This window comes from Streptomyces sp. NPDC052114 (assembly GCF_040680155.1).
Lineage (GTDB): Bacteria > Actinomycetota > Actinomycetes > Streptomycetales > Streptomycetaceae > Streptomyces.
Window position 1 is genome coordinate 1 of record NZ_JBFAWC010000024.1, and the last position, 111932, is coordinate 111932.

A 111932-nucleotide genomic window follows, 5' to 3' on the forward strand; every position below is an offset into this window, starting at 1 on the left:
CACGCCCTCTCCCTGCCCACCTTCACCAACTGGCCCGACGACGAACCACTCATCGAGGCCTACGCCGAGGCCTTCCACAAGATCGGACGACACCGCGAGGCCCTGGTCGCCCACGCGGCCGGAGCGTCCCGGTAGGGCCCCGTCCCGATTGCTTCCACGATTCCGTCACACCGCACCATCCCGTCACCACCGCAGGAAAGGACAACCATGACCGTCAAGGAATCCCCCGAGGCCGCCGCCCAGGTCCTTCAGCACGTCATGATCGGCGACGACCTGCCGGACGACTTCTCCCTGCTCGGCCGCGAGTGGACCCTGCACCGCGACGTCTTCCCCGGCACCCTGACCGCCGCCACCGAGGTCATGGCCTCGATCGTGCCCTACCCCAAGGGCGGCTCCTTCCTGGAGGTCGGCTGCGGCACCGGCGTCATCTCCGTGACCGCGGCGCTGAGCGGCTGCGCGAACGTGACGGCGCTCGACATCAACGAGAAGGCGGTGGCGAACACCCTCGCCAACGCCGAGCGGCACGGCGTCGGGGACCGGGTGCGGGTGCTGCACAGCGACCTGTACGCGGCCCTTGAGCCCACCGACCGGTTCGACGCGATCTTCTGGAACGTGCCCTGGACGTACGTGGAGGACGGCTTCCCGCTCTCCACGGACCTGCACTCCGCCGTCTTCGACCCCGGCTACCAGGGCCAGTCCCGGTTCATCGCCGGGGCCCGCGACCACCTGGCCGAGGGCGGCCGGCTGCTGATCGGCACGGCCGACCTCGGCGACCGCGAGCGGATCGACGCCTTCGCCGAGGAGGCCGGGATGAGCGTCGAGATGCTGCGCCGCGTACGCCGTATCGAGGTCGTCCGCGTCATGGAGTACCACCTGCTCGAACTGCGCGCCAAGTGAGCCCGCCGCCCCGGCGGGCGATTCCCCGGCCCGCCGGGGCGGCTCCCTCCCCTCCCACGACATGCGAGGCACCCTCATGCCCCAGCAGGCCGACCTCGAACTGGCCCTGGAACTCGGCGACATCGCCGACCGCATCACCACCCGCCGCTTCCGGGCACACGACCTGCGGGTGAGCGAGAAGCCCGACCGCACCCCCGTCACCGACGCGGACACCACCGTCGAGGCGGCCGTGCGCGGAGCCGTGCGCGCCGCCCGCCCCGAGGACGACTTCGCGGGGGAGGAGACCGGCGGCGAGGCCACCGCGGGACGCACCTGGATCGTCGACCCCATCGACGGCACCAAGAACTTCCTGCGCGGAGTGCCGGTCTGGGCCACCCTGATCGCCCTCCTCGAAGACGGCCGGCCCACCGTCGGCGTCGTCAGCGCCCCCGCCCTGGCCAGTCGCTGGTGGGCGGCGGCCGGGAGCGGCGCCTGGCTGCGCCGCGGCTCGCCCGACGCCGAGCCGCGGCGGCTGCGCGTCTCCGGCGTCACCGGCCTGGAGAGCGCCTATCTGTCCACCACCAACACCCGTACCTGGGACGCCTTCCACCCGCGCGCGGCGTATCTGCGGCTCGCCGACGCCTGCTGGGAGGACCGCGCCTTCGGTGACTTCCTCCAGCACTGCATGGTCGCCGAGGGCACGATCGACGTCGCGGCCGAACCGGTCGTGAGCCCCTGGGACATCGCCGCCCTGCAGATCCTCGTGGCGGAGGCGGGCGGCCTCTGCACCGATCTGCGCGGCGCCTCGCCCCAGCACGGCACGGGTGCCCTTTCCGCCAATCCGCACCTGCACCCGCTCGCGGTGAAGGTCCTCGCGGATACGACTGATACGACCGACCCCCGACCCCGACCAGGAGACGAGCAACCATGACCGACCACAAGCCCTCCGTGCGCCCCGCCACCCGTGACGACGTCCCCCGGGCCGTGGCCACCCTCGCCGGCGCGTTCGCCGACTACCCCGCCACGCGGCACACCGTCGACCCGGACCGCCACATCGAGCGCGTCACCGAGCTCCAGGAGCTGTTCCTCACCCGCGTCGGCCTGGACATCGGCAAGGTCTGGGTCGCCGACGACGGCGCCGCGGTGGCCGTCTGGACCACGCCGGAGAGCGTCGACGCGGGCGCGGTATTCGCCGAGATCGGCCCGCGCCTCGCCGAGTTGAGCGGTTCGCGGCTGGCCGCGCAGCAGCAGATGGAAGGCCTCCTCGCGCCGCACCGCCCCACCGGGCCCGCGTGGTTCCTCGCCACCGTCGGCGTCTCGCCCGACCACCAGGGCAAGGGCCTCGGCAGCGCCGTCGTCCGCCCCGGCGTGGAGGCGGCCGAACGCGCCGGGGTGCCCGCCTTCCTGGAGACCTCCGACCCGCGCAACCTCCCCTTCTACGAGCGGCTCGGCTTCACCGTCACCGCCGACGTCGAGGTGCCGGACGGCGGTCCGCGCACCTGGGCCATGACCCGCAAGCCCGGTACCTGACCGGCCCCTCTCCGTACGACCCACAGCGCCCGACCGAAAGGAGCGCACCACCCCATGGCTCCGTCCGAAGCAACCCGGGGCGGCCCCGCCGACCCCGTGCCCGTCCCGGAGACCGAACACGCGGAACAGTTCGGCGCGCAGGAGCGGATCCTGACCCTCGTCTGGGGCTACATCTCCTCCGAGATCCTGGACCTGGCGACGCGCCTGGACCTGCCCGACCTGATGGGGTCGCAGGAGCGCGCCGCTCCCGAGCTGGCCGCCGCCCTGGACACCGACCCCGTCGCCACGCTGCGCCTGCTGCGGGCCTTCGCCTCGCTGGGCCTGGCCGAGGAGACCACGGCGGGGACCTTCCGGCTGACGCCGGCCGGGCATCGGCTGCGCACCGACGTGCCCGATTCGCTGCACGCCTTCGTCCGCCAGGGCATGGGCGTCTTCCGGCAGGCCTGGTCCCACTTCGACCACAGCATCAGGACCGGCGAACCCGCCTTCGACCAGGTCTTCGGCACCGACTTCTTCTCCTACCTCGGCGAGCGGCCGGAGCTGTCGGGCACCTTCACGTCCTCCATGCGCGAGGCCACCCGCACGATGAGCACCGCGCTCGCCAAGGAGCAGGAGTACGACTTCTCCGCGTACGGCACCGTGGTGGACGTCGGCGGCGCCGACGGATCCCTGCTGGCGGCCGTGCTGGGCGCGCACCCCGGCGTCCGGGGCGTCGTGTTCGACTCGCCGGAGGGAGCCCGCGACGCGGCCGGGGCGCTGGGCGCGGCCGGGCTGGGGGAGCGCTGCCGGGTCGAGACCGGGGACTTCTTCGCCCGGGTGCCCGGCGGCGGCGACCTCTACGTCCTCAAGAGCATCCTGCACGACTGGAGCGACGCGCGGTCGGCGGACATCCTGCGGACCGTCCGCGCCGCCATGCCCGACCACGCCAGACTGCTGATCGTCGAAGTGCTGCTGCCCGACAAGGTGGACAGCTCCGCGCACCCGCTCGGCTACCTCAGCGATCTGTACATGCTGGTGAACATGGGCGGACGGGAGCGCAGCGAGCAGGACCTGCGCGCCCTGCTGACGGACACCGGGTTCCGTACGACCCGGGTCCTCACGCCGCCCGGCCTCACACCGTTCTCCCTCATCGAGGCGGAGCCGGTCTAAGGGGCCTTGTCGGAACGGGAGTTGATGAGCGTCCAGGCGAGCAGCGCCGTCAGGAGGAGCACGCCGACGGCGAAGGCGATGGCCACGGTGTAGCCGTGCACCGTGCCGTCGACCGTGGCGGCGGCGGAGGTGCCGTGCTCGGACAGGTAGGCGGCGGTGGCGCCGGTGGACACGGTGTTGAGGAGCGCCACGCCCAGCGCGCCGCCCACCTGTTGGGCGCTGTTGACCACGGCCGCCGCCGCGCCCGCCTCGTGCGGGGCGACCCGCGCGGTGGCCGTGTGCATCGCGGGCATCATCATGCAGCCGATGCCGAGCCCGATGAGGATCTGCGCGGGCAGCAGGTGCGTCAGGTACACCTGCGGTGTGTCCGCCTGGAGCCGGGTGAGCAGCGCCATGCCGGTCGCGGCGGCCAGCAGCGCGCCCACGATCAGCGTGCGGGGCCGGGTGCGGGGCAGCAGGCGGGCCGCGATCAGCGAGGAGCCCACCGCGATCCCGAGGCCCAGCGGCAGGAAGGCGACACCCGTCAGCACGGGCGAGTAGCCGAGGATCCCCTGGAGGTAGTACGTCAGGAACAGGAAGAGCCCGAACAGGCCGATCTGCGGCAGCCCCACGACCAGGAACGAGCCGCCCCGCACCCGGTGGGCGACCACCCGAGGGGGCAGCAGCGGATCCTGGACCCGCCGCTCGACCAGCGCGAACGCCACCAGCATCAGGACGCCGAGCCCGAGCAGCCCGACGACCAGCGGGTCGCCCCAGCCGTTCTCGGCCTCCGCGAACGCGTAGACGATCGCCACGAGGCCGCCGCAGCCGAGGAACGTGCCGGGCAGGTCGAGCCGCACGGCCCGGCCGGTCCGCCCCTCGCGCGGCAGCAGCCGGCAGCCGAGCAGGGCGAGGAGCGCGACCGGCGCGTTGACGTACAGGCACCAGCGCCAGTCGAGGTACTCGGTCAGCAGCCCGCCGGCCAGCAGCCCCACGGCCGCGCCGCCGCCGCTGACCGCTCCGTAGACGCCGAACGCCCGGCCGCGCTCGCCGGGTTCGGTGAACAGCTGGTTGATCAGTGCCAGGGCCGCGGGAGCGAGGGCCGCGGCGAAGGCGCCCTGCAGCGCGCGGGCCGCGAAGAGGGTGCCCGGATCGGGGGCCGCGCCGCCCAGCAGGGAGGCGAGCCCGAAGCCGAGGATCCCGACGGCGAAGACCCGGCGGCGCCCGAACGCGTCGGCGACCCGGCCGCCGAGCAGCAACAGCCCGCCGAAGGGCAGGGTGTAGGCGGTGATGACCCACTGCCGGCTCGCGTCGGACATGCCGAGGTCGTCCTGGACCGAGGGCAGGGCGATGTTGACGATGGTTCCGTCGAGCACCACCAGCAGCTGCGCCGCCAGGATGACCACGAGCCCCCACCAGCGGCGCGGATCAGGTCCCGGAGCGGTGGTCGACGGCCCCTCCCGCGAGGCGGCCGTCACGCCGTCCCGAGCAGCGGTCGACGCCCCTTCCCGACGGTCGGCCGATTCCACCGGATCAGCAGAATTCGCTGGCTTTCGCGCCATGAACAGCAGCCTCCTGAAGGGCAGGGATTTCAGAGGCCCCAGCCCAGCAAAGAGCGCGAAGCGCTGTCCAACAACCAGGTGTTCTCCGCCGACAAGAGGCCCTTGTCACCGCGTTGACAGAGCGGCGGCACACGCCCGTAAAGTCTCCTCGCATTCGCCGCGCCGAAGATTGGATTCCGTCAGATGCCCCGGCACGTCCGCCACGACGGCAGCACCGTTCGCATCAAGGCGCCCAGCGCCCCCCGGCCGTTTCCTGTGCCGCGGCCCGCCGTCCTGCCGGGGGACGACTGGGAGGACGACGCCACGGTGAAGGGCGTCGCCTACGACGGGACGGTCCTCGCCGGACGGAGCGCCGAGGCGGTGGAGGCGGAGCGGTGCCGCTTCGAGAACACCCGGTTCACCGGCACCGAGCTGCGGCGTTCGGTGCTCTCCGACTCGCACTTCGACACCTGTGACTTCGCCCAGGTGCGCTGCCGGGACGTGTCGTTGATCCGCTGCGCCGTCACGTCGAGCCGCCTCACCGGATCCTCCTGGTCGCCCGGCACGTTCCGCGACGTACGCTTCGACGGCTGCCGCAGCGATCTCGCGCTGTTCCGTCACTCCACGTTCAATGCCGTCGTGTTCGCCGACTGCAATATGCAGGGCGCCGATTTCCAGAACGCGGAACTGCGCTCCGTGCGTTTTGTGAACTGCGATCTGACCGGGGCGCAGTTCTCTCACGCGGACATGAGAAACGTACGTTTCGAGAACTGCGGCCTCGCCGATGTCAACGGCGTCACCGGTTTCAAGGGCGCCACGGTGCAGGGGCCCGGCGCGATGGATCTCGCGCTGCTCCTCGCCAAGGAGGCGGGCGTCACGATCGAGGCGTAGCGCCCGCCGCGGGACGGCCCACGGCGGACCGGGAGGTCACCAGCCGGTCAGCAGCAGATGGTTGACGGCCAGGGCGAGCACGGCCTGGGCGGTCAGCCAGCGCCGGCGGGCGCTCGCCGGGAGGAGCGCGGCGGCGGCGAGGAGGAACAGGGCGAAGGGCAGCCAGATGCGCTCGGTCTCCGCCTTGCTCATGCCGGACAGGTCGGCGGCCGCGAGCGCCAGCAGGGCGGCCAGGACGAGCGCGACCAGGCGGTGGGCGGCCGTGGCCCCGCCGGTGGCCAGATGCCGGAGCGCGGCCGGCGCGGACGCCAGGGCCCTGCGCAGACCCGCGACGCCGGCGAGCCCGATGACGAGCACCGTGCAGGCGAGGTTGGCCCAGACGAAATAGCCGTACGGCCTGATGCCGCCCGCCCCTTGGTAGTAGCGCTCGACGAGCAGGCGATAGGCCTCCCACCAGTTGAAGCCCGCGAGGGTGAAGGCGAGCGGCGCGACGGCGAGTCCGGCGAGGAAGAGGGGGAGGGGGCGAAGGGTGCGGGCGACGAGCAGGACGGCGGCGCAGAGCAGGGCGAAGAGCGGCAGGCCGTAGGAGAGGTAGCAGGTGAGTCCGAACAGGAGCCCGGAGCCGAGCGCCGCCGCGCCGGGGGAGCGGGCCGCGCGGGTCGAGGCCAGCGCGAGCAGCGCGACCGTCCAGGCGGTGACGGCGGCGAAGTAGCCGTCGGCCGAGGCGCCGACCCAGATCGCGGCGGGCGCGAGGACGAGGAAGGGGGCGGCCCGGCGTGCGGTCGCCTCGTCGGCCAGCGCGCGCAGGGTGATCAGGACGGCGACCGCCGCGGTACTGCCCGCGGTGACGCAGAAGGCCCCGGCCCAGCCGCCGCCGCCCAGACCGATCCGGTCGAGCAGGACGAAGGTGAGCGTGGCGCCCGGCGGGTGCCCCGCGGTGTGGGCGGGCCAGTGGTCGGGCGCGTCGATCAGGATGTGCCGGTTGAAGTCCCGCAGCGTCGCGGGAATGTCGTCGAAGCGGTCGACGACCTGGAGGTACTCGTACTTGGTGGTGAGCCGCCGCGCGACGCCGCGGTGCCAGCCGTCGACGAGCGCGAGCGACCAGATCCAGGCCAGACAAGCGCCCCAGGCGGTCAGGAGGAGCGACCGCCAGGGGAGCCGGGCGGCGAGCGGCGGGGCGTACACGATCACCAGGGCGGCGACGGTGAGCGCGGCGGGCGTGCCCGGTCCGATGTGCGGGTCCCATGAGGCATACAACGGTGGCCAGTTGAGGTGCAGGGTGCCGTAGGAGTCCTCGATGTGGATGCCGACGCCGATGGCCGCGGCGACGAGAAGGGCCCCGAATCCGGCCGCGGCCAGGTCGAGTCGGCTGCCGGTGCGTTCTGTGGTGCTCACGTCCGCACGCTAGGCGCCGACGGGGCCGAAGCGGCACGTCCACGGCAGGACGTCAGCGTTTCGTCATGAGTCGGCACCCCGTCGCGGGCCGGTGCGCGGCATACCGTCGAGCCATGCCTCCCGCACCACGGATCACCTCCCCGGCCCGTCCCGGATTCTGGCGCAGCCCGCTGCGGGGCCCCTGGCTCACGTCGCTCCTCGGCGTCGTCCTGCTGGCCGGAATCCCCGTCCTGTTCGTGACCGGCCTGCTGTCGTACGCCGCCTACAACCCGGACCTGTCGCCTCTCAACGACAAGACGCCGGACAAGGGCCTGCTCGGCTTCTACCTCTTCGACTGGCCCACCGACCCGCACTGGCTCTACCGCCTCAACCAGGGCCTGCACGTCACCGTCGGCATCACGCTGATCCCCGTGCTGCTCGCCAAGCTGTGGTCGGTGATCCCCAAGCTCTTCGCGCTGCCCCCGGCACGGTCGGTGGGGCACGCCCTGGAGCGGCTCTCGCTGCTCCTGCTGGTCGGCGGGGCCCTGTTCGAGTTCGCCACCGGCGTGCTCAACGTCCAGCTGGAGTACCTCTTCCCGGGTTCCTTCTATCCGCTGCACTTCTACGGCGCCTGGGTGTTCTTCGCGGCCCTCGTGGCGCATGTCGCGCTGCGGCTGCCCGGGGCCGTGCGCGTCCTGCGCGCGCAGGGGTTCCGCGCCGGGCTGCGGGACCCGCGTCCGGAGCCTTACGAGGAGGGCGGCCTCGTGTCCCCGAGCCCGGCCGAGCCGACGGTGTCGCGGCGCGGGGCGCTCGGCATGGTCGGTGCGGGCTCCGCCCTGCTGTTCGTGACGACGGCGGGCCAGAGCTTCGACGGCCCCTTGCGCCGCACCGCGCTGCTGGCCCCGCACGGCGGCGCCGAACCGGGCAGCGGGCCGAACGGCTTCCAGATCAACAAGACGGCGGCGAAGGCGGGGATCGTGCCCGTCGACACGGGCACGGCGTGGCGGCTGGTCGTCGTCGGCCCCGGCGGTACCGTCCGGCTCTCGCGGGAGCAGCTCCTGCGACTCCCGCTGCACGAGGCGGCGTTGCCCATCGCGTGCGTGGAGGGCTGGTCGACCTCGGACCAGCGGTGGCGCGGGGTGCGCCTGCGCGACCTCGCGGTCCTGGCCGGAGCCGACGAGGGCGCGGCGCCGGACGTCCTCGTCGAATCCCTGCAACTGCACGGCGCGTTCCGCAGGGCCGCGCTGCGCGCCAACCAGGTCCGTGATCCCCGTTCGCTGCTCGCCCTGCGGGTCAACGGCGCGGACCTGTCACCGGACCACGGCTATCCGGCGCGGATCATCGTCCCGGCCGCGCCCGGCGTGCTCAACACCAAATGGGTGTCCCGCCTGACCTTCGGAGGAGTGCGATGACCGCGCGTCGCGGCGGTGTTCTGAGCGACCGGTTCCGGCGCTGGTACGGCGAGGGGCCGCTGCAACCCGTCGTCCTGCTCTGTTCGTTCGCCGTCGCGGGGTACGCGGGGGTGCGCCTCCTCGACGGCGACTGGCTGCTCGTCACCGTCTGGTTCGTCGGCGCGGCGCTGGTGCACGACGTGCTGTTCGTGCCGCTGTACACCGTGGCGGACGGCGTCCTGCGGGCCGTCGCGCGGCGGCGCGGGGGAGCGCGGGAGTGGGTCGCCCTCCTCCGCGTACCGGCTTTCCTGTCCGGCCTGTTGTTGCTGGTCTGGTTCCCGCTGATCTCCGGGCGGGTCGGGCGTTACGAGTCCACGACGGGGCTGCCCGCCGACGTGTTCCTCACCCGTTGGCTGCTCATCACGGCCGCGTTGTTCGCCGCCGCGGTGTCGTGGCGCGCGCTGCGTGCGGTGGCCGGGCGGCGCAGCGCCAGGAAGCGGCGGTCGCCGCAGGTCCACTGATCGGCCGGGCGCCAGCCGTGCGGGCGGGCGTGGCGCAGCAGGGCGCGGGTCCCGAGCCGGGACCAGGGGAACGGCTCGCCCGGTGAGCCGCGCCCGTCGTCCACGGACACCTCGACGCGCTCGTCGATCTCCGTCGGGGCGGTCTCGGCGATCAACAAGCCGCCAGGGCGCAGGAGTTGGGCGATGCGCGCGAGGAGCGCCGAGGGGTCGCCCCCGATGCCCACATTGCCGTCGACGAGCAGCGCCGTGCCCCAGCGCCCCTCGCCCGGCAGCGGATCGAAGACGGAGCGGCGCAGCGCCGCCCCGCCCCTGCGGAGCGTGTGCTCGACGGCCGCTTCGCTGACGTCGATGCCGAGGGCCCGGTCGCCACGGGCGGCGAGAGCGGCGACCAGGCGGCCGGGCCCGCAGCCGACGTCGAGGACGCTGCCCTCGCAGCGGCGCAGCGCGGAGAGGTCGGCGGGGTCGGGCGCCGCGCACCAGCGCTCGACCTCCAGCGGAAGGAGCCAGCCGTCGCCGCGGCGCAGGAACAGGGGGCCGCGGCCGTCGCGCAGTGCGTTCGCGTACGGATCCGCGCGCCAGGAGGCGGGCCCGCCCGCGTGGGTGGTGGCGGGCGGCACCGTCGTGGTCATCGGCCACCCCCGACGGACGCGGCGGTGAGGCGGGCGAGCGTGGCGGCGAAACGGCTGCCGGGTACCTCGGCGGCGACGAGGCCGGCGTCGGCGGCGGTGTCGACGTCACGCAGCCGGGGCAGCTCGCGCACCCGCAGTCCGGCGGCGACGAGCCGGGCCCGCTGGAGGGCGCCGGTGTCGGCCCGTGACATGGGGACGCCGCGCAGCAGCCCGGGGTCGGGCTCGGCCAGGCCCAGGGCCCAGAACCCGCCGTCGACGGCCGGGCCGAACCAGGCGTCGTCGTCCCGCCACGCGCCGGAATCGAGCGCGGGGGCGAGGAGCGAGCGGGTGATCTGAGGGGTGTCCATGCCGACCAGCAGGGCCGGCCCGGTACAGGCTCCGAAGGCCGCGGCGAGCCGTTCGTCCAGGCCGCCCGCGCACTGCGGGACCACGTCGATGCCGGGCGGAAGCCAGGGGCCCGGACGCCCGTCGAGCACCAGGACGCGGCGGCGTGCGGGTGCCGCGCGCACCACGTCGAGGGTGTCGGCGAGGGCCGCGGCGGCGAGCTCGGCGGCCTCCCCGGCGGTGTAGGGCGGCGTGAGGCGGGTCTTGACCCGTCCCGGTACGGGCTCCTTGGCGATGACGAGCAGCGTCGTGTCCGAGGTCATCACGCGGCCTCCGTCCGGTTCGGGGCGGCGGCCCGCGGCGGCTCGGCGAGCACCGCCCGCATGTCCCGCACCGCGTGCCACGTCCCCCGCCACGTCCCGGTGACCTTCGACTTCCCGGCGCGGGGCAGATAGGGCACGTCCCGCTCCTCGACGCGCCAGCCCGCGTCGGCCGCGCGCACCACCATCTGGAGGGGGTAGCCGCTGCGGCGGTCCGTGAGGCCGAGCCCGAGCAGGGCCTCGCGCCGGGCCGCCCGCAGCGGGCCGAGGTCGTGCAGGCGCAGTCCCGTGCGGCGCCGCAGCATCCCGGCCAGCACCACGTTGCCCGCCCGCGCGTGGGCGGGCCAGGCCCCGGACGCCGTGGGGCGGCGCCGCCCGAGGACCAGGTCGGCCGTGCCGTCCGCCACGTCGCGCACGAAGGGGCGCAGCAGTCCGGGATCGAGCGAGGCGTCGCAGTCGCAGAAGCACACGACGTCCGCGTCGGACGCGGTCAGGCCGGCGTGGCACGCGGCCCCGAAGCCGCGCCGCGGCTCGTGCACCACGGTGGCGCCCAGGGAGCGTGCGAGGTCCGGCGAGCCGTCGGTGGAGCCGTTGTCGACGACGACGGCCCGCCAGTTCCGGGGCACGCGTGCCAGGACCCAGGGCAGTGCGGCGGCCTCGTCGAGGCAGGGCAGGACGACATCGACGCGAACGGCGCGCGCGTCGGGCGCGGCGGAGTCCGCTGAGGGGGAGAGGGGCATGCCGCTCACCCTACGAAGCAGAAACGGTCATATCGGACGTGCGCTCCTTACGAAACGGGGACGTCGGGGTCCCGGGGCCGCCATCACGTCCGCCCGTCGCGCGGGAGGTGCGACGCTGGCCGTATGCAGTCACCACCGCGGGAGCGCCACCACGACACCCTCCGGGTGCTCGTCGTGGACGACGACCCGACCGTCGCCGAAGTCGTCGCGGGCTACCTCGAACGCGCGGGCCACGCCGTCGACCGTGCCGAGGACGGCCCCGCCGCGCTGGCGTGCGCGGCGGCCCGTCGCCCCGACCTGGTCGTCCTCGACCTGATGCTGCCCGGCATGGACGGTCTTGAGGTGTGCCGCAGGCTCCGGGCCGAGCGCCCGGTGCCGGTCATCATGCTCACCGCCCGTGGTGACGAGGACGACCGGATCCTCGGCCTGGAGATAGGGGCCGACGACTACGTCACCAAGCCGTTCAGCCCCCGCGAGCTGGTGCTGCGGGTGGAATCCGTGGTGCGGCGCAGCCGGGCGGCGGCGCCCCGCGGTCCGGCTGCGCCGCTGCGGGCCGCGGGCATCGCCGTGGACGAGGCGGCCCGGCGCGCCACCAAGAACGGCGCGGAACTCGCCCTGACCGTGCGCGAGTTCGACCTCCTCGCCTTCCTGCTGCGTCACCCCGGCCGGGCGTTCGCCCGCGAGGAACTGATGCGCGACGTGTGGGGCTGGGAGTTCGGCGACCTGTCGACCGTCACGGTCCACATCCGTCGGCTGCGGGGCAAGGTCGAGGACGACCCGGCGAGGCCCTCGCTGATCCAGACCGTCTGGGGCGTCGGCTACCGCCTGGACACCGCGGACGACCCGCTCCCGAGCCACCCCCGACCGTCGCGAGCCGAAGGCTGACCCCCGTGCAGGACATCCTCCTCATCGCCCTGTTCGCCTTCCTGGGAGCCGCGGCGGCCGGGCTCCTCGGCGCGCTGGCCCTGCGCCTGCTGCGGCACCGCTCGCTGGTGGTGACGCTGACCGTCGTCGCGGGCGTGGCGATCCTCGCCATGCTCGCGGGGACCCTCTCCGTGGCCTGGGAGATGTTCCTGTCCCCGCACGACCTGACCGTCGTCACCATCGTGGTCGCCATGGCCGCCGTGGTGTCGCTCGCCACCGCGCTGCTGCTCGGGCGCTGGGTCGTCGCCCGCAGCAAGGCCCTGACCCTGGCGGCCCGCACCTTCGGCGACGGCGGCACCTTCGCCGCCCCGCCCGAACCCGTCAGCGCGGAACTGGCCGAACTCACCAGGGAGCTGGAGGCCACCAGCGCCAAGCTCGCCGAGTCCCGCGAACGGGAGCGGGCCCTGGAGAGCTCCCGCCGTGAACTGGTCGCATGGATCTCGCACGACCTGCGCACCCCGCTCGCCGGCCTGCGCGCCATGTCCGAGGCGCTTGAGGACGGCATGGCCGCCGAGCCGGACCGCTATCTGCGGCAGATCCGCACCGAGGTCGAACGCCTCAACTCCATGGTCGGGGACCTCTTCGAACTCTCCCGCATCCACGCCGGCGCGCTGGCCCTCTCCCCCTCCCGCATCTCCGTCTACGACCTGGTCGGCGACGCCCTCGCGGGCGCGGACCCGCTCGCCCGCGAACACGGCGTACACCTCGTCGGCGACAGCGTGGAAGCGGTGCCCGTCGAGGTCGACGGCAAGGAGATGAGCCGGGTCCTGGGCAACCTCCTGATCAACGCGATCCGCCGCACCCCCGCCGACGGCACCGTCGCCGTGGCCGCGCAGCGCTCACCGGACGGCGTCGTCCTGTCCGTCACCGACGGGTGCGGCGGGATCCCCGAGGACGACCTGGGCCGCGTCTTCGACACCGGCTGGCGCGGCAGCCACGCCCGCACCCCGCCCGCGGGCGCGGGCCTCGGCCTGGCGATCGTGCGCGGCATCGTGGAGGCGCACCAGGGCTGGGCCGCCGTCCGCAACGTGGACGGCGGCTGCTGCTTCGAGGTCACCCTGCCCTCGGCCCGGCACTGAGGCGGCGCCCGGACCCCGCGTCACCCCCGGAGCGGCGCCTTGGCGAACTCGGCCATCCCCTCGGCGAACCCCACCTCCGGCCGCCACCCCAGCTCCGCCCGGAGCCGCCCCGAGTCCGCGGTGACATGCCGTACGTCACCCAGCCGGTACTCCCCGGTCACCACCGGCTCCGGTCCGCCGAACGCCCCCGCCAGTTCCCGCGCCATCTCCCCGACGGTGTGCGGCTCGCCGCTGCCGGTGTTGTACGCCGAGAACGCTCCCGCGCTCCGTTCGCGGACCGCCTCCAGGGCGACCGCGTTGGCCGCGGCCACATCCCGTACGTGCACGAAGTCCCTCCGCTGACGGCCGTCCTCGAAGACGCGCGGCGCCTCGTCCCGTTCGAGCGCGGAACGGAAGAACGAGGCCACCCCCGCGTAGGGGGTGTCGCGCGGCATGCCGGGCCCGTACACGTTGTGGTAGCGCAGCGAGAGGGCGCTGCCGCCGGTGGCCCGCGCCCACGACGCGGCCAGGTGCTCCTGGGCGAGCTTGGTCGTGGCGTAGACGTTGCGCGGATCGACCGGCGCGTCCTCGCCCACCAGGCCGGGCCGCAACTCCGATCCGCACGCGGGGCACAGCGGCTCGAACCGGCCGGCGTCGAGATCGGCCACGGCCCGCGGGCCCGGCCGCACGACCCCATGACGGGGACATGCGTACCGCCCCTCCCCATACACCACCATCGACCCGGCGAGCGCGAGATGCCGTACCCCGGCCTCGGCCATCGCGGCCAGCAACACCGCCGTGCCGAGATCGTTGCAGCCGACGTACGCGGGCGCGTCGGCGAAGTCCTTGCCGAGCCCGACCATCGCCGCCTGGTGGCAGACCGCGTCCACGCCGCGCAGCGCCCCCGCGACCGCGTCCCGGTCCCGGACGTCCGCGACGACCCACTGCCGTCCCTCGGGCGGCTTCGGCGGCCGGGCGTGGGCGGAGGGCAGCAGGGCGTCCAGGACCACCACCTCGTGGCCGCGCCCGACGAGGGCCTCGGAGACGTGCGATCCGATGAATCCGGCTCCGCCGGTGACGAGTACGCGCATGCCGGTCAGGCTAGGTCCGACCTGCGCAAGTGCCGGTGCCGTGACGGGGGTTCGTCATGGGTCCGTAAGAAGTGCCCGCCCGCGCGCGGTCGCCGGGCGGACCCGGGTCAGGCGAGGTCGCGCAGCGCGTCGAGGCAGGCCGCGAGCGCGGATTCGTGCGCCGTGCCGTGGCGGACGGCGGCCTCGATCGTGCGGGTGAGAGCGCGGTCCGCCACCGGTCGGGTGATCAGCGTCGGCGGGAGGTGGGCCGTGGCCATGCGCGGGACGAGGGCGGCGTGGCCGCCGCCGGCGGCGAGGGAGGCCATGGCGGAGAAGTCGGTGCAGGTGTGCCGCACCCGTGGGGTGAATCCGACCGACCGGCAGGCCTGCAGGACGGCGTCCCCGCAGGCGGTCCGCGGCGGGGCGGTGACCCACGAGGTGTCCGCGAGCTCACGCAGGTCGAGCGGGGACTCCGCGGGACCGGCCGCCGGATGGTCGTTCCGCAGGACCGCGACCAGCGGATCGTCGCGCAGGACGTGGGTCTCGACGCCGGGGTGCGGGGGCGTGGCGAGGTTCGCGTACCGGTAGAGCAGCGCGACGTCGACGCGGCGCTGGAGCAGCAGTCGTACGGCGGGCTCGGGTTCGGCCTCGGTGATGTGCAGCCGCAGGTTCGCGTGGGCGCTCTCCAGGGCCTCGCCGAGGGGAGCCGCGACGGGTCCGAGGGCGCTGGGGAAGCAGGCGAGGTGGAGGGGGCCCGTCGGCTCTCCGGTACCGGCGCGCAGGCGGTTCCCGGCCCGTTCGAGGGCCGCGAGCACCTGCTCGGTGTCCTCGGCCAGCCGACGCCCCGCCTCGGTGAGGTGGAGGGAGCGGCCGGTCCGTTCGAACAGCCGGCTCCGGGTCTCGTCCTCCAGGAGGCGCAGCTGCTGGGAGACGGCGGAGGGCGTGACGCCGTGGAGCTCCGCCACGGCGGTCACCGTGCCGTGGGCGGCCAGATCGCGCAGGAGGACGAGCCGTCGGACGTCGAGCATGAGCTCAGCTTAAAAGGAGGCTGTAGAAGATGTAGCTGGACACGCGAACACGCGTACGGCGATGCTGGCTCCCGAGTCCCTTTTTCCCCGCAGTGCCCAGGAGTGTTCCGTGCGCGCCACCGTGATCCACGGCCCCGACGACATCCGGATCGAGGAGGTGCCCGATCCGACGGTCCAGCGGCCGACCGACGCCGTGGTGCGGGTCGTGAACGCCTGCATCTGCGGCAGCGACCTGTGGGCGTACCGGGGCGTGGCCCCGCGGGTCGCGGGACAGCGCATCGGGCACGAGTTCCTGGGCGTCGTCGAGGAGGTCGGCGCCGAGGTCACCGGATTCGCCCCCGGCGACTTCGTGGTCGCCCCCTTCGTCTGGTCGGACGGCATCTGCGCGTTCTGCCGCGAGGGCCTGCACACCTCGTGCCCCGAGGGCGGCTTCTGGGGCGAGGTCGGCTCGGACGGCGGCCAGGGCGAGGCCGTGCGGGTGCCGTGGGCCGACGGCACCCTGGTCGCACTGCCGAAGGAGACGGCGGGCGAGGAGAAGCTGCTGCCCGGCCTGCTCGCCCTCTCGGACGTGATGAGCACCGGCCACCACGCCGCGGTGGCCGCCCGCGTCCGGCCGGGTGCCACGGTCGCCGTGGTCGGCGACGGCGCGGTCGGTCTCTGCGGCGTGCTCGCCGCGCGGCGCCTGGGGGCCGAGCGGATCATCGCGCTCGGCCGGCACGAGGAACGCACCGCGATCGCCCGCGACTTCGGCGCCACGGACGTGGTCGCCGAGCGCGGCGAGGCCGCCGTCGAGGCGGTGCGGGAGCTGACGGGCGGCCGGGGAGCGCACGCCGTCCTGGAGGCCGTCGGCACCGAGGAGTCGATGCGCACGGCGATCTCCGTCACCCGTGACGGCGGCGCGGTCGGCTACGTCGGCGTGCCGCACGGCGGATCCGCCGGGGTGGACATCTCCCGGATGTTCGACCGGAACGTCGCGCTGGCCGGCGGCGTCGCCCCCGCCCGCTCCTACATCCCCGAACTGCTGCCCGACGTCCTCTCCGGCGCCATCGACCCGGGCCGGGTCTTCGACCGCACCGTGGGCCTCGACGGCGTACCGGACGGCTACCGCGCCATGGCCGACCGGACGGCCCTCAAGGTCCGGATCGCCTTCTGAGGTCCGGTTCGAGGTCCGGTTCTGAGGTCCGGTGACGCCTGGTTACTATGCTCACTTCGTGCCGACGGCAGGAAGCAAGGGGCAGAAACCTGAGCGTGCCGTGATACCGAAGAGATGTGGGGAGCAGGGCCTTTGAAAGGCTTGAGGCAGGTTGTCGCGACCCGCTACATCGAACCGTTGAGGACCGGCGGCTCCGTGCCCGGCGTCGTCGAGGCCGGCGATCTCGGTACGTACGTCGTGAAGTTCACCGGCTCCGCCCAGGGCCGCAAGGCGCTGGTCGCCGAGATCGTCGTCGGTGAACTCGCGCGCCACCTCGGCCTGCGCTTCCCCGAGCTGGTCCTCGTGCACTTCGACCCGGCGGTCGCCGCCGACGAGCCGCACCAGGAGGTCCAGGACCTGCTGCGCGCCAGCGCGGGCCTCAACCTCGGCATGGACCTCCTGCCGGGCGCCGCGGACTTCACCCCGGAGGCGATCGACGTCGACCCGCTGGAGGCCGGCAAGGTCGTCTGGCTGGACGCGCTCACGGCCAACGTCGACCGCACGGTGCACAGCTCGAACCTGATGATCTGGCCGACCTTCGGCACCCGCCCGCCGAAGCTGTGGCTCATCGACCACGGCGCGGCCCTGGTCTTCCACCACCGCTGGGGCGCGTCGGCGCCCGACAAGGCGTACGACTTCCGCCACCACGCCCTGGGCGGGTACGGCCCGGACATGACGGCGGCCGACGCCGAACTGGCCCCCCTGGTCACGGAGTCCGCCCTCCGCGAGATCGTCGCCCTGGTCCCCGACGCCTGGCTGACCGACGAACCGGGCTTCACGTCCCCCGACGAGGTCCGCGAGGCCTACGTCACCCACCTCCTGACGCGCGCCCGCGCCTCGGCGGCGTGGCTGCCGAGGGAATTCCCCACGCGCGGCGAACTCGCGGCAGCCGACGCCAGGCGCGCCGCGGCCACGGAGGCGGCCCGCCCGCCCTGGCTCAAGAAGGTCCCCGACCTGCACGGCAAGCCCCCGGCGGAACAGGACTGGTCACCCCACGTGGGCTGAGAGACGTGGGCTGACACGCATGGGCTGACACATATGGGCCGAGCGCGGGGCCCCACCGGAACGCCTCCGGTGGGGCCCCGCGCCGGTCCGCCAGGGATCAGCTCTTGGGCATCAGGACCGTGTCGATGATGTAGACGTTCGCGTTGGCCGTCTTGACGTTGCCGCAGACCACCTTGGCCGAGTCGTTCACCTTGTACGACTCGCCCGAACCCGACGTCGTCAGCTTGGACTTCTCCAGCGTCTCGTAGGAGCCGCTCTCCAGGTCCTTGGGCGCGAGCTTCTTGCCCACGACGTGGTAGGTGAGGATCTTGGTGAGCTGGGCCTTGTCGTTGAGGACCTTGTCGAGGTCGGCCTTGGGGATCTTGGCGAAGGCGTCGTTGGTGGGGGCGAAGACGGTGATGTCCTTCGCGTTGTTGAGGGTGTCGACCAGGCCGGCCTTCTTGACGGCGGTGACCAGGGTCGAGAGCGCGGGGTTGTTCGAGGCGGCGGTGGCGACGGGGTCCTTCGCCATGCCGTCGAAGCTGCCCTTGCCCTCCTTCGGGACGCCCGCACAGGCCGGGCCGAACGGCTCGGACATCGCCGCCGCGTCGTCGGAGGGGCTCGACGCGGTGTCCTTGGCGGCCGACGGCGTGGACTTGCCGGACGACTCGCTGTCCTTGCTGTCGTCCGAGCAGGCCGTCAGCGCCAGCGGGAGCAGCACGGCCGCGGTGACGGCGAGGGCGGCGCGGTGGTAGCGGCGGGACGAGGACGAGGCGTTCATCTTTTCTCCTGGGTGCGTGTCTCGGGGGTGTTGGTGCGCTGTCGCATCGGTGCGCGGTCGTCCGCGTGCGGTCGTCAGTCCACGGTGACCACCACCGAATGCCGGCCGCTCGCCCCGTCGGGGATCGTGCGGGTCCGCTTCTCGGTCTGCACCTCGCCCGTGCGGTCCGTCGCCCGCACGGTGAGCGTGTGGCCGCCGGGGGTCGCCCGCCACGGGAAGGACCACTGGCGCCAGGTGTCCCGGGTGGCCTCGGCCGCCAGATCGGCCGCCTGCCAGGGGCCGTCGTCGACGCGCACCTCGACCTTCTCGATGCCGCGGTGCTGCGCCCACGCCACCCCCGCGACCATCACCGTGCCCGCCTTCGGCCGGGCGAACGGCTTGGGGGTGTCGATCCGCGACTGGGTCTTGATCGGCGCCTTGCGCGCCCAGTCCCGCCGTACCCAGTAGGGGTCGTAGGCGTCGAAGGTCGTGAGCTCGATGTCCTTGATCCACTTGCAGGCGGAGACATAGCCGTACAGACCCGGGACCAGCATGCGGACGGGAAAGCCGTGCTCGAAGGGCAGCGGCCGGCCGTTCATGCCGAGCGCGAGCATCGCGTCCCGGCCGTCCATCACGTCGTCCACGGGCGTGCCGAGCGTCATGCCGTCCACGGACCGCGCCACCAGCTGGTCCGCGGGGCCGCCCTTGGCCGGAGGCCTGACACCGCACTCTTCGAGCAGGTCGGCGAGGCGTACGCCGATCCAGCGGGCGTTGCCCACATAGGGGCCGCCGACCTCGTTCGACACGCAGGTCAGCGTGATGTCCCGCTCGATCAGTTCGCGGCGCAGCAGATCCGCGAAGGAGACGGTCGTCGGCCGCCGGACGCCCTTGCCGTGGATCCTCAGGCGCCAGGTGTCGGCGTTCACCCGGGGCACCACGAGCGCGGTGTCCACCCGGTAGAAGTCCTCGGCGGACGTCACGAACGAGCTGACCCCCGGCACCCGCACCTGGGAGCCGCGCGGCACGGCGCGGGCGGGCGAGTCCGGGGCGGGCAGCCTGATCCGGTCGCGCGAGGCGATGGCGTCCTTGCCGCCCGCGGCGTTCAGCGACCTGCCCAGGACGCCGATCCCGGCCGATGCGGCCGCGGCGGCGGTGGCGGCGATGACGAAGCCGCGCCGGTCCCAGGTGGGGCCCGCGTGCCCGGCCGCGCCGACGGGTTCGGTGCCGTCCGTCGGACTGCTGGCGTCCGTCGGCCCGGTGTTCTCCGGCCGGTCGGTGCCGTCCGTGGCCCCGGTGTCTTCCGGCTGGTCGGTGTCATCAGGCCGGTCGGTGTCGTCCGGCTGGTCGGTGTCGTCCGTCGCTTTCGGGGCGGCCACGACCCTGAGCCGCCCCGAAAGGACGTACAGAAGCACTGCCCCCGCGACCCCGCCCGCCAGCGACGGCAGCGCGTCGACGGCACTCGTGGAGTCGGGGCGTGTCACGGCGGCCAGCGCACCGATCACGCCGAAGAGCAGTACTCCCGCCGCACCCGGCACGCGGCGGCGCAGGGCGAACAGCCCCAGTGCCACGGCCAGGAGGGCGAGTACCACGACGATGCCCGCCTGGAGGACGAGCTTGTCGTTGGTGCCGAACTGCCGGATGGCCCAGTCCTTGACGGCCGCGGGCGTGCGGTCGATGGCCGCGCCGCCGACCGCCACCACGGGCCCGGCCTCGCGCCGCACCTCCGCGGACAGCAGTTCCGCGACGGCCAGGGCGGCGCACCCGGCCAGTGCGCCGCTCAGGGCTCCCGCCGCGACGCGCCACCGGTCGGTGCCGCCGCGCGGACCCCGGTGCCGGACTCCTCGCTCTGTCTTCACACCGGGGATCCGAGGCCGACGCCCCGACGGATTGGTGGATTCCGAGATCCGCCCCGATCGGGTGAACGCGGCCCGCGCGGTTCACCTCACGGCTCACATCTTCGGCATGAGGACGGAGTCGATGATGTAGACGGTGGCGTTGGCCGTCGTGACGTCGCCGCAGACGACGTTCGCCGAGTCGTTCACCTTGTACGACTCGCCGGAGCCCTGGGTGGTGAGCGTGCCGCCCTCCAGGGTCTTGAACGAGCCGTCGGCCAGGTCCTTGGGCGCGACCTTCTCGCCCACCACGTGGTAGGTGAGGATCTTGGTGAGCTGGGCCTTGTCGTTGAGGACCTTGTCGAGGTCGGCCTTGGGGATCTTGGCGAAGGCGTCGTTGGTGGGGGCGAAGACGGTGATGTCCTTCGCGTTGTTGAGGGTGTCGACCAGGCCCGCCTTCTTGACGGCGGTCACGAGGGTCGACAGCGCGGGGTTGTTCGAGGCGGCGGTGGCGACGGGGTCCTTCGCCATGCCGTCGAAGCTGCCCTTGCCGTCCTTGGGTACGGAGTCGCAGGCTGGTCCGAAGGGGCCGCTCATGTCGTCGGCGTGGGCGGCGGCCGGGGCGAGCAGCCCCAGGGAGACCGGCAGGGCGAGCGCGGCAAGGACCGAGACCGCCGCGCGGCGGGTGCGGTGGACACGCATGAGGGGTTCCTCCTCGATGGAGGTCGTCCCGGGCGGACCCGGGACCCCGGGCGGACCCGGGAAGGGGACCGCCGACCGGGCGGCCGGACGGTCGCCGCGGGCGCGGGGAGGAGGCCTCCGCAGGGATCCCCGCCCGCGCCCGCCGCACCCGTAATCCGGAGCGGCCGGGAACAGGGATTGCTTTTGTTCCCATTTGCCCCTACACCGGCAACCCCATCACCGCAACCGGTGCCGACGTCGGCCGGTCCGAGCCCCCCGCCGGCTCCACCGTGATGCCCATGCCCGTGGCCCCGCCGACCTTGCCCCGCATCAGGACCGCCTCCGTGGTCTGCGTGGGGTCCATGAGGCCCGCCGGGCGCATGGATCCGCCCTCGTCGAACCAGAGTTGGTAGACCTTGCCCCGCGGCGGCCTCGCCATGCCGCCCGTCACGAACACCGCCTTGTCGAGGCTCTCGGAGACGACGACCGTGCCGTCGGCGCCGCCCGGCAGCCGGGCCGTGCGGGACTTGGCGTCGGGGGCGGACAGGACCGCGGCCAGCTCCCGCGACTGTTCCCTGGCCTGCTCCTGCGCCTGCCGGGCCTCGTCGCGCGCGTCCTGCGCGCGCTGGTGCTGCCACACGGCGGTGCCGCCGAGCGCCGTGGCCGCGGCGAGGCAGGCCGCGAGCGCCCAGCGCGAGAACCGGCGGGCCCGGCGCGGCGCGGGTCCCGGCCCGGCCGGCGGCTCGGCGACCGGGGGCTCCTGGCGGACGGCGGCGATGCGGCCGAGCACCTCGTCCTTGAGCGCCCGCGGCGGCGCGACGGCGGACGCCTGCGCGAGGCGCGCGACGGTCGCGGTCAGCTCCCGCACCTCCTGCGCGCACGAGGGGCAGAGGGCCAGATGCTCCTCGAACCGGGCGCGTTCGGTGTCGTCGAGGGCGTGCGCGGCATAGGCGCCGGTCAGCGTGTGCAGGTCGGGGGCGCTGCTCATGCGCTCACCCCCAGGCAGTCGCGCAGCCGGATCAGTCCGTCGCGCAGGCGGGTCTTGACCGTGCCCAGGGGCAGGGCGAGGAGTTCGGCGACCTGACGGTAGGTCAGACCGCGGTAGTACGCGAGCGTCACGGACTGGCGCTGCACCTCGGTGAGGGAGCGCAGACAGCGGCGCACCTGCTCCCGCTCAAGTCGGGTCTCGACCTGCTCGCTGACCTCGTCGAACTCCGGGGTGCGGGCGAGCAGCGCGGCCTTCTGCTCACGGGCGGCGGACGCCTCCACCGAACGGACGCGGTCCACCGCGCGGCGGTGCGCGAGGGTGAGGATCCAGTTCATCGCCGTCCCGCGGTCCGGGCGGTAGCGGGGCGCGGTGCGCCACACCTCGACCAGGACCTCCTGGGTGACCTCTTCGGACTGGGCGTGGTCGCGCAGGACAGCGCGCACGACACCGAAGACGGGGCCCGCCACGGCGTCGTAGACGCCCGAGAACGCCTGTTGGTCGCCGCGGGCGACGCGGATGACCAGCTCTTGGAGATCGGGGCCGGGGGCTTTCCGTGACCCGATGCGCACGACTTCATTCACGCGGTGATCCTCCCGGACGCACGTCGAGGTTCACCGGTGATTCGAGGCCCACGGCGCGCCGGATTGCCCGGGGACCCACGCGATCCGCCCCCGGCGCTGTGCGGTGCCGGGGGCGGATCAAGGGCGTGCGCGGTGACGCGGGGCGTGGGGTCAGCGCAGCTGCTCGTACGCGGGGAGCGTCAGGAAGTCCGCGTAGTCCGCGTCCAGGGAGACCTGGAGGAGGAGGTCGTGGGCCTGCTGCCACTTGCCGCCCGTGAACGCCTCGTCGCCGACCTCGGCGCGGATCGCGTCGAGTTCCTCGGCGGCGACCTTGCGGGCCAGGTCCGCGGTGACGGTCTCGCCGTTCTCCAGGACGACGCCCGCGTTGATCCACTGCCAGATCTGCGAGCGGGAGATCTCGGCGGTGGCCGCGTCCTCCATCAGGTTGAAGATGGCGACGGCGCCGAGGCCGCGCAGCCACGCCTCGATGTAACGGATGCCGACCTGGACGGCGTTGACCAGGCCGTCGTACGTGGGCTTCGCGTCGAGCGAGTCGATGGCGATCAGGTCGGCCGCCGCGACGTTCACGTCCTCGCGCAGCCGGTCCTTCTGGTTGGGCTTCTCGCCGAGCACGGCGTCGAAGGACTTCATGGCGATCGGGACCAGGTCCGGGTGCGCCACCCACGAGCCGTCGAAGCCGTCGCCGGCCTCGCGGTCCTTGTCGTTCTTGACCTTCTCGAAGGCGACCTTGTTGACCTCCGCGTCCTTGCGGGACGGGATGAACGCGGCCATGCCGCCGATCGCGTGCGCGCCGCGCTTGTGGCAGGTGCGGACGAGGAGTTCGGTGTACGCCCGCATGAACGGGGCGGTCATCGTCACGAGGTTGCGGTCCGGCAGGACGAACTTCGCGCCGCCGTCACGGAAGTTCTTGACGATGGAGAACAGGTAGTCCCAGCGGCCCGCGTTCAGCCCGGAGGCGTGGTCGCGCAGCTCGTAGAGGATCTCCTCCATCTGGTACGCGGCGGTGATCGTCTCGATCAGGACGGTCGCGCGGACCGTGCCCTGCGGGATGCCGACGTAGTCCTGGGCGAAGACGAAGATGTCGTTCCAGAGGCGGGCCTCCAGGTACGACTCCGTCTTCGGCAGGTAGAAGTACGGGCCCTTGCCGAGCTCGATGAGGCGCTTGGCGTTGTGGAAGAAGTAGAGGCCGAAGTCGACGAGCGCGCCGGGGATCGCCCGGCCCTCGACCTGGAGGTGACGCTCGTCCAGGTGCCAGCCGCGCGGACGCATGACGACGGTCGCCAGCTCGTCGGCGCCCTTGAGGGCGTACGACTTGCCGGTGCGCCCGTCGGTGAAGTCGATGCGGCGCTCGTAGGCGTCGGTGAGGTTGAGCTGGCCGAGGACCACGTTCTCCCAGGTCGGGGCGGAGGCGTCCTCGAAGTCGGCGAGCCAGACCTTCGCGCCCGAGTTCAGGGCGTTGATGGTCATCTTGCGGTCGGTCGGGCCCGTGATCTCCACGCGGCGGTCGTTCAGCGCGGCCGGCGCCGGGGCGACCCGCCAGGAGTCGTCCGCGCGGACCGCGGCGGTCTCCGGGAGGAAGTCCAGCGTGGAGGTGCGGGCGATCTCCGCGCGGCGCTCGGCGCGCCGGGCGAGCAGCTCGTCACGCCGGGGCGTGAACAGCCGGTGCAGCTCGGCCACAAAGGCGAGGGCCGCATCGGTGAGCACCTCTTCCTGCCGGGGCAGGGGCTCTGCGTCGACGATGGCCAGCGGCGACGGCGCTAGTGCGGACATGAGCTGTCACTTCCTTCAGAGTGCTGCGTGGACGGTGCCGGGCGAGCCGCCGGGCAGACGCGGTGGCACTCGGTGCCACAGGAGCCGAGGTGCGGCTGTGGGGCCCCGTCCGAGGTAACGGGCCTTCTGGTCAGTGGATACTAGTTTCCTCATGGTGGAAGTTCAATGGTTTGTTGACGTCGAGATTCTCTTCGTCGACAGAACATGTCGCTGAGTGCCACCTCGGTCACTCCACGTGGACGGTCGCCCCGGGCTCCCCGGAGGGTGAGATTCCGGGCGGGCCGGGCTCCAGCCGAGCCAGGTCCTCGGCGGTGTCGATGTCGTACGCCTGGGCGACGTCCCCGCACTCGACGAGCCTGAGGTCGCCCGCGTGGTCCCGCAAGTAGGCGCGGGCCCCCTGATCGCCGACCGCGCCCGCCGCGATCCCCGCCCAGTGCGCCGAGCCGAACAGGACCGGGTGGCCCCGCCGCCCCTCGTACGCGGCCGCCGCGAGCGTCGAGGGCGAGCGGTACGCGGCCCGCACGCGGGCCGTCGCCGCCGTGCCGATCCCCGGCTGGTCGACGAGCGAGACCAGGGCGGCGGTCGCGCCCGTGCCCGCCAGCGAGGCGAGGCCGGCCCGCAGGGACGAGCCCATGCCCTCCTCCCACTCCGGGTTGTCCACCAGCACGCACCCGGGGAGCGAGGCCCGCGCCCGCACGGTGTCGGCGGACGCGCCGAGGACCACGTGCACCCGCGTGCACCCGGCCTCGCGCAGCACGCGCACGGCGTGCTCCACCAGCGGCCGGCCCCGGTGGGGGAGCAGCGCCTTCGGCCGCCCGCCGAGCCGGCGCCCGCCCCCCGCGGCGAGCACGAGCCCGGCGACCTCTTCGGCCCCTGCGTCCATCGGTTCTGTCGTCGTCATGACTCCTGGATACACCCCACGGGGGCGAGGTGCCGTGGCCCCGTGAGGCGCTTACGCGACCCAGTTGCGACGGCCCCCGTCGTCCCCGGGCGCGGGCAGGCCCCCGGCCAGCGCGCCGGCGAGCCGCACCACCGCCTCCTCCGTGAGCGCCGTAGGCAACGCGTACGGAATCCGCAGCCGATGCTCGTGCGTCCCCGGATCCGCCCCGAACCGCGACCCGCCCTCGATCCGCACCCCGTGCGCCAGCGCCGCCCGCGCCAGCGAGGAGGCGATCGGCCGCCCCAGGTCCACCCAGAGCGAGAGCCCGCCCGGCGGCAACTCCCAGCGCCACTCGGGCAGATGGCGGGCCAGCGACGCCGCGAGCGCGTCCCGCCGCGCCCGCAGCAGCGGCAGCCGCTCGCGCAGCACGTCGTCCATGCCGCGCAGCAGATGCAGCGCTACCAGCTGCTCGATGACGGGCGTCGCCATGTCGCCCGGCACCCGCTTCGTCGCCAGCTCGGTGATCAGCCGCGACCCGGCCCGCACCCAGCCGATCCGCAGTCCGCCCCAGTGCGTCTTGCTCAACGACCCCACGGTGACGACCTGTTCGCCCGCGCCGTGCGGCGCGAGCGAGGCGAACGGCGCGGGCGCGGGCCCGTCCAGCGCGATGTCGGCGATGGTCTCGTCGATCAGCAGCCAGGTGCCCGTGGCGCGGGCCGTCTCCAGGATCCGGACGCGCTGCTCGCGCGGCATCAGCCGGCCCGTCGGATTCTGGAAGTCCGGCACGAGGTAGGCGAGGCGCGGCGCCGCCTGCCGCAGCGACGACTCGACGAGCCCGCTGTCCCAGCCCTCGTCCGTGACCGGCACGGGCACCGCGCGCAGGCCCGCGCCGCGCATCGCGTCCAGGGCGTTCGGGTACGACGGGTTCTCGACCAGGACCCGGTCGCCCTGCCTGCCGAGCAGGGTCAGGGTCAGCGACAGCGCGTGCTGGGCGCCGGTGGTGATCAGGATCTGGTCGGGCAGCGTGGGCAGCCCGCGCCGCGTGAAACGCTCGGCGACGGCGGCCCTCAACTCCGGTATCCCGTACGGGTGGTAGCCCGCCGTCGGCGCGTGCTCGGCCAGCATCTCGCCCGCCGCGCCGAGCGCCGCGGAGAGCTCCGCCGCGGGCGCGCCGGGCGCCGCCACCGCCAGGTCGATGACGTCGTCACCCGCCGGGAACGCGGCCACATTGGACGGCCGCCGCCCCTCCGGCAGCTCGGTCCAGGTGCCCGCGCCGCGACGGCTGCGCGCGTAGCCGCCCTCGCGCAGCACGTCGTACGCCGCCGTGACGGTGGCCCGGCTGACGGCCAGGGCCGTGGCCAGCTCGCGCTCGGCGGGCAGGCGGGTGTGCAGGGGGACGCGGCCGTCGAGCAGGAGGGTGCGTACGCCGTGGGCGAGCGCGCGGTAGCCGGGGCGCTCGCCCACGGTCCCGGTCAGCAGACCGGCCAGCCGGCGGCTGCCCAGCCGCCTGTCCACTGCGTGGACCACTCGTCCCTCTGCCATGCCAACTCCCGCGTATTGGCCCTGCTCTCCAGGCCAATCAGCGTACAGACTCCTCTCCAGAGCGCTTCAGTCGGCCTTTTGGCCTGGAGAAGGGGGTTGTGATGGCAGGGGACGAACCGGCGGCCGGACGGGTCGTGGTGGGGGTCGGCGGGTCACTCGCGAGCCTCGCGGCGCTGCGGGCCGCCGCCGAGGAGGCGCGGCGCGGCGGACGCACGCTGCTCGCGGTGACGGCCTGGGAACCGCCCGAGGGGGAGGGGCTCTACCTGCGCCACCCCGACCCCGCGTGGGCGCGGCACTGGCGGAACGAGGCGCGGGAGCGCCTCGACCGGGCCTTCGACGCGGTCTTCGGCGGCGCGCCGCAGGGCGTCGTGACCGAGCGCCGGCTGATCAGGTCCCGTCCGGGCCCCGCCCTGTGCGACCTGGTCACCGGGCCGGACGACCTCGTGGTCCTCGGCGTCCGGCCCGGCAGGCGCCGCATGGGCCGCGTCCACCGCTACGTCCGGTCGCACGCGGCCTGCGCCGTCCTCACGGTCCCGGCCCCGGAGGTGCCCAAGGGCCTGCGCCGGGCCCTCCGGAAGGTGACGGCCGAGGACTTCGCGCTGGTGGGGCACTGAGGCGGGCGGAGCCCGGGGCCTAGGTGCGGATCAGGCCCCGGGCCGTCGCCGCGGCGACGGCCGCCGTGCGGGAGTCGACGCCCAGCTTGGCGTAGATGTGCACCAGATGGGACTTCACCGTGGCCTGGCTGAGGAAGAGTTCCTTGCTGATGCTCTGGTTGGACAGGCCCTGCTTCACCAGGAGCAGCACCTCCAGCTCGCGGCGGCTCAGCGCCTCCGCGGGCGCCCGCATCCGGTCCATCAGGCGGTGCGCTATCGCGGGCGCGAGCGCGGAGCGTCCGGACGCCGCCGTGCGGACCGCCGCCGCCAGCTCCTCGGGCGGCGCGTCCTTGAGGAGATAGCCGGCCGCGCCCGCCTCCACCGCCGCCAGGATGTCCGCGTCCGTGTCGTACGTGGTCAGGACCAGCACCCGCGGCGCCCCCGCGCGCCCGGTGATCTCCGCCGTCGCGGTGGCACCGTGCATGCCCGCGCCGAACTGGAGGTCCATGAGCACCACGTCGACGGCCTCCGCGCCCTCCGCGGCGGCCCGCTCCACCGCCGCCTCCGCCGTCGCCGCCTCCGCGACGATCTCGAAGTCCGGCTCCGCGTCGAGCACCGCGCGCAGACCGGCGCGTACGACCGGGTGGTCGTCGGCGAGCAGCAGCCGCACCGTCGGCCCGCCGGGCCCGCCCGCCGTCCCCGTCATGCCGCGGCCTCCTTCGTCCGTGCGGGCAGAGGCAGCGAGATCGCCACCGCCGTGCCCTGGCCGGGCGCCGACTCGACCGTGAACGTCCCGCCCAGCGACCGCGCCCGCGAGCGCATCGCCACGAGCCCGAAGCCGCCGCGCTCCCCGCCGTCGCCTTCGCCGTCGCCGTTCTCGCGCCGCGCCGTCGCCGTCGCCGTCGGGTCGAAGCCGACGCCGTCGTCCACCACGTCCAGCGTGACCGACGCGTCCATGAACGTCAGCGTGATCTCGGCGCGGCCTGCCTCCGCGTGCCGGACCGTGTTCGCGAGGGCGGACTGCGCGACCCGCAGCAGTGCCACCTCGTACGGCGTGGGCAGCTCCGTCGGCGTACCGCTCAGGGAGAAGCGGACGCGCGGCCCCGGGCTCGACGCGCTCAGCCGTTCCAGCGCCCCGGCCAGCGAGCCGTGCGCCAGGTCCGGCGGCGCGAGCGCGCGCACGAACCGGCGCGCCTCGGCGAGGTTGTCCTGCGCGGCCACGCGCGCCTGCTCGACGTGCGGCGCGGCGGGGGAGCCCGACGGCAGCGCGCGCTGCGCGGCCCGCAGCAGCAACTGGATCGAGGAGAGGCCCTGCGCCAGGGTGTCGTGGATCTCCCGGGCCAGCCGCTCGCGCTCGGCCAGCGTGCCCGCCGTGCGTTCGGCGGCGGCCAGCTCGGCGCGCGTGGCCATGAGCTCGTCGATGAGTTCGCGGCGGTGTTCGCTCTCGCGGTACAGCGCCTCGTACCCGCGCACCGTGGCCACGGCCACGGCCGCGCCGAGCAGCGGGCCGATGAAACTGCCCGGCGTGATCTGGGCGCTGTGCACCAGATAGCTCGCGATGGCGGCGGCCGCCGTGGCCAGGACCACGGGCAGGGCCCAGCGGGTCGGCAGCAGGTGGAGCTGGAGGAAGTACAGCGGGAAGGCCGCCCACAGGCCGTCCGGGGAGAGCGCGAGCAGCACCAGCCAGCAGGCGCCGAGCGCCGCGAGCCACCAGGCGGCCGCGCGCCGCGAGCGGGCGACGGCCGGGCTGACGGTGCCCGCCGCGTAGACGGCGCCCATCGCCGCCGCCGCGGCGGTGACCCCCGCCGGGTGTGCCGCCGTGCCGCCCGTCAGGGCCTTGACCACGGCGAGCGCGAGCAGGCCCGCGAGGAGGGCGTGCAGGCAGAGACGCAGGGCGAGGGCGACGGGAGTGCGGGTACGGGTGCGGGGGCGGGTGCGCGGGCCGGGGGCGGTGAGGCCGCGCAGGACGGGGCTGGCGATGGCGCTCGGGCTTGGGTTCATGAGGTGGGGTGAGGCGTGGTGGGTTCTGTGGGCTTGGTGCGTGCGGTGATTGCGGTGAGTGCGTGGTGAGTGCGGTGCGCGGTAGCCGGTAGCCGGTGGTCGGTGGGCGCGGGGGCTCGTCCGCGTGACACGTGCGTGTCCCTTCTACGGTACGGCCGTCGCGCCCCGCTCTCGTCAATCGAAAGGTTGACCGTCGGCCCCTCACTTCGATTCGGGTGAAGCGTGCTGTGGCGCGATGCCCGGCGGGCGGTCCCGGCCGCAGGGTGGGGGCATGTTCGTCGCATGGAGAGACCTACGGTTCGCCAAGGGGCGGTTCGCCCTGATGGGAACCGTCGTCGTGCTGATCACCCTGCTCGTCGGCCTGCTGTCCGGGCTGACCGCCGGGCTCGCCAGGGAGAACACCTCGGCGATCACCGGGCTGCCCGCCGACCACCTGGCGTTCGCCGCGCCGCCCGACGGCCAGTCCGTCTCCTTCACCAACTCGCAGGTCGAACAGCGCGCCTGGGAGAAGTGGGCCGGGCGCCCCGGGGTCACCTCCGCGCAGCCCATCGGCATCAGCACGCTCAACGCCACCGCGGGCGACCGCTCCGGCGCCGTGTCCGCCTTCGGCGTCGAGCCGGACTCCGGCATCGCCCCGGACGGCATCGCGCCGGGCCGTGCCGTGCTCTCGGAGCAGGCCGCGGCGGACCTCGGCGTCGGCGTCGGGGACCGGGTACGGCTCGGGGGCGGCGCGGTCGAGGAACGCGTCGCGCGGATCGCCTCCGACGCCTCGTACAGCCATACGCCCGTCGTGTGGATCACGCTCGACGACTGGCAGGGGCTCGGCCACCGCGGTACGTCGGCGGACGAGCAGGCCACCGTCGTGGCGCTGCGGACCGGGGGCGGGGACGGCGGCGGGGTCGACCTGGCCGCCGGGGACGCCGCGGCCGGCACCGAGACGAAGTCCCTGGACGACGCGCTGACCGCCATCGGCTCCTACCAGGCCGAGAACGGGTCCCTCCAGCTGATGCGCGGGTTCCTCTTCGCGATCTCCGCGCTGGTGATAGGGGCCTTCTTCACGGTGTGGACCATCCAGCGGGCCGGTGACGTGGCCGTGCTGAAGGCGCTGGGGGCCTCCACGCCGTATCTGCTGCGGGACGCGCTGGGGCAGGCCCTGGCGATGCTCGTCGCCGGTACGGCGGTGGGGACCGGGCTCGCCGCGGCGGTGGGCGGTGCCATCAGCGGGGGCGACGTCCCGTTCGTCCTCGAACCGTCGACGGTGCTGTGGCCCGCCGCGGTGATGGTGGTCCTCGGCGTCGTCGGCGCCGGTCTGTCCGTGCGGCGCATCACCGCCGTTGATCCGTTGGTCGCCCTGGGGAGCGCACGATGACCTTGTTTCTCGAAGACGTCACGCTGACGTACGCGGACGGCGCGGGGCGCCTCACCGCGCTCGACGACGTCGGGCTCGACGTGCCCGCCGGAACCATGACGGCGGTGATCGGACCCTCCGGGTCCGGGAAGTCCAGCCTGCTCGCCGTCGCGGCGACGCTGGTCACGCCGGACCGGGGGCGGGTCGTGGTCGACGGCGTGGACACGGGGTCGCTGAGCCGGGCCGAGAAGGCGGAGCTGCGGCGGCAGCGGCTGGGGATCGTGTTCCAGCAGCCGAACCTGCTGGCGTCACTGACGGCGCTCGAACAGCTGGAGCTGATGGCGCACGTGGACGGGCGGGGTGGCCGCCGGGGGCGCCGGGGCGCGCAGGCGCGGGAACGGGCGCGGGAGTTGCTGGACGCGGTGGGGCTGGCGGGGGAGGCGGGGCGGCGGCCGCATCAGCTGTCGGGTGGTCAGCGGCAGCGGGTGGGGATCGCGCGGGCGCTGATGAACGGGCCGGCGGTGTTGCTGGTCGACGAGCCGACGAGCGCGTTGGACCACGAGCGGGGGGCTCGGGTCATGGACCTCCTGGCCCGCCTCACGCGCGAGCGCGGCACGGCGACGGTCCTGGTCACCCACGACCGCCCCAGCCTCCCGCGAGCGGACGAGGTCCGCGAAATGACGGACGGCCACCTGACGTGACCTGGCGGGGGCGCCTCGGACGGCGCGCCTCGGGTCCGTGGGCGGGGTGGGCGGCGTTGGCGTCTGCGGCTTGTCGGGCCTGCGCCTGTTGTCCGTCTCGGGGGCGGGGCCGCGGGGGTATGTGCGTACTCGCCATCCCTGCGCCGCGCCTCAAGTCCAAAGGCGCTATGGCTGGCTCGGTGCTCCGTTCGCACATACCCCCACGTCCCCTCGGGAGCGTGTGCGGCAGCGGCCCGGTGGGGGCCGTTGTGCCCGCGCTGAGCCCGGTGGGCAACCAGATGCCGGTCCCGCCACTGTGGGCGGCGGCACTGGCCGGGTAGCCGCTCCTGCTGTGGGCAGGCGTTCCGCAGGGCGGAACGGGTGGGCACAGCCCCCGGTGCCGGGCAGCGGTAAAGGTGGCTCCAGCTCCGGTGCAGCCGGTCCGGCAGGGCGGTGCGGGGTCAACGGGTGGGTGGGTGGGGAAGGCCCGGCGCGGAGCGCCGGGAAGCGGACGGTGCCGGGCGGCGATGAAGGAGGCACCCGCCCCGGCGCAGCCGGGGTACGGACACGGTGCCGGGCACCGAGGCAGGGTCCGAGGCTCAGGAGCCAGGCCCCGCTGAGGCCAAAGCCGCCGACAACTCCACCGCCACCTCCTGCAGCACCGGCACGATCTTCTCCGTCGCCGCCTCCGTGACCCGCCCCGCAGGCCCGGAGATCGAGATCGCCGCCGCCGTGGGCGAGTCGGGGACGGGAACGGCCAGGCACCGCACCCCGATCTCCTGCTCGTTGTCGTCCACCGCGTACCCCGTGCGACGCACCTCTTCGAGCGCGTCGAGGAATCCGTCCGGCGTGGTGATCGTCTTCTCCGTGGCCGCAGGCATCCCGGTGCGCGCGAGGAGAGCGCGGACCTCCTCCGGCGGCGTGTGCGCGAGCAGGGCCTTGCCCACACCCGTGGAGTGGGGCAGCACCCGCCGCCCGACCTCGGTGAACATCCGCATGGAGTGCTTGGACGGCACCTGCGCCACGTACACGATCTCGTCGCCGTCGAGCAGCGCCATGTTCGCCGTCTCGCCGGTCTCCTCGACGAGGCGGGCGAGATACGGCCGGGCCCACGTGCCGAGCAGCCGCGAGGCCGACTCGCCGAGGCGGATCAGGCGCGGGCCCAGCGAGTAACGGCGGTTGGCCTGCTGGCGTACGTACCCGCAGGCGACCAGCGTGCGCATGAGGCGGTGGATCGTGGGCAGCGGCAGGCCGCTGCTGGCGGAGAGCTCGCTGAGGCCGACCTCGCCTCCCGCGTCGGCCATCCGCTCGAGCAGGTCGAAGGCGCGCTCGAGGGACTGGACGCCACCGCTCGCGGCGGAGGGCTTGGTGGCGGCGACTTCAGCAGGGGCGTCGCTGGCGCTTGACGTCGGCACGGCGCGTTCCTTTCGGTGCTGGCAGGCAAGGAAGCAGCCTACCGGGCGGTTCTTCACGAAGGCTCTCGCGCGTCGTGACGTCGTCGCCGGTCAGGGGTCCTTTGTCCGTGTCTTCGCGGGGTTGTCCCGTGTTCCCTTGACGCTCTCGTTGTGCATAGCTACGTTCTGGCAGGCGGAATTCTAATTCCACCTTGTGGAAACGTCCAGTGTGGCGCCGGTGAATACGGAGTGCGGAAGCACACCCTTGACGTCGCGAGATCGAGCGTGAAAACTCCTTCAACAGAACGTTGAATTCCGTTAAGCGGAAGCAAAAGGTCTGTGTAGCGGAACAGAAGAGAGGGGACACGGGTGTCCGAAAAGGGCGTGGGCGTGGACGCGAGTGGAGACGCGGGTGTGGAGCTGGTGCTCCGCTCCACCCGTGTCGTGACCCCGGAGGGCATCCGGGCCGCCTCGGTCGCCGTGTCCGGCGGCAGGATCGTGGCCGTCGGCGCGCACGACGCCGTGGTCCCCGAGGGTGCGCGGGTCGAGGACTTCGGCGACGACGCGCTGCTGCCCGGCCTCGTCGACACGCACGTCCACGTGAACGACCCCGGCCGCACGGAGTGGGAGGGCTTCTGGACCGCCACCCGCGCCGCGGCCGCCGGCGGCATCACGACCCTGGTCGACATGCCCCTCAACTCCCTGCCGCCCACGACGACGGTCGACAACCTGCGCACCAAGCAGGACGTCGCCCGCACCAAGGCGCACATCGACGTGGGGTTCTGGGGCGGAGCGCTGCCCGACAACGTCCAGGATCTGAAGCCGCTGCACGACGCGGGCGTCTACGGGTTCAAGTGCTTCCTCTCGCCCTCGGGCGTCGACGAGTTCCCCGAGCTGAACCAGGACCAGCTCACCGCTTCCATGGCGGAGATCGCCGGGTTCGGCGGGCTGCTCATCGTGCACGCCGAGGACCCGCACGAGCTCGACGCCGCTCCCAAGAACAAGGGCCCCAAGTACACGGACTACCTGGAGACCCGGCCCCGGATCTCCGAGGACACGGCGATCGAGGGACTCATCGCCGTCGCCAAGCGGATCGGCGCCCGCGTGCACGTCCTGCACCTGTCGTCCTCCGACGCGCTGCCGCTCATCGCCGCCGCCAAGCGCGAGGGCGTCAAGCTCACCGTCGAGACCTGCCCGCACTACCTGACCCTGACCGCCGAGGAAGTCCCCGACGGCGCCAGCGAGTTCAAGTGCTGCCCGCCCATCCGCGAGGCGGGCAACCAGGACCTGCTGTGGGAGGCGCTGGCCGACGGCACCATCGACTGTGTCGTGACGGACCACTCGCCCTCCACCGCCGACCTGAAGACCGACGACTTCGCGACCGCGTGGGGCGGCATCTCCGGGCTCCAGCTGAGCCTGCCCGCGGTCTGGACGGAGGCCCGTAAGCGGGGATACGGCCTCGAGGACGTGGTGCGGTGGATGTCCGCCCGTACCGCACAGCTGGTCGGACTCGACCAGAAGGGCGCCATCGAGGCCGGCCGCGACGCCGACTTCGCGGTCCTCGCGCCCGACGAGACCTTCACCGTGGATCCCGCGGAGCTGCAGCACCGGAACCGGGTCACGGCGTACGCGGGCAAGACCCTCAGCGGCGTCGTGAAGTCCACCTGGCTGCGCGGCGAACGCATCCTGCACGGCGGCGAGTTCAGCGAACCCGCAGGCCGACTTCTGGAAAGGAACAACTGAAACAGTGACGGCGATACCTTCCTTCACCGGCGACGCGAGCCCCTACGGCGGCGGCGAGCCCTTTGCCGACTACCGCACGGCCGACTTCCCCTTCACCCAGTACGCCAACCTCGCCGACCGGCAGCTCGGCGCCGGTGTGATCGCCGCCAACGACGAGTTCTTCGCGATGCGCGAGAACCTGCTGCTCCCGCACGACGCCGTCTTCGACCCCGAGCACTTCGGTCACAAGGGCAAGGTCATGGACGGCTGGGAGACCCGCCGTCGGCGCGGTGTCTCCGCCGAGCACCCCTGGCCCACCCAGGACGACCACGACTGGGCCCTCGTGCGGCTCGGCGCGCCCGGCGTCGTACGCGGCATCGTCATCGACACCGCCCACTTCCGCGGCAACTACCCGCAGGCCGTCTCCGTCGAGGCCACCAGCGTCGCGGGCTCGCCCACGCCCGAGGAGCTCCTCGGCGACGACGTGAAGTGGACGACGCTCGTGCCGCGCACGCCCGTCGGCGGCCACGCCGCCAACGGCTTCGCCGTCGACGTCGAGCAGCGCTTCACGCACCTGCGCGTCAACCAGCACCCCGACGGCGGCATCGCCCGCCTGCGGGTGTACGGCGAGGTCGCCCCCGACCCGCAGTGGCTCGCCGCGCTCGGCACGTTCGACGTCGTCGCCCTGGAGAACGGCGGCCAGGTCGAGGACGCCTCCGACCGCTTCTACTCGCCCGCCACCAACACCATCCAGCCGGGCCGCTCCCGCAAGATGGACGACGGCTGGGAGACCCGCCGGCGCCGCGACACCGGCAACGACTGGATCCGCTACCAGCTGGTGGAGCAGTCCGAGATCCGCGCGGTCGAGATCGACACCGCCTACCTCAAGGGCAACTCGGCGGGCTGGGCCTCCCTGTCCGTGCGCGACGGCGAGAGCGGCGAGTGGGCCGAGGCGCTGCCGCGCACCCGCCTGCAGCCCGACACCAACCACCGCTTCGTGCTCGACGCGCCGGTGGTCGGCACCCACGTGCGCATCGACATCTTCCCCGACGGCGGCATCTCCCGCCTGCGCCTGTTCGGTTCGCTGACCGAGGGCGGCGCGGCCAAGCTGGCCGCCCGCCACCAGGAGCTGGGCGGCTGATCCGCCCCCGCTGAACGTGGGGCGCACCGGGTGGACAGCCCCGGTGCGCCCCGCAACCAGTTCCGCCCGCGGTCAGGCGGCGTGACCGCCGTCGACCGACAGCTCGGTACCGGTGATGTACGCGGCGTCGTCCCCGGCCAGATAGCCGACCAGGGACGCCACCTCGTCGGCGGAACCGAAGCGGCCGAGTGCCGTCATGGCGCTCTGTCCGTCGGCGAAGGGGCCGCCCGCCGGGTTCATGTCGGTGTCGATGGGGCCAGGCTGGACCAGGTTCGCCGTGATCCGGCGCCCGCCCAACTCCCGTGCGAGCGCCTTGTTCAGGCCGATCAGGGCGGCCTTGCTCGTCGCGTAGAGCGTGCCGCCGGGGCCCGGCACCCGCTGTGCCATGCAGCTGCCGATGGTGATGATCCGGCCGCCGTCCCCGAGCCTGCCCGCCGCCGCCTGCGAGGCCAGGAAGACCCCGCGTACGTTGACGGCGAGCACCCGGTCGACGTCGGCGAGCGTCAGGTCGCCGATCGGTCCCAGGACACCGATGCCCGCGTTGTTCACCAGGATGTCCAGACCGCCCAGGTCGTCGGCCGCGCGCTCCACGGCACCCGCCGCGTCCCCGGCCTCGGCCGCGTCCGCCCTGATGGCGAAGGCGCGCCGTCCCATCGACTCGATCTTCGCGACGACCTCGTGGGCCGCGTCCTCGTTGTGCACGTAGGTGATCGCCACGTCCGCGCCCTGCTCGGCCAGGCGCAGCGCGGCGGCCGCGCCCATGCCGCGGCTGCCGCCGGTGACCAGGGCCTTCTTGCCGGTGAGAGTAGACATGTCCGTACCTCTTCTGCGTATGAATGCGGTGATATCCGCCGCTGTGGGCGAGAAGTGCTTGCGGGTTCAATGAAACTCGTCCGAGGGGGCGGCGGCTGGCGGTAAACGGACGCGGATTTCGGCAGCGATGACTTCTGGGAGCGATGGCATCCGACGACTTCTGGGAGCGATGGCATCCGCCGGCGATGACTTCCGGGCCGGCGGCGGGTCTCAGTAGGTGAAGGACACGCCACCCATCCGAGAGAAGGCACGCGTCATGAAGCTCACGTTCACCCAGTTCCTCACCCTCGACGGCGTCTTCCAGGCGCCCGGAGGCCCGGACGAGGACAGCAGCGGCGGCTTCGAGCACGGCGGCTGGTCGTTCCCCTACGCCGACGAGGACTTCGGCGGCTTCATCACCGAGGTCTTCGACCGGGCCGACGCCTTCCTGCTGGGGCGCGGCACGTACGAGATCTTCGCGGGGTACTGGCCCAAGAAGACGGACCCAGCCGATCCGGTCGCCTCGCGGCTCAACTCCCTGCCGAAGTACGTCGCGAGCACCACGCTCACCGAGGCCGGCTGGCCGGGCACGCGGATCATCGGCCGCGACGACCTGGTCAAGGACGTCACCGCGCTCAAGGAGCGGCCCGGCCGCGAACTCCAGATGCACGGCAGCGGCAACCTCGCGCGCTCCCTGCTGGCCCACGGCCTGATCGACAGCCTGAACCTGCTGACGTTCCCCGTCGTCCTCGGCACCGGCAAGCGGCTCTTCGAAGAGGGCGGCCTGCCCGCCGCCTACCGGCTCACGCAGTCGCGCACGACGTCCAAGGGCGTGCTCATCGCCACCTACGACCGCGCGGGCCGCCCCGAGTACGGCAGCTTCTGAGCACCGCGCACCCCCTCGCGCCCCGCACGGGGCGCGAGGTCTTCCCGGCACGATCTTCCTCGGATACGTTGTCCGCTCCGCGTGCGAGCCGCCGAAGTCTCCACACCCCCGACCCCGTTGGAGACCGCGCCCCGTGTCGACGCTCGCCGCCCCCGCCACGCTCGCGCCGCGCCGGGCCTGGCTCACCGATCTGCCCGTGCTGCTCGTCGCCGCGGTGTGGGGCGCCAGCTACCTCGCCGCCAAGGGCATCACCACCACGCACACGGTCGTCGCCGTGCTCGTCCTGCGCTTCGCCCTGGTCCTGCCCGCGCTCGTGGCGGCCGGATGGCGCTCCCTGCGCACGCTGACCGGGGCGCAGTGGCGCGGCGCCGCCGTCCTCGGGCTGATCCTCAGCGGGATCTTCCTCCTGGAGACGTACGGCGTCGTGCACACCTCCGCGACCAACGCGGGCCTCATCATCAGCCTCACCATGATCTTCACGCCGCTCGCGGAGGCCGCGATCCGGCGCAGCCGCCCGTCGCGCGCGTTCCTCGGGGCGGCCGCGCTCTCGGTGCTCGGCGTGGTCCTGCTGACCCAGGGCGGCGGGTTCACCCGGCCCTCGGCCGGTGATCTGCTGATCCTCCTCGCCGCCCTCGCCCGTACCGTCCACGTCCTCGCCATGTCCCGCATGAAGTCCGTGCGGGACGCCGACGCGCTCTCCCTCACCACGGTCCAACTGGGCGGCGCGGTGCTGGTGTTCGCGGTGCTCGCGGGGGCCGGGACCGGGCGGACGCCGTGGTCCGTCGCGGCGGGCTTCGGCGCGCGCGAGTGGGCGGGTCTCGCCTTCCTCGCCGTCTGCTGCACGCTCTTCGCCTTCTTCGTCCAGATGTGGGCCGTCCGCAGGACCTCGCCCTCGCGGGTCAGCCTGCTGCTCGGCACGGAACCCCTGTGGGCCGCGGCCGTGGGCATCGCGATCGGCGGTGAACGGCTGGGCGCGCTCGGCCTGCTGGGCGGGCTGCTGGTGCTGGTGGGGACCGGGCTGGGCCGCCGGGCGCGGTGAGGGTCTCCGCGGACCGCCGCGAGCACCGCCGAGAGGTCGGCGGACACGTACGAGGTGGGCCGGAGGGGCGCGTACGCCGCCGATGCGGAGAAGGCGTGACGAACGTCGGCGGTGCGGAGAACCCGTGACGGATGTCAGCGGTGCGGAGAAGAAGCGGCGGAGAAGAGTCGGCCGTGTTCGGTTAACAGCCGGTAACTCCCGGAAAATTCACCGCACTTGACGTTGACACGCCAACCTCTACGCGCGTCACACTGGACCCATGCGAATCCCCCCACGAATCGTCAGCGTCACTGCCCTCGCCGCCGCCCTGCTCGTCGGCGGCCCCGTCGCCGCCACCGCGCAGGCCGCGCCGGCCGCCCCCGTCGCGTACTCCGTCACCGCGGTCGGCGAGGTCTGCTACTCCGCGCTGCCCGCCCAGGCCCACGACACCCTCGACCTGATCGAGAAGGGCGGCCCCTACCCGTTCCCGCAGGACGGCACCGTCTTCCAGAACCGTGAGGGCGAACTGCCCCAGCAGAGCTCCGGTTACTACCACGAGTACACGGTCATCACCCCGGGCTCGGACGACCGCGGCGCCCGCCGCATCGTCACCGGGGAGAAGAGCCAGGAGGACTACTACACCGCCGACCACTACGCGTCCTTCGACCTGGTCGACCACGGCTGCTGAACCACGCGCCCCTCGGGACGCCCGGTCAGCGCGCCTTCCGGCTCTCCGCCGCGGCGAACAGCGCGAACGCCAGCACGACCAGCGCCACGCTCGCGTAGATCTCGTACCCGTCGAGAAAGCCGAGGCGCTGCACCAGGCCCCAGCCACGCAGCTCACCGGTGAACCTGTGCACCAGGCCCACCACGCCCTGGATCAACAGGACCACACCGAGGAATTCCAGTAGCTGCTTCATGAGGCGATCCTCGCCCCGTGCCTTCCCCGCGGACATCCGCCGCGGGGCGAGGATCCCTCCGTCCGCCGGGTCCGAAAGTCGATGACCGGCGCGGCTCCGGTACGACTTTGGTCGATGATCATGTGCGGGCGCGGTCCCGGCCGCGATACCCGCGTAGATTTGTCGACCATGAGCGGCACCGAACCCACGCGGCGGCCCCGGCCCGAGCCCGCGGGGGAGTCCACCACCAAGCCCCTGGTCACGAGTCCGTGGACGCTGCCCTCCGCCGTCGCCCGCGAGTTCGACCCGAGCCGCAGCGGCCGCAGGTCCCGCCGGACCGTCCGTGACTGGATCACCGACTTCACCTGCTTCTTCGTCGCCGTCTTCATCGGGCTCATCGGCGCCGACGCCGTCAGCAGCAACCCGCACGTCTCCGAGGGCTTCCGGGACCTCGACCAGGTCGTCGGCGCGCTCGCCTGCGCCGCGGTCTGGCTGCGCAGACGCTGGCCCGTCGGGCTCGCCCTCGCGATGGTGCCGGTCGCGGTGGCCTCCGACACGGCGGGCGGCGCGGCGGCGGTGGCCCTCTTCACCCTCGCCGTGCACCGGCCCTTCCGGTACGTCGCGTGGATCGGCGGGGCCTCGCTCGCGCTGGTCCCGCTCACCTACTGGCTGCGCCCCGACACGGACATGCCCTACGGCGTCGCCATCGCCTTCGGCATGCTGCTGACCGTGACGGTCATCGGCTGGGGCATGCTCGTGCGCTCCCGCCGCGAGCTCCTGCTCAGCCTGCGCGACCGCGCCGTCCGCGCCGAGAACGAGGCGGCCCTGCGCGCCGAACAGGCCCAGCGGCTCGCCCGCGAGGCCATCGCCCGCGAGATGCACGACGTCCTCGCGCACCGCCTCACCCTGCTCAGCGTGCACGCGGGCGCCCTGGAGTTCCGCCCGGACGCGCCCCGCGAGGAGATCGCCCGCGCGGCCGGCGTCATCCGCGAGAGCGCCCACGAGGCGCTTCAGGACCTGCGCCAGGTGATCGGCGTGCTGCGCGGCGGCGACGCGGACGCCGGGGACCGCCCCCAGCCCACGCTCGCGGCCCTGGAGACGCTGGTCGCCGAGTCCCGCGAGGCGGGCATGAAGGTCGTCCTCGACAACCGCGTCACCGACCCGGCGGCCGCGCCCGCCGCGCTCGGCCGCACCGCCTACCGCATCGCGCAGGAAGGCCTGACCAACGCGCGCAAGCACGCCCCCGGCGCCGAGGTGACCGTCGCCGTGACGGGCGCTCCCGGCGAGGGCCTGACCCTGTCCGTGCACAACCCCGCCCCACCCGGAGACGTGCCGAAGGTGCCGGGGTCCGGGCAGGGCCTGATCGGACTCGCCGAGCGGGCCTCGCTCGCGGGCGGCAGGCTCGGCCACCGGGCGGGCCCCGACGGCGGATTCCACCTGGAGGCCTGGCTACCGTGGGCGCCATGACAACGATCAAGCTGTTGCTCGTCGACGACGACCCGCTGGTGCGCGCCGGGCTCTCCTTCATGCTCGGCGGCGCGGACGACATCGAGATCGTGGGCGAGGCGGGCGACGGCTCCGAGGTCGCCCCGCTGGTCGGTGAACTCCGTCCCGACGTCATCCTGATGGACATCCGCATGCCCACGATGGACGGCCTCACCGCCACCGAGGCGCTGCGCGGACGGCCCGGCGCCCCCGAGGTGATCGTCCTGACCACGTTCCACGCCGACGAACAGGTCCTGCGCGCCCTGCGCGCGGGAGCGGCGGGCTTCGTCCTCAAGGACACCGCGCCGGCCGAGATCGTCGCCGCGGTGCGCTCGGTGGCCGCGGGGGAGCCCGTGCTCTCGCCGACGGTGACCCGGCAGCTGATCACCCGGGCGACCGGGGACGACCTCCAACTGGACCGCAGGCGGCGGGCGCTGGCCCGGCTCGACCTGCTGGGGGAGCGGGAGCGCGAGGTCGCCGTCGCGGTCGGGCAGGGCGGCTCGAACGCGGACATCGCCGCGCAGCTCTTCCTGAGCGTCGCCACGGTCAAGGCGCACGTCTCCCGGATCCTGACGAAGCTGGACCTCAACAACCGTGTGCAGATCGCGCTGTTGGCCCATGACGCGGGACTGCTGGACGAGGAGGACCCGTCCGGTGGTAGAAGTCGTCCATGACCGATCCCTCGACGACTCCGGCGACTTCGGCGCATCCGGTGGCCTCGGCGACTCCGGCGGCACCGGCGACTCCGGTGGCTCCCGTGCCTGATCCCCCGACTCCTGCGGCGGCCGATCCGTCGGCTCCTCCGGTGACCGGGCCCGCGCCCGCGGGGCCCCCGGCCGCCGAACCCCCGGCCGAGCCCATCGACTTCTCCGTGGCCCAACGGGTCCTGGACGCGCAGCCGTTCAGCCGGCTCGTCGGGGCGCGCGTCACCTGGTTCGGCGAGAGCGCGGCCACGCTGGAGATCGGCATCCGCGACGAACTCCGGCAGCAGAACGGCTTCGTGCACGGCGGCGTGCTCGCCTACGCCGCCGACAACAGCATCACGTTCGCGGCCGGCACCACGCTCGGGCCCGCCGTGCTGACCTCCGGTTTCTCCATCCAGTACGTCCGTCCGGCCACCGGCGTCAAGCTCGTCGCCCGCGCCGTCGTCGTCCACTCGGGCCGCCGCCAGGCGACGGTCCGCTGCGAGCTGTCCACCGTCGGCGCCGACGGCCTGGAGACGCTGTGCGCCATCGCGCAGGGCACGGTGCTCTCCACGGCCTGAACGCCGCGCCCCTGAGGATCGCTCAGCCCTCGGGGATCTCCGCGAGTCCCACCGGCCGCCGCTCCCGCCGCGACAGCTCGCACGCCTCGGCGATCCGCAGCGCGTGCAGCGCCTCGCGGCCGTCGCAGGGGTTCTCGCGCTCGCCGCGTACGACGTCGAGGAAGGCGGCGAGCTCCGCCTCGTACGCGGGGGCGAAGCGCTCCAGGAAGCCGGGCCAGGGCTTGACCGGCGCGGGCGGGCCCGCCGGCTCGGCCGAGGTCAGCGGCGTGCGCTCGTCCATGCCGACCGCCACCTGGTCGCGCTCCCCGGCCAGCTCCATGCGTACGTCGTACCCGGCGCCGTTGCACCGCGTCGCCGTCGCCGTGGCGAGCGTGCCGTCGTCCAGGGTGAGGACCGCCGCGGCCGTGTCGACGTCGCCCGCCTCGCGGAACATCGCGGGGCCCGCGTCGGAGCCGGTCGCGTACACCTCCGTGACCTCGCGCCCGGTCACCCACCGCAGGATGTCGAAGTCGTGGACCAGGCAGTCGCGGTAGAGGCCGCCGGAGAGCGGCAGGTACGCGGCCGGGGGCGGCGCCGGGTCCGAGGTCATGGCCCGCACGGTGTGCAGCCGGCCGAGCCTGCCCGTGCGCACCGCCTCGCGCGCCGCCGCGTACCCCGCGTCGAAGCGCCGCTGGAAGCCGAGCTGCAGCACCGTGCCCGCCGTCTCGACCTCGGCGAGCGCGGCCAGCGTGCCCGCCAGGTCCAGGGCGATCGGCTTCTCGCAGAAGACCGGGAGCCCGGCCCGCGCCGCCCTGCCGATCAGCTCGGCGTGCGCCGAGGTCGCCGTCGTGATCACCACGGCGTCCACGCCGCCGGCCAGGACGGCGTCCACCGACGCCGCGTGCTCCGCCCCGGTCCGTGCCGCGAGGTCCGCCGCCCGTGCCGCGTCCGCGTCGGCGACGACCAGGGACGTCACCTCGGGACGGCGGCTCAGGGCCGTCAAGTGAAAAGTGCCGATACGGCCCGTTCCGATCAGTCCGATGCGCATGGACCCACCCTCGCGACGCCCCGCCCGCCCTGTCAATGGTTTGTCCTGACAACAGAACAGTCCGGACAACAGAACTTCCCGTCATCATCTCTCGGGACTACGCTCGCCCCGTGTCCAAACCAGTCGCCAAAGCAGCCCAGGACAAGCCGGTCAAGGACCCCACCGTCGCGCTGCGGCTCGGCGTCGACCGCAGCAGCCCGGTCCCGCTCTACTTCCAGCTGGCCCAGCAGCTGGAGGCGGCGATCGAGCGCGGCGCCCTGACCCCCGGCAGCCTCCTCGGCAACGAGATCGAGCTCGCCATGCGGCTCGGGCTGTCCCGGCCCACCGTCCGCCAGGCCATCCAGTCCCTCGTCGACAAGGGCCTGCTCGTGCGGCGCCGCGGTGTCGGCACCCAGGTCGTGCACAGCCAGGTCAAGCGCCCCCTGGAGCTCAGCAGCCTCTACGACGACCTGGAGGCGGCGGGCCAGCGCCCCGAGACCCGCGTCCTGCGCAACACCGTCGAGCCCGCGTCCGCGGAGGTCGCCGCGGCGCTCGGGGTCGCCGAGGGCGACGAGGTGCACCTCGTCGAGCGGCTGCGGCTCGCCCACGGCGAGCCCATGGCCCACCTGCGCAACCACCTGCCGAGCGGCCTCCTCGACCTCGACACCGAGCGCCTGGAGGCCACCGGCCTCTACCGCCTCATGCGCGCCGCGGGCCTCACCCTGCACAGCGCGCGCCAGTCGGTCGGCGCCCGCGCGGCCACCGCCGAGGAGGGTGCGCTGCTCGCCGAGCCGGCCGGCGCCCCGCTGCTCACCATGCGGCGCACGACCTTCGACGACACGGGGCGGGCGGTCGAGTTCGGCTCGCACGTCTACCGGGCCTCGCGCTACTCCTTCGAGTTCCAGCTCCTCGTACGGCCGTAGGGCACGGGAACCCCGTACGGCCGTGGATACCAACTCGCCAACGGTCGTCAGAATGTTCTGACAAATCCATTGACGCTGCCGCGCGCCCCCCGCTAGAACTCCCCCAGCCGCACCGAGGCGGCCGGGGAGAAGAGGTGGTGCCACCATGCGTACGCGCACATCCCGCACGGCCGCAGTCCTGATCGCAGTGATCGCGCTGGCCGCCGGCTGCAGTGGCTCCGGCGGCAAGGACGACGAGGACAAGGCGGACGACGACGGCGGCAAGGGCGTCTCCACACCCCGCCTCAAGATCGCCATGGTGACGCACTCCGGCGAGGGCGACACCTTCTGGGACATCGTCCAGAGCGGGGCGAAGCAGGCGGCCCGCAAGGACAACGTCGAGTTCCTCTACGCCAACGACAAGGAGGCGAAGGGGCAGGCCGAGCTGGTCCAGTCGTTCGTCGACAAGAAGGTCGACGGGATCGTCGTGACCCTGGCCAAGCCCGAGGCGATGCAGGCGGTGCTCGCCAAGGCGACCCGAGCCGGGATCCCGGTCGTCACGATCAACTCCGGCGCCGAGTTCTCCGCGAGGTTCGGCGCGCTCACCCACATCGGCCAGGACGAGTCCGTGGCCGGTGAGGCCGTCGGCGACGAGCTGAACGCCCGGGGGAAGAAGAAGGCCCTGTGCGTCATCCACGAACAGGGCAACGTCTCCCTCGAACAGCGCTGTGCCGGCGTGAAGAAGACCTTCGACGGCACGGTGGAGAACCTGAACGTCGAGGGCACCAACGCGCCCGGCGCCCAGTCCTCCATCAGCGCGAAGCTCCAGGCCACCAAGGGCATCGACGCCGTCGTCACGCTCGGCGCGCCCATCGCCGCCGTCTCGGTGAAGGCGAAGGACGACGCGGGGAGCGAGGCCGAGGTCGACACGTTCGACCTGAACGCCGAGGTCGTCAAGCGGCTCAAGGCCAAGGAGGTCGGCTTCGCCGTCGACCAGCAGCCCTACCTCCAGGGCTACCTCTCCGTCGACGAACTCTGGCTCTACAAGACCAACGCCAACGTCCTGGGAGGCGGCAAGCCCGTCCTCACCGGACCCGCCATCGTCACCGAAAAGGACGTGCCCAAGCTGGAGAAGTACACCGCCCGGGGAACCCGATGAGCACACGCCGCGGCCCCCGATGAACACACACGCGAGGTGCGTGGTCGATACTTGGGCGGCTGGGGCCGGAGATCCGGACCGGCCGCACAGAGCAGCAGAGCTAGAAGGGCACGGCGTCGTGGCAAGGGTGAAGACAGGGGTACGAGCGGTGGGCGCCGCGCTGGTCGCGGTGCTCGGGGTCACCGCGGGCCTCACCGGATGCAGCAGCACCGGCGGCAAGCGCGCGGAGGACGCCCGCAAGGCCGCGGCCGCCCAGGGCAAGGCCGCGGTGAGCACACCGCGCTGGACCTTCGGCATGGTCACCCACTCGGGCGATGGCGACACCTTCTGGGACATCGTCCAGAACGGTGCCGAGGAAGCGTCCCGCAAGGACAACATCAAGTTCCTGTACGCCCACAACGCCGAGGCCCAGCAGCAGGCCCAGCTCGTGGACTCCTACATCGACAAGAAGGTCGACGGCATCATCGTGTCGCTGGCCAAGCCGGACGCGATGAAGGGCCCGCTGGCCCGCGCCAAGAAGGCCGGCATCCCGGTGATCACCGTGAACTCCGGCTCCGCCGAGTCCAAGGAGTTCGGCGCGCTCACCCACATCGGCCAGGACGAGACGATCGCGGGCGAGGCCGTCGGCGAGGAGCTCAACAAGCGCGGCAAGAAGAAGGCGCTCTGCATCCTGCACGAGCAGGGCAACGTCGGCCACGAGCAGCGCTGCGAGGGCACGAAGAAGACCTTCGACGGCAAGCTGGAGAACCTCTACGTGACGGGCACCAACATGCCCGACGTGCAGTCCTCCATCGAGGCCAGGCTCCAGTCCGACAAGGACGTGGACGCGGTCGTCACGCTCGGCGCGCCCTTCGCGGACGCCGCCGTGAAGGCCAAGGAAGGCGCGGGCAGCAAGGCGGAGGTCGACACCTTCGACCTGAACGAGAAGGTCGCCGCGGGCCTGAAGTCCGGCTCCCTCGGCTTCGCCGTCGACCAGCAGCCCTACCTCCAGGGGTACGAGGCCGTCGACCTGCTGTGGCTGTACAAGTACAACGCCGACGTCCTCGGCGGCGGCAAGCCCGTGCTGACCGGCCCGCAGATCATCACCAAGGACCAGGCCGCGGAGCTGGAGGAATACGCGAAGCGAGGGACACGATGACCGCCACAGCCCCCGCGCCCGCCCCGGGCACCAAGGCCGACGAGCGCCTCCTGAAGACCTCGCCGCTGAAGAAGCTGATGGGCCGCCCCGAGCTCGGCTCGGTCGTCGGCGCGGTCGCCGTCTTCGTCTTCTTCGCGATCGTCGCGGACAGCTTCCTGCGCACGACGAGCCTGGCCACGGTCCTCTACGCCGCGTCGACGATCGGCATCATGGCGGTGCCGGTGGCGCTGCTGATGATCGGCGGCGAGTTCGACCTGTCGGCGGGCGTCATGGTGACGACCTCCGCGCTGATCTCGTCGATGTTCAGCTACCAGATGACCGCGAACGTCTGGGTGGGCGTCGGGGTCTCCCTGCTCGCCACCCTCGCGGTCGGCGTCTTCAACGGCGTCATGCTGACCCGCACGGACCCACCGAGCTTCATCATCACGCTCGGCACGTTCCTGATGCTGACCGGCATGAACCTCGGCTTCACCAAGCTGATCAGCGGCACGGTCTCCACCAAGTCGATCTCCGACATGGAGGGCTTCTCCTCCGCCAAGGACGTCTTCGCCTCGACGATCACCATCGGCGGCGTCGACTTCAAGATCACCATCGTGTGGTGGCTCGCCCTGATCGTGGTGGCCACCTGGATCCTGCTGCGCACCCGCGTCGGCAACTGGATCTTCGCGGTCGGCGGCGGCGAGGACGCGGCCCGCGCGGTCGGCGTCCCGGTCGCCGCGACCAAGATCGGCCTCTACATGGGCGTCTCCTTCGGCGCCTGGATCTCCGGCCAGCACCTGCTCTTCTCGTACGACGTCGTCCAGTCCGGCGAGGGCGTGGGCAACGAACTGATCTACATCATCGCGGCCGTCATCGGCGGCTGTCTGATCACCGGTGGCTACGGCTCCGCGGTCGGCGCGGCCGTCGGCGCGCTGATCTTCGGCATGGTCAGCAAGGGCATCGTGTTCGCCGAGTGGAACCCGGACTGGTTCAAGTTCTTCCTCGGAGTGATGCTGCTCCTGGCGACCCTGCTCAACCACTGGGTCCGCAAGCGCGCGGAGGCGACGAAGTGACCACGGACACGGCCAAGGCCGACGCGACGCCGCAGGGCGAGGAGCGCACGCCCCTCGTGGAGCTCGACGACGTCAGCAAGTACTACGGCAACATCCGCGCGCTGGAGGGCGTCTCCCTGGAGGTGCACGCGGGCGAGATCTCCTGCGTCCTGGGCGACAACGGCGCGGGCAAGTCGACCCTGATCAAGATCATCGCGGGTCTGCACCAGCACGACGCGGGCGCCTTCCGCATCGAGGGCGAGGAGACCCGGCTCGGCTCGCCGCGCGAGTCCCTGGACCGCGGCATCGCCACGGTCTACCAGGACCTCGCCGTCGTCCCCCTGATGCCGGTCTGGCGGAACTTCTTCCTCGGCTCCGAGCCGACGAAGGGCGTGGGCCCCTTCCGCCGCATGGACGTCGACCTCATGCGCGAGACGACCCGCGCCGAGCTGCTGCGCATGGGCATCGACCTGCGGGACGTGGACCAGCCCATCGGCACGCTCTCGGGTGGCGAGCGCCAGTGCGTGGCCATCGCCCGCGCGGTGTACTTCGGCGCGAAGGTCCTGGTCCTGGACGAGCCGACTGCGGCGCTCGGCGTGAAGCAGTCGGGTGTCGTCCTGAAGTACGTGGCCGCGGCGCGGGACCAGGGTCTCGGCGTGGTCTTGATCACGCACAACCCCCACCACGCGTACCTGGTCGGCAACCGTTTCGTCCTCCTCAAGCGGGGCGCCATGTTCGGCAGCTACGCCCGCGACGAGATCACCCTCGACGAACTGACCCGCCAGATGGCGGGCGGCTCCGAGCTGGACGACTTGCGTCACGAGCTGGAAGGCCGCTGAGCAGCGCCCCGTAAGGGGCGCGGGGAACTGCGCGCTCAGCCCAGGACAAGCCGCAGCCGCGTCTGCCGGGCCACCGAGCGGACGCGACTGCGGCTTCCTCGTGGTTGCTCGCGCAGTTCCCCGCGCCCCTACGGGGCGCACCCCTCTACGGGGCACCCCGTGCCCGTTGTGCGCGCCCCCGCGAGCGTGAGGCAGAATCGCGGCAATGAGCACCTACCGCGACCTAGCCCACCGCGGCTCCGCCCGAGCCACGGTTCTGCGGACCGTGGGCACGCGTGAGCGCCGGTCCCATCTGACGGCTCCCCGCGTCCCGACCGTCGGCATCGACATCGGCGGTACGAAGGTGATGGCGGGCGTCGTCGACGCCGACGGCAACATCCTGGAGACCCTCCGCACGGAGACCCCGGACAAGTCCAAGAGCCCCCGCGTGGTCGAGGACACCATCGTCGAACTGGTTCTCGACCTCTCCGACCGGCACGACGTGCACGCGGTCGGCATCGGCGCCGCGGGCTGGGTGGACGCGGACCGCAACCGCGTCCTGTTCGCCCCGCACCTGTCCTGGCGCAACGAACCCCTCCGCGACCGCATCTCCGGCCGACTCGCGGTGCCCGTCATGGTGGACAACGACGCGAACACCGCCGCCTGGGCGGAGTGGCGCTTCGGCGCGGGCCGTGGCGAGGACCACCTCGTCATGATCACGCTCGGCACCGGCATCGGCGGCGCGATCCTGGAGGACGGCCAGGTCAAGCGCGGCAAATTCGGCGTCGCGGGCGAGTTCGGGCACATGCAGGTCGTCCCCGGCGGCCACCGCTGCCCGTGCGGCAACCGCGGCTGCTGGGAGCAGTACAGCTCCGGCAACGCGCTCGTCCGCGAGGCCCGTGAGCTGGCCGCCGCCGACTCCCCGGTGGCGTACGGGATCATCGAGCGCGTCAAGGGCAACGTCCCCGACATCACGGGCCCCCTCATCACCGAGCTGGCCCGCGAGGGCGACGCGATGTGCGTCGAACTGCTCCAGGACATCGGCCAGTGGCTCGGCGTCGGCATCGCCAACCTGGCGGCGGCCCTCGACCCCTCCTGCTTCGTGATCGGCGGCGGCGTCAGCGCGGCCGACGACCTCCTCATCGGCCCGGCCCGCGACGCGTTCCGCCGTCACCTCACCGGGCGCGGCTACCGTCCCGAGGCCCGCATCGCCCGCGCCCAGCTCGGACCCGAGGCCGGCATGGTGGGCGCCGCCGACCTGGCCCGCCTGGTCGCCCGCCGCTTCCGCCGCGCCAACCGCCGCCGCGTGGAGCGCTACGAACGCTACGAGCGCTATGCCGAGGCCCGCCGCTCCAACAACCGCACCTCCCAGGGAACCCAGTAAGCAGATGACCGTGCCCCGCCAGCCCCCGTCCCCGGACCTCCCCGGCGCCTCCGACGCGCCGGGCCGCGACGGGGGCAAGACCGAGGACCGCCGCCACATGATCCGCCGCCGTTGGCTGACGGCGACGATCATCGTGCTCCTGATCGGCATCCCCGCCGGCTATCTGGTGATCTCCGCGAACCAGAGCCGCGACAGCGGCCGCGACAAGGAGAGCAAGTATTCCGCGACGGGCCTCACCGCCGGCTGGCCCTCCAAGGTGCAGCGCCGCCTGTACGACGTACCGATCCCGCCGTACTCGGAGGAGGTCGCGTACTACGAGACGAACAACTGGCGCACCAGCCGCCTCTACGTCCAGTTCCTCACCAGCAACAAGGGCCTGGACAAGTTCCTCGACCAGATCGGCACGACCACGCCGCACCTCAAGCTGAACGACATCACCATCAGCAAGCGCGACCAGAAGGTCGTCGGCTGGGAGTTCACCGGACCGGGCCCGTGGTCCGGGCTGACCCACGAGCAGAAGGACCCGGCGCCCACGCTGGACGTCGTGGTGGACCGCTCGAACGCGCAGCACCCGATGGTCTACGTGGTGTCGACGACGACACCGTGACGCCCGCGGCCCCCTGAGGGCGAACGCCCCAAGTGGCCCTGGTGTGAAGCCCTGTTGCCGGGTGTTGCCCCGGATGTGCGGCACATTGCGGCGGCGTGAAACGGCGCGGGATCACCGGGCGGCGCGGGCCCGCCGCACCTACCGTGCGCCCATGACGAGAGACGACACCGCCGCCGACCGCACGACCGCCGCCCCAACATCCGAATCGGCCTACGACCGACGGCGGTTGGGCCAGTGGCTGGCGGGGGAGGCCCGCGCGGACGGGGTGGCGCGCCGCGACGTGCTGCGCCTGCTCGCGGCAGCGGGCGTGGCGACGGCGGCCCCCGCGGCCTTCGCGCCCGCCGAGGCGAGAGCGGCGACGCCGGGCATCGTCAAACCGCTCCCGCCGGAGCGCTTCATCATCCGCGGCACGAACGCGGAGACCCGCTTCGCCTCGCTGGCGGGCACCGGCCACACCACTCCCGTCTCCCACTTCTTCGTACGCAACCACACGGCGACGCCCGTGCTGGACGCGACGACATGGCGGCTGAAGGTCTGGGGCGACGGCCTGACGGGCCGCGCCCGCCACTTCACGCTCGCCGACCTCAAGAAGCTCCCCCCGGTCACCCGCACGGCGTTCGTCGAATGCGCGGGCAACGGCAGGGACTTCTTCGCCACGCAGCAGAACAAGAGCGCGTCGGGCACGCCATGGACCCTGGGAGCGATCGGCGCGGCCCGCTGGCGCGGCGTGCGCCTCGCCGACGTGCTGCGCGCCGCGGGCCTGTCCCGCCGCGCCGTCGACGTGATGCCGCGCGGCCTCGACGCGGACTACGTCACGGCGGACGGCACGAACCTCGGCCGCGTCCGCCGCCCCCTCCCGCTCGCCAAGGCCCTGGACGACGTCCTCCTCGCGTACGAGATGAACGGCGAGCACCTGCCGCCGGACCACGGCCACCCGGTCCGGGTCCTCGCCCCGTCCTGGGTGGGCATCGCCTCGATCAAGTGGGTCGGCGACATCGAGGTCTCCGCGACCCCGCTGTACTCCCCGTGGAACACGGACTTCTATCGCCTGTACGGCGACGGCTACCCCGAGGAGGGCAGCGCCCCGCTCACCCGCCAGACCCTGAAGTCGGCGTTCGAACTCCCCTGGAACGCGAGCCTCCCCGCGGGCACCCGCCACCGCCTCACGGGCCGCGCCTGGTCGGGCGCGGGCGCGATCGCCACGGTGGAGGTCAGCACGGACGCGGGCGCGACCTGGCGCCGCGCCCGCCTCCACGACACCCCCCGCCCCCACACCTGGACCCGCTGGTCCACCCCCTGGCGCCCCACCACCCCCGGCCCCACCACACTCCTCTCCCGCGCCACGGACACCACAGGCCGCACCCAACCGCCGACCACCCCCCACAACACCCAGGGCTATCTGTTCGACGCGGTGGTACGGCACGCGGTGACGGTGGTGGCCTGAGGCGACGTCACCGCGCCGCCGTCCACCCCTCGTACACCGCCGCCGCCACCCCCAAGTCCTCCCAGGCCATCCCCGCCGACTTGAACAGGCGGGGGCGGTCGGGTGCGGGCTCGGCCGTGCCCCTGACCAGGGCGTCCAGCGTGTGCAGCGCCGTCATGTCGAAGGCGCCCTCCTCGGCCGCGAGGAGCAGGTCGCCGCACTCGCGCGTCGCCACCTCGTGGGACTCGGCGATCACCGTGGCGCGGGCCACCAGGGCGGCGTCGACCTCGCGGGCGTCCGGCTCGTGGGAGCCGACCGCGGCCACCGTCGCGTGGTCGGGCACGAGCGTGCCGTCGAAGAGGGGCTCGCGGGCCGTGGTGCAGCAGCAGATCACGTCCGCGTGGGCCACGTCCCGCGGTGCCGCGGCCGACGCGGACAGGCCCTCCGCCCGGCAGCGGTCGGCGAAGGCCGCGACCCGCTCGGCGTTCCGCGCGACCACGTCGACGTGCCGGATCCCCGGACGCACCGCCCGTACCGCCTCGACGTGCCCCCACGCCTGCGGCCCCGTACCGAAGACCAGCAGACGCTCGGCCTCCGGGACCGCCAGATGCCGGACCGCGAGACCGGACACGGCGGGCGTGCGCAGCGACGTCAGCGCGATGCCGTCGAGCAGCGCCAGCGGCGCGTGGGTCACGCCGTCCAGCAGGAGATAGAGCCCCTGGATGCGGGGCAGCCCCCGCTCCGCGTTGCCCGGCGTGACGGTGGCGATCTTCACCCCGGTGTACGAGGCGGTCGCCGACGGCATCAGGAGCAGCTGCCCCCCGGGCACCTCCACGACCCCGCGCGGCGGCTCGGCCTCCGGATCCAGGCCCGCCAGCAGCACGGACTCCAGGGCGTCCACGGCGTCGGACATGGGGACGAGACGGGTCAGGGCGGCGGCGTCGATGTGGGGTGTCCCCGACTGGGCCGGCTGGGCGGGCTGTTCGGGGTGCGAGGAATGAGCCTTCATGGGGTTGTGTCCGTCCTCTCGGCCTTGCGCGTCAGCTCACGCTGGTGATCACCCCTCTATGGAACACGTCGATCGCCGAATCGACGCTCCGGATGAAGCCGGACTCCGCGTTTCCGCGGGTGCTGCCCAGCGTCCGCGACAGCGAGAGCCGGAACCCCGTGATCTTCGCGGCCGCACCGGCGCCCGAGCCCGCCGCCGCTCCGGAACCGGCCCCCGGCAAGAGGTCGGCGGGCTCGGGACGGAGCTTGTCCAGCGTGCCGCGCGGACCGGGTACCTCGCCCCGCATCAGCGTCTGCACGTGCAGATCGGCCGGGGCATCGGCCAGCTGTTTCATCAGCCGCTTCACCCAGGTCAAGGGGTACCCCTGCACGGGCGCGGGCACCTCGATCGACGTCCGCAGGCGGCTCAGCCGCAGATCCGCGGTCAGCTGCAGGGGACCGGGTGCGCCGTCGATCCTGATCTCGGCGTGCAGCCGCCCGTCCTCGCACAGCGCCTTCGCGAGCGTGGCGCGGCGCGACCGGGGATCGGTGCCGCGCCTGGCCCGCTGGACGGGGACGACCTTCTCGCCGAGTTCGCCCCCGAGGCGCAGGCACACCTGCCGGATCAGGCGCTCCCAGCTCTCCACCACCCGTACGGCGCGCGGATCGCCGGGTACGAGGGTCTCGTCGTCGATGCCGTTGCGGACGGATACCCAGTCGGCGCCCATGTTCTGGAAGCCGTGGCAGCCCGAGTTCTCGTGCTGGAGGTAGTGGAGCAGTTCCTGGAGCAGCCAGGCGTGCGGCTCCTGGCGCACGCCTTCGTGATGGATGAGCATCTGGGCCTGGTGCGTCACGTCGGCCCAGGACAGATGCCAGAGGGCGACCTTGTTCTTGCGCCGGGCGTCGGTCCTGGCCTCCACGAGCGGGCTGCCGTCCAGGGCGACGTCGTTGGAGAGGGTGATCACGGCTTCGTAGCCGCGGCGCGCGGCGATGTCGAGGTAGTCCTGCACCTGTTCGGCCTTGAGGGGGTTTCCGTTGGTCTTCGTCTCCACGAGGGCGGTCCACAGCTTCCCCGCGCGTTCGACGCGGATCACGCCGTCGGGACGTCGCGGACGGTCCGCGTTGGGCAGCGCGACCTCGGTGAACGTCTCCATGCGGCCCGCCGGGGCGCCGAAGGCCGCTGTGAGCCTGCGGCCGAACTCCGGCACCTGGGCCATCACGGACAGCAGGATGGAGGTCGCCCGCACTTCACGGTCCCTGTCGCTCTTCAGGGACGAGAGAGGGAAGAGCCGCGCAGGCCGCCATTCGTCGTTCTCGGCCAGGGACGGCTTGGCGGGCCCCTTGGGCAGTTTGGTCTTCTTCTTGGCCGTACGCAGCCGGCGAGGCGGTGTGGCCGGTGGCGGTGCGGACGGGGTGCCGCCGGGAGCCGCGGCCGCCGGCACGGAGGGTGCGGAGGGCGCGTCGGTGACCGCGGGGGAGGCCTCCGCGCGCTGCGCGGGTACGTCCTGGTCGTCGTCCTCGTCGATCTCGATTCCGTAGTCCGTGGCGAGGCCCGCCAGGCCGGTCCCGTACCCCTGGCCGACCGCGCGGAACTTCCACTCGCCCGCACGCCGGTAGATCTCGGCGAAGACGAAGGCGCTCTCCACGGTCGCCCCCGTGATGGTGAAGCCGATCAGGTCCTCGCCGGATCCGCCGGTCAGGGTGAGGCGGAGGTCCTGCAGCTCGCCGAAGCCCGCGCGCCGGTAGCGGCTGGCCGCGATGACCACGCACTCCACCGAGGCGGGCAGCGCCGACAGGTCGAGCCTGATTCTGTCCTCGCTGCCGTTGTCCGTCGGTGTCTGGCCGAGCAGCTGTACGGATCCGTCCGCGGCGACCGGGTGGTTGTAGAAGTAGAAGTCGTCGTTTCCCCCTACTTTTCCGTTCTCCCGGAGCAGCAGGACGGACACGTCGGAGTCGCCCTCCCCGCTCGCGCTGCTCCAGCCGAGCCGCACGATGAGCGAACCGCCTTCCTCGGCGGGATTCGGCAGAGAAGTGTTGGCACCCTTGGTCATTTCACGCACGCGCGCCCCCCGAGGGCAGGGAAGGGCGGCGCGGTCGGAGGCCGAACGACCCTCCTGGTGACGGAAGTTGAATACTCTTCTGTCATAGGAGCTTGAGCCGGAACCGGCCATCATGACAAGGCTTCGGCCCCCTCTGACTCCCGCGTAAGCTCCGCCCGTTAGCGTGGAGCGGTGAGTGAGACGAAGACCCCTGCCCTCCAGTACCGCTTCGACGGGCCCGAAGACGCTCCGGTGCTCATCCTCGGAGCATCGCTCGGGACCACGTGGCACATGTGGGACCGGCAGATAACCGAGCTGAGCCGGCACTGGCGGGTGTTCCGCTTCGACATGCCCGGACACGGCGGGGCGCCCGCGCACCCGTGCGGGTCCGTCGGGGAGCTCGCCGAGCGGCTGCTCGCGACGCTCGACGAGCTGGGCGTGCAGCGCTTCGGGTACGCGGGCTGCGCGCTCGGCGGTGCCATCGGCGTCGAGCTGGCGCTGCGGCACCCGCAGCGCGTCGCCTCGCTGGCGCTGATCGCCGCGTCGCCGCGGTTCGGCACCGCCGACGAGTTCCGCCAGCGCGGCGTCATCGTGCGCAGCAACGGCCTCGACCCCATCGCCCGCTCCGCGCCCGAGCGCTGGTTCACGCCCGGTTTCGCCGCCGCGCAGCCCGCGATCACCGACTGGGCCGTCCAGATGGTCCGCACCACCGACCCGGGGTGCTACATCGCCGCCTGCGAGGCCCTCGCCGCCTTCGACGTCCGTGCCGAGCTCGGCCGGGTCGGCGTGCCGACGCTGGTGCTCGTGGGGTCCGAGGACCAGGTCACCGGGCAGGGCGAGGCCCGCACGCTCGTCGCCGGGATCCCCGACGCGCGGCTCGCCGTCGTGCCCGGCGCCTCGCACCTCGCGCCCGTCGAGCAGCCCGCCGCCGTCACCGACCTGCTCGTACGGCACTTCTCCTCGGCCTGGCAGGCCGCCCCCGACACGGCCACCGGCCAGTCCGCCATCGCCGCCCCGCCGGTCAAGCCCGTCCTCGCCCCGCCGCCGCCCCCCGCGCCCATGGCCGAGATCGCCCCCATGGAGCAGCCCGAGGCATCCGGCGCCGTCCGGCCCGACCCCTACGACGCCGGGATGAAGGTCCGCCGCGAGGTCCTCGGCGACGCGCACGTCGACCGCGCGCTCGCCTCCGCCGACGACTTCTCCGGGGACTTCCAGGAGCTGATCACGCGCTACGCCTGGGGCGAGGTGTGGAACCGGCCCGGCCTGGACCGCCGCTCCCGCAGCTGCGTCACGCTCACCGCGCTCGTCGCCGGCGGCCACCTCGACGAGCTGGCCTTCCACACCCGGGCCGCGCTGCGCAACGGCCTCACCCCGGCCGAGATCAAGGAGGTCCTGATCCAGGCCGCCGTCTACTGCGGCGTTCCCGCCGCGAACTCCGCCTTCAAGGTCGCCCAGGCCGTGATCCGTGAGGAAACCACGCCCCAGGAGTAGCAGGATGGGGGGATGACGGATTCTTCTGGTTCCCCCGATTTCCCCGATTCCCCCGACACCGGCGGCCGCTCAGCGCGGACGAGGTTCACGAAGAAGTCCCACGCGTGCGTGCGTCTCGAAAAGGAGGGGCGCACGCTCGTCATCGACCCCGGAGCCTTCAGCGAGAGCGACGCGGCGCTCGGCGCCGACGCGATCCTCATCACGCACGAGCACCCGGACCACTTCGACGAGAACCGGCTGCGGGCCGCGCTCGCGGCCCGCCCCGGCGCCGAGATCTGGACCCTGAAGGCGGTCGCCGACCAGATCTCGGCGGCCTTCCCCGGGCGCGTGCACACCGTCGGGCACGGCGACGCGTTCACGGCCGCCGGGTTCGACGTCCAGGTCCACGGCGAGCTGCACGCCGTCATCCACCCGGACATCCCGCGCATCACCAACGTCGGCTACCTGGTGGACGGTTCGGTCTTCCACCCCGGCGACGCGCTCACCGTCCCCGACCACCCCGTCGAGACGCTGATGCTGCCCGTGATGGCACCGTGGAACAAGATCTCCGAGGTCATCGAGTACGTACGCGAGGTGAAGCCGCGGCGCGCCTACGACATCCACGACGCGCTCCTGACCGACCTCGCCCGGCCCATCTACGACAACCAGATCGGGGCCCTCGGCGGCGCCGAGCACCTGCGGCTGACGCCGGGGGAGTCGGCCGACCTGTGACTGTCAGTGGCGCCCGGTAGGTTGTGGGGCATGCGCATTGCGACCTGGAACGTGAACTCGATCACCGCCCGTCTGCCGAGGCTCCTGGCCTGGCTGGAGAGCACCGGCACGGACGTGCTGTGCATCCAGGAGACCAAGACGACGGCCGAGGGCTTCCCGGCCGACGAGCTGCGCGAGCTGGGCTACGAGTCGGCGGTGAACGCGACGGGCCGGTGGAACGGCGTCGCGCTGGTCTCCCGGGTCGGCCTCGACGACGTGGTCAAGGGCCTGCCGGGCGACCCCGGCTACGACGGCGCGGAGGAGCCCCGCGCGATCTCCGCGACCTGCGGCCCCCTGCGCCTGTGGTCGGTGTACGTGCCGAACGGCCGCGAGGTGGACCACGCGCACTACGCCTACAAGCTCCAGTGGTTCGAGGCCCTGAAGGCGGCCGTCGCCGGCGACGCCGCGGGCCCCCGCCCCTTCGCGGTCCTCGGCGACTTCAACGTCGCGCCGACCGACGTGGACGTCTGGGACCCGGCCCGCTTCGAGGGCGCCACACACGTCACCCCGGCCGAGCGGGCGGCGCTCGCGGCCCTGCGCGAGACGGGCCTCACCGACGTGATGCCCCGCCCGCTCAAGTACGACCACCCGTTCACGTTCTGGGACTACCGCGAGCTCGGCTTCCCCAAGAACAAGGGCATGCGCATCGACCTCGTGTACGGGAACGAGCCCTTCGCGAAGGCCGTGACCGACTCGTACGTGGACCGCGAGGAGCGCAAGGGCAAGGGCGCGTCCGACCACGCGCCGGTCGTGGTCGACCTGGAGCTGTAGGAGGCGGGTCCGTCCGGCGGCGCCGGACGGACCCGGCGGAGCGGGTGCCTCACGGCGCGAGGGCCCGCAGGTCCACCGACTCCGCCAGCGCCGCGAGCCCCGCGTCCCCGGGGTGCAGATGGTCCCCGCTGTCGTAGGCGGGGAGGATCCGCGCCGGGTGCGCGGGATCCCGCAGCACCGCGTCGAAGTCGAGGACGGCGTCGAAGTCGCCGCTCCCGCGTACATACGCGTTGACGGCCTTCCGCTCCTTGTCCGCCGCCGCCGTGCACAGCGACTCGCCCTCGCACGGCGCGATCGTCGCCGCCACCACCCGCAGCCCCCGCGCGCGGGAGCGATCCGCGATCTCCCGCAGACCGGCGATCACCTGGTCCGCCGAGGCGCCCCACCGCACGTCGTTGACGCCCTCGAAGACGACGACGGTACGGGCCGACGTCTGGGCGAGGACGTCGCGGTCCAGGCGGTGCAGGGCGCTCACGCCGCCCGTGTCGGTGGAGACGCCGTCGCCGGGGTAGCGGTCGGCGACCACGCGGTTCGCGGAGATGCCCTGGTTGAGCACGCCGTAGCGCGGTACGTCGGACTGGTTCAGGAGACGCGTCGCGAGGACGTTCGGCCAGCGGTGGTTGGCGTCCTGCGTCGACTTCACGCCGTCGGTGATCGAGTCGCCGAGCAGCACCACGGACCCGGGCCCGCCGCTCACGTCGACACCGGTGAGCAGCGGCCAGGTCGTGATCGTCGAGGTGTACGCCGCCGGGGAGCCGTCCGCCGCGTGGTCGCCGGGGCCGCTGACGTACGAGCGCTGGATGGCCTGGCTGTGCACGGGCGCGCTCGTCACGGGTCCCGGCAGATGAAAGCTGACCAGGAGGTTCGCGTCGGCGGGCACGTCGAAGTCGAGGGGGTCGCTGAACGCCTGGGCGCCTGCCGGGACGTCCGTGCCGCGCGCGCCCCGGAAGGTCAGCCGCCGCGGCTCGCCCCGGGCCGCCGCCCCGGACTCCTGCACCGCCACCGTCGCCCCGCCGATGCGCACCGGCGCCGACGCGAAGGTGTTGTCCAGCCGGATCCGCACCCGCGGCCCGCCCGTGCTCGTGTGCACGACGAGGCGTACGGTCCGGTCGGTCCAGGGGCCCACCGCCGTGTGACCGGCGGTCGACGCCGACCACGTGCCCGTCCAGCCCTTGGCCGCCGCCCGCACGGACAGCGCGAACACGTGCAGGTCCGCGGTGCCCGGGTCGCGCGGCAGCTCCACCGAGGCGACCTCGCGGCCCCGCGCCAGCGGCACGGCCACCACGTACAGCCGGGCCTTCTCGGCGAGTTGGCCGCCGGGCGTGTTGATGTGCGGCAGGGCGACGGACTTCGTGGCGAGCGGTCCCGAGCGCCAGTCGGGCGCGGTGAGCCGGTAGGTGCCGCGCGAGCCGTCGCGGTAGCGGACCGTACCCGTGCCGCTCGCCTCGCCGCCCGTGCCCGCGACGAGGAAGGCGAGGGCGTCGCCACGGCCGCGCACCCGCACGGACTGGCCGTCGGCGCGCACGTTGTCCGGGTCGCCCGGCGCGGTGCGCGGCCAGGTGAGCCGGGCGCCGTCAACGGCCAGGGAGCGTCCGGGAGTCCAGCCCGCCGCGGTCAGGTCCCGCGCGGAGAGCGAGCCGCCCGAGCCGTCGAAGTCGGCGTCGGCGGGGCGCGCGTCGTCGCTGACCGCGCTGTTGTCGAAGAGCCGCTCCAGGGGGAGCGGCCAGGTTCTGTGCCGATCGGGCTCGTGCGGGGCCGCGGCCCGCGCGGACGCCAGCGGCACGAGGCCCGTGAACAGGGCGAGCACGGCGGCCGTTCCCCAAAGACGTCGGCGCACGACGGACCCCTCCCACGCGTGGTGGCCCGGCCCCTCCCACGTGCGGCGGCCCGGGTCATGACAGATGCGCCATGAAGCTAAGGAGGCGCGGGAGGCGCGTCAATGAGTCGCGCGTGAACGGAGCGCGAACTCGGTGAAACGGGGGTCTGTGTGCCGCCGTGCGGCGGAAGCCCGTGCCTTGGGCCGCCCTCGGCCGACCTCACCGGTCCGTCGAGACCAGCCCCTTCTCGTACGCGATGATCACCAGCTGCACCCGGTCACGGGCGTCGAGCTTGGCGAGCAGCCGGGTCAGATACGTCTTCGCGGTGGCGACGCTGAGGCAGAGCTCCTCGGCGATCTCGGTGTTCGACAGGCCGCGGCCCACCAGCGTGAGGACCTCGCGCTCGCGGTCCGTGATGCCCTCGATCGCCGCCCCGCGCGGCGGCGCGGCCACCGGGCGCCCGGCGAACTCCCTGATCAGCCGGCGCGTGACGCCCGGCGCGAGCAGCCCGTCGCCGCTCGCGACCACCCGCACCGCGGCCAGGATGTCGTCCAGGGCCATGTCCTTGACGAGGAACCCCGAGGCACCGGCGCGCAGTGCCCCGTACACGTAATCGTCGTCGTCGAACGTGGTCAGGACGACGACGTGCGCGGGCGTCGGGCCGGACGTGATCAGGCGCGTGGCCTCGATGCCGTCCATGCCGGGCATCCGGATGTCCATCACCACGACGTCCGGGCGCAGCCGGGCGCACAGGCGTACCGCCTCGTCGCCCGACGAGGCCTCGCCCGCCACCTCGATGTCGGGGGCCTCGGCGATGACCATGCTCAGTGCGGTGCGGACGAGGGGCTGGTCGTCGACGAGCAGGACACGGACCGTCATCGCGCACCCGCCGCCGTCGGCAGGGGCAGCCGGGCGCTCACGCGGAACCCGCCCCCGGGGCGGGCCGCCGCGCTGAACTCGCCGTGCAGCAGGGCGACCCGCTCGCGCATGCCGATCAGGCCGTATCCCGTTCCGGCGCCGGACGGGTGCGGGACGGTCCTGCCGTCCCCCGGCCCGTCGTCCTCGATCTCGACGGCGATCTCCTCCTCGCGCTGATCGACCGTCACCGTGCAGGAGCCTGCGGCGGCGTGCCGCACCACGTTGGTGACCGACTCCTGGATGATCCGGAACGCCGACAGGTCCAAGTCGGTCGGCAGCGGCCGTCGTTCGCCCCGCCACCGCACCTCCACGCGCACCCCGGCGGCCGTCGTCGCGGCAGCCAGCCGGTCCACGTCGGCGAGGCCCGCGGCGGGCTCCAGCGGCGCGGCCCCCGTGTCCGCGGCCAGGACCCCGGCCCCGCTCGCCCGCTGCCCGGCCCCGCTCCCGCGCTGTCCGGCCTCGCCCTCGCGCAGCGCGGCCGTCATCCGGCGCAGCCCGGCGAGCGTCTCCCGGCCCGCCCGCTCCACCGCGACCATCGCCGCGCGCGCCCCGGCGGGCTGGGTCTCCACGACCCGGGCCGCCGCGCCCGCCTGGAGGGCGATGATGCCGATGCTGTGCGCGACGGTGTCGTGCATCTCCCGGGCGATGCGCAGCCGTTCGGCCGTGACGGCCTGCGCGGCGGCCTGCGCGCCGAGGCGCTCGGTGTACACGCGGGTCTGCCGCACCGAGTTGCCCACCAGCCAGGCGACCGCGGCGAGCAGGGTGTGGACCTGCCAGTCCGACCAGCTGCTCTCGACGGAGTGCGGGTAGCGGAAGGGGAGCTGGAGCAGCTGCCGCAGCACCGCGAAGCCCGGCAGCGCGCAGAGCGCCACGGCGACGGCGACGGCACGGGCCCGCCGCGCCCCGGTCGCCACGACGAAGCCCATGGCGATGTCGACCGCCGCGTACTGAAGGAAGGCGATGCCGGTCTCGTCGAGCGCGAGCGTCGCGCCGTACGAGGCGAGGACGAACAGCCCGAGGGCCGTGAGCGGGCGGCGGCCGAGCAGCCGGCCCGCGCACAGCGCGACGGCCACGGCGGCGGCGACGAGCAGCCACTCCCACGCCTTCGGCCCCTCCTGGGCGCTCGTCGGCATCAGCGGCACGCCGGAGTACTCGCGCGCGGCGAAGGCCAGGCCCACGCACCAGGACGCGGCGGCCCAGGCGCCCGGCGAGGCGTACGTGAACAGGGACGTCGACGGCGTGGCTGACATGCGTCGATCGTAGGCAAGGGGCGCGTACGGAGAATCCGTCCACGGGTGTACAACCACGGGTGACAGCCGCCCCGCCAAGTGTCCGCGCCGGTCCGACGACGGGCGGGGGCGGTCCGCGACACCGTGGTCCGCGTGATCGAAGTCCATGAACTGACCAAGCGGTACGGCGCCAAGACGGCGGTCGACGGCCTGACCTTTCAGGTCCGGCCGGGTCTGGTGACCGGTTTCCTCGGCCCCAACGGCGCCGGAAAGTCCACCACCTTGCGCATGATCCTCGGCCTGCACACGCCCACCGGCGGGTCCGTCACCGTCGACGGACGACCGTTCCGGGAACGGGCGCGCGGGCTGCGGCACGTCGGCGCCCTCCTCGACGCGGGGGACGCGCACGGCGGCCACACGGCGCGGGCCCATCTGTCCGTCCTCGCCCGCACCAACCGCGTCCCGCGCTCGCGCGTCGACGACGTCCTCGCGGAGGTCGGCCTCGCGGACGCGGCGCGCCGCCGCGTCGGAGGCTTCTCGCTGGGCATGCGGCAGCGGCTCGGCATCGCCGCCGCCCTGCTCGGCGACCCTCCGGTGCTGCTCTTCGACGAACCCCTCAACGGCCTCGACCCGGAGGGCGTGCGGTGGGTCCGCGGGCTGTTCCGGCGCCTGGCCGCGGAGGGGCGCACCGTCTTCGTCTCCAGCCACCTCATGGCCGAAATGGAGCACACCGCCGACCAGTTGGTGGTCATCGGCCGTGGTGAGCTGATCGCGGCGGAGAGCCTCGCCGCGTTCGCGGCGCGCTCGGGGGAGGGGTCCGTGACCGTGCGCACGCCGGACGCGGCGGCCCTCGCACCGCTGCTGACGGCCGAGGCCGCGACGGTGACCGACGACGGCGGACGGCTGGTGGTGACCGGTCTGGCCGCGGCCCGCATCGGCGACATCGCCCAGCGGCACGGGGTCCCGCTGCACGAACTGACCCCGCGCGCGGCCTCGTTGGAGGAGGCGTTCATGGCACTGACGGCGGACAGCGTGGAGTACCCGGCGATCCGGCGGACGGAGGGAGAGGCCCGATGACGACCTCGACGCACCACACGGCCCCGACGACGAACCCCGTGGGGCAGGGCCGGGCACAGGACCCGGGCGGCCTCCGCCCCCGCTTCCGCGACCTCGTCGCCGCCGAGTGGCTGAAGCTCTGGGCGCCGCGCTCGACCGGCTGGGCCCTGCTGATCGCCGGGCTCGCGGTCCTCGCCTTCAACACCGGTACGGCATACGACACCTACCGCTATTGGTCGGAGAACGACGCGCGGGACAGGGCGCGGTTCGTGCGCGACGGCATCCCGCTCCAGGAGGCCTTCACGACGAACGCCGCCCTCGTCCTGATGCTGTCGGCCGGTGCCGTCGGCGCCCTCGCGCTGGTCTCGGAGCACCGGACCGGCCTCATCCGTACGACGTTCGCGGCCGTCCCCGCCCGGCGCTCCCTGATGACCGCCAAGGTCCTGGTGACCGCCGCCGTCATGACCGTCTTCGGCGCGGCCGTCGCGGGCGGCTCCTTCTGGCTGACCCAGGCGATCCTGTCGGGCCGGGGCGTCGGCGTGCCCCTCGGTCACCCCGGCGCCTGGCGCCTGGTCGTCGCCTCCGCGCTGCTCGCGCCGGTGGCCGCGCTGGCGGGCCTGGCGCTCGGCGCCGTCCTGCGGCACGGCGGCACCACGATGGTCGCCTCGTTCGTCGTGCTGCTCCTGCTGCCCATCGTGCTGAGCGAGGACCGCCACTGGACGGCCGTCCTCGGCCACGCGACGCCCTACAAGGCCTGGCTGCGCCTCGTAGACCCCGCCGCCGTCCAGGGGGCCCACCCCTCGACCGCCGCGGGCGCGTGGCTGGTCCTGGCCGTCTGGCCGGTCGCCGCGGCGGTGGTCGCGGTGCTGACGGTGGACCGCCGCGACGTGTGAGGGCACGGGCGGCGCGGGAGCGGGCGCGTACGCGCGCACGTACGGTCAGGCGCCGGGGTCCCCGCCGGGCAGTGCCGCCGCGCGTACCACCACCGCGTACGCGCCGATCCCGAGCAGATCGGTGCCGGGGACGCGGCGGCCGAGCGAGGTGTGCAGCGCCTCGACGCGGCCCGACTCCGGGTCGAACGCCAGGTCGGCGACCGTCCCCACGGCGTCGCCGAGGTCGGTCAACAGGCGTTTGCCCAGGAGGTTCTGCTCCTCGGCCGAGTCCGCCGAGGAGAAGCGCGCCGCCGTGGCCGCCGCGACGACGACCGCGTCCGGGCCCAGCGCGTCCACGTCCGCCCAGGCGATCACGTCGCCCCTGCCCTTGACGCCCTCCAGCCGGAGGGCGGTGATCCGGGCCTCGTCCGGGTCGACGACCAGGCCGGCGACCGTGCCGATGCCCGTGGCGTCGGACGAGCTGACGACCGGGCGGCCCACGGTGTCGCTGAGGAGCGTCACGGCAGCCGCTCCTCACCGGGGAGGTCGGGCCGGAGCGGGTCACCGGGGTCACCCGGACTCCCCGGATCACCCGGCGCCCCGGCCCCCGTCCCCTCGGCGTCACCCGGCACCCCGGGCCGCCGCTTGTGCCGCACCGCCGCCTCCAGGTCACCGAGGTCGCCCACGGCCCGCTCCACGTCCGCCGCCGGAATCATCAGGGTGTCGCCGGTCATCGCGGGACGGGTGCCGAGGGGCAGGAACACCGCGGTCCTGCGACGGCCCCGCTCCTTCGCCGGGGCCATCTCGACACCGACCACCCGCCCGTCCCTGCCCGCCTCGACCACCACGTCGACCACCGTGCCCACCCGCACTCCCTCGTCCGTCAGGACGCGCGCCCCGCGGACCAGACCGCCGGACGCCTCCTCCCCGGACGCGACGGAGGCCCTGTCCTCCAGCGCCTCGGCGGAGGCGATCATCACGGCGTCCGCACCCAGCGCGTGGACCCCCGCCCACGGCAGGCTCTTGCGCAGCGGACCGGAGAACAGGCCGCGTCCGGCGAGCGTGAACCCGGCGATCCGCCCGCCCGCCGCGTCGAGCACCACGTCCTTGACCTGCGCGAGCGCCGTCCCGCCGAGCGTGACCACCGGGCGTTTGGTGAGGCCGGAGGCCCGTACGAGCGCACTCATCGCACCCTCCCGCGCCCCGGACGCCGGCCGCGCCGCACCACGACCACCCCGCCGCCGCGCCGCCGTGCCTGTACGCCCAGCACCGCGGCCGTCAGCAGCCCCAGCGCGACGACCACGACGACCAACCAGGCCCACCACTCCATCGTCCACCTCCCGGACCGGCCCCCCTGGGACCTCCACGAGCACCCGACGGCACCCATGAGTGCCCACGAGTACCCCGCCGGGCGGAACGGTCACCTGCCGGGCAGGTACGGCGTGATTCGCCCGATTCCGTGATCAACTGATGCAAGATACATTCTTGGACACGGAATCCGCGCCCGGCCGCGCATCCGGCGGCGCCACCCCGACGGAGAGGCCGATCATGCACATCCCGTTCCTCGACAACTGGCGCAGGCGGCACTCGGCGGCGGAGCGGGCCGAGGAGGGGCTCGCCGCCGCGTTCCAGGACGACCCCGAGGGTGTGGCCGAACTCTTCTCCGAGTGCGAGCTGCTGCGCTCCCAGGCGGGCGCCGCCGGCCTCGAACTCGACGACTCCCCGGCCTCGTTGGCCGCCCTCGACCAGCTTCTGCCGCGCTGGCGCGACGACCCGGAGACGCTGCCGTGGCTCGGCAACGACGCCGGGCTGTATCTGGGGACCGTCGTGGTGCGGACGGTGCCCGGCGCCGCCTGGCACGTGTGGCCCGGCGGCAGTCCGGTCGTGCGGCTCAGCTCCGGGCGGGACATCCCGGTCGTCGAGGCGGGGCTCGACTGGGCGGTGCAGGGGGCGCCCGAACTCTCCCAGGTCTACGCCGAGGCCTCCGAAACGTAGGCGCGATTGGCGCAAATACGGTTAATGCCCCTACGTGCGTGTCGTCCAGTAAGTCCCGTTTTGACGTGGATAGTTTGCGCGGACGTACACAGCTGAGAGTGGGCAGGTCTTTCCATGGCCGTCGATCCTTTGATCGAGCTGCGTGATGTGAACAAGTACTACGGAGAGCTGCATGTCCTCCAGGACATCGACCTCACCGTCGGCAAGGGGGAGGTGGTCGTCGTCATCGGCCCGTCAGGGTCGGGCAAGTCGACGCTGTGCCGCACGATCAACCGGCTCGAGACCATCCAGTCGGGAGACATCAGACTCGACGGGCAGCCGCTGCCCGAAGAGGGGAAGGCCCTCGCGAGGCTCCGCGCCGAAGTCGGCATGGTCTTCCAGTCCTTCAACCTCTTCGCGCACAAGACCGTTCTCCAGAACGTCTCGTTGGCGCAGATCAAGGTGCGGGGCCGCAAGAAGGACGAGGCGGACAAGCGCTCCCGTGAACTCCTGGAGCGCGTGGGCCTGTCCGCGCACGCGGAGAAGTACCCGGCGCAGCTCTCCGGCGGCCAGCAGCAGCGCGTGGCCATCGCCCGCGCGCTCGCCATGGACCCCAAGGCGCTGCTCTTCGACGAGCCGACCTCGGCCCTCGACCCCGAGATGATCAACGAGGTCCTCGAGGTCATGCAGCAGCTCGCCCGTGACGGCATGACGATGGTCGTCGTCACCCACGAGATGGGCTTCGCCCGCTCCGCCGCCAACCGCGTGGTCTTCATGGCCGACGGCCGCATCGTCGAGGACCGGGCCCCGGAGGACTTCTTCGACAACCCGGAGAGCGAGCGCGCCAAGGACTTCCTCTCCAAGATCCTCAAGCACTGACGGGGGGACGTGCTCATGAAGCGACACACCACGCGTACGACCCGTCTGCTCGCGGCACTCGTCCTCGCCGCCTGCGCCGCCAGTGCCTGCGGCAAGGAGGGCAGCCCGCCCACCAAGGGACCCTCGGCCGAGCAACTGCCCAAGTACCGGGTGGCGGCCGACTTCCAGCTGCCCGAGTCCGGGACCTGGAAGAAGGCCAGGAGCCGCGGCCGCTTCGTCGTCGGCGCCAAGGAGGACCAGCCCTACCTCGGCGAGAAGGACCCGGCGACCGGGACCTACTCCGGCTTCGACATCGAGATCGCCAAGATGATCTCGGCCTCGCTCGGCCTCGACCCCAAGAGGATCGAGTTCAAGACCATCGCGTCGGCGAACCGCGAAACCGCCCTCCAGAACGGGCAGATCGACTACTACGTCGGCACCTACACCATCAACGACAACCGCAAGAAGCTCGTCGGCTTCGGCGGCCCGTACTACATGGCGGGCCAGGGGCTGCTGGTCCGCAAGGACGAGGACGAGATCGCCGGGCCCCAGGACCTCGCGGGCAAGCGCGTCTGCTCGGCCGCAGGATCCACGCCCTACCAGCGGATCCAGCAGGACTACCCCAAGGCCACGCTCGTCGCGTACGACACGTACTCGGTCTGCGTCGACAACCTGCTGACCTACCAGGTCGACGCCGTCACCACCGACGACGCGATCCTGATCGGCTACGCGGCCAAGGTGCCCGACGAACTCAAGCTCGTCGGCAAGCCGTTCTCCGAGGAGCCGTACGGCATCGGCGTGCCCCGCGGCGACAACGCCCTGCGGTTCGCGATCGACGACGCCCTCGCCGCCCGCGAGAAGGACGGCGACTGGAAGAAGGCCTACGACGCCACCCTCGGACTCTCCGGGGTCCCGGCGCCGGAGCCGCCCGCCATCGACCGCTACCCGGCGAGCTGAGGAGGCGTCGTGGACGTACTGACAGACAACTTCTCCACGTTCGGCGAGGGCTTCCTCGGCACCGTCGAACTCACCGTCTACGCCTCGATCCTGGCCCTCGCGCTCGGCTTCCTGATGGCGTCGTTCCGCGTCGCGCCCGTCGGGTCCTTCCGGGTCTTCGGCACGGTGTGGGTGACGGTCCTGCGCAACACCCCGCTCACGCTGCTGTTCTTCGCGGTGCTGCTCGGGCTGCCGCGCTTCGGCCTCGTGCTGCCCTTCAAGGTGTTCGCGGTGCTCGCGCTCGGCTGCTACACCTCCGCCTTCATCTGCGAGGCGCTCAGGTCCGGCATCAACACCGTGCCCAAGGGGCAGGGCGAGGCGGCCCGCAGCCTCGGCATGACCTTCGGGCAGACCCTGTCGATGGTCGTGCTGCCGCAGGCCTTCCGGTCCGTCATCGCGCCGGTCGGCTCCAACCTCATCGCACTCGCCAAGAACTCCGCGATCGCCGGGGCGTTCAGCGTCACCGAACTGCTCGGCACCTACAAGACGCTCAGCGAGCTGGGCTACAACATCATCTGGACCTTCGTCTGGATCGCCCTCGGCTACCTCATCATCACCCTCGCCATCAGCGCGATCTTCAATGTCCTCGAGAAGCGCTGGGGAGTCGCCCGATGAAAGCCCTCTCCCACGATTCCACCGCCCTGTACGACATCCCGGGCCCCAACACCGTACGGCGGCACAAGCTCTACGGCGTGCTCTCCACCCTGGTGGTGCTCGGACTCGTCGCCTGGATCCTGTACCTGCTCTTCGACACCGACCAGTTCACCGCCACCAAGTGGACGCCCTTCGAGTACAAGGGCATCCAGGAACTGCTGCTGCGCGGCCTCGGCAACACGCTCAAGGCCTTCGCCATCGCCGCGGTGCTCTCGCTCGCCCTCGGCGGACTGCTCGCCATGGGGCGGCTCTCCGACCACCGGCCGGTGCGCTGGGTGGCCACGCTGCTCGTGGAGTTCTTCCGCGCGATGCCGGTCCTGGTGATGATCTTCTTCGTCTTCGTGGCGCTGAAGGTCCAGCCGCTGCCGGCGCTCGTGACCGGACTCACGCTCTACAACGGCTCCGTACTCGCCGAGGTCTTCCGATCCGGCGTCAATTCCGTGGAGAGGGGGCAGCGGGAGGCGGCGTACGCGCTCGGCATGCGCAAGACCCAGGTCATGTCGCACGTCCTGGTGCCGCAGGCCGTGCGCGCCATGTTGCCCGCCATCATCAGCCAGTTGGTGGTGGCCCTGAAGGACACGTCACTCGGTTATCTGATCACCTATGAGGAGTTCCTCCACGCCGGGAAGCTGATCGCGTCGAATCTCGACTACGATTTGCCCTTCATCCCCGTGGTCATGGTGATCTCACCGATCTACATCGGGATGTGCATGTTGCTGTCGTGGTTCGCCCAGTGGGTGTCCAAGCGTCAGCGGCGCAATCCCAAGACCGAGGCCGCGGAAGTCGCCCCGGCCGAACCAGGGACGCTGCTGCCGGGAGCGCAGTAGCAGGGCCACGCCCACCCGGCAGCAGCCGGTGATCACTGCTCGCGCAGGGGGACGGACACGTACGACGGGTCTGCCTCGGGCGAGGAGAAGGTCAGCTGCGCGCCGGACGGGTTGTGCTCGATGTAGAGCGGGTCGACCGTGTCGACGACCAGGGCGAGCTTGTGTCCTGCCGGTACGTCGTAGGCCGTGGAGAACAACTCCAGGTCCACGCCGAACGGCTTGCCGGGCGTCTTGCCGTGGAAGGTGTACGGCGCGTTGCTGACCAGCTTGCCGAGGCCGAGCGGGCCCACGTCGTAGAGGTACGCGACGAGGGTGCCGCTCTCCTTGGTGCTGGTGAGCGTCGTGTGCAGCCTCGCCGTGCCGCGCACCCGCTGGACGCTCTCGTACCTCTCCGACTGCCAGACGCCCGTGTAGCGGCGCGGGAGCAGCGGCACCGACGCCATCGGCGGGATCTTGAGGAACTGGTCGAGGGCGTTCGAGAGGATCGCGATACCGCCGTTGGCGCCCGAGTCGACGTTCGTGCGGATCGTGGTGGTGCCGGACATGGCGATCTTCTTGCTGGTGGGGCCCACCGACTTCCAGTCCGGGTAGCCCTCGTAGCCGCCGTCGGAGCGGGACTTGATCCGGACCGGCTGCTCCTTGTCGACGCCGTTGTCCGCGCCCTTGAGGTAGTGGTCGAACCAGCGCTGCGTGGAGGTCCAGGTGTCGTTGGGCAGCCCGAGCAGGCCGGTGGCCTCCGCGGTGGCGTGGTCGCCGGGGCGGAACTCCAGGCGCTTGGGGCCGGTCAGGCGCTCGTAGAACGCGGCGTACTGGTTGGGCGGGAAGAGCGTGTCGCCCCAGGCGTTGCCGAGCATGATGGCCGCGCCGTTCTCGTTGATCCTGTCGAGGTAGGTCGCGGGGGAGCGCTTCTTGCCCCACGCGATCATCTCGTCCTCCTTGTCCAGGTTGGACCCGAGGAAGTCCTTGAGGGTCTGCTGGAGTTCGGGGCTGGGGCGGCCGGTGAGCACGCCCAGGCCGCCGAGCAGGCCCGCGGCCTGGGCGTGCTGGGTGCGGCCGCTGTAGATCGAGTCGATGAGGTCGGCCCAGCCGCTCATCGCGGCGACGGCCTTGATCCGCTTGTCGTGTCCCGCGGCGAGCAGGCTGATGCCCGCGCCGTACGAGACGCCCGCCATGCCGATCCGCTTCGGGTCGGCCGGGGTGTTCTTCAGGGTCCAGTCGATGACCTTGGAGGCGTCCGCGATGTCCTCGGGGCCCGCGGTCTCGATCTCGCCGCCGGACTGCCAGAAGCCGCGGGAGTTGTAACTGACCACGACATAGCCGGAGTTCGCGAGCTTCTGGGCCTGCGCGACGTACTCGATCTGCGGCATGGCCCAGCTGGTGGGGAGCACGATCGCGGGGTAGGAGGCGCCGGGCCTCGCGTCCTTGGGGGTGAAGACGTTCGCCTTGAGGATCGTGCCGCCGTCGCCGGGGACGTCGACGAAGCGGACGTCCGGGGAGCTCGCGGCCCGCGGCGCGGCGGCCGGCGCCGCCTGCGCCGCGGGGGCCATGCCGAGGGCGGCGGTGGCGACGAGGCTCGCGGAGACGGCGCCCACGGCGGTCGTACGCAGGGCACGGTGCGGGTGCGAAGGGCTCACGGGTCACTTCCTCACTCGTTGAAAGCGCAAAGTGACCTGACGGTAACCGTGATCCTTTACCGGGGGTAACCCGTCGGTAAGTTACGCCCCGGTAACGATAGTGGGAAGCTTGGCGCCTACTTCAGCGCGCTCTTGGCCTGCCAGTCGCTCCAGGAGATGTTCCACTCGCCGTAGCCGTTGCCCGGGTCCGGGACGCCCTTCGAGCCGCTGCCGGTGACCTCGAAGGGGTCGCCTATCTGGGCCTGGCCGTAGAGCCAGCCGGCGTCGCCGTTGCTCATGCCGACGCAGCCGGAGCTGTGGTTGGTGTTGCCGAAGTACGAGGCGTTCCACGGGGCCGCGTGCGCGTACATGCCCGACCAGGTCAGCCGCATCGAGTAGTCGACCATCTTGTCGTAGGCGTCGCCGAGGCCCACCGTCTCGGAGCGCATGTTGATCGTGCCCTCCTTCGACATCAGGACGGACGTGCCGCCCCAGGAGGCCTTCTCGCCGCCGGGCGTGCCGGCCGACATCGGCAGCGACTTCACCGTCTTGCCGTCGCGCACCAGCGTCGCCGTCTTGCTGTCCAGGTTCACCTTCACGACCTGGCTCTTGCCGATGGTGAAGTTGGTGGCGTAGTCGCGGACGAACCAGTCGTCGCCGCCCGAGTCGATGCCGTTGAGGCGGGCGTCCAGCTTCACCTTCGTGCCGGACTTCCAGTACTCCTCGGGGCGCCAGTCGACGCGGTCCTTGCCGTCGTAGTTCTTGATCCAGCCCCAGGACCCGGTCGTGCCGTTCGAGGTCGTCACCTTGAGGTGCTTCTCGACCTCGGCCTTGTTGCGCACCGGGTTGTCGAAGGTGATCGACAGGGGCTGGGCGATGCCGACGGTGGTGTTCTTGCCCGGGGCGAGCGTCACCTTGTTGACCTTGGCGGGGGCGGCCGTCCTGAACGACGCCTTCGCGCTGCCGCCCTGGTCGGTGGTGGCCTCGACCTGGTACGCGGTGCCGGGCGCCGCCTTGCGGTCCGAGGTCCAGGTGGTGCCGTTCTTCGACACCTTCCCGGACAGCTTCGCGCCCTCGGCGCCGGCGACCGTGACCTGCTTCAGCCTGCCGTCGGCCAGGCTCACCTGCACGGGCTGGCCCGCCTTGGCCTGCCGGCCCGTGAGGTTCACGGAGATCTTCGGCTTCTCGGCGGCCTTGTCGGCGCCGGACGAGTCGCCGCCGCCCGAGCAGGCGCTCAGGGCGGCGGCAAGGACCGCGACTCCCGCGGTCGCCGCGTGGCGGGTGCGAAGGGGGCGTCGGCGGCTCGAAGAGCGCTGCGGCGTCAAGGAAACGTACCTCCGTGCGAATGTGGACTGCACGGAGAGAGTCCTGAAGGCGCCTACAGGTTGCGCGATGTCCGGAAATTGCCTGCTAGCTCACAGAAGGCACCGGATGGTGTCGGCGCACGGTGAGCCCGCCGTCACGCGGCGCGATGGTCACCGGGGCCATCGGCCGCGCGTCGCGCCCGTCACTTCGCGCGATGGGAGTTCCGCGTCGACGCGGCCGGCGGCGGGGTCTGGGCCGCGCGCGTCACGTCCGCGACGAGCTCGACGACGTCCGCTCCGTACGCCTGCGAGTTCACGATCTTCAGCAGCAGCACGAATGCGTTGTTGCCGTGCTTGCGGGCGAGCTTCTCGTGGTGGCGGGCGAGATAGCGGGTGGCCGCCTGGCTGGTGACCGCGCGCTGGCCGCAGAAGAGGAAGACGGGTCTGGCGTCCTGGCCCTGGTCGGCGGTGAGGCGCGCGAGGATCACGTACTCCGCGAGCCCCGCCTCCAGGCGGTAGCGCTCGCCGCCGATCTGGAAGGCGCCGCGGTCCGGGATCGGCTCCGGCTCCGTGTTCACGCGGACGCCCGGCAGCAGCGAGTGCATGTGCGCGGCCATCCGGCGGTTCGCCACCGGGCTGCCGACGCAGAACTCGGTGCGCTCGCCGAAGCCCTGCTGGGCCGCGTCGTGCGCGACGATCTGGGCGTGCGCCCCGCACTCCTTGATCACCGCGGCGAGCTCGATGAGCGCGAACACGTCGTGACGCACCACGGTCAGCTCGGGGCCGCCCGCGTCGCGGTTGACCACCAGCAGCGACTCGGAGTTGTCGGGCAGCCCGAAGAAGGCCTGCTTGCGGCGGAGCCTGCGCTTCCAGAGGTAGCCGCGGGCGAGCCAGCCAAGGACGGCGGCGATGCCGACCGCGATCAGGCCGAGGACGATGGTGCGCACGTCGTCAGTCATGGGGGCGCATGCTAGCGGCCCGTCGGATCCGTGTTCGAGGGAGGCCCTGACGCGATGGGGGCCTCGAAGTTACGCTGCGCGGACGGCTGTTGACTGGAGGTACGAATGCGGCGCGCTGTCGTACGTAATCTGACGCTATGGGCGGTCGGAGGGGTATTGGTGACGGTCGGTGCGGCCGCGCCCCCTTCGCCTACGCGCTCAGCGGAACCGGCCGCACCGCCCAAGACGCCGGTGGCCGTCGGCCACGGAGGAGCGGTCGCCAGCGTCGACCCGGACGCGTCGGCCGCCGGCATCGAGGTCCTGAAGAAGGGCGGCAACGCCGTGGACGCGGCCGTGGCGACCGCCGCCGCGCTCGGCGTCACCGAGCCGTACTCGGCGGGCGTGGGCGGCGGCGGGTACTTCGTGCACTACGACGCGAAGACCCGCAAGGTCAGCACGATCGACGGCCGCGAGACGGCCCCGCGCACCGCCGACTCCGGGCTCTTCCTGGAGAACGGCAAGCCGATCCCCTTCGCGGACGCCGTCACCAGCGGCCTCGGCGTCGGCACCCCGGGCACGCCCGCCACCTGGCAGTCGGCGCTCGACCAGTGGGGCACCCAGCGGCTCGGCACGCTCCTGAAGCCCGCCGAGCGCCTGGCCCGCGACGGCTTCACGGTCGACGCGACCTTCCGCTCGCAGACCGAGTCGAACCAGCAGCGCTTCAAGGACTTCCCCGACACGGCGAAGCTGTTCCTGCCGGGCGGCAGGCTGCCGGTGGTCGGCTCGACGTTCAAGAACCCCGATCTCGCGCGTACGTACGAGGAGCTGGGCCGCAAGGGCGTCGGCGCCCTCTACCGCGGCAAGCTCGCCCAGGACGTCGTGCGCACCGTGAACAAGCCGCCCGTCGACCCGGCGTCCGGCCGCGTGGCCCGCCCCGGCGAGCTGTCCCTGAAGGACCTCTCGGCGTACGGGGTGAAGCGCCAGAAGCCCACGAAGGCCTCCTACCGAGGGCTCGACGTGTACTCGATGGCCCCCTCGTCCTCCGGCGGCACGACGGTCGGCGAGGCGCTCAACATCCTGGAGCGGACCGACCTCTCGAAGGCCTCCGAGGCGGCGTACCTGCACCGCTACATCGAGGCCAGCCGCATCGCGTTCGCCGACCGGGGGCGCTGGGTGGGCGACCCGGCCTTCGAGGACGTACCGACGAAGGAACTCCTCACGCAGCGGTTCGCCGACTCGCGGGAGTGCCTGATCAAGGACGACGCGGTCCTCAAGAGCCCGCTCGCGCCGGGCGACCCGCGCCACCCCAAGGACTGCGCCGCGGGCGACAAGGCGGCCCCGACGACGTACGAGGGCGAGAACACCACGCACCTCACGGCGGCCGACAAGTGGGGCAACGTCGTCGCGTACACCCTCACGATCGAGTCGACGGGCGGCAGCGGCATCACCGTGCCGGGCCGCGGCTTCCTGCTCAACAACGAACTGACGGACTTCTCCTTCGCGCCCGCCGACCCGGCGGTGCACGACCCGAACCTGCCGGGCCCGGGCAAGCGCCCGCGCTCCTCGATCTCCCCGACGATCGTGCTGAAGCACGGCAAGCCGGTGGTGGCGCTCGGCTCGCCGGGCGGCGCGACCATCGTCACGACCGTCCTGCAGACCCTGACGGGCTTCGTCGACCGGGGCCTGCCGCTGGTCGACGCGATCGCGGCGCCGCGCGCCAGCCAGCGCAACGCCGCGCAGACCGAGCTCGAACCGGCCCTGTGGAACAGCCCGTTGAGGACGTCCCTCGAATCCATCGGGCACTCCTTCAAGCAGAACCCGGAGATCGGCGCGGCCACCGGCGTGCAGCGGCTGCCCGACGGCAAGTGGCTCGCCGCGGCGGAGAAGGTCCGCAGGGGCGGCGGTTCGGCGATGGTGGTGCGTCCCGCCACGTGACCCGACGGGTTCGGGGGCCCCTGCGCGAGCCCCCGAACGCACCCCGCTAGGAGGCGGGCGAGGCGGCGCAGTTCTGCTCCAGCTCGTTCGCCGCCCAGCGGATCGACGACTCCGGGTCGTCGTGCAGGTACCGCAGGACGGGCAGCGCCTCGCGCACCGCGGCCAGCTGCGCGTCGCCGCGGCCGCCGCGGGCCTGACGGACGTCGGCGAGATCGGCGATGAGGAGCAGCAGCGTGCTCCGCGACCGGTTGTCCGGATCCGTCATCAGCTCGACCAGGAAGGGGATCGCGGGCACCGCGGCGGTCGACGCGGCCTCCTTGGAGACCAGCAGCCGGTACAGGTCGTGGACCGCGTCCATGGCGGTCTTCTTGTCGTCCGATGCGACCTTCCCGATCAGCTCGGGAACCGAGTGGCCGGGCCCGCGGGCCGTCCACAGCGAGCCCCAGTCGACGCCGTCCAGACGCAGCTGGAGGTCGCGGTGCGGCCAGAGCTTCGCGGTGTCAAGGCGGAGCGCGGCCGTGCCGTTCCCGTCGGTGACGCGCAGGGTGCCGTCCTCGTCCAGGCCGAGGAACCTGATCCCGGTGCCCAGGCGCAGCCCGGCCACCGCGTCGGAGCCGAGGTCCCACAGGCGCACCAGGCCGTCGTCCCAGGCGACGGCGAGCGCGGGCCCGGTCTCCAGCGTCGCGGCGGCCAGTGCCCGCACGCGGGTGCCGCGGCGGGCGAAGGGGACACGCATCGGCTTGCGCCGGGTGCTCCAGTAGCGGACCACGCCGTTCTCGTCGCCGCTCAGCACGAGTCGCATGCCGTTGCCGAGCTTCAGACAGGCGAGGGCGCTCACCGGCGCGCGGTGCAGCGTCAGGGAGATCGTCTCGGGCGCTTCGTCGTCGGTCTCCAGGACGTGTACGACGCCGTCCACGTCTCCCGCGACGAGCGTGGTCGCGTCCCGGTCGGCGGCCACCGCCCGCAGCGCGCCCGGCGTGCCGACGAGCGAGCCGGCGGCGCCGGGCACGCTCGGGGGCGCGCTGTGTCCGCGCGCGACGACGGTCCAGCGTCCCCGGGCATCGCTCTCGCCTTCGGCCAGCGAGAGCGGCCCGAGGTCCTCCAGGGGCTCGGGCGTCTCGGCGGGCGGCCGGATCGCCTTGTCCCCGGACCAGTCGACCCCGAGGGTCTCGGCGACCGCGACGAGGGCCTCGCGGGTACGGGCGTTGACGACGATCCCGAAGTCGGCGCCCGCGCCGCGGCCGTGCCGGATCACGGCGTCGGGACCGCCGTACGACAGGGCGTCCGTCCCCATCTCCTGCCAGGGGAGCAGCCCCAGTTCGCGGTACGAGGACCGCAGGCGCCGGACGATCTCCGGGTCGGCGTCGACGGTCGCGCGGGGGACCCGGAGCGTCCAGCCGTAGTGCGCCGGCATCCGCTCGAAGGCCAGCTGCGTCAGGAACTCGGACAGCGAACGGCTCTGCACGACCCACTCGTCGTCGATGCTCACGACGACGCGCGGGTCGGGCAGTTCGGCCTCGGCGGCGAGGTAGCCCCACTCGTGGCTGTAGTGGTACTCGGACATGAAGACGCAGACGCGGAGGTCCCCGTCGTCCTCGACGAGACCACTGTCCTCCTCGACCTCCAGCTCGGAGATCTTCGGCGGCCACTGGGTGTGGACCCAGTACAGCCGCGGCTTGAAGGCGAAGGAGTTGACGGACGCCGAGTCCCACCACTCGTTCAGGGCCTGCGGGACGGGGAGTTCCCAGTCGATGCCGTGCCGCTGGTTCTCGCCGCCCCACCGGGAGTGGCCGGGCTCGCCGCCCGGGTCCTCGTATCCCCACTCCCGCTGCACGGCGTCGAGCAACTCCCAGCGGGGGCGTCCCTGCTGATGCGCCTTCAGCCGTTCCGCGAACTGTCCGTAGTCAATGATCTCTCGTGTCACCGAGGAATCGTACGAATGATCTACGTCGGGGAATGTCCCCGTGCGGTCACAGTGCCGTGAGGATCCTGGGACCGTCCTCGGTGATCGCCACGGTGTGCTCCGCGTGGGCGGCGCGGCTGCCGTCGTTCGTGCGCAGGGTCCAGCCGTCGGGAGCCGCGTGATACCCGTCGCCGCCGCCCGCGATCACCATCGGCTCGATGGCCAGGGCCATGCCGGGGCGCAGGGGCATGCCGCGACCCGGGCGGCCCTCGTTCGGCACGGAGGGGTCCTCGTGCATCTTGCGGCCGATGCCGTGGCCGCCGAAGTCCTCCGGGATGCCGTACTTCTCCTCGCGGCAGACCGTGCCGATGGCGTGCGCGATGTCGCCGATGCGGTTGCCGACGACGGCCGCGGCGATGCCGGCCGCCAGGGCGCGCTCCGCCGCATCGATCAGGCGGAGGTCCTCGGGGCGCGGGGTGCCCACGGTGAAGCTGATCGCGGAGTCGCCGGCCCAGCCGTCGAGGGTGGCGCCGCAGTCGATGGAGACGAGGTCGCCGTCGCGCAGGCGGTAGGTGTTCGGGATGCCGTGCACGATCGCGTCGTTCACCGAGGCGCAGATCACGGCGGGGAAGGGGGTCGGGGCGAAGTGCGGCTTGTAGCCGAGGAAGGGGGAGGTCGCGCCCGCCTCGCGGAGCACCGCGCGGGCCGCGGCGTCCAGGTCGAGCAGGGAGGTGCCCACGGTCGCGGCCTCGCGGGCGGCGGTCAGGGCCTGGGCCACGACGCGGCCCGCTTCGCGCATCGCGTCGATCGATTGTGCTGTCTTGAGTTCCACCATGCCAATTACTATACCGGTATTTGAATGGGGGTCGGCTACGATGGCCGCATGGTTCGAACACCACTGACTCCCGAAGAGCGCGAGCGCGGCGAGCGGCTCGGCATGGTGCTGCGCGATGCGCGGGGGGAGCGGAGCATGGTGTCGGTGGCGGCGGAGGCGGGCGTCTCCGCGGAGACGCTTCGCAAGATCGAGACGGGGCGGGCGCCTACGCCGGCGCTGTTCACCGTGGCGGCGTTGGCGTCGGTCCTCGGTCTGTCCCTGGACGAGATCGTGATCCGCTGCGCGTTGGCTGCGGCCTGACGGGTGTCCGGCGGTGCCGGGGCTGGGGCCACGGTCATCGCCGCCCGGCACCGGGGTTCTTCCCCGCCTGCGCCGGGGTGCGTGCCTCCTTGATCGCCGCCCGGCACGGGTCGGCTGCGCCGGGGCTGGAGCCACACTTCCCGCTGCCCGGCGCCGTGGGCTGTGCCCACCCGTTCCGCCTTGCGGAACGCCTGCCCACAGCGGGGGGCGGTCTGCTGCCCACCGGCCGCGGCGCGGGCGCACCGGCCCCCACCGGGCCGCGCCCGCAAGCGCTCCCGAGGGGACGTGGGGGTATGTGCGAACGGAGCACTGAGCGGGCGATGGCGTCTTTGTTCGTTGGGCGGGGCGCAGGGATGGCGAGTACGCACATACCCCCGCGGCCCCGCCCCCGAGACGGGCGATAGGCGTCCCGGGCCAAGGCGACCCGCCATCGCGGCGCAAACGTTCGCATGGAGCGCTTCGGAAAACTGCGTGTAGTCGTCCCGTAACACGTCTGGTGTTATCTTCCGGACCCGAAGACTCCTGTCTCCACGGGGCGGTGCTGGGCAGATGGCAGTGGGACAACTCCCGGAACAAGTAAGGGAGTTCGCGAGGTACCTGCGGGAACTCCTGGCGCGCTTGGACCAGGACGCGGGCTGGTGCGGCGTGTTCTGGCAGCGCGACCCGGACGGCATGCGCGCCTGTCTGGACGGCGTGGAGGTCCCGCCCTGGGACGTCGTGCAGGCACTCCTGCACGACCTCGCCGCGGACCGGGGCATCCCGGAGGCCGAGCGCGAGGCGGGCCCCGCGCGCGCCCTGCACCGCGCCTCCCTGGACGCCTACGACGCCCACCCCGGAGCCCGCGAGCTCCTCGGCGACCGGCTCGACATGATGCTCACCGAGCAGCGGATCGCCCTGGAGCGGGAGGCGGACCTGACGCGCCGCCTCACCGAGGCGACCGCCGTCGACGAGGTCGAGCGCATCAACCTCGACCTGGCCTGGGTACGGGACGACCACGAGCGCGCGACCGCACGCTGCGCCGAACTCCAGGAACGCATGGACCGGCTGACCGAGGCGGAACGCCCCGCGTGGGTCGACATGGGCCCGGCCCCGTCCTCCGCCGAACCCCGCGTACCCCGCCAGGGCGCCCGCCGCCGCCCCCGAGGCGCACGTTTCGCGGGCCTGACGGAGGAGGACTCGGCGCCCGGCCCCGACGAGGCGGCCGCCGACGCGAACCCGGCCCCCGCCCCGGCCCGGACCGCCACGCCCCGAGGCGCCAGATTCGCCCCCGCGGCCAAGAGCGAGCCCAAGACCGCCGCGGCCCCCGGGCCCACCGAGGACGAAGCCGCCCGCGCGACGGCCGCCGCCGTGCGGGACCTCGTCCGGCTCCGCGGCGAGGGCCGCAGCGGCGAGGCGCACGGCGTGCTCGTCGAGGCGACGGCCTGGCCCGCCGCCCGCCTGCCGCGGTTCGCCGTGGAACTGCACCGCGCCGGCCTCTCCGCGGACTGGGCGACCCTGCTGTGGGAGGCCGCCTCCCTGCCCCCCGACCGCCTCGTCGCCCTGGCGGACGCGCTCGCGGGGGCGGGCCGCGCCGACGACTGCAGGCAGCTGCTGCGCCAGGGCGTCGCCCGCCCCGCCCCGGAGATCGCCGAGGCGGTCCTCGCGCTGCTCGACGCGGGCCGCGAACGGGAGGCCCGCGCGCTCCTCGACTCCTACCTCCGGGTCCGTACCCCCGAGGACGCGGCCCGCTGCGCGCACACGGACCCGCATCGCCTGATACCGCTGCTCCTGGAAACGGCCAAGGACGTCTCGGAGGAACACCACTGGGACCTGGTGCACGCGCTCCGCGTGGCGGGCTTCAGCGCCTGAGTCCACCGGGCCGGCCCCGAACCCCGTCCCTTTCCGCCCGTTTCTCGCCCGCTCGGGTACGAATCATGATCGACTCCGGCGGTTGTCGGAGATGGTCTTGCTCAGCCCGCCGGGAGAGGCATACGTTCTCCTATCTACGCACGAAGTCTACGGGCGTAGAGGCTCTCTGACGTCCTCTCACGGACATGTGAAGGAGCAGCTCATGGCCAACGTCGTACGCGCCGCACTCGTCCAGGCGACCTGGACCGGCGACACCGAATCGATGATCGCCAAACACGAGGCGCACGCCCGCGAGGCGGCCCGCCGGGGCGCGAAGATCATAGGGTTCCAAGAGGTCTTCAACGCCCCCTACTTCTGCCAGGTCCAGGAGCCCGAGCACTACCGCTGGGCCGAACCGGTCCCGGACGGCCCCACCGTCACCCGTATGAAGGCGCTCGCCCGCGAGACGGGCATGGTGATCGTGGTCCCCGTCTTCGAGGTCGAGCAGTCCGGGTTCTACTACAACACCGCGGCCGTGATCGACGCCGACGGCTCCTACCTCGGCAAGTATCGCAAGCACCACATCCCGCAGGTGAAGGGCTTCTGGGAGAAGTACTACTTCAAGCCGGGGAACGCGGGCTGGCCGGTCTTCGACACCGCCGTCGGCAAGGTCGGCGTCTACATCTGCTACGACCGCCACTTCCCGGAGGGCTGGCGGCAGTTGGGCCTGAACGGCGCGCAGATCGTCTACAACCCCTCCGCCACCTCCCGCGGCCTCTCCGCGTACCTCTGGCAGCTGGAACAGCCCGCGGCCGCCGTCGCCAACGAGTACTTCGTCGCCGCGATCAACCGCGTCGGCCGCGAGGAGTACGGCGACAACGACTTCTACGGCACGAGCTACTTCGTCGACCCGCGCGGTCAGTTCGTCGGCGAGAGGGCGAGCGACAAGGAAGAAGAACTCCTCGTCAGAGACCTCGACTTCGGCCTCATCGAGGAAGTACGCCAGCAGTGGGCGTTCTACCGAGACCGCCGCCCCGACGCCTACGAAGGGCTGGTGCAGCCGTGACCGACCTGTACGACCGCCACCGGGCCGTGCTGCCCGACTGGCTCGCGCTCTACTACCGGCGGCCGATCGAGCTCACCCACGGCGAGGGCCGCCACGTCTGGGACGCCGAGGGCACCAAGTACCTCGACTTCTTCGGCGGCATCCTCACCACGATGACCGCGCACGCCCTGCCCGAGGTCACCAAGGCGGTGAGCGAGCAGGCGGGCCGGATCATCCACTCCTCGACCCTCTACCTCGACCGCCCGATGGTCGAACTCGCCGAGCGTGTCGCCGCGTTGTCCGGCATCCCCGACGCCCGTGTCTTCTTCACCACGTCCGGCACCGAGGCCAACGACGCCGCGCTGCTGCTGGCCACCGCCCACCGCCGCTCGAACCAGATCCTGGCGATGCGCAACAGCTACCACGGCCGTTCCTTCTCGGCCGTCGGCATCACCGGCAACCAGGCGTGGTCGCCGACCAGCCTCTCGCCGCTCCAGACGCTGTACGTCCACGGCGGCGTCCGCAGCCGCGGCCCGTACGCCGCCCTGAGCGACGCCGACTTCACCGCCGCCTGCGTCGCCGACCTGCGGGACATGCTGGGGCAGACGCGCGGGGGAGTGGCGGCGCTGATCGCCGAACCGATCCAGGGGGTCGGCGGCTTCACCTCGCCGCCCGACGGGCTGTACGCGGCGTTCCGCGAAGTCCTCGACGAGCACGGCATCCTGTGGATCGCCGACGAGGTGCAGACCGGCTGGGGCCGCACCGGCGAGCACTTCTGGGGCTGGCAAGCGCACGGGCAGAACGGCCCGCCGGACATCCTCACCTTCGCCAAGGGCATCGGCAACGGCATGTCGATCGGCGGGGTCGTCGCCCGCGCCGAGGTCATGAACAGCCTCGACGCCAACTCCATCTCGACGTTCGGCGGTTCCCCGGTCACCATGGCGGCCGGCCTCGCCAACCTCGCGTACCTCCTGGAGCACGACCTCCAGGGCAACGCGCGGCGCGTCGGCGGGCTGCTCATCGAGCGGCTCCGGGCGATCTGCGCCCAGCTGCCCGTCGTACGCGAAGTGCGCGGGCGCGGCCTGATGATCGGCATCGAACTGGTCCGGCCGGGCACGGACCGGCCCCATCCCGATGCGGCCGCCGCCGTACTGGAGGCGGCCCGCGAGGGCGGTCTGCTCATCGGCAAGGGCGGTGGCCACGACACCAGCGTGCTGCGCGTCGCACCGCCGCTCTCGCTGACCGTCGCGGAGGCCGAGGAGGGCGCCGCGATTCTTGAACGGGCCCTGCGCAGCGTCTAGTCCACCCCCGTACGCCCCGCAAGAACGCTCGCAAGAAGGGGAGCGCACCACATGAGTACCCGCACCCTGATCCGCGGCGGCCTCGTCGTCACCGCCGCCGAGGAGACCCACGCCGACGTGCTGATCGAGGACGGCAGGATCGCCGCCCTCGCCGCGACCGGCTCGGCCGCCGCGGCGGCCTGGACCGGCGACCGCGTCATCGACGCCACCGACAAGTACGTGATCCCGGGCGGTGTCGACGCCCATACGCACATGGAGTTCCCGTTCGGCGGCACGTTCTCGTCGGACACCTTCGAGACCGGCACCCGGGCCGCGGCCTGGGGCGGCACCACCACCATCGTCGACTTCGCGGTGCAGTCGGTGGGCCACACCCTGCGCGAGGGCCTGGACGCCTACTACGCGAAGGCGGACGGGAACTGCGCGATCGACTACGCCTTCCACATGATCGTCTCCGACGTGAACGACCGGACGCTGAAGGAGATGGACCTCCTGGTGGAGGAGGGCGTGACCTCCTTCAAGCTCTTCATGGCCTACCCGGGCGTCTTCTACAGCGACGACGGGCAGATCCTGCGCGCCATGCAGCGCGGCTCCGCCAACGGCGGGCTGATCATGATGCACGCCGAGAACGGCATCGCGATCGACGTCCTCGTCCAGCAGGCCCTGGAGGCGGGCCGTACCGACCCCCGCTACCACGGCGAGGTCCGCAAGGCGCTCCTGGAGGCCGAGGCCACCCATCGCGCGATCAAGCTCGCGCAGGTCGCGGACGCGCCGCTGTACGTCGTGCACGTGTCGGCGCAGGAGGCGGTGGCCGAGCTGGCGCGCGCCCGCCACGACGGCCTGCCGGTCTTCGGCGAGACCTGCCCGCAGTACCTGTTCCTGTCCACCGACAACCTCGCCGAGCCGGACTTCGCGGGCGCCAAGTACGTGTGCTCGACGCCCCTGCGGCCGAAGGAGCACCAGGCGGCGCTCTGGCGCGGGCTGCGCACCAACGACCTCCAGGTGGTGTCGACGGACCACTGCCCGTTCTGCTTCACGGGCCAGAAGGAGCTGGGCCGCGGCGACTTCTCCAAGATCCCCAACGGCATGCCGGGCGTGGAGAACCGCATGGACCTGCTCCACCAGGCGGTCGTCGACGGCCACCTCACGCGCCGCCGCTGGATCGAGATCGCCTGCGCGAGCCCCGCCCGGATGTTCGGGCTGTACGGCAAGAAGGGCACGATCGCGCCGGGCGCGGACGCGGACGTCGTCATCTACGACCCGGCCGCCGAGCAGACGATCTCCGCCGCGACGCACCACATGAACGTCGACTACTCGGCGTACGAGGGCAAGCGGCTGACCGGACGGGTGGAGACGGTCCTCTCGCGCGGTGAACTCGTCGTATCGGAGCGGGAGTTCACGGGGCGGGCGGGGCACGGCTCGTACGTTCCGCGCGGCACCTGTCAGTACCTGGGCTGAGCCCGGGCCACGGCTTGATCAGGAAGGGGCTTTCCCATGGACTTCGGACTCGTCCTGCAGACCGACCCGCCGGCTTCCGGGGTCGTCGACTTGATGAAGCGCGCGGAGGGGGTCGGATTCACCTACGGGTGGACGTTCGACTCGTGCGTGCTGTGGCAGGAGCCGTTCGTCATCTACAGCCGGATCCTGGCGGAGACGAACACCCTGCGGGTCGGCCCGATGGTCACGAACCCGGGCACCCGCACGTGGGAGGTCACGGCGTCGACCTTCGCCACGCTGAACGACATGTACGGCAACCGCACGGTGTGCGGCATCGGCCGCGGCGACTCCGCGATGCGCGTCGCGGGCCGCAGGCCCAACACCCTGGCGCGTCTCGGCGAGGCGATCGAGGTGATCCGCGACCTGGCGGAGGGCCGTGAGACGCGGGTCGACGGGGAGCCGGTGCGGCTGCCGTGGGTGCGGGAGGGCAGGCTGCCGGTGTGGATGGCGGCGTACGGCCCGAAGGCGCTGGCCCTGGCCGGGCAGAAGGCCGACGGCTTCATCCTCCAGCTCGCCGACCCGTATCTGACGGAGTGGATGGTCAAGGCGGTGCGCCAAGCCGCGGCGGACGCGGGCCGCGACCCGTCGGACGTGAAGATCTGCGTGGCGGCGCCCGCGTATCTGACCGCGGACGACTCCCCGGGGGCGCTGGCGCACGCGCGGGAGCAGTGCCGCTGGTTCGGCGGCATGGTCGGCAACCACGTGGCGGACCTGGTGGCCCGCTACGGCGAACACTCCGGCGCGGTGCCGGAGGCGCTGACCGAGTACATCAAGGCACGCAAGGGCTACGACTACTCCCACCACGGCCGCACGGACAACCCGGACACGGCGTTCGTGCCGGACGAGGTCGTGGACCGCTTCTGCGTGCTCGGCACGGCGGAACAGCACGTGGAGAAGCTGCGGCAGTTGAAGGAACTGGGAGTGGACCAGTTCGCGGCGTACGCGATGCACGACGCGCGGGAAGAGGTCATCGACGGGTACGGGGAGCGGGTGATCGGGGAGTTGGGGGACTGAGGCGGGGCGTCGGGTCCCGGCCGCGGGGCGTCGGACCCGGCGCCTTCGGGCTCCATGCCGTGAGGGGGCGTGCGGGCGATCGCCGGGGCGACGCACGCGGGATCAGGCCACGTGCGTCGCTTTGGGCGGCCACCTTCACCCAAAGGTGCTGTTGCCTGCCCTCAACTGATGCAGAATGTCTGGATGTTGGGCAATGTCCCCGAGTACGCGGGGCTTTTCGTCGGGCGGGCGGCCGAGCGTGACCGGCTGCTCTCCGCTCTCACGGCGCATCGATTGACCACCCTCACCGGAGTCGGGGGCGTCGGCAAGACCCGTCTTGCCGCGCACACCCTGGCCCTTCTGCCGGGCGGAGAGAAGGAGCCGTCGGGCGAGGTCCGGTGGGCCGATCTGGGCGCTCTGCCGGACGAGCGCCGACTGGTCCCCGCCGTGGCGGACGCCGTCGGGTTCGCGGACCACACCAGCGGCGAGCCCGTGGAGGCGCTCTTCGGCTGGATGTCCGACCGCCGGATGCTGCTGGTCCTCGACTCCTGCGAACACCTCGTGGCCGCCTGCCGGGAGCTGATCGGCCGGCTCCTCGACGCCTGCCCCGGTCTCACCGTCCTGGTCACCAGCAGACAGCAGCTCGACATGCCCGCCGAGACGGTCATCGAGGTCGCCCCCCTGCCCCACGCCGGCGACGGCTTCGACCTCTTCATCGACCGGGCCACGGCCGTGGCCCCCGCCCTGCGCGTCAGGCGCGCCGAGCAGGACGAGGACGCCTCGGAGGTCTGCCGACTGCTCGACGGCGTCCCCCTCGCCCTCGAACTGGCCGCCGCGCAGCTGATGCACCACACGCTCGGCGAACTGCGCACCCTGCTGCGTACGCAGGACGAGGCGCTGACCTCCGCGACGCCCGTCTGGCCGCGCCGCCACCGCTCCCTGCGCGCGGCCATCGGGTGGAGCCACGAACTGTGCGATCCGTTGGAGCGGCTGCTCTGGGCGCGCCTTTCGGTCTTCCGGGACGCCTTCGACGAGGACTCCGCACGGCGCGTCTGCTCGGGGGGTCCGCTGTCGGAGGACGCCGTCGCGATCGCGCTGAAGGGGCTGATCGCGAAGTCGGTGGTCAGCAGGCAGCCGGACGGCGGACTGCGGCTGCTGGGCAGCGTGCGCGAATACGGCTGGATGTGGCTCGGCGAGCTCGGGCAGCGCGAGGCGGTCCAGAACCGGCACGCCGAGCACTTCCTGGTACTGGCCCGCTCCGCCGACGCCGAATGGCTCGGGCCCGACCAGGTCACCTGGTACCGGACGGTCAACGCCGTCCACGCCGACCTGTGCGCCGCACTGGACCACCTCCTCGGCACCCGGCCCCAACTGGCCGTGGAACTGGCGGGTCTGGTCGCCTTCTTCTGGAGCTGCTGCGGCCATCTCCGCGAGGCACGCGCCTACTTGACGCGTGCCCTGCGGCTGTCCCGGTCCCACACCCGCGCGCGGGAACGGGCGCAGTGGGCGCTGGGCGTCGCCACCCTGCTCCAGGGCGAACACCGGCCGGCCGCCGACATCGGCCGCCGCTGCGCCAGGGACGCGGCGCGCTCGGACAACGCCGAAGGGCGCCTCGCGGCGGCCTACTTGCTGAGCATCACCCACCTGATGAGCGGGCAGGCGGACGAGGCGCACGCCGTCCTCGACGAGGCGCTCCGGCGGACGCCCGCGGAGCCCTTCAGCTCTCCCGCGGCCCTGCGCTGCCACCTCGCGGAGGTGTTCGCCCTCACCGGCCTCGGCCGCTTCGCGGAGGCGGCACGGAAGGCGGCGTCGCTGCGGATCGGCTGCATCGCGCGCGACGAGTGCTGGACGCGGGCGTACTCCGACTACCAGCTCGCGCTCATCGCGCTGGCCCAGGGCGACCCCGAACAGGCGACCCAGTACGCCCGCGCGATGCTGGAGGGCAAGCGCCGGCTGGGGGACAGCTTCGGCATGGCCCTCGGCATGGACCTGCTGGCCGCGGCGGCGGCCGCGCAGGGGCGGGGCGAGGTGGCCGCGCTGATCTCCGGCGCGGGCGAGTCGTGCTGGCGCTCGGTGGGACACAGCCAGCGGGGCATGCCCGAGCTCCGGGACGTGCGCGAGACCTGCTGGAGCGCGGCGCGGACCACCGTGGGCGACGAGGCCTTCGACCAGGCGTTCCGCGAGGGCGTGGAGGCGGCACCCGGGTCTGTCGTCGGCCTGGTGGTGGAGGGGCGTCTGGCCGGCTGGTGAGGTTCAGGAGTCCGCCGCCCGCCGCCCGTCGGCGAGCGTGCAGACACCGTCCTCGCACCGGCGCTCCAGACGGCCGCGGGAAAGGGTCTGGGCCAGGCCGACCAGCCAGCAGGTGGGGCAGCCCCGGAAGGCCACCAGGGCCAGCGGGGCCGCGAGCAGGGAGGCCGGGCCGACGACGGGTACCAGGGCGATCGCGCCGACGATCAGCCCGAAGCCGATGGCACCGCGCGCCAGGTGGCGCGGGACGGACCGGGAGGCGAAGTCCCTCCGCACGGGCTCGGCGTGCACCCCGCTCTCCACGGACATACCGGGCTCCGGTGGCATTACAGGCTGCACTGGCGTCACAGGCTTCACGGTCATGCGTCTCCTCCGACGGGCTGGTCGACGGTTCGTTCGGTCGCGGTCAGCGCGTCACGCACCGCCGCACGCGCTCGGTGCAGCCGCGACTTCATGGCGGCGTTGCTCAGGCCGAGCGCGTGGGCCACGGTCCTGCCGGGCAGGCCCTGTACGTCCCGCATGACCAGGACCTGTCGCTGGTCACAGGGCAGGGCGCAGACCGCGGCCACGATCCGCTCCATCTCCAGTCCGTGCAGCACCGCGTCCTCGGTGGAGGGTTGCGGGGACGCCTCCGGTCCGGCCGGCGCGTCGTCGCTCCGCGAGACGAGCAGGCGTACCTGCCGCAGGCATTCGTTGCGCACGATCCGGAACATCCATGAGGCAAGCGCACCGGTGGCCCGCAAGGTGCCGATCTTCCGGTAGAGGATGATCAGCGCCTCCTGCGCCGCGTCCTCCGCGTCCTGCGGTGAGGCGCACAGCGACAGGGCGAACTTGCGCACATGGGGCTGCGATCTCATGACGACGGTGGTGAGCGACGTGACGTCGCCGTCCTGGGCCGCCCTGATCAGCCGCTCGTCCGGCCAGGGGCCGTGTGGGTTCATGCGCTGCCCCTCCTCGAGAGACGCCCGGTACGCACCGGTCAACGCCGGCTCTTGTAGCGGCGCGTCAGGTGCAGGCTGCACGCGCCCACGAGCAGGGCTCCGATCACGACGAGGCCGGTGACCATCATGGGTGTCTCCTCCCGGTTCCACCGGCCCCTTCGGCCGGTACGGGGATAAGAGGTGGGCGGGCCCGGAAAGGATTCACCGCCGTGCGGATCCGCCCCGGCACCACCGCGTCACCGCGCCGACAACCGGTCCAGAGCCGCCCGGCTCGCCTCGTCCGCGGCGCGGTGGATCACCAAGCGGTGGTCCCGGTCCTGAAGGGGCATCAGTACTTCGAAGTCCACCGTGACCACCCCGACGTCGGGGTGCCGCATCGTCTTGCGTCCGCGGCCGTTGACCTTGACGTCCTGCTCGGCCCACAGCCGCGCGAACTCCGCGTCCGCCGCGGCGCATTCGGCGATGAGGCCGGACAGCACCCGATCCTCCGGATGCGCGGCCCACGCGGCGCGCAGGTGGGCGATCCCTTCGCGGACGACCTGTGCACGGTCGACGTAGAACGCACGCATCCCCGGATGCATCAGGCACAGCCACATCGCGTTGCGCTGCCGCGGCGGCAGGGTGTCGAAGTCCAGGAGCAGCCGCGCCATCCCGTCGTTCCAGGCGAGGATGTCGTAGCGGTGGTTCAGGAGCATGGCGGGCAGCGGGGACAGGTCGGTGACCAGCCGTGCCAGCTGCGGCGCCGCGGTGACGGCGGGCTCGTCGGAGGTGCGGGGGCGCTGCCGGGCCAGGTCGAACAGGTAGGCGCGTTCGGCGGGGGCCAGCCGCAGCGCCCCCGCCAGCGCCTCCACCACGTCGGCAGAGGGCCGCAGGCCACGGCCCTGTTCCAGGCGTACGACGTAGTCGACGCTGATCCCGGCCAGCTCGGCCACCTCTTCGCGGCGCAGTCCCGGGGTCCGCCGGACCCGTCGGCGCGCCGGCAGGCCGACGTCGTGCGGGTCCAGTCGTTCGCGGCGGGTCCGCAGGAACGTGGCCAGTTCCTGTGTCGCGTCCATGGTGCGGGTCGTCATGTCCGGCCCAACAGCCAGGGTGGGACCGCTGTTCCCAGGACGACCTCTCCCTTATCCCCGGCCCGCGACCGGCGCAGAGTCGTGTGCGGCAACGGAACGTATGCACAGGAGGCACGATGTCGCTCACCCTTGACACCTACCGGCTGCTGGGCCGCTCGGGGCTGCGGGTCTCACCCCTGGCGCTCGGCGCGGCGACCTTCGGCACCGAATGGGGCTGGGGCGCCGAGCGGGACGAGGCGCGCAAACTGTTCGATCTCTACGTGGCGCGCGGCGGCAACTTCATCGACACCGCCGACACCTATACCGGCGGCAGCTCCGAGCGCTTCCTCGGCGAGTTCACCCGCGGCAACCGCGAGAGCCTGGTGCTGGCGACGAAGTACTCGACGCTGCGCCGGCCCGGCGACCCGAATTCCGGGGGCAGCCACCGCAAGAACATGTTCGCGTCGGTGGAAGCCAGTCTGCGTCGGCTGAACACGGATTACCTCGACCTGCTCCAGCTGCACATGGGGGACTTCACGGCACCGGTCGAGGAGATCCTGCGCGGCATGGACGACCTGGTCCGGCAGGGCAAGGTGCTGTACGTCGGGATCTCCAACTCCCCGGCCTGGCAGGTGTCGCGGATGCAGGCGATCGCCGATCTGCGCGGCTGGTCGCCGCTGGTCGCGCTCCAGATCGAGTACAACCTGATCGAGCGCACCGGGGAGCGTGATCTGATCCCCATGGCACGGGAGATGGGGCTGGGGGTGACCCCGTGGTCGCCGCTCGCCGGCGGGGTACTCACCGGCAAGTACCGTCGCGAGGACCTGGCCGCGCCGGACGGCGCGTCCGGCGACGGCACCCGCAGGAGCGTCACCCTCGCGGGCGGCGCGCTGACCGAGCGCGGTTTCGCCGTCGTGGACGTCGTGACGGAGGTCGCCGCGGAGCTGGGCCGCACCCCCGCCCAGGTCGCGCTCGCCTGGACCCTGCGGAACCCGGGCGTGACGGCGCCGGTCATCGGCGCGCGCACCCCGGCACAGCTGGAGGACAACCTGGGCGCCCTGGACGTCGACTTCACCGACGCCCAACTGGCCCGGCTCGACGAGGTCAGCGCGGTCGAACTCGGCTTCCCGCACGACCTGCTCGCCAGTGCCAGGTCTCGCACCCTCGTCCACGGTGACATGAAGGTCGAGGCGCGACCCCGGTGATGCAGGGCAACTGCCCTGCCTGGTAAGTGAGTTGAGGCATTCCGGATGTGTGGGGGAGGTCTGGGCGGCCGCGCCGTGGGTCAGCGGCCGCTCGCCCCCGTCCCTCCGTGGTCGGCCGGCGCCTTCCTGCTCGTGGTCGAGGAGCTGCCCTCCCAGTCGAACGGACAAACAGGACAAAACGCCCTAAACTGGGCCGTGATGCGCGTCACTGAAGAGGGTGGCGACGTCCAAGAGGAGGAGGCTCTCATGCTTGCTCAGCACACACCGCTTCTCGTCTCTCCGGCGGACACCACGGTGCTCGGCGCGACCATGGTGGAACCAGAGGCGGTCCTGAGCGACGCGCCTGTGTACGCACCGGAAGCGGCGGGATTCCTGCTGCTCCTGGCGCTGATCTCGCCGAAGGAGCCGAAGGAGCCGAAGGACAAGTGAGTCCTGATCGGTCGCAGGCCGCGTGCGCCGCGTCGGCGGCTGACCTGGCTCTTCGTGCCCTCGATGCCCTCCGCGGCATCGGGGGCATCGCCATGATCGCCGCACACGCCGAGCGGGCGGACGACCCGCACGCGGCGCTGGCGGCCATCCGTGTCGTCGGGGCCGACGCCTTCGCCCCGTATCTCCTGGGTGACGCGGTGTTCCACCCCCAGGACGCGGCGGCCGTCGCCCAGTCCTTCGCGGTGTTCCCGCCCCCGGCCGACCCGCCCGCCCCACCCCCCGCCGGACCCGCCGAGCCCTGGCTCGTCGCCTGGCGCGACTGGGCCACGACGACGCTGCTCACCCGGTTCGCCGGTACGGACGACGCCCTGGCCGACCTGGGCCCGAGCGGCGCGCTCGCACAGCGGCCCGCGGGCGCCCCGGAGCTGGAACCGGACGCCACGAGCGCCGCCGCCGGCCCCGGCAGCCGTGCCGTCACCGAGGACCCCGGCAGCCGTACCGCCGAATCCGCCGCCGACCGCCCCGCCGACGAACCCGCCGCCCCCGGCACCCCCTGGCAGGCCTGGTCCGTCCGCATGGGGCAGCTCTCCCCGCTCGCGCTGCCCGGACTCGACGGCCCCGTGCACGCCGCGGCCCGCGCCGCCCCCCTGGCCCTCGCCCGGGGCGCCACCCGCGCCGTGCTGCGCCGCGACTACCCCACCGCCGCGCGCATCGCGCGCTGGCTCGCCCTGCTCGGCGCCGAGGGCCGCCCCCTGCCGCTCGACCCGGTGCCACTGGTCGAACACCTCCGGCTGTACGGCGGCGGCCCCCGGCTCGCCCTCGACGTCGCCATCGCCGGGCGACTACTGGGAGTGGAGAACGCATGACGGAGTCCGTGACACGGACCGCGCACGAGGTGGGCTCGCGCGCCCTGACCTGGCTCCACACGCACCGCGACCTCGGCGCCCTGCCCGCCGACACCACCGCCGAACTCGCCGACCCCGACAGCGTGTACAAACCGCTGGGGGAGAGCGCGCTCGCCGCCTCGCTCGTCCTGCGCGAGTCCGTGGCCGGCGGCGCCGAGCTGCGCCTGGCCCGCGAGCTGATGGGCTTCTGCTGGCGCCAGCTCGGCGACGGCGACATGCTCTACGAACGGCTGCTGCGGTACTCGATGATGACCGACCCGCTGGAGACGTACGCCCCCTTCGCCCGGGGCGGACTGCGGCACCCGCGCCTGGAGCAGCTCCTCGCCCACACCAGCGCGCTGCGCTCCGTACGCGGCGCCGAGGTGCTGCCCAACCGGCGGCTCGCCGTCGCCAACGCGGCCCGCGTCGTCGGCCTCGACCGGGACGGCCGCGGCTACGACTGGCCGGCGCTCGCCGCCGCCACCTGGCTCGGCGCCACCCCCGAGCCCTGGCTCATCGACTGGATGACCGGCTACTGCGTCACCCACACCGTCTTCCACCTCACCGACTGGGGCGCCCGGCCCACCGGCCTGCCCGACGACCTCGCCGCCTACGTGAGCGCCTGGCTGCCCGTGTGGATCGACATCTGGGCCGAGGTCGAGCAGTGGGACCTGGTCGCCGAGCTGATGATCGTCGGCTGCTGCCTGCCGGAGCCGCACTGCGAGGCCGCCGACTGGGCGCGCCTCGCACGGGCCCAGCACCCGGACGGCCTGGTGCCCCGCGACGGCGAACCCGTCCCCGACGACCCGGAGCGGCGCTTCACCGACCACCACCACACCGCCGTGGTCGCCGCCATCGCCGGCACCCTCGCGGTCTCCCGCACCCTGGGAAGCACTCCGGGAAGCGCGGAGCGGCCGTGAGCCCGTCCGGGCACGGTCACGGCACGGCGGCCGGGGGAGCGGACCCGCCCGCATGGGCGGCCGACCTCCTCACCGCCCTGCGCGACGCGGCCCCCCGAGCCACCACGGTCGCCCTCGCCGTCCGGCGCGGCCCCGTCCACGCCCTGCTCGTCACCGGCGACACGGCCCGGTGCGGCGGCACGCCCGCCGACCCCGACACCCGCTTCGAGATCGGCTCCCTCACCAAGACGTTCACCGCGCTGCTCCTCGCGGACATGGTCGCGCGCGGCGAAGTCGCCTACGACGACCCCGTCGGCCGCTTCCTGCCCCGCACCGCCGTCCCCTACCTGGACGGCGAGGCGATCACCCTCCTCCACCTCGCCACCCACACCTCGGGCCTGCCCCGGCTCCCGCCCGGCTTCCTGCGCCGCGGCGCCCCCGCCTGGTTCAGCAACCCGTACGCCGACTTCACCGCCGACGACTTCCGGCGCGCCCTCGCCCGCGCCCGCCCCCGCGCTGCCCCCGGCACCCGCGTGCGCTACTCCAACTTCGGCGTCGGACTCCTCGCCGACCTGCTGACCCGCGCCGCCCACGGCCGGTGGGACACCGGCGGGCCGGGCGGCGGGGCCTACGCCGGGCTGCTCGCCGACCGCGTACTCGAACCGCTCGGCCTGACCCGGACCGGCTGCGCCACGGACCTGCCCCAGGCCACCGGCCACTGGCACGGCAGGGTCCGTCCCGCCTGGCAGATGCCCGCGATGCCCGGCGCGGGCCTGTGCCGCTCCAGCGCCCGCGACCTGCTCACCGCCCTCGACGCCCTCCTCGACCCCGCCGCAGCGCCGCCCGCCGTCCCCCGCACGCTGCGCGCCGCGCTCGCCGACGTCACCGTGCCCCGCCTCGCCCTGCCGCGTACCGGCCGGCGCATCGCCCTGATCTGGAACATCCGGCCCCGCCCCGGCCGCGACCTCTACCACCACTCCGGCGGCACCCGCGGCTTCACCACGTTCGCGGGCTTCAGCCCGCAGACGGACGTGGCCGTGGCGGCGCTGGCCAACACGGCCCCCGGCCTCACCGGCGGCTTCATCCAGCGCGCGTATCTCGGGCTCTGGTCCCTCGCCCGCGCCGAGCAGAGAGGCACCTCATGAGGATCTACGTCACCTCCGTCTTCGTCGACGACCAGACGAAGGCCCTGGCCTTCTACACCGACGTCCTGGGCTTCGTGAAGAAGCACGACGTCCCGCTGGGCGGCGGGGCCCGCTGGCTGACGGTGGTCTCGCCGGAGGACCCCGAGGGGACCGAGCTGCTCCTGGAGCCCTCCGGCCACCCCGCGGTGCCGCCCTACAAGACGGCGCTGGTCCAGGACGGCATCCCGGCCGCCTCCTTCGCCGTGGACGACGTGCGGGCGGAGTACGAGCGGCTGCGCGGGCTCGGCGTGGAGTTCCCCCAGGCCCCGCTGGAGATGGGCGAGGTCACCGTCGCGGTCCTGGACGACACCTGCGGCAACCTCATCCAGATCGTGCGGACGCCGTAGACCGCGCGGACTCGCGTCAGATGGCGTCGGCCTCGACCACCGGGCGGATGCTGCCGGCGACGCTGAGCGCCCGGTGCAGGGCCAGTTCCGCGGTGTCGGCCTCGGCCAGCACGATGCCGGTGCAGCCGCGCTGGTCGCCCAGGTGCTCCACGCGCCGCCCCGGCACCGCGGTGGGGTACCACTCGGGCGCGCCGGGGAAGGCGGGCAGTCCCTCCAGGCCGGACCAGCCGGTGAGGGTGCCCACGCGGTCGGCGTAGACGAGCACGAAGCCGGTGGCGGGCCCGCGGGCCGGGCCGTCGGGGACCGCGTCGAGCAGCGCGGGGCGCCGGCCGAGGGCCACCTCGACCATCGCGTCGTACACGTTCGCGCACAGCGACCGGCACAGGGCCTCGCCGACGAGCGCGCCGCCGATACGGCGGTTGATCTCGACCAGCTCCGGTCCCTCACAGGTCACCACGTACTCCACATGGGTGAAGCCGCGGTCGTGGCCCGCGGTGTCCAGGACACGCCCCACCCACTCCTCGATGCCGTCGAGCTCGGGGGCGGAGAGGGCGACGGGGAAGGCCGCCGCCTCCTCGCGGACGGAGGGCTCGGGGGAGAGCTGGCGGCTGAGGACACCGAGCAGCCGGGTCTCGCCGTCCCAGCTGAGGGCCTCCGCGCTGTAGACGGGACCGGAGAAGAACCGCTCGGCGAACAGCCGCCCGCTGAAGGGGCGTCGGGCCGCTTCGGCGAGTGCCGTGTGCAGCTGCCGCCTGTCGCGCACCGGCCAGACGTTGCGCGACGAGGTGCCCGCGGAGTCCTTCAGGACGGCGGGCAGACCGATCTCGCGGAGGATCTCGGCGGCGGAGGACGGATCGGCGGGCACCGCGAGGGCACGGCTGCGGCTCAGGCCCCGCTCGTGCAGCAGGGCGCGCACCCGGCTCTTGTCGCGCAGCACCCGCACCGCGTCCGGATCGGGTCCGGGCAGGCCGAGCCCCGCGGCCAGCTCGGCGCCGGGGACACTCCAGGTGTCGGTCGAGTTGATCAGCCCGCGCAGGTCGGGCAGGGCGGCGAGCGCGGTGGCGCAGGCGGTGTCGTCCGTGGTGTCGATGTCGACGATGTCGAGGGCGTCGGGCGGCAGTTGGTCGAGTTCGTGGCGGTAGACGTCACGGTCGCCGGTGAGCAGGCACAGCCGGTGCCCGGCGTGGCCTGCCGCGTCGACCAGACGGCCCAGGCCGAAGGTGAGGGCTTCCAGGGCGGCGATGGTCACGGTGTCCGGTCCTCGTGGGTGCGGGCTCCGGGCGGAGCGGTGGCTTCTGGGCGCGGGGCGGTGGGCTGTGCGTCGTGCTCGGGGGCGGGTTGCGCGGGCACGGCGGGGCGGCGGCGTACGTCGTAGCGCCGCCGCTGCCACTCCATGGCCGACCAGGGCGGGGCGAGGTCGGCGAGGGCGGTGATCTCGTGCGGCTTCAGGGCGCGCGGGTCGAGCGCCTCGTGGTGGCGGGCGAAGACGCGGTCGGTGTAGCGGTGCCCGGTGTCGGCGCCGATGACCAGGTGCGTGCGGCCGGGGTCGCGCGCGGCCTCCCAGCCCGCGACGAGGTGGGCAGCGCCGGTGGACAGACCCGCGAACACGGCGTGCTCGCGCAGCAGGCCGACCGCGCCCGCCATGGCGTGGCGGAAGTCGAGCCAGTGGAGGGTGTCGTAGAGGTCGTGCCGGACGTTGTCGAACGGGATCGAGCTGCCGATCCCGGCGATGAGCGCCTCGGGGTCGCTGAAGCCCTCGCTGCCGAAGGTGACGCTGCCGAAGGGCTGCACGCCGAGCAGGCGCACCGAGCGGCCGCGCCCGCGCAGCGCCTGGACGAGGCCGCCGCTGGAGGATCCGGTGCCCACGGCGCCCACCACGGTCAGCGGTACGCCGGGCAGCGCGCCGTCGACGAGGGCGGCGAACTCGCGGTAGCCGGTGTAGTGGACGGCGTCGTGGTACTGGCGCATCCAGTGCATGCCGGGCCGCTCCGCCAGCAGTCGGCGGACCCGGCGGACCCGGCCCTCCTGGTCGAGCGCGAGGTCCTCCGAGGGCGGCATCTGGTCCACGGTGGCGCCCAGGATCTCCAGTTGGGCGCGCATCGTGGCGTCGACGGTGGTCGAGGCGACGATGTGGCAGCGCAGGCCGTAGCGGTGACAGGCCAGGGCCAGCGCGAGCGCGTAGATGCCGCTGGAGCTGTCGACGAGGGTCTGGCCGGGCCGTACCGTCCCGCGCTCCAGCAGCGTGCGGACCGCGCCGAGGGCCGCGTACACCTTCAGGGTCTCGAAGCGGGCGAGCACGACGTTGCCGGAGAGCCGCAGCAGGTCCGGGGCCTTGATCGCGTCGGTGATGTGGTCGTGGACCGGGGCGGCGGCGAGCCGTCCGGCGGGGGCGGGGCGCGTGGCGGGGGTCGAGGTCACGGCGGCCGTCACCGCCCGATCGAGCGCAGGTAGCGGCCGAGCTTCTCGGCGCCCGTGACGTTGCGCGGGCCGCTGACCACGTCGCCGTAGGACAGCACGAGGAAACGGTTGTTCCGTACGGCGGGCGCCGACTTCAGGCGGGGGAGCGACTTGAGGTAGGCGATCTTCTCCTTGGCGGGCCGGTCGGCGTAGTCCACGATCACGACGACCTCGGGCCGGGCCTCGACGACCGGCTCCCAGCCCACCGTCGTCCAGCCCTTGTCGAGCTTCCCGAAGACGTTGGTGCCGCCGGCCGCGGCGATGATGTCGTTCGGCGCCGCGTGGCGGCCCGCGGTGAACGGCTGGTCGGTGCCCGAGTCGTAGACGAACACCCTGGCCGGGGCGCCCTTGTCGGGCCAGGTCCTCTTCAGCGCGGCGATCCGCTTCTTGAGGCCGCCAACGAGCTTCTGCGCCCGCTTCTCGACGCCGAAGATCCGGCCCAGGTCGGTGAGATCGGTGTAGAGCGCCCGCAGCGGCGGCACGTCGACGGCCTTGTCGCCGTAGTCCCAGCAGGTCTCGGTGTGCACATAGCTGGCCGTGCCGACCTCGTCCAACAGGGCCGGGGTGATGCCGCGTTCCTCGCTGAAGCCGGAGTTCCAGCCGGCCAGCACCCAGTCCGCCTTCGCGTCGACGACGATCTCACGGGTGATGCGCTCGGAGCCGAGACGCTCGACCTCTCCGTACTTCTCGCGCCAGGGCGAGCCCTTGACGGCGGGGTCGCCGAGTTCGTTCATCACGTATCCCCGCATCCGGTCGGCGAGCCCGAGCGCGAACATCTTCTCCGCGCCGCTGACGTCGTAGGCCACCGGGCGTTTCGGGCGGGTGTACGTGACGTCCTTGCCGCAGTTGGAGACCGTCACGGTGGCGGCCCCGCCGCCCGCCGCCCGTTCGACCTCGGCGCCGCAGCCGGTGGCCAGCAGGAGCCCGGTGGCGAGCAGCCCCGCGGCGAGGCGGCGGGGCAGCGAGGGGCCGCGGGGGCACGAGGGGCTGATCACGAGAGGGGTCCTTCCGGGGAGGCGTCGGCGGACGTGGGGGCTTCGGCGGACGCCGGCCCGAGGTCGTAGAGCAGTTGGGGGATCCCGGAGCGCGGGTGGGGCACGACCGACACCTCGACGCCGAACACCTTCCGGACCAGCTCCGGCGTGAGGACGTCCCCGGGCGCGCCGGCGGCGACCAGGCGGCCGGAGTCGAGCACGGCGATCCGGTCGCAGGCCTGGGCCGCCAGGTTGAGGTCGTGCAGCGCCGTGAGCACGGTCGGCCCGGAGCCGCGCAGGAAGGACAGCAGCCCCACCTGGTGCCGTACGTCGAGGTGGTTGGTGGGTTCGTCGAGGACCAGGAGACGGGGCTCCTGCACGAGCGCCCGCGCGACCAGCACGCGCTGGCGCTCCCCGCCGGACAGCGTGAGCACCCCGCGGTCCGCGAGACGGCCGACGTCCAGACGCTCCATCGCCCGGTGGCACAGCTCCCGCTCGCGGGCGGTCAGCGGGCGGTTGCCGGGCGCGTGCGGAGTGCGGCCGAGCGCGACCAACTCCGCCACGGTGAAGTCGAGTTCGATACTGCTCTCCTGGGTCAGCGCGGCGATCGAGCGGGCGCTGTCGCGCGGCTTCAGCGACGCCAGGTCGGCGCCGTCGAGCAGCACGGCACCGGACGTGGGCCGCAGCGCGCGGTAGACGCAGCGCAGGGCGGTCGACTTGCCGCTGCCGTTCGGTCCGACGAGCCCGACGACCGAGCCGGTCGCCACGTCGAGGGCAAGCCGGTCGACGAGGGCGCGCCCGGCGGCCTCGACCGTCAGGTCACGGAGGGAGAGGAGCATCTAGCGGCCCCCGAAGAGGTGGCCGCGGCGGCGCATCAGGGTGAGGAACACCGGGACGCCGATCAGCGCCGTGATCACTCCGAGGGGCAGTTCCTCGGGCGCGAAGGCGGTCCGGGCCACCAGGTCGACCCAGACCATGAAGCAGGCCCCGGCGAGCGGCGCCACGGCGAGCACCCGCCGGTGCGTGGCGCCGACCCAGATCCGCACCGCATGGGGCAGGACGAGACCGACGAAGCCGATCGCCCCGCTGACCGCGACGATCAGCCCGGTGACCGCGGCGGTGAGCACGAAGAGCCCGCGCCGCAGCGTGTGCGCCGCCACACCCAGGCCGGCCGCGGTCTCGTCGCCGAGCGCCAGCACGTCCAGCGCCCTGCTGTGCCGCAGCAGCACGACGACGGCGGTCGCGACGGCCGCCGTGACCAGCGGCAGGGACGCCCAGGACGCCGACCCCAGGCTGCCGAGCAGCCAGAACAGCACCGTCCGTGCGGCCTGCCCGTTCGGGGAGAGGAACACCAGGACGCTCATCAGCGCCTGGAATCCGTACGCGAGCGCCACCCCGGTCAGCACGAGCCGCAGCGGCGTCAGCCCCAGCGGACCGCGCGCGGCGAGGTACACGAGCACCGTGGCACCGAGCGCGCCGAGGAACGCGGCGGCCGACAGGGCGTAGACCCCGAGCCCGGCGAAGAGCCCGAACACCACGACCGCGGTGGCCCCCACGGAGGCGCCCGAGGAGATGCCCAGCACGAAGGGGTCCGCGAGGGAGTTGCGCACCAGCGCCTGGACGGCGACCCCGACCACGGAGAGGCCGGCGCCCACGACCGCGGCGAGCAGTACCCGAGGGGTGCGCACGTGCCAGACGATGGAGTATCCCGTCACCTCGTCCGCGCCGATGGTGCCTCCGGTGAGGGCCGCGGACACGAACCGCACGACGTCGGCCGGCGGCACGACGGTCGGCCCGAGCGCGATGCCCGCCAGGACGGAGACCACCAGCGCCACGGCGAGCGCGCCGAGTGTGACGGGCAGCCGGCCGCGACCCACGGACCCGGTCGCGGAAACGGCCTCGGTCATGACATCCCCTCATCCGTACGGAAGGTGGCGCGGGCCGTGCCGATCACCACCCGCCGACCACTAGTCGGACGCCGATCCGGCCTGGTTCCCGCCGAGTTCGCGCGGCGTGGACAGGAGGGTCGCGGGGAGTACGACGGACGGCGGGCGGTGACGGCCCCTCAAGGCCGTGCACCGCCCGCCGTCATGGGGACGTACGTGCCGTCAGCGCAGGCGCAGCGCCTCACGGACGGTCGTGAACAGGTCGGTCTGGTTGGTCACGCCGAGCACGCGGTACGCCTGCGGGCCCTGCGCCGCGATGCGGACCTGGGTGCCGGTGTGCTCCTGGGACTTGCCGGGCGTGTTGGTCGAGTAGTTGACCTTCAGCTGCTGGCCCTCGTCGGTGACGAGCGTCGAGGACAGGCCGGGCGGGGTGGCCTCCAGCGGCACGATCTGGCTGGTGTGCGCGTGGTCGGCGGTGGTGACGACCAGGGTGTCGGGGTGCTTGGCGGCGTAGTCGCGGGCGACCTTCACGGCGCGGTCGAAGGCGGCGGTCTCGCCGATCTGGCCGCACGGGTCGGCGGCGTGGTCCTGCTTGTCGATCGAGGCGCCCTCGACCTGGAGGAAGAAGCCCTGCTTGCTCTTGCCGGCCTTCTGCTTGGCCTCGAGGAGCTTGATGGCCTTGGTCGCCTGGTCGTCGAGGGCGGGGGTGCCCGCGGGACGGCCCGGGTTGGAGGTGGTGCAGCGCTGCGGGTCGGTGCCGCCCTTGGCCGCGGCCTTGCCGGTCCACTCGACGGGGACGTTGCCCGGGGCGAAGAGGCCGAGGACGGGCTTGCCGTTCTTGACGGACTTGACCTTCGCCAGCTCCTTGTCGTCGGTGACGACCTGGTAGCCGAGCTTCCGGGCCTGCTCGGTGACGGTCAGGCCCTTGTACTTGCCGTCGGTGACCTTCTGGTCGAAGCGCTGCTTGCCGCCGCCGAGGAGGACGTCGACCTTGTGGTTGACGCTCTGCTCGGCGATCGAGCCGGGGCCGCCCTTGGCGATGGTGTCCGTCGGGCACTTGGCCATGTCGGCCGGGCCCTGGCAGCTGCGGTCGGTGGCGTGCGAGGCGAGCACGGCCGGGGTGGCGTCGGTGAGTTCGGCGGTGGTCACCGAACCGGTCGCGTACCCCTTCTTCTGGGCCAGTTCGAGGAGCGTGGGCACGGCCTTGTCGGTGTCCGGCGTCTTGGAGATCCGGCCGTTGACGGTCTTCACGCCGGTCGCCCAGCCGCTGCCGCTGGCCGCCGAGTCGGTGACGTAGTCCGGCGTGCCGTCGGCGTGCACCGCGTAGGTGGTGTACGAGCCGGTCAGCGGGAACTTGTCCATGTTCAGGCGGCCGTTGGCACCGACCGTGTAGTCGCGGGCGAGGGTGATCTCCGAGTCGCCCATGCCGTCGCCTATCAGCAGGATGACGTTCTTCGCCTTCCCGCCCTTGATCGCCCGCTCGGCCCGCTCCTTGGTGTCGGAGGCGCCGGCCGTGGCGGTGACGGCCACGGCGGCGGTGGCGCCGGCGGCGACCACGGACGCGGCGACGATGAGGGTACGGCGCGAACGGCGCGCTCGGGACATTGGTGACTCCTCGACTGAGTTCAGGTGAGTTCGTGACTTGTCGATCACCTCACCAGTGCCACATGAACCGGAGGCGTCCTGCCGTCGGCACTTCAGTGACGCGGGGGAGGCCAGCCGGTCGGGTCGTCCGGTGCGGTCGAGCGGGCGTCGGCGGCGCTGCCCTGCGCGGCCCCGCCCTGCACGACCCTGCCCTCGACGACGCGCCCCTCGGTGCCCGGGGACGCCGTCCGCCCGTCCGGGTCGGCCGCCGGGTCCGCCTTCTTCATGGCCTTGGCCTCGGCCTTCAGTATGCGCGCCGACTTGCCCGCGGAACGGGCCAGTTCGGGGAGCTTCTTGGCGCCGAAGACGACGATGACGACGATGAGGATGATCGCGATCTCGCTCAGTCCGAACACTTCGGTCCTGTCTGTGTCGTGGTCGGGCCGGGTGCGGCGCGAGCCGGGGGTGCCGCTGCGGCCCGCGGCGCGGACCCGCGAGGAATCTACAGCACTGTAGAGGCCCGCGGGGGTCCGTCATGGCTGCGTACGGTGCCGAACCGGCCACGCAGGGAAGCGAGTTGTTTGGATGTCGTACCCTCCGTCCGGCTTTCGCCCTCCGGGCCGGATCCGAGCGTCTACAGTGCGACGAATGCGGTCATGACCTTGTTCTCGGAGTCGGGTCGGCGGCGGTCCGGCAACTTCTACAGCACTGTAGAGTTCCCGCATTCGTGACCCTACGGACGGACTGCACGACCATGCGGGCGGAGGAGTGAGCGCCGGTGAGCGGCAAAGGAAAGCGGCGGCGCGCCCCGGGCGGCGGCAGGACGACCCGGCTGACCCGGCGGGGCAGGGTCCTGCTCTGGATCGCGGGGACGTTCTCGGTGCTGATCCTCGCGGTCGCCGGGGTCGGCGCCTGGATATACACCGACCTCGACGGCAACATCCACGGGGCGGACGTCGACGGCAAGCTGGGCGGTGACCGCCCCGACAACCTCAGTCCCGGCTCCAAGAACATCCTCGTCGTCGGCTCGGACAGCCGCGACGGCGCCAACGCCGAGTACGGCAAGGGCCTGACGACGATGCAGTCGGACACGCTGATGGTGATGCACGTCGCCGCCGACCGGAAGTGGGCCTCGATCGTGTCCTTCCCGCGGGACTCCCGGGTGGAGATCCCGGCCTGCGACAAGGGGGACGGCAGCAAGTCGACCGCCCACCACTTCAAGATCAACGAAGCGTTCGCGATCGGCGGCACCAGCGGTGACGTCGCCGGGGCGGCGGCCTGCACCATAAGAACGATCGAGGCGAACACCGGCCTGCGCATCGACCACTTCATGTCCGTCGACTTCCAGGGGTTCAAGGGCATGGTCGACGCGCTGGGCGGCATCGAGGTCTGCCCGAAGACCGCGATCCACGACAAGAAGGCCCACCTCGACATGGCGGCCGGGTGCCAGACGGTCAAGGGCGAGAAGGCGCTCGGCTACGTACGCACCCGCTACAGCGTCGGCGACGGCTCCGACCTCGGACGCATCGGCCGCCAGCAGGAGTTCATGGAGGCCCTGGTGGCGAAGGCGCAGTCCAAGCTCACCAGTCCCAAGGCGCTCTACGGCTTCCTCCAGTCGGCCACCAAGTCGCTGACGACCGACGACGACCTCGCCGGCATCAAGCCGGTGTACGACCTCGCCTCCGAGGTCAAGGGGATCCCGGGCGACCGGCTCTCCTTCCTGACCGTGCCGAACTACCCGCGCGAGGCCGACGTCCCCACCGACAAGGCCAACGTGGTCTGGCAGTTCCCGCAGGCCGCCCGGCTCTTCGACTCCCTGGCCAGGGACAAGGAGGTCGACAAGGACGAGCTGAAGGCGAGCGGCAAGGACCCGGTGTACGCCTCACGCGTACGCGTCCAGGTCCTCAACGGCTCCGGCGAGACCGGGCGGGCCGCCGCCGTCGCCGAGGAACTGCGCGCCGAGGGCTACACCGTCGTGGGCACGGACAACGTGCGGGGTGGCTCGCGCGACACCGGGGTCACGTACGCGCAGGGCCAGGACCGCCAGGGCAAGGCGCTCGCCTCCCGCCTGCCGGGTGTCCGGGCGAAACCGGACGCCGGGGCGGTGAGCGGCACGGTGACGCTGGTCGTGGGCAAGGACTTCGAGGGGATCCGCTGACGCGGGGCCGCGGCGCGCCGACGGGTCCGCGGCCACGAAGAGCCACGGACCCCGCGGAGGGCGGTGGAGGCTACTCCTCCGCGTCCTCCTCCTCGTCCCCCTCGAAGAAGTCGCCCACCTCGTCGACCACCTCGGCCGCGACCATGCCCCCGACGACGCCGACGGCGAGACCGGCCGCGCCCGCGGCGACCGCCGTGCCCACGCCGGGGCCCGAGCGGTGGTGGCCGTGGTGGTCGTCGTGGCCGTGGCCGCCCGCGTAGGGGTCGTGATGGCCGTACGAGGCGTGCGTGCCGTAGGCCGCGCGGTGCTCCACCAGCTGCTGGACCCAGCCGTCGACCAGCGCGTTCCAGTCCTGGTGCCCGACCCCGTCGTGGCCGACGGAGAAGCGGGTGACCGCGTCGTGGCCCTCGGAGAGGAAGCCGCCGCGCTTGTCGGCCTCCAGGACGACCTCCATGCCGCCCGGATGGGCGAGGAACGTCAGCTCGATCTCGTTGACGGCGTGGGCGTACCGCGGCGCCGGGGTGAGCTCGATCTCCTGGTAGAAGGGGAGCTGCTGCCCGGTCCCGCCGATGCGGCCCAGCTCCAGGTCGGCGGAGCGGAAGCCGAAGTCCAGCTGTCCGAGCGCCTCAAGGACCGCCTCCTGCACCGGCAGCGGGCGCACGGTCAGCGGGTCCAGGTCGCCCTTGTCCTTGGCGCCCGCCACCGCGAGCTCGGTCCGCACGCCGAGCACGATGCCGAGCGGCTGGCCGTACAGCTCGGTGACCGGGGTCTCCCAGGGCAGGGTCACGCTGAACGGGACGCTGCGCCGCTCGCCCTCGGCCAGGCGGAACCCGCCGCCCACGGTGAACCGTTCGAAGGCGACGGCGCCTTCGCTCTCCCCGCCCTCGTGCTCGGCCTCGACCCTGGCGAGCAGTTCGAGGCCGATGTGCTCGATGTCGACGTCGGCGCTGCCGCCCTGGAGGTGGACCTGGCCCGACAGGGCGCCGCCCGGGTCGAGGACCGTGTCCACCGTGGGACCGCCCACCCCGAGCGAGCCGAGCAGCCGTTTGAACACCATCGTGGCGTTCACTCCTTATGTACGTGATGCACGTGGATGTACGTGTGAGCGCGAGGGACGGGCGTGACCGCCCTCACTTCCTCTACAGGCGAGTAGAAGCATAGGGGTGCCGAGGGTGCGCCGGTGTCCTATGGGAAGGCTCACTACCAGTGGGGTTTTACGCGACTGTAGAAGTGTGGCTAGTGTGCTCGCGATGTTCTGCGACGACGCGACACCCACATTTCCGGTAAGACGTGATCTCGCGGGCCGAGGTTCCCTGTGGGAGGCATCGTGAGCGAAACCGTCCGGTCGACCGGACGTCACGCCCTGCCGCTTCCGCCCCAACGGCCCCTCTCCGCCGCGGAGAAGGAGCCGGAAAGGGCCGCGAAGGCCCACGGGGGCCGCGCGGCGGCCCCGGGCGGCGCGGCGCGGGCCGCACCCCCGGCCAAGGGCCGGGACGCGTTCTTCGACAACGCCAAGTACCTGGCGATCGTCCTGGTGGCGATGGGACACGCGTGGGAACCCCTGCGCGGCGACAGCCGGGCCGCGGCCGCGCTGTACATCACCGTCTATACGTTCCACATGCCGGCGTTCATCGTCATCTCCGGCTACTTCTCGCGGAGTTTCGACGCGAGCCCCGGCCGCCTCAAGCGCCTGGTCACGGGGGTCGCCGTGCCGTACGTGATCTTCGAGGTCGCGTACACGTTCTTCAAACGGTGGGCGGGCGACGACCCGACGTACCCCATCAGCCTGCTCGATCCCTGGTACCTGACGTGGTTCCTGGTGGCGCTGTTCATCTGGCGGCTGACGACCCCGCTGTGGAAGGTCGTGCGGTGGCCGCTTCCGATCGCGCTCGCCATCGCCGTCCTCGCCTCCGTCTCCCCGGACATCGGCGACGACCTCGACCTCCAGCGCGTCCTGCAGTTCCTGCCCTTCTTCGTCCTCGGGCTCGTCCTGAAGCCCGCCCACTTCCAGCTGGTGCGGCGCAAGGAGGCCCGGATCCTGGCCCTGCCCGTGTTCGCGGCGGCGCTGGTCTTCGCGTACTGGGCGGCCCCGCGGATGAACGCGGCCTGGTTCTACCGCCGCGACAGCGCCCAGGAGCTGGCCGCGCCCGGCTGGGCGGGCGGCGTCATGACGCTCGCCATGTTCGGCTGCTCGATGGTGCTCGTCGCCTGCTTCTTCGCCTGGGTGCCGGGCCGCAGGCTGTGGTTCACGGCGCTGGGCGCCGGGACGCTCTACGGCTACCTGCTGCACGGCTTCCTCGCCAAGGGCTCCCGGTTCTGGGACTGGTACGAGGCCGACTGGCTGCACCGGCCGCTGGGCGAGATCACCGTGACCCTGATCGCGGGAACCGTGATCACCCTGCTCTGTACGCCGCCCGTGCAGCGGGCCTTCCGGTTCGCGATGGAGCCGCGGATGGAGTGGGCGTTCAAACGGGACGCGGCCGCCCTCGCCAAGGGCGCCGGGCGCGCGGGCAGACCCGAGTGAGCCGCCCGGCCCGGTCGCCCGCCGTCCACTTCGCGTGCGTCGCCGAGACGCCGCCCGCGGGCCACCGGGCCGTCCTGATACTGGACTCCGCCGACCGGGCGGTGGGACGGCTCGCCTACCAGGTCTGCCACGACTGCCGCCTCGGCCACATCGGCGACATCGCCGTCGCCGCCCACTGGCAGGGGCAGGGCCTGGCGCGCCACGCCCTGCACACCGTCCTCGCGCCGTGCCCCGGCTACACCTGGTCCACCTCGCGGCAGTCCGCCCAGGGGAGGCGCTTCTTCGCCGCGATGGCCGAGGAGACGGACGTCCCGTTCCCGCCCAGTGGCGTGCGCTGTCCGCACATGGTGCGCTGACCTGTGAGGACGGGGAACTCCAGCCCCGCCCAGACCGTTGTCCTGACACACCCACCCTGAGGAGCAGCACCTTGTCCGCCAGACCGACGGACCCACCGGGGCACAGTCCCCGACCATCCCGCCAGATCTTGATCAGCCGGACTGATCGCGGCACGCGGCGGGGTGGTGTTCGATGAGTGCCGCACTGGGACTGCTCGCCGTCTTCGTCCTCACGGCGGGCACCGGCTACTTCGTCGCCCAGGAATTCGCGTACGTCTCCGCGGACCGCCTCGCCCTGGCCCGCGAGGCCGAGGCGGGCGACAAGCGGGCCGCCCGCGCCCTGAAGGTGCTGGGGCGGCTGTCCTTCATGCTGTCGGGCGCCCAGCTCGGCATCACCGTCACCGGCCTGGTCGTCGGCTTCATCGCCGAGCCGTCGGTGTCCGCGCTGCTCAGGCCCGCCCTGACCGGCATGGGCGTGCCCGAGGGTGCCGTCGGCGGCATCTCCGTGGTGCTCGCCTTCGTGCTCGCCACCGTCGTCCAGATGGTCCTCGGCGAGCTCGCGCCGAAGAACCTCGCCCTGGCCGTGCCCGAGCGCCTCGCCAAGTCGCTGGCCGCCTCCACCCTCGCGTATCTGAAGGTGGTCGGACCGGTCGTACGGATCTTCGACAGCGCCGCCAACCGGCTGCTGCGGCGCGTCGGCATCGAGCCGGTCGAGGAGCTGCACCACGGCGCGACCCTGGAGGAGCTCGGCCACCTCATCGGCGAGTCCCACGAGCAGGGCGAGCTCCCCAAGGACACCGCCGCGCTCCTCGACCACGCCCTGGAGTTCTCCGAGCGCACCCTGGACGAGGTGATGGTGCCCCGCGCGGACGCCGTCTTCGTCCGCAAGGAAGCCAGCGCGGCCGACGCGATCGAGCTGATCGCCAAGCACGGCCACTCCAACTACCCCGTCCTCGGCGACCATCCCGACGACGTCGGCGGCGTCCTCGGCGTGCGCGAGCTGACCCGGCTGCCCGCCGACCGCCTGTCCGGCACCCCCGCGGGCACGGTCGCCAGACCCCCGCTGCTCCTGCCCGACACCCTCGAACTGCCCGACGCCGTGCGGCAGATGCGGGAGCGCGACGACGAGTTCGCCGTCGTCCTCGACGAGCACGGCGGCGTGGCGGGCATCGTCACGTACGAGGACATCGCCGAGGAACTCGTCGGTGACATCGCCGACGAGAGCGACACCGTCGTCGAGCTCGCCGTCCCCGACGGCCGCGGCTGGCTGGTGGACGCCGGGCGCCGCCTGGACGAGGTGGCCGAGGCCACCGGCATCGAGCTGCCCGAGGAGGACGACTACGACACCGTCTCGGGCCTGATCGTCGACCGGCTCGGCCGCTTCCCCTCGGTCGGCGACCGCGTCACCGTCGAACTGGCCGACGGCAGCGGCGCGCTCATCGACGTACGCACACTGGACCGTCACGTCGCCGAGCGGGTGCGCGTCGAGCGCATCGCAGGGGCCGTGGCGCACGACGCGGAGGAGCCGCACGCATGAGCTTCCCCATGGCCCTCTTCGTCACCGTCCTGCTGCTGATCGGCAGCGGCTTCTTCGTGGCCGCCGAGTTCGCGCTCGTCGCCGCCAAACGCCACCGCATGGAGAAGGCGGCGGCCGACGGACAGCGCGGCGCCAAGGCCGCGCTCTCCGGCATGCGGGAGCTGTCCCTGATGCTCGCGGGCGCCCAGCTCGGCATCACCGTCTGCACCCTGGGCCTCGGCTCGCTGTCCAAGCCCGCGATCTCGCACGAACTCGACCCGCTGCTGCACGAGCTGGGCCTGCCCAGCGGCGTCAGCTACGGCGTCTCCTTCGCCCTCGCGATGATCGTCGTGGTGTTCCTGCACATGGTCGTCGGCGAGATGGCCCCCAAGTCCTGGGCCATCGCCCACCCGGAGCGCTCGGCGATGCTGCTCGCCCCGCCCTTCCGCGCGGTGGTGAAGGTCGTGCGCCCGCTGATCCTGCTCCTGAACAAGGTCAGCAACGCGCTGGTACGGCTGTGCAGGGTCACCCCGCGCGACGAGCTGGCCTCAGTGCACAACCGCGAGCAACTGACCCATCTCGTCGAGGAGTCCGAGCGGCTCGGCCTGATCAGCGAGGCCGACTCGGAGCTGATCACCAACTCCCTCACCGAGCCGTACACCCCGGTCGGCGACCTCCAGACGCCCGCCGAGACGATCACCTCCGTGCGGGCGCAGGCGGGCATCGACGACGTCCTCGCCACGGCCGCCGCGCACGACCGCAGCCGCCTGCTCGTGTTCGACGGCACGGTGGTCGCGGGCTCCGTGCACGCGCGCGACGCGCTGATCGCCCGTGCCCGGGGCCGGACGGCCACCGCGCGCGACCTGGCCCGCCCGGTGCCGGAGCTGGCCGCGCGGGACACGGTCGGCCACGCCATCGAGCAGCTGCGCGAACGCCGGGCCTCGCTCGCCGTCGTCCGCGACGGGGACGGCCGGCTCACCGGCATGGTCACGCTCGACGACCTGCTGGCCCGCCTGACGCACGCGCAGGCGGCCTGACCGGGCCGCGCGGGAGCCGGGGCCGGACCTAGCGCGCGTGCGCCTGCCAGGTCCGGCTGATCTCCCGCATCAGCGGCGGGTACACGAGCAGATGGCGGAAGGGGCCGATCGCGGCCATGTACGCCTTGCCGAAGAGGCCGTTCGGCTTCACCAGGACGGCCATCTGCCCGCGGTATCCCCCCTTGCCGTCGGGGACCCAGCTCATGTGCATCACGCCGTGCACGGTGCGGTTGGCCATCTCCGAGGCCCACTCGTCGTCCGTGCGGTAGACCGACGTGAACGGCAGCGTGGGGAACTCCGGGCCCCGCGGGCCCTCGCGCAGATCGGCGGGGAGCCGGTCGCGCAGCGTGGGGACACGGCGGCCGACGCCCGCGTCGGGATCGTCCCAGCCGAGCAGCCTCCCCAGCTTCCAGCGGATCGAGAAGAGGGTGCGGGCGATCCAGGACGGGGAGCGGGAGGTGTCGCCGCCGGCCGTGTCCTCGATCAGGAGCGGGAAGTCGTCGGGCCCGCCCGGTGTCGGCAGCGCCCACACGTCGTAGAGGCGGAAGTCCGGGGTGATCTCGTGTATCCGCCAGGGCCGCGAGGTGTGCGCGGTGTTCGGGAGCCTCATGCGTGGACCTCCGTCAGTCGTGTGCGGGACCAGAGGGACTACTTGTGGCGGGAGAAGAGGGGGAGGCGGGGGAGGGGGCGTCCGCGGGCCCGGGGTACGCGGAGGGGGCGAGGCCGAGGACGCCCGTGACGGCGCGGACGGTGAGCCACTCGTCGTGCGGCTCCTGTCCCGCCAGGGCGGTCACGGTGCCGTCGAGCGCGCCGACGAACGCGAGCGCGAGGGTGCGGACCGGCGGCCCCTGCGGGATCGTGCCCGCCGCGCGGCCGGCGCCGATGAGCCGTTCGCAGCGCGTGACGAGAAGTTCGTACGCTCGCTCGATCTCATGCCCGACGGGGTGGTCCTGTCCGCTGAACTCCAGCCGCAGCGCGGTCGCCACGCGCGCGCCGTTGCGCCGGCAGTAGAGGGCGTGGCCGCGCGCCAGGGCGAGCAGGGCCGGGACCGCTTCGGGCTCGCGCTCGATGAGCGGCTCCACCTCGCGCGCCCAGGTCTCGCCGACCCACTGGATCACCGCGAGCGTCAGATCCTGCTTGTCCTTGAACTGGTGGTAGAGGGCCCCGCGGGTGTATCCGGCCTCGCGCGCGACCTGTTCGAGCGCCAGATTGCCGTAGCCGTACCGGGACAGGCCCCGGGTGGCCGAGGCCAGCAGGGCGTCGCGCGTGCGGGCGCGGCGCTCGGCCTGGGTGACGCGCTGGGCACCTACATTCATGTATGTATGTTACTGCGACGCTCCGGTGCCGTGCCAGTGAGGGGTACCGGGAGAACGGGCCGGGGGGCGCGAGGGGTGGACGACCGCCGCCGGAGGTCGGTCCGGCGGCGACCGTCCAGAGCGCGAGAGGCGACAACTCCCCTCTTCGGGCCTCGTCGCGCGGGGTGTCCTCTGCGGCCGGGCGGGGACGCGGGAATCCCCCTGCCGGAACGGGCAGAGAACAGGGGCCGAGGCTGCGACGTCGGCGTGCAGCCCCGGCGGGCCTGTGGTCGAGCGCGTGTCCGCGACTCAAGGGCTGGGAGTCGGCAAGTTGTAGTCGGCGCGCTGCACGTGGGGCGCGCGCCTGTGCCGTTGGAACCGAGGCTAGCCGTCTTCCGTTCTGATCGGTAGCACGGACGCCCAACCGGCGCCGCCATGGCGCTGGTTGGCCGTCCGCGCGTGCGGGTCGGGGCTGGTGGCCGCGTGCGGCGGCGGGCCGTGGCCGTGGCGGCGATTGGCCGTAAACGGTTCACATCATGGCCATGGCATGATCTCCGAGTGACCGTCGTACCGAGATCGCTCAGACGCGCCGGGGCCCTGACGGCGACCGCCCTGCTCCTGGCCGGATGCGGACTCTCCGAGGAGCTGGACCGCGAGGCGAATCCGGAGCGCACGCCGGCGCCCGTGGCCACGCGGCCGGACCCGACGCCGACGGACCCCGGGGCGGGCCTGCCGGGCGACGCCTCCCGCGGGCCCGGCGCGCCCTCGCCCACCGCCGGGGGCTGCCCGAGGTCGGGCGTCACGACGGCGCCGGGAATGGTCACCGCGGCCATGGGGCTGCGCGCGATGTCGGTGACCGTGACCAACTGCGGCAAGGACGTGCGCGTACTCAACGGCTACCCCGACATCCGCGTGCGCGGCGTGGACCGACAGCTGTTCGACGTGACGGTGCTCAAGGGGACGGAGCCGGTCACCACCATGGACGACCCGGGCCCGCGCCGCGTCGAGCTGGAGCCGGGCGAGTCCGCGTACACCTCGCTGGTGTGGCGGTACTCCGCCGTGGATGCGGCCACCAGGAGCGGCAGCGGTGTCTACGTGGAGATCGGCACCGCCAAGGGCGCGCCGCGCCGGACCATCGAGCCGGACGGCGGCCTCGACATCGGCGAGACGGGCATGCTCGGCACGACCGCCTGGCAGAAGAGCCCCTCGGACGACACCGGGCGGGACGGCGCCACCCGGCCCTGAGGCCCCAGCGCCGCCCTACCACCATGGCTCAGGGCCCCGCGCCGCCCCACCGTCGTGGCTCAGGGCTCCAACGCCGCCCCACCGCCGTGGCTTCAGGGCACCCGCGCCGTCCACTCGGCGGTCGAGAACTTGGTCCGCACGAGCTCCTGGGCGCGCGCCATCTCCTCGTCGGTGACCTTGCCCGGCGTCAGGCCGTAGCGCCCCCGGAACGAGTCGATCATGCGGTCGATGACCGCCTCGCGCGGCAGCCCCGTCTGGCGGCGCAGCGGGTCGACGCGCTTCTTGGCGCTCTTCGTGCCCTTGTCGGACAGCTTCTCCTTGCCGATGCGCAGCACCTCCAGCATCTTGTCCGCGTCGATGTCGTACGACATCGTCACGTGGTGCAGCACCGCGCCCGCCGCGCCCCCGGGCGCCACCGTGCGCTTCTGCGCGGCGCCCGCGATCTTCCCCGCCTCCGTCGCGATGTCGTTGAGCGGCTGGTACCACGCCTTGATCCCCATGTCGGCGAGCGCGCCGAGCACCCAGTCGTCGAGGTAGGCGTAGCTGTCCTGGAAGGAGAGGCCCTGGACGAGGGCGTCGGGCACGGACAACGAATACGTGATGGTGTTGCCGGGCTCCACGAACATCGCGCCACCGCCGGAGATCCGCCGCACGACGTCGATGCCGTGCCGGGCCGCGCCCTCCGGGTCGACCTCGTTGGCCAGCGACTGGAAGCTGCCGATGATCACGGAGGGCGACGCCCACTCCCACACGCGCAGCGTCGGCGGGCGCCGCCCCGCCGCCACCTCCTGGGTCAGCACCTCGTCGAGCGCCATGTGCAGCGCGGGCGGCTGCGGTCCCTCGTGCACCAGCTGCCAGTCGTAGTCGGTCCAGTCCGTCGCGTGCGCGAGGGCGCGGCGCACGGCGACGCCGATCCCCTCCGACGTCAGGCCGTACATGACGGTGCCTTCGGGGAGCGCGGCGTCGATGCGGGCGGCAAGCCCCGCCGCGTCCGTGTCGGCGGGGGCGCCGTCGAGGGCGCCGTTGATCGCGTCGAGCGCCTCGTCCGGTTCGAGGAAGAAGTCACCGGCCACACGCGTGTGCCGCAGCTCGCCGCCCTCGACGTCCAGGTCCACCACGACGAGCTTGCCGCCGGGGACCTTGTACTCACCGTGCACCGTGCTTCCTCCATGCCCCAGGGGCGCAGCGCCCTCGGCTCGATGTTCCGAATCGTCCCCCAACGCTAGCCGAGCCCCGGAATGTCCGGTGGGGTGCGGGAGCGGCCACCCGGGAGTGCATCCCTGCGGGGCCGACCGGCCGAAGAAGGGTGAGAAGAGGCAGCCGAGCTGGCAGTGCGAACTGACAGTGAGTCCTGTCCGCGCCGGCACAGCTTTTGGAGTCCCACGATGAACGTCTCGGTCGTCCTGTTCACCTCCGACCTGCGGGTGCACGACCATCCGCCGCTGCGCGCCGCCGTCTCGGGCTCCGACGCCGTGGTCCCGCTGTTCGTGCGTGACCGGGCCATCGAGGGCACGGGCACGGTGGGGCCGAACCGGCAGGCGTTCCTCGCCGACTGCCTGACCGACCTCGACCGGCAGCTGCGCGACCGCGGCGGCCGTCTGGTGCTGCGCACCGGCGACCTCGTCGAGCAGGTGCGGGCCGTCGTGGCGGCGACGGACGCCGACGAGGTCCACATGGCGGCCGGCGTCAGCCGGTACGCGCACGACCGCGAGCGCCGGCTGCGCGAGGCCCTGGAGTGGGACGGGCGGCGGCTGTACGTCCAC

The 111932-nt window shown here is 72.9% G+C and carries 108 protein-coding genes (1 of these 108 running past the window's edge); 60 read left to right on the forward strand and 48 right to left on the reverse strand.

From position 1 onward, the window contains the following. Positions 1-207 precede the first annotated feature (207 nt). The 4 genes from AB0L89_RS36105 to AB0L89_RS36120 all read left to right on the forward strand — a co-directional run bounded on the left by AB0L89_RS36105 (position 208) and on the right by AB0L89_RS36120 (position 3555). Positions 208-897, forward strand: coding sequence for a methyltransferase (locus AB0L89_RS36105; protein ID WP_365151090.1), 690 nt, complete (start codon positions 208-210; stop codon positions 895-897). Between the two features lie 61 nt (positions 898-958). Further along, entirely contained in the window at positions 959-1807 is an 849-nt protein-coding gene (gene hisN, locus AB0L89_RS36110) for a histidinol-phosphatase (protein WP_365151093.1), read from the forward strand. Further along, on the forward strand, positions 1804-2406 hold the full coding sequence (locus AB0L89_RS36115) for a GNAT family N-acetyltransferase (RefSeq protein ID WP_365151096.1): 603 nt from the start codon (positions 1804-1806) through the stop codon (positions 2404-2406). The genes hisN and AB0L89_RS36115 overlap by 4 nt, the downstream gene beginning before the upstream one ends. A 54-nt stretch (positions 2407-2460) precedes the next feature. Beyond that, on the forward strand, positions 2461-3555 hold the full coding sequence (locus AB0L89_RS36120) for a methyltransferase (RefSeq protein WP_365151099.1): 1095 nt from the start codon (positions 2461-2463) through the stop codon (positions 3553-3555). Here the strand turns inward: AB0L89_RS36120 and AB0L89_RS36125 are convergent. After that, entirely contained in the window at positions 3552-5096 is a 1545-nt protein-coding gene (locus AB0L89_RS36125; RefSeq protein WP_365151102.1) for an MFS transporter, read from the reverse strand. The two genes, AB0L89_RS36120 and AB0L89_RS36125, sit on opposite strands and share 4 nt — an antisense overlap. 183 nt (positions 5097-5279) lie before the next feature. On the opposite strand from AB0L89_RS36125, the gene AB0L89_RS36130 reads away from it, so the two are divergent. After that, positions 5280-5966 carry a pentapeptide repeat-containing protein gene (locus AB0L89_RS36130; RefSeq protein ID WP_365151105.1) on the forward strand — a complete coding sequence of 229 codons (687 nt, stop codon included), beginning with the start codon at positions 5280-5282 and terminating at the stop codon, positions 5964-5966. A 36-nt stretch (positions 5967-6002) separates the two neighbouring features. Here the strand turns inward: AB0L89_RS36130 and AB0L89_RS36135 are convergent, their stop codons facing one another. Next, positions 6003-7361 (reverse strand): hypothetical protein, encoded by a 1359-nt coding sequence (locus AB0L89_RS36135; RefSeq protein ID WP_365151108.1) that lies wholly within the window; start codon positions 7359-7361, stop codon positions 6003-6005. 113 nt (positions 7362-7474) lie between these two features. On the opposite strand from AB0L89_RS36135, the gene AB0L89_RS36140 reads away from it, so the two are divergent. Then, positions 7475-8752 (forward strand): molybdopterin-dependent oxidoreductase, encoded by a 1278-nt coding sequence (locus tag AB0L89_RS36140; protein WP_365151111.1) that lies wholly within the window; start codon positions 7475-7477, stop codon positions 8750-8752. A gap of 343 nt (positions 8753-9095) precedes the next feature. Here the strand turns inward: AB0L89_RS36140 and AB0L89_RS36145 are convergent, their stop codons facing one another. The 3 genes from AB0L89_RS36145 to AB0L89_RS36155 are packed head-to-tail and all read right to left on the reverse strand — an operon-like array spanning position 9096 to position 11265. Continuing rightward, entirely contained in the window at positions 9096-9881 is a 786-nt protein-coding gene (locus AB0L89_RS36145; protein WP_365151114.1) for a class I SAM-dependent methyltransferase, read from the reverse strand. Further along, positions 9878-10528, reverse strand: coding sequence for a DUF2064 domain-containing protein (locus AB0L89_RS36150; protein WP_365151117.1), 651 nt, complete (start codon positions 10526-10528; stop codon positions 9878-9880). The genes AB0L89_RS36145 and AB0L89_RS36150 overlap by 4 nt, the downstream gene beginning before the upstream one ends. After that, positions 10528-11265 (reverse strand): glycosyltransferase family 2 protein, encoded by a 738-nt coding sequence (locus tag AB0L89_RS36155; protein WP_365151120.1) that lies wholly within the window; start codon positions 11263-11265, stop codon positions 10528-10530. The genes AB0L89_RS36150 and AB0L89_RS36155 overlap by 1 nt, the downstream gene beginning before the upstream one ends. A gap of 123 nt (positions 11266-11388) precedes the next feature. Here AB0L89_RS36155 and AB0L89_RS36160 point away from each other — a divergent pair, with 123 nt between their 5' ends. Beyond that, positions 11389-12150, forward strand: coding sequence for a response regulator transcription factor (locus AB0L89_RS36160; RefSeq protein ID WP_365151123.1), 762 nt, complete (start codon positions 11389-11391; stop codon positions 12148-12150). A 5-nt stretch (positions 12151-12155) separates the two neighbouring features. Further along, complete coding sequence (locus AB0L89_RS36165) at positions 12156-13268, forward strand: HAMP domain-containing sensor histidine kinase (protein WP_365151126.1); 1113 nt, start codon at positions 12156-12158, stop codon at positions 13266-13268. A gap of 20 nt (positions 13269-13288) precedes the next feature. Here the strand turns inward: AB0L89_RS36165 and AB0L89_RS36170 are convergent, their stop codons facing one another. Further along, positions 13289-14338: an NAD-dependent epimerase/dehydratase family protein gene (locus AB0L89_RS36170; protein WP_365151129.1), complete on the reverse strand. Its 1050-nt coding sequence runs from the start codon at positions 14336-14338 to the stop codon at positions 13289-13291. Between the two features lie 107 nt (positions 14339-14445). After that, positions 14446-15345 carry a LysR family transcriptional regulator gene (locus AB0L89_RS36175; RefSeq protein WP_365151132.1) on the reverse strand — a complete coding sequence of 300 codons (900 nt, stop codon included), beginning with the start codon at positions 15343-15345 and terminating at the stop codon, positions 14446-14448. 109 nt (positions 15346-15454) lie between these two features. On the opposite strand from AB0L89_RS36175, the gene AB0L89_RS36180 reads away from it, so the two are divergent. Both AB0L89_RS36180 and AB0L89_RS36185 read left to right on the forward strand, forming a co-directional pair. Then, positions 15455-16498 (forward strand): zinc-dependent alcohol dehydrogenase family protein, encoded by a 1044-nt coding sequence (locus tag AB0L89_RS36180; protein ID WP_365151135.1) that lies wholly within the window; start codon positions 15455-15457, stop codon positions 16496-16498. Between the two features lie 114 nt (positions 16499-16612). After that, complete coding sequence (locus AB0L89_RS36185; RefSeq protein WP_365151138.1) at positions 16613-17542, forward strand: HipA family kinase; 930 nt, start codon at positions 16613-16615, stop codon at positions 17540-17542. Between the two features lie 97 nt (positions 17543-17639). Here AB0L89_RS36185 and AB0L89_RS36190 read toward each other — a convergent pair whose 3' ends face one another. The 8 genes from AB0L89_RS36190 to AB0L89_RS36225 all read right to left on the reverse strand — a co-directional run bounded on the left by AB0L89_RS36190 (position 17640) and on the right by AB0L89_RS36225 (position 26555). Next, complete coding sequence (locus tag AB0L89_RS36190) at positions 17640-18302, reverse strand: fasciclin domain-containing protein (RefSeq protein ID WP_365151141.1); 663 nt, start codon at positions 18300-18302, stop codon at positions 17640-17642. Positions 18303-18376: 74 nt separating this feature from the next. Further along, positions 18377-20137, reverse strand: a complete 1761-nt coding sequence (locus AB0L89_RS36195; RefSeq protein WP_365151144.1) for a sulfite oxidase — start codon at positions 20135-20137, stop codon at positions 18377-18379. Positions 20138-20230: 93 nt separating this feature from the next. Continuing rightward, the gene (locus tag AB0L89_RS36200; RefSeq protein ID WP_365151147.1) at positions 20231-20815 is read right to left on the reverse strand and encodes a fasciclin domain-containing protein; all 585 of its coding nucleotides are present in this window, start codon (positions 20813-20815) and stop codon (positions 20231-20233) included. A 199-nt stretch (positions 20816-21014) separates the two neighbouring features. Continuing rightward, positions 21015-21782, reverse strand: a complete 768-nt coding sequence (locus AB0L89_RS36205; RefSeq protein WP_365151150.1) for an anti-sigma factor — start codon at positions 21780-21782, stop codon at positions 21015-21017. Further along, positions 21779-22363 carry a sigma-70 family RNA polymerase sigma factor gene (locus tag AB0L89_RS36210; protein WP_365151153.1) on the reverse strand — a complete coding sequence of 195 codons (585 nt, stop codon included), beginning with the start codon at positions 22361-22363 and terminating at the stop codon, positions 21779-21781. The genes AB0L89_RS36205 and AB0L89_RS36210 overlap by 4 nt, the downstream gene beginning before the upstream one ends. Before the next feature lie 150 nt (positions 22364-22513). Next, the gene (gene aceB, locus AB0L89_RS36215; RefSeq protein ID WP_365151156.1) at positions 22514-24133 is read right to left on the reverse strand and encodes a malate synthase A; all 1620 of its coding nucleotides are present in this window, start codon (positions 24131-24133) and stop codon (positions 22514-22516) included. Positions 24134-24359: 226 nt separating this feature from the next. Continuing rightward, positions 24360-25034: a nucleotidyltransferase family protein gene (locus AB0L89_RS36220; protein ID WP_365151159.1), complete on the reverse strand. Its 675-nt coding sequence runs from the start codon at positions 25032-25034 to the stop codon at positions 24360-24362. A gap of 51 nt (positions 25035-25085) precedes the next feature. Beyond that, positions 25086-26555: a PLP-dependent aminotransferase family protein gene (locus AB0L89_RS36225; RefSeq protein WP_365151162.1), complete on the reverse strand. Its 1470-nt coding sequence runs from the start codon at positions 26553-26555 to the stop codon at positions 25086-25088. A gap of 101 nt (positions 26556-26656) precedes the next feature. On the opposite strand from AB0L89_RS36225, the gene AB0L89_RS36230 reads away from it, so the two are divergent. Then, positions 26657-27169, forward strand: coding sequence for a universal stress protein (locus AB0L89_RS36230; RefSeq protein WP_365151165.1), 513 nt, complete (start codon positions 26657-26659; stop codon positions 27167-27169). A 19-nt stretch (positions 27170-27188) separates the two neighbouring features. Here the strand turns inward: AB0L89_RS36230 and AB0L89_RS36235 are convergent, their stop codons facing one another. Both AB0L89_RS36235 and AB0L89_RS36240 read right to left on the reverse strand, forming a co-directional pair. Further along, complete coding sequence (locus AB0L89_RS36235; protein ID WP_365151168.1) at positions 27189-27854, reverse strand: response regulator transcription factor; 666 nt, start codon at positions 27852-27854, stop codon at positions 27189-27191. After that, entirely contained in the window at positions 27851-29149 is a 1299-nt protein-coding gene (locus AB0L89_RS36240) for a sensor histidine kinase (RefSeq protein ID WP_365151171.1), read from the reverse strand. Before AB0L89_RS36240 ends, AB0L89_RS36235 begins: the two co-directional genes overlap by 4 nt. Before the next feature lie 271 nt (positions 29150-29420). Here AB0L89_RS36240 and AB0L89_RS36245 point away from each other — a divergent pair, with 271 nt between their 5' ends. Next, a complete protein-coding gene (locus tag AB0L89_RS36245) occupies positions 29421-30518 on the forward strand; it encodes an ABC transporter permease (RefSeq protein WP_365151174.1) in 1098 nt (365 codons plus the stop codon). Then, positions 30515-31198 (forward strand): ABC transporter ATP-binding protein, encoded by a 684-nt coding sequence (locus tag AB0L89_RS36250; RefSeq protein ID WP_365151177.1) that lies wholly within the window; start codon positions 30515-30517, stop codon positions 31196-31198. The genes AB0L89_RS36245 and AB0L89_RS36250 overlap by 4 nt, the downstream gene beginning before the upstream one ends. 578 nt (positions 31199-31776) lie before the next feature. On the opposite strand, the gene AB0L89_RS36255 is transcribed toward AB0L89_RS36250, so the two are convergent. Then, positions 31777-32592, reverse strand: coding sequence for an IclR family transcriptional regulator (locus AB0L89_RS36255; RefSeq protein ID WP_365151180.1), 816 nt, complete (start codon positions 32590-32592; stop codon positions 31777-31779). A gap of 369 nt (positions 32593-32961) precedes the next feature. On the opposite strand from AB0L89_RS36255, the gene allB reads away from it, so the two are divergent. Continuing rightward, positions 32962-34314: an allantoinase AllB gene (gene allB / locus AB0L89_RS36260; RefSeq protein ID WP_365151183.1), complete on the forward strand. Its 1353-nt coding sequence runs from the start codon at positions 32962-32964 to the stop codon at positions 34312-34314. Between the two features lie 4 nt (positions 34315-34318). After that, positions 34319-35434: an allantoicase gene (gene alc / locus AB0L89_RS36265; protein ID WP_365151186.1), complete on the forward strand. Its 1116-nt coding sequence runs from the start codon at positions 34319-34321 to the stop codon at positions 35432-35434. Positions 35435-35506: 72 nt separating this feature from the next. Here alc and AB0L89_RS36270 read toward each other — a convergent pair whose 3' ends face one another. Further along, the gene (locus AB0L89_RS36270) at positions 35507-36247 is read right to left on the reverse strand and encodes an SDR family oxidoreductase (protein ID WP_365151189.1); all 741 of its coding nucleotides are present in this window, start codon (positions 36245-36247) and stop codon (positions 35507-35509) included. 256 nt (positions 36248-36503) lie between these two features. On the opposite strand from AB0L89_RS36270, the gene AB0L89_RS36275 reads away from it, so the two are divergent. From AB0L89_RS36275 to AB0L89_RS36285, 3 genes are all read left to right on the forward strand, one after another. Continuing rightward, a complete protein-coding gene (locus AB0L89_RS36275; RefSeq protein WP_365151192.1) occupies positions 36504-37112 on the forward strand; it encodes a dihydrofolate reductase family protein in 609 nt (202 codons plus the stop codon). Between the two features lie 133 nt (positions 37113-37245). Next, on the forward strand, positions 37246-38151 hold the full coding sequence (locus AB0L89_RS36280) for a DMT family transporter (RefSeq protein WP_365151195.1): 906 nt from the start codon (positions 37246-37248) through the stop codon (positions 38149-38151). A gap of 259 nt (positions 38152-38410) precedes the next feature. Further along, positions 38411-38818: a ribonuclease gene (locus AB0L89_RS36285; RefSeq protein WP_365151198.1), complete on the forward strand. Its 408-nt coding sequence runs from the start codon at positions 38411-38413 to the stop codon at positions 38816-38818. 25 nt (positions 38819-38843) lie between these two features. Here AB0L89_RS36285 and AB0L89_RS36290 read toward each other — a convergent pair whose 3' ends face one another. Further along, entirely contained in the window at positions 38844-39050 is a 207-nt protein-coding gene (locus tag AB0L89_RS36290; RefSeq protein WP_365151201.1) for a hypothetical protein, read from the reverse strand. Positions 39051-39218: 168 nt separating this feature from the next. Here AB0L89_RS36290 and AB0L89_RS36295 point away from each other — a divergent pair, with 168 nt between their 5' ends. The 3 genes from AB0L89_RS36295 to AB0L89_RS36305 all read left to right on the forward strand — a co-directional run bounded on the left by AB0L89_RS36295 (position 39219) and on the right by AB0L89_RS36305 (position 41778). Next, positions 39219-40496, forward strand: coding sequence for a histidine kinase (locus tag AB0L89_RS36295; protein WP_365151204.1), 1278 nt, complete (start codon positions 39219-39221; stop codon positions 40494-40496). Beyond that, positions 40493-41188, forward strand: coding sequence for a response regulator transcription factor (locus AB0L89_RS36300; protein WP_365151207.1), 696 nt, complete (start codon positions 40493-40495; stop codon positions 41186-41188). The genes AB0L89_RS36295 and AB0L89_RS36300 overlap by 4 nt, the downstream gene beginning before the upstream one ends. Positions 41189-41373: 185 nt before the next feature. After that, positions 41374-41778, forward strand: a complete 405-nt coding sequence (locus AB0L89_RS36305; RefSeq protein WP_365151399.1) for a PaaI family thioesterase — start codon at positions 41374-41376, stop codon at positions 41776-41778. Between the two features lie 22 nt (positions 41779-41800). Here the strand turns inward: AB0L89_RS36305 and AB0L89_RS36310 are convergent, their stop codons facing one another. Next, a complete protein-coding gene (locus tag AB0L89_RS36310) occupies positions 41801-42805 on the reverse strand; it encodes a Gfo/Idh/MocA family oxidoreductase (protein WP_365151210.1) in 1005 nt (334 codons plus the stop codon). Between the two features lie 35 nt (positions 42806-42840). Between AB0L89_RS36310 and AB0L89_RS36315 the strand changes: the two genes are divergently transcribed. The 8 genes from AB0L89_RS36315 to AB0L89_RS36350 all read left to right on the forward strand — a co-directional run bounded on the left by AB0L89_RS36315 (position 42841) and on the right by AB0L89_RS36350 (position 51267). Beyond that, entirely contained in the window at positions 42841-43707 is an 867-nt protein-coding gene (locus AB0L89_RS36315) for a GntR family transcriptional regulator (protein WP_365151213.1), read from the forward strand. 145 nt (positions 43708-43852) lie between these two features. Beyond that, positions 43853-44845 carry a sugar ABC transporter substrate-binding protein gene (locus AB0L89_RS36320; protein WP_365151216.1) on the forward strand — a complete coding sequence of 331 codons (993 nt, stop codon included), beginning with the start codon at positions 43853-43855 and terminating at the stop codon, positions 44843-44845. A 118-nt stretch (positions 44846-44963) separates the two neighbouring features. Then, complete coding sequence (locus AB0L89_RS36325) at positions 44964-45983, forward strand: sugar ABC transporter substrate-binding protein (RefSeq protein ID WP_365151219.1); 1020 nt, start codon at positions 44964-44966, stop codon at positions 45981-45983. Next, complete coding sequence (locus tag AB0L89_RS36330) at positions 45980-47035, forward strand: ABC transporter permease (RefSeq protein ID WP_365151222.1); 1056 nt, start codon at positions 45980-45982, stop codon at positions 47033-47035. The genes AB0L89_RS36325 and AB0L89_RS36330 overlap by 4 nt, the downstream gene beginning before the upstream one ends. Continuing rightward, on the forward strand, positions 47032-47853 hold the full coding sequence (locus AB0L89_RS36335; protein ID WP_365151225.1) for an ATP-binding cassette domain-containing protein: 822 nt from the start codon (positions 47032-47034) through the stop codon (positions 47851-47853). Before AB0L89_RS36330 ends, AB0L89_RS36335 begins: the two co-directional genes overlap by 4 nt. Positions 47854-48058: 205 nt before the next feature. Beyond that, positions 48059-49216, forward strand: a complete 1158-nt coding sequence (locus AB0L89_RS36340; RefSeq protein ID WP_055702544.1) for an ROK family glucokinase — start codon at positions 48059-48061, stop codon at positions 49214-49216. 4 nt (positions 49217-49220) lie between these two features. Continuing rightward, positions 49221-49823 (forward strand): sugar kinase, encoded by a 603-nt coding sequence (locus tag AB0L89_RS36345; RefSeq protein ID WP_365151230.1) that lies wholly within the window; start codon positions 49221-49223, stop codon positions 49821-49823. Between the two features lie 151 nt (positions 49824-49974). Then, positions 49975-51267, forward strand: coding sequence for a sulfite oxidase (locus tag AB0L89_RS36350; RefSeq protein ID WP_365151233.1), 1293 nt, complete (start codon positions 49975-49977; stop codon positions 51265-51267). Positions 51268-51274: 7 nt separating this feature from the next. On the opposite strand, the gene AB0L89_RS36355 is transcribed toward AB0L89_RS36350, so the two are convergent. Both AB0L89_RS36355 and AB0L89_RS36360 read right to left on the reverse strand, forming a co-directional pair. Continuing rightward, positions 51275-52255, reverse strand: a complete 981-nt coding sequence (locus AB0L89_RS36355) for an ornithine cyclodeaminase family protein (protein ID WP_365151236.1) — start codon at positions 52253-52255, stop codon at positions 51275-51277. Between the two features lie 31 nt (positions 52256-52286). Then, positions 52287-54284, reverse strand: a complete 1998-nt coding sequence (locus AB0L89_RS36360) for a TerD family protein (protein WP_365151402.1) — start codon at positions 54282-54284, stop codon at positions 52287-52289. 180 nt (positions 54285-54464) lie between these two features. Between AB0L89_RS36360 and pcaC the strand changes: the two genes are divergently transcribed. From pcaC to AB0L89_RS36375, 3 genes are read left to right on the forward strand one after another with little or no spacing between them, the layout of a single operon-like run. Beyond that, positions 54465-55763, forward strand: coding sequence for a 4-carboxymuconolactone decarboxylase (pcaC, locus tag AB0L89_RS36365; RefSeq protein WP_365151238.1), 1299 nt, complete (start codon positions 54465-54467; stop codon positions 55761-55763). Positions 55764-55775: 12 nt separating this feature from the next. Further along, on the forward strand, positions 55776-56474 hold the full coding sequence (locus tag AB0L89_RS36370) for an MBL fold metallo-hydrolase (protein WP_365151241.1): 699 nt from the start codon (positions 55776-55778) through the stop codon (positions 56472-56474). Between the two features lie 30 nt (positions 56475-56504). Beyond that, positions 56505-57284 (forward strand): exodeoxyribonuclease III, encoded by a 780-nt coding sequence (locus AB0L89_RS36375; RefSeq protein WP_365151244.1) that lies wholly within the window; start codon positions 56505-56507, stop codon positions 57282-57284. A 49-nt stretch (positions 57285-57333) separates the two neighbouring features. Here AB0L89_RS36375 and AB0L89_RS36380 read toward each other — a convergent pair whose 3' ends face one another. The 3 genes from AB0L89_RS36380 to AB0L89_RS36390 form a co-directional block, all read right to left on the reverse strand. Then, complete coding sequence (locus AB0L89_RS36380; protein WP_365151247.1) at positions 57334-59121, reverse strand: SGNH/GDSL hydrolase family protein; 1788 nt, start codon at positions 59119-59121, stop codon at positions 57334-57336. A gap of 199 nt (positions 59122-59320) precedes the next feature. Beyond that, positions 59321-59980 (reverse strand): response regulator transcription factor, encoded by a 660-nt coding sequence (locus AB0L89_RS36385; RefSeq protein ID WP_365151250.1) that lies wholly within the window; start codon positions 59978-59980, stop codon positions 59321-59323. Continuing rightward, positions 59977-61269, reverse strand: a complete 1293-nt coding sequence (locus AB0L89_RS36390) for a sensor histidine kinase (RefSeq protein ID WP_365151253.1) — start codon at positions 61267-61269, stop codon at positions 59977-59979. Before AB0L89_RS36390 ends, AB0L89_RS36385 begins: the two co-directional genes overlap by 4 nt. 132 nt (positions 61270-61401) lie before the next feature. Here AB0L89_RS36390 and AB0L89_RS36395 point away from each other — a divergent pair, with 132 nt between their 5' ends. Next, entirely contained in the window at positions 61402-62325 is a 924-nt protein-coding gene (locus AB0L89_RS36395; protein ID WP_365151256.1) for an ATP-binding cassette domain-containing protein, read from the forward strand. Next, positions 62322-63197, forward strand: coding sequence for an ABC transporter permease (locus AB0L89_RS36400; protein WP_365151259.1), 876 nt, complete (start codon positions 62322-62324; stop codon positions 63195-63197). The genes AB0L89_RS36395 and AB0L89_RS36400 overlap by 4 nt, the downstream gene beginning before the upstream one ends. A gap of 45 nt (positions 63198-63242) precedes the next feature. On the opposite strand, the gene AB0L89_RS36405 is transcribed toward AB0L89_RS36400, so the two are convergent. The 3 genes from AB0L89_RS36405 to AB0L89_RS36415 are packed head-to-tail and all read right to left on the reverse strand — an operon-like array spanning position 63243 to position 64506. After that, the gene (locus AB0L89_RS36405) at positions 63243-63698 is read right to left on the reverse strand and encodes a PRC-barrel domain-containing protein (protein WP_365151262.1); all 456 of its coding nucleotides are present in this window, start codon (positions 63696-63698) and stop codon (positions 63243-63245) included. Next, a complete protein-coding gene (locus tag AB0L89_RS36410) occupies positions 63695-64363 on the reverse strand; it encodes a PRC-barrel domain-containing protein (RefSeq protein ID WP_365151265.1) in 669 nt (222 codons plus the stop codon). Before AB0L89_RS36410 ends, AB0L89_RS36405 begins: the two co-directional genes overlap by 4 nt. Continuing rightward, on the reverse strand, positions 64360-64506 hold the full coding sequence (locus AB0L89_RS36415) for a hypothetical protein (protein WP_193433202.1): 147 nt from the start codon (positions 64504-64506) through the stop codon (positions 64360-64362). Before AB0L89_RS36415 ends, AB0L89_RS36410 begins: the two co-directional genes overlap by 4 nt. 218 nt (positions 64507-64724) lie before the next feature. Here AB0L89_RS36415 and AB0L89_RS36420 point away from each other — a divergent pair, with 218 nt between their 5' ends. From AB0L89_RS36420 to AB0L89_RS36440, 5 genes are all read left to right on the forward strand, one after another. Then, entirely contained in the window at positions 64725-65171 is a 447-nt protein-coding gene (locus AB0L89_RS36420; protein WP_365151405.1) for a DUF6278 family protein, read from the forward strand. A 114-nt stretch (positions 65172-65285) separates the two neighbouring features. Continuing rightward, positions 65286-66029 (forward strand): amino acid ABC transporter ATP-binding protein, encoded by a 744-nt coding sequence (locus tag AB0L89_RS36425; protein WP_365151269.1) that lies wholly within the window; start codon positions 65286-65288, stop codon positions 66027-66029. A 15-nt stretch (positions 66030-66044) separates the two neighbouring features. After that, complete coding sequence (locus AB0L89_RS36430) at positions 66045-66965, forward strand: glutamate ABC transporter substrate-binding protein (protein WP_365151272.1); 921 nt, start codon at positions 66045-66047, stop codon at positions 66963-66965. Between the two features lie 9 nt (positions 66966-66974). Next, complete coding sequence (locus tag AB0L89_RS36435; RefSeq protein ID WP_365151275.1) at positions 66975-67619, forward strand: amino acid ABC transporter permease; 645 nt, start codon at positions 66975-66977, stop codon at positions 67617-67619. After that, positions 67616-68485, forward strand: a complete 870-nt coding sequence (locus AB0L89_RS36440) for an amino acid ABC transporter permease (protein WP_365151278.1) — start codon at positions 67616-67618, stop codon at positions 68483-68485. The genes AB0L89_RS36435 and AB0L89_RS36440 overlap by 4 nt, the downstream gene beginning before the upstream one ends. A 32-nt stretch (positions 68486-68517) precedes the next feature. Here the strand turns inward: AB0L89_RS36440 and AB0L89_RS36445 are convergent, their stop codons facing one another. The 3 genes from AB0L89_RS36445 to AB0L89_RS36455 form a co-directional block, all read right to left on the reverse strand. Then, a complete protein-coding gene (locus AB0L89_RS36445) occupies positions 68518-70032 on the reverse strand; it encodes a CocE/NonD family hydrolase (protein WP_365151408.1) in 1515 nt (504 codons plus the stop codon). 203 nt (positions 70033-70235) lie between these two features. Further along, entirely contained in the window at positions 70236-71423 is a 1188-nt protein-coding gene (locus AB0L89_RS36450) for an Ig-like domain-containing protein (RefSeq protein WP_365151281.1), read from the reverse strand. A 182-nt stretch (positions 71424-71605) separates the two neighbouring features. After that, the gene (locus AB0L89_RS36455; RefSeq protein WP_365151284.1) at positions 71606-72361 is read right to left on the reverse strand and encodes a hypothetical protein; all 756 of its coding nucleotides are present in this window, start codon (positions 72359-72361) and stop codon (positions 71606-71608) included. A 105-nt stretch (positions 72362-72466) separates the two neighbouring features. Between AB0L89_RS36455 and ggt the strand changes: the two genes are divergently transcribed. Continuing rightward, positions 72467-74275 carry a gamma-glutamyltransferase gene (gene ggt, locus AB0L89_RS36460; protein ID WP_365151287.1) on the forward strand — a complete coding sequence of 603 codons (1809 nt, stop codon included), beginning with the start codon at positions 72467-72469 and terminating at the stop codon, positions 74273-74275. A 46-nt stretch (positions 74276-74321) separates the two neighbouring features. On the opposite strand, the gene AB0L89_RS36465 is transcribed toward ggt, so the two are convergent. Then, entirely contained in the window at positions 74322-76199 is a 1878-nt protein-coding gene (locus tag AB0L89_RS36465; protein WP_365151290.1) for a hypothetical protein, read from the reverse strand. Between the two features lie 46 nt (positions 76200-76245). After that, positions 76246-77013, reverse strand: coding sequence for a type I methionyl aminopeptidase (gene map, locus AB0L89_RS36470; protein WP_365151293.1), 768 nt, complete (start codon positions 77011-77013; stop codon positions 76246-76248). A 48-nt stretch (positions 77014-77061) separates the two neighbouring features. Here map and AB0L89_RS36475 point away from each other — a divergent pair, with 48 nt between their 5' ends. The 7 genes from AB0L89_RS36475 to AB0L89_RS36505 all read left to right on the forward strand — a co-directional run bounded on the left by AB0L89_RS36475 (position 77062) and on the right by AB0L89_RS36505 (position 86223). Then, on the forward strand, positions 77062-77313 hold the full coding sequence (locus tag AB0L89_RS36475) for a helix-turn-helix transcriptional regulator (protein ID WP_365151296.1): 252 nt from the start codon (positions 77062-77064) through the stop codon (positions 77311-77313). 549 nt (positions 77314-77862) lie between these two features. Next, a complete protein-coding gene (locus tag AB0L89_RS36480; protein WP_365151299.1) occupies positions 77863-79161 on the forward strand; it encodes a hypothetical protein in 1299 nt (432 codons plus the stop codon). Between the two features lie 202 nt (positions 79162-79363). Next, positions 79364-80206, forward strand: coding sequence for a nitrilase-related carbon-nitrogen hydrolase (locus AB0L89_RS36485; protein WP_365151300.1), 843 nt, complete (start codon positions 79364-79366; stop codon positions 80204-80206). Further along, on the forward strand, positions 80203-81486 hold the full coding sequence (locus AB0L89_RS36490) for an aspartate aminotransferase family protein (protein WP_365151302.1): 1284 nt from the start codon (positions 80203-80205) through the stop codon (positions 81484-81486). Before AB0L89_RS36485 ends, AB0L89_RS36490 begins: the two co-directional genes overlap by 4 nt. A 51-nt stretch (positions 81487-81537) precedes the next feature. Further along, positions 81538-82941 (forward strand): dihydropyrimidinase, encoded by a 1404-nt coding sequence (hydA, locus tag AB0L89_RS36495; protein WP_365151306.1) that lies wholly within the window; start codon positions 81538-81540, stop codon positions 82939-82941. Between the two features lie 36 nt (positions 82942-82977). Further along, positions 82978-83994, forward strand: coding sequence for a TIGR03842 family LLM class F420-dependent oxidoreductase (locus tag AB0L89_RS36500; RefSeq protein ID WP_365151309.1), 1017 nt, complete (start codon positions 82978-82980; stop codon positions 83992-83994). A 183-nt stretch (positions 83995-84177) separates the two neighbouring features. Beyond that, on the forward strand, positions 84178-86223 hold the full coding sequence (locus AB0L89_RS36505; RefSeq protein WP_365151312.1) for a regulator: 2046 nt from the start codon (positions 84178-84180) through the stop codon (positions 86221-86223). A 3-nt stretch (positions 86224-86226) separates the two neighbouring features. Here AB0L89_RS36505 and AB0L89_RS36510 read toward each other — a convergent pair whose 3' ends face one another. From AB0L89_RS36510 to AB0L89_RS36520, 3 genes are all read right to left on the reverse strand, one after another. Next, a complete protein-coding gene (locus AB0L89_RS36510) occupies positions 86227-86529 on the reverse strand; it encodes a hypothetical protein (RefSeq protein ID WP_365151315.1) in 303 nt (100 codons plus the stop codon). 50 nt (positions 86530-86579) lie between these two features. After that, entirely contained in the window at positions 86580-87161 is a 582-nt protein-coding gene (locus tag AB0L89_RS36515; protein WP_365151318.1) for an RNA polymerase sigma factor, read from the reverse strand. A gap of 236 nt (positions 87162-87397) precedes the next feature. Beyond that, a complete protein-coding gene (locus AB0L89_RS36520; protein ID WP_365151321.1) occupies positions 87398-88216 on the reverse strand; it encodes a helix-turn-helix transcriptional regulator in 819 nt (272 codons plus the stop codon). A 131-nt stretch (positions 88217-88347) separates the two neighbouring features. Here AB0L89_RS36520 and AB0L89_RS36525 point away from each other — a divergent pair, with 131 nt between their 5' ends. The 6 genes from AB0L89_RS36525 (at position 88348) to AB0L89_RS36550 (ending at position 93158) form a co-directional block, all read left to right on the forward strand. After that, positions 88348-89415, forward strand: a complete 1068-nt coding sequence (locus tag AB0L89_RS36525) for an aldo/keto reductase (protein WP_365151324.1) — start codon at positions 88348-88350, stop codon at positions 89413-89415. A gap of 246 nt (positions 89416-89661) precedes the next feature. Then, positions 89662-89844 carry a hypothetical protein gene (locus AB0L89_RS36530; RefSeq protein ID WP_055701598.1) on the forward strand — a complete coding sequence of 61 codons (183 nt, stop codon included), beginning with the start codon at positions 89662-89664 and terminating at the stop codon, positions 89842-89844. Further along, positions 89841-90710, forward strand: coding sequence for a hypothetical protein (locus AB0L89_RS36535; protein WP_365151328.1), 870 nt, complete (start codon positions 89841-89843; stop codon positions 90708-90710). The genes AB0L89_RS36530 and AB0L89_RS36535 overlap by 4 nt, the downstream gene beginning before the upstream one ends. Further along, a complete protein-coding gene (locus AB0L89_RS36540; protein ID WP_365151331.1) occupies positions 90707-91648 on the forward strand; it encodes a hypothetical protein in 942 nt (313 codons plus the stop codon). Before AB0L89_RS36535 ends, AB0L89_RS36540 begins: the two co-directional genes overlap by 4 nt. Further along, positions 91645-92772, forward strand: a complete 1128-nt coding sequence (locus AB0L89_RS36545; protein WP_365151334.1) for a serine hydrolase domain-containing protein — start codon at positions 91645-91647, stop codon at positions 92770-92772. The genes AB0L89_RS36540 and AB0L89_RS36545 overlap by 4 nt, the downstream gene beginning before the upstream one ends. After that, positions 92769-93158: a VOC family protein gene (locus AB0L89_RS36550; protein ID WP_365151337.1), complete on the forward strand. Its 390-nt coding sequence runs from the start codon at positions 92769-92771 to the stop codon at positions 93156-93158. The genes AB0L89_RS36545 and AB0L89_RS36550 overlap by 4 nt, the downstream gene beginning before the upstream one ends. Before the next feature lie 16 nt (positions 93159-93174). Here the strand turns inward: AB0L89_RS36550 and AB0L89_RS36555 are convergent, their stop codons facing one another. From AB0L89_RS36555 to tatA, 7 genes are all read right to left on the reverse strand, one after another. Further along, positions 93175-94407 (reverse strand): ATP-grasp domain-containing protein, encoded by a 1233-nt coding sequence (locus AB0L89_RS36555; RefSeq protein ID WP_365151340.1) that lies wholly within the window; start codon positions 94405-94407, stop codon positions 93175-93177. Beyond that, positions 94404-95576 carry a pyridoxal-phosphate dependent enzyme gene (locus AB0L89_RS36560; RefSeq protein ID WP_365151343.1) on the reverse strand — a complete coding sequence of 391 codons (1173 nt, stop codon included), beginning with the start codon at positions 95574-95576 and terminating at the stop codon, positions 94404-94406. The genes AB0L89_RS36555 and AB0L89_RS36560 overlap by 4 nt, the downstream gene beginning before the upstream one ends. A gap of 8 nt (positions 95577-95584) precedes the next feature. Continuing rightward, a complete protein-coding gene (locus AB0L89_RS36565) occupies positions 95585-96610 on the reverse strand; it encodes an ABC transporter substrate-binding protein (protein WP_365151346.1) in 1026 nt (341 codons plus the stop codon). Beyond that, positions 96607-97428, reverse strand: coding sequence for an ABC transporter ATP-binding protein (locus tag AB0L89_RS36570; protein WP_365151349.1), 822 nt, complete (start codon positions 97426-97428; stop codon positions 96607-96609). Before AB0L89_RS36570 ends, AB0L89_RS36565 begins: the two co-directional genes overlap by 4 nt. Further along, a complete protein-coding gene (locus tag AB0L89_RS36575; RefSeq protein ID WP_365151352.1) occupies positions 97429-98496 on the reverse strand; it encodes an iron ABC transporter permease in 1068 nt (355 codons plus the stop codon). Between the two features lie 201 nt (positions 98497-98697). Beyond that, the gene (phoA, locus tag AB0L89_RS36580; protein ID WP_365151355.1) at positions 98698-100080 is read right to left on the reverse strand and encodes an alkaline phosphatase; all 1383 of its coding nucleotides are present in this window, start codon (positions 100078-100080) and stop codon (positions 98698-98700) included. Positions 100081-100172: 92 nt separating this feature from the next. Then, the gene (gene tatA / locus AB0L89_RS36585; RefSeq protein WP_365151358.1) at positions 100173-100475 is read right to left on the reverse strand and encodes a twin-arginine translocase TatA/TatE family subunit; all 303 of its coding nucleotides are present in this window, start codon (positions 100473-100475) and stop codon (positions 100173-100175) included. Between the two features lie 416 nt (positions 100476-100891). On the opposite strand from tatA, the gene AB0L89_RS36590 reads away from it, so the two are divergent. Then, positions 100892-102217 (forward strand): LCP family protein, encoded by a 1326-nt coding sequence (locus AB0L89_RS36590; protein WP_365151411.1) that lies wholly within the window; start codon positions 100892-100894, stop codon positions 102215-102217. 70 nt (positions 102218-102287) lie between these two features. Here AB0L89_RS36590 and AB0L89_RS36595 read toward each other — a convergent pair whose 3' ends face one another. Then, positions 102288-103274, reverse strand: coding sequence for a sporulation protein (locus AB0L89_RS36595; RefSeq protein WP_365151361.1), 987 nt, complete (start codon positions 103272-103274; stop codon positions 102288-102290). Positions 103275-103544: 270 nt separating this feature from the next. Here AB0L89_RS36595 and AB0L89_RS36600 point away from each other — a divergent pair, with 270 nt between their 5' ends. The 4 genes from AB0L89_RS36600 to AB0L89_RS36615 all read left to right on the forward strand — a co-directional run bounded on the left by AB0L89_RS36600 (position 103545) and on the right by AB0L89_RS36615 (position 107629). Then, the gene (locus AB0L89_RS36600; protein ID WP_365151364.1) at positions 103545-104741 is read left to right on the forward strand and encodes an acyltransferase family protein; all 1197 of its coding nucleotides are present in this window, start codon (positions 103545-103547) and stop codon (positions 104739-104741) included. Continuing rightward, positions 104738-105097 (forward strand): GNAT family N-acetyltransferase, encoded by a 360-nt coding sequence (locus tag AB0L89_RS36605; RefSeq protein WP_365151367.1) that lies wholly within the window; start codon positions 104738-104740, stop codon positions 105095-105097. The genes AB0L89_RS36600 and AB0L89_RS36605 overlap by 4 nt, the downstream gene beginning before the upstream one ends. A gap of 172 nt (positions 105098-105269) precedes the next feature. Next, positions 105270-106613 carry a hemolysin family protein gene (locus AB0L89_RS36610; protein WP_365151369.1) on the forward strand — a complete coding sequence of 448 codons (1344 nt, stop codon included), beginning with the start codon at positions 105270-105272 and terminating at the stop codon, positions 106611-106613. Then, positions 106610-107629, forward strand: coding sequence for a hemolysin family protein (locus AB0L89_RS36615; protein WP_365151372.1), 1020 nt, complete (start codon positions 106610-106612; stop codon positions 107627-107629). The genes AB0L89_RS36610 and AB0L89_RS36615 overlap by 4 nt, the downstream gene beginning before the upstream one ends. A gap of 28 nt (positions 107630-107657) precedes the next feature. Here the strand turns inward: AB0L89_RS36615 and AB0L89_RS36620 are convergent, their stop codons facing one another. Both AB0L89_RS36620 and AB0L89_RS36625 read right to left on the reverse strand, forming a co-directional pair. Further along, the gene (locus tag AB0L89_RS36620) at positions 107658-108239 is read right to left on the reverse strand and encodes a DUF2867 domain-containing protein (protein WP_365151375.1); all 582 of its coding nucleotides are present in this window, start codon (positions 108237-108239) and stop codon (positions 107658-107660) included. A 13-nt stretch (positions 108240-108252) separates the two neighbouring features. Continuing rightward, positions 108253-108945, reverse strand: a complete 693-nt coding sequence (locus AB0L89_RS36625; RefSeq protein ID WP_365151378.1) for a TetR/AcrR family transcriptional regulator — start codon at positions 108943-108945, stop codon at positions 108253-108255. A gap of 537 nt (positions 108946-109482) precedes the next feature. Between AB0L89_RS36625 and AB0L89_RS36630 the strand changes: the two genes are divergently transcribed. After that, entirely contained in the window at positions 109483-110169 is a 687-nt protein-coding gene (locus tag AB0L89_RS36630; protein WP_365151381.1) for a DUF4232 domain-containing protein, read from the forward strand. A 92-nt stretch (positions 110170-110261) separates the two neighbouring features. Here the strand turns inward: AB0L89_RS36630 and AB0L89_RS36635 are convergent, their stop codons facing one another. Further along, entirely contained in the window at positions 110262-111326 is a 1065-nt protein-coding gene (locus AB0L89_RS36635; protein ID WP_365151384.1) for a biotin/lipoate A/B protein ligase family protein, read from the reverse strand. A gap of 228 nt (positions 111327-111554) precedes the next feature. On the opposite strand from AB0L89_RS36635, the gene AB0L89_RS36640 reads away from it, so the two are divergent. Next, positions 111555-111932: the 5' end (the start) of a deoxyribodipyrimidine photo-lyase gene (locus AB0L89_RS36640; protein ID WP_365151387.1), read on the forward strand. The gene runs 996 nt beyond the window's last position; only the first 378 of its 1374 coding nucleotides appear in the window; the start codon lies at positions 111555-111557; its stop codon lies off the right edge, out of view.

Coding starts and splice junctions, on each gene's coding strand:
- AB0L89_RS36105 (WP_365151090.1), top strand. CDS start 208: ATGACCGTCAAGGAATCCCCCGAGGCCGCCGCCCAGGTCCTTCAGCAC.
- hisN (WP_365151093.1), top strand. CDS start 959: ATGCGAGGCACCCTCATGCCCCAGCAGGCCGACCTCGAACTGGCCCTG.
- AB0L89_RS36115 (WP_365151096.1), top strand. CDS start 1,804: ATGACCGACCACAAGCCCTCCGTGCGCCCCGCCACCCGTGACGACGTC.
- AB0L89_RS36120 (WP_365151099.1), top strand. CDS start 2,461: ATGGCTCCGTCCGAAGCAACCCGGGGCGGCCCCGCCGACCCCGTGCCC.
- AB0L89_RS36125 (WP_365151102.1), bottom strand. CDS start 5,096: ATGGCGCGAAAGCCAGCGAATTCTGCTGATCCGGTGGAATCGGCCGAC.
- AB0L89_RS36130 (WP_365151105.1), top strand. CDS start 5,280: ATGCCCCGGCACGTCCGCCACGACGGCAGCACCGTTCGCATCAAGGCG.
- AB0L89_RS36140 (WP_365151111.1), top strand. CDS start 7,475: ATGCCTCCCGCACCACGGATCACCTCCCCGGCCCGTCCCGGATTCTGG.
- AB0L89_RS36145 (WP_365151114.1), bottom strand. CDS start 9,881: ATGACCACGACGGTGCCGCCCGCCACCACCCACGCGGGCGGGCCCGCC.
- AB0L89_RS36150 (WP_365151117.1), bottom strand. CDS start 10,528: ATGACCTCGGACACGACGCTGCTCGTCATCGCCAAGGAGCCCGTACCG.
- AB0L89_RS36155 (WP_365151120.1), bottom strand. CDS start 11,265: ATGCCCCTCTCCCCCTCAGCGGACTCCGCCGCGCCCGACGCGCGCGCC.
- AB0L89_RS36160 (WP_365151123.1), top strand. CDS start 11,389: ATGCAGTCACCACCGCGGGAGCGCCACCACGACACCCTCCGGGTGCTC.
- AB0L89_RS36170 (WP_365151129.1), bottom strand. CDS start 14,338: ATGCGCGTACTCGTCACCGGCGGAGCCGGATTCATCGGATCGCACGTC.
- AB0L89_RS36175 (WP_365151132.1), bottom strand. CDS start 15,345: ATGCTCGACGTCCGACGGCTCGTCCTCCTGCGCGATCTGGCCGCCCAC.
- AB0L89_RS36185 (WP_365151138.1), top strand. CDS start 16,613: ATGTGGGGAGCAGGGCCTTTGAAAGGCTTGAGGCAGGTTGTCGCGACC.
- AB0L89_RS36190 (WP_365151141.1), bottom strand. CDS start 18,302: ATGAACGCCTCGTCCTCGTCCCGCCGCTACCACCGCGCCGCCCTCGCC.
- AB0L89_RS36200 (WP_365151147.1), bottom strand. CDS start 20,815: ATGCGTGTCCACCGCACCCGCCGCGCGGCGGTCTCGGTCCTTGCCGCG.
- AB0L89_RS36205 (WP_365151150.1), bottom strand. CDS start 21,782: ATGAGCAGCGCCCCCGACCTGCACACGCTGACCGGCGCCTATGCCGCG.
- aceB (WP_365151156.1), bottom strand. CDS start 24,133: ATGTCCGCACTAGCGCCGTCGCCGCTGGCCATCGTCGACGCAGAGCCC.
- AB0L89_RS36220 (WP_365151159.1), bottom strand. CDS start 25,034: ATGACGACGACAGAACCGATGGACGCAGGGGCCGAAGAGGTCGCCGGG.
- AB0L89_RS36225 (WP_365151162.1), bottom strand. CDS start 26,555: ATGGCAGAGGGACGAGTGGTCCACGCAGTGGACAGGCGGCTGGGCAGC.
- AB0L89_RS36230 (WP_365151165.1), top strand. CDS start 26,657: ATGGCAGGGGACGAACCGGCGGCCGGACGGGTCGTGGTGGGGGTCGGC.
- AB0L89_RS36235 (WP_365151168.1), bottom strand. CDS start 27,854: ATGACGGGGACGGCGGGCGGGCCCGGCGGGCCGACGGTGCGGCTGCTG.
- AB0L89_RS36240 (WP_365151171.1), bottom strand. CDS start 29,149: ATGAACCCAAGCCCGAGCGCCATCGCCAGCCCCGTCCTGCGCGGCCTC.
- AB0L89_RS36245 (WP_365151174.1), top strand. CDS start 29,421: ATGTTCGTCGCATGGAGAGACCTACGGTTCGCCAAGGGGCGGTTCGCC.
- AB0L89_RS36250 (WP_365151177.1), top strand. CDS start 30,515: ATGACCTTGTTTCTCGAAGACGTCACGCTGACGTACGCGGACGGCGCG.
- AB0L89_RS36270 (WP_365151189.1), bottom strand. CDS start 36,247: ATGTCTACTCTCACCGGCAAGAAGGCCCTGGTCACCGGCGGCAGCCGC.
- AB0L89_RS36275 (WP_365151192.1), top strand. CDS start 36,504: ATGAAGCTCACGTTCACCCAGTTCCTCACCCTCGACGGCGTCTTCCAG.
- AB0L89_RS36285 (WP_365151198.1), top strand. CDS start 38,411: ATGCGAATCCCCCCACGAATCGTCAGCGTCACTGCCCTCGCCGCCGCC.
- AB0L89_RS36290 (WP_365151201.1), bottom strand. CDS start 39,050: ATGAAGCAGCTACTGGAATTCCTCGGTGTGGTCCTGTTGATCCAGGGC.
- AB0L89_RS36295 (WP_365151204.1), top strand. CDS start 39,219: ATGAGCGGCACCGAACCCACGCGGCGGCCCCGGCCCGAGCCCGCGGGG.
- AB0L89_RS36300 (WP_365151207.1), top strand. CDS start 40,493: ATGACAACGATCAAGCTGTTGCTCGTCGACGACGACCCGCTGGTGCGC.
- AB0L89_RS36310 (WP_365151210.1), bottom strand. CDS start 42,805: ATGCGCATCGGACTGATCGGAACGGGCCGTATCGGCACTTTTCACTTG.
- AB0L89_RS36315 (WP_365151213.1), top strand. CDS start 42,841: ATGGTTTGTCCTGACAACAGAACAGTCCGGACAACAGAACTTCCCGTC.
- AB0L89_RS36320 (WP_365151216.1), top strand. CDS start 43,853: ATGCGTACGCGCACATCCCGCACGGCCGCAGTCCTGATCGCAGTGATC.
- AB0L89_RS36330 (WP_365151222.1), top strand. CDS start 45,980: ATGACCGCCACAGCCCCCGCGCCCGCCCCGGGCACCAAGGCCGACGAG.
- AB0L89_RS36340 (WP_055702544.1), top strand. CDS start 48,059: ATGAGCACCTACCGCGACCTAGCCCACCGCGGCTCCGCCCGAGCCACG.
- AB0L89_RS36345 (WP_365151230.1), top strand. CDS start 49,221: ATGACCGTGCCCCGCCAGCCCCCGTCCCCGGACCTCCCCGGCGCCTCC.
- AB0L89_RS36350 (WP_365151233.1), top strand. CDS start 49,975: ATGACGAGAGACGACACCGCCGCCGACCGCACGACCGCCGCCCCAACA.
- AB0L89_RS36355 (WP_365151236.1), bottom strand. CDS start 52,255: ATGAAGGCTCATTCCTCGCACCCCGAACAGCCCGCCCAGCCGGCCCAG.
- AB0L89_RS36360 (WP_365151402.1), bottom strand. CDS start 54,284: ATGACCAAGGGTGCCAACACTTCTCTGCCGAATCCCGCCGAGGAAGGC.
- AB0L89_RS36370 (WP_365151241.1), top strand. CDS start 55,776: ATGACGGATTCTTCTGGTTCCCCCGATTTCCCCGATTCCCCCGACACC.
- AB0L89_RS36375 (WP_365151244.1), top strand. CDS start 56,505: ATGCGCATTGCGACCTGGAACGTGAACTCGATCACCGCCCGTCTGCCG.
- AB0L89_RS36385 (WP_365151250.1), bottom strand. CDS start 59,980: ATGACGGTCCGTGTCCTGCTCGTCGACGACCAGCCCCTCGTCCGCACC.
- AB0L89_RS36390 (WP_365151253.1), bottom strand. CDS start 61,269: ATGTCAGCCACGCCGTCGACGTCCCTGTTCACGTACGCCTCGCCGGGC.
- AB0L89_RS36400 (WP_365151259.1), top strand. CDS start 62,322: ATGACGACCTCGACGCACCACACGGCCCCGACGACGAACCCCGTGGGG.
- AB0L89_RS36410 (WP_365151265.1), bottom strand. CDS start 64,363: ATGAGTGCGCTCGTACGGGCCTCCGGCCTCACCAAACGCCCGGTGGTC.
- AB0L89_RS36415 (WP_193433202.1), bottom strand. CDS start 64,506: ATGGAGTGGTGGGCCTGGTTGGTCGTCGTGGTCGTCGCGCTGGGGCTG.
- AB0L89_RS36420 (WP_365151405.1), top strand. CDS start 64,725: ATGCACATCCCGTTCCTCGACAACTGGCGCAGGCGGCACTCGGCGGCG.
- AB0L89_RS36425 (WP_365151269.1), top strand. CDS start 65,286: ATGGCCGTCGATCCTTTGATCGAGCTGCGTGATGTGAACAAGTACTAC.
- AB0L89_RS36430 (WP_365151272.1), top strand. CDS start 66,045: ATGAAGCGACACACCACGCGTACGACCCGTCTGCTCGCGGCACTCGTC.
- AB0L89_RS36440 (WP_365151278.1), top strand. CDS start 67,616: ATGAAAGCCCTCTCCCACGATTCCACCGCCCTGTACGACATCCCGGGC.
- AB0L89_RS36445 (WP_365151408.1), bottom strand. CDS start 70,032: ATGGCCCCCGCGGCGCAGGCGGCGCCGGCCGCCGCGCCGCGGGCCGCG.
- AB0L89_RS36455 (WP_365151284.1), bottom strand. CDS start 72,361: ATGACTGACGACGTGCGCACCATCGTCCTCGGCCTGATCGCGGTCGGC.
- ggt (WP_365151287.1), top strand. CDS start 72,467: ATGCGGCGCGCTGTCGTACGTAATCTGACGCTATGGGCGGTCGGAGGG.
- map (WP_365151293.1), bottom strand. CDS start 77,013: ATGGTGGAACTCAAGACAGCACAATCGATCGACGCGATGCGCGAAGCG.
- AB0L89_RS36475 (WP_365151296.1), top strand. CDS start 77,062: ATGGTTCGAACACCACTGACTCCCGAAGAGCGCGAGCGCGGCGAGCGG.
- AB0L89_RS36480 (WP_365151299.1), top strand. CDS start 77,863: ATGGCAGTGGGACAACTCCCGGAACAAGTAAGGGAGTTCGCGAGGTAC.
- AB0L89_RS36485 (WP_365151300.1), top strand. CDS start 79,364: ATGGCCAACGTCGTACGCGCCGCACTCGTCCAGGCGACCTGGACCGGC.
- hydA (WP_365151306.1), top strand. CDS start 81,538: ATGAGTACCCGCACCCTGATCCGCGGCGGCCTCGTCGTCACCGCCGCC.
- AB0L89_RS36500 (WP_365151309.1), top strand. CDS start 82,978: ATGGACTTCGGACTCGTCCTGCAGACCGACCCGCCGGCTTCCGGGGTC.
- AB0L89_RS36505 (WP_365151312.1), top strand. CDS start 84,178: ATGTTGGGCAATGTCCCCGAGTACGCGGGGCTTTTCGTCGGGCGGGCG.
- AB0L89_RS36510 (WP_365151315.1), bottom strand. CDS start 86,529: ATGTCCGTGGAGAGCGGGGTGCACGCCGAGCCCGTGCGGAGGGACTTC.
- AB0L89_RS36515 (WP_365151318.1), bottom strand. CDS start 87,161: ATGAACCCACACGGCCCCTGGCCGGACGAGCGGCTGATCAGGGCGGCC.
- AB0L89_RS36520 (WP_365151321.1), bottom strand. CDS start 88,216: ATGGACGCGACACAGGAACTGGCCACGTTCCTGCGGACCCGCCGCGAA.
- AB0L89_RS36525 (WP_365151324.1), top strand. CDS start 88,348: ATGTCGCTCACCCTTGACACCTACCGGCTGCTGGGCCGCTCGGGGCTG.
- AB0L89_RS36530 (WP_055701598.1), top strand. CDS start 89,662: ATGCTTGCTCAGCACACACCGCTTCTCGTCTCTCCGGCGGACACCACG.
- AB0L89_RS36540 (WP_365151331.1), top strand. CDS start 90,707: ATGACGGAGTCCGTGACACGGACCGCGCACGAGGTGGGCTCGCGCGCC.
- AB0L89_RS36550 (WP_365151337.1), top strand. CDS start 92,769: ATGAGGATCTACGTCACCTCCGTCTTCGTCGACGACCAGACGAAGGCC.
- AB0L89_RS36570 (WP_365151349.1), bottom strand. CDS start 97,428: ATGCTCCTCTCCCTCCGTGACCTGACGGTCGAGGCCGCCGGGCGCGCC.
- AB0L89_RS36575 (WP_365151352.1), bottom strand. CDS start 98,496: ATGACCGAGGCCGTTTCCGCGACCGGGTCCGTGGGTCGCGGCCGGCTG.
- phoA (WP_365151355.1), bottom strand. CDS start 100,080: ATGTCCCGAGCGCGCCGTTCGCGCCGTACCCTCATCGTCGCCGCGTCC.
- AB0L89_RS36595 (WP_365151361.1), bottom strand. CDS start 103,274: ATGGTGTTCAAACGGCTGCTCGGCTCGCTCGGGGTGGGCGGTCCCACG.
- AB0L89_RS36610 (WP_365151369.1), top strand. CDS start 105,270: ATGAGTGCCGCACTGGGACTGCTCGCCGTCTTCGTCCTCACGGCGGGC.
- AB0L89_RS36615 (WP_365151372.1), top strand. CDS start 106,610: ATGAGCTTCCCCATGGCCCTCTTCGTCACCGTCCTGCTGCTGATCGGC.
- AB0L89_RS36620 (WP_365151375.1), bottom strand. CDS start 108,239: ATGAGGCTCCCGAACACCGCGCACACCTCGCGGCCCTGGCGGATACAC.
- AB0L89_RS36625 (WP_365151378.1), bottom strand. CDS start 108,945: ATGAATGTAGGTGCCCAGCGCGTCACCCAGGCCGAGCGCCGCGCCCGC.